At 67.4% G+C, this 112388-nt stretch carries 109 protein-coding genes and 1 pseudogene (2 of these 110 cut by a window edge); 54 read left to right on the top strand and 56 right to left on the bottom strand.

Going from position 1 to position 112388, the window contains the following annotated elements:
• Positions 1-958, top strand: the 3' portion of a protein-coding gene (sbcB, locus tag SF06_RS01645; protein ID WP_039559583.1) for an exodeoxyribonuclease I. 494 nt of this gene lie to the left of the window's left edge; the window shows 958 of its 1452 coding nt (coding positions 495-1452); its start codon lies off the left edge, out of view; it ends in the stop codon at positions 956-958.
• Positions 959-1047: 89 nt separating this feature from the next.
• Here the strand turns inward: sbcB and SF06_RS01640 are convergent, their stop codons facing one another.
• A complete protein-coding gene (locus SF06_RS01640) occupies positions 1048-1893 on the bottom strand; it encodes a hypothetical protein (RefSeq protein WP_039559582.1) in 846 nt (281 codons plus the stop codon).
• Between the two features lie 230 nt (positions 1894-2123).
• Between SF06_RS01640 and SF06_RS01635 the strand changes: the two genes are divergently transcribed.
• A complete protein-coding gene (locus tag SF06_RS01635) occupies positions 2124-2408 on the top strand; it encodes a hypothetical protein (RefSeq protein ID WP_162172904.1) in 285 nt (94 codons plus the stop codon).
• Here SF06_RS01635 and SF06_RS01630 read toward each other — a convergent pair whose 3' ends face one another.
• Positions 2409-3299 carry a LysR family transcriptional regulator ArgP gene (locus tag SF06_RS01630; protein ID WP_027588776.1) on the bottom strand — a complete coding sequence of 297 codons (891 nt, stop codon included), beginning with the start codon at positions 3297-3299 and terminating at the stop codon, positions 2409-2411.
• 101 nt (positions 3300-3400) lie between these two features.
• Here SF06_RS01630 and SF06_RS01625 point away from each other — a divergent pair, with 101 nt between their 5' ends.
• The 7 genes from SF06_RS01625 (at position 3401) to SF06_RS01595 (ending at position 12342) form a co-directional block, all read left to right on the top strand.
• On the top strand, positions 3401-4012 hold the full coding sequence (locus SF06_RS01625) for a LysE/ArgO family amino acid transporter (RefSeq protein ID WP_027588777.1): 612 nt from the start codon (positions 3401-3403) through the stop codon (positions 4010-4012).
• Between the two features lie 180 nt (positions 4013-4192).
• Positions 4193-4774: a superoxide dismutase [Fe] gene (sodB, locus tag SF06_RS01620; protein ID WP_027588778.1), complete on the top strand. Its 582-nt coding sequence runs from the start codon at positions 4193-4195 to the stop codon at positions 4772-4774.
• Positions 4775-4962: 188 nt separating this feature from the next.
• Entirely contained in the window at positions 4963-7032 is a 2070-nt protein-coding gene (locus SF06_RS01615; RefSeq protein WP_039559578.1) for a putative bifunctional diguanylate cyclase/phosphodiesterase, read from the top strand.
• Positions 7033-7131: 99 nt separating this feature from the next.
• On the top strand, positions 7132-8460 hold the full coding sequence (locus tag SF06_RS01610; protein WP_039559577.1) for an imelysin family protein: 1329 nt from the start codon (positions 7132-7134) through the stop codon (positions 8458-8460).
• Positions 8461-8601: 141 nt separating this feature from the next.
• Positions 8602-10023, top strand: a complete 1422-nt coding sequence (locus tag SF06_RS01605; protein WP_039559575.1) for a di-heme oxidoreductase family protein — start codon at positions 8602-8604, stop codon at positions 10021-10023.
• Between the two features lie 10 nt (positions 10024-10033).
• On the top strand, positions 10034-11098 hold the full coding sequence (locus tag SF06_RS01600; protein ID WP_039559573.1) for an imelysin family protein: 1065 nt from the start codon (positions 10034-10036) through the stop codon (positions 11096-11098).
• Between the two features lie 146 nt (positions 11099-11244).
• Positions 11245-12342 carry a DUF1513 domain-containing protein gene (locus SF06_RS01595; RefSeq protein WP_039559569.1) on the top strand — a complete coding sequence of 366 codons (1098 nt, stop codon included), beginning with the start codon at positions 11245-11247 and terminating at the stop codon, positions 12340-12342.
• A 21-nt stretch (positions 12343-12363) separates the two neighbouring features.
• Here the strand turns inward: SF06_RS01595 and SF06_RS01590 are convergent, their stop codons facing one another.
• On the bottom strand, positions 12364-12549 hold the full coding sequence (locus SF06_RS01590) for a hypothetical protein (protein WP_027588784.1): 186 nt from the start codon (positions 12547-12549) through the stop codon (positions 12364-12366).
• A 344-nt stretch (positions 12550-12893) separates the two neighbouring features.
• Between SF06_RS01590 and SF06_RS18935 the strand changes: the two genes are divergently transcribed.
• The 4 genes from SF06_RS18935 to SF06_RS01575 all read left to right on the top strand — a co-directional run bounded on the left by SF06_RS18935 (position 12894) and on the right by SF06_RS01575 (position 18786).
• On the top strand, positions 12894-13619 hold the full coding sequence (locus SF06_RS18935) for a hypothetical protein (RefSeq protein ID WP_437123589.1): 726 nt from the start codon (positions 12894-12896) through the stop codon (positions 13617-13619).
• Between the two features lie 132 nt (positions 13620-13751).
• Positions 13752-14522 (top strand): methyl-accepting chemotaxis protein, encoded by a 771-nt coding sequence (locus SF06_RS18930; protein ID WP_437123588.1) that lies wholly within the window; start codon positions 13752-13754, stop codon positions 14520-14522.
• A gap of 96 nt (positions 14523-14618) precedes the next feature.
• Positions 14619-15725, top strand: a complete 1107-nt coding sequence (locus tag SF06_RS01580) for an efflux RND transporter periplasmic adaptor subunit (protein WP_039559566.1) — start codon at positions 14619-14621, stop codon at positions 15723-15725.
• Positions 15726-15732: 7 nt separating this feature from the next.
• A complete protein-coding gene (locus tag SF06_RS01575) occupies positions 15733-18786 on the top strand; it encodes a multidrug efflux RND transporter permease subunit (RefSeq protein WP_039559564.1) in 3054 nt (1017 codons plus the stop codon).
• A 102-nt stretch (positions 18787-18888) separates the two neighbouring features.
• Here the strand turns inward: SF06_RS01575 and SF06_RS01570 are convergent, their stop codons facing one another.
• From SF06_RS01570 to purU, 3 genes are read right to left on the bottom strand one after another with little or no spacing between them, the layout of a single operon-like run.
• Positions 18889-19122 carry a hypothetical protein gene (locus tag SF06_RS01570; RefSeq protein ID WP_027588788.1) on the bottom strand — a complete coding sequence of 78 codons (234 nt, stop codon included), beginning with the start codon at positions 19120-19122 and terminating at the stop codon, positions 18889-18891.
• Positions 19123-19160: 38 nt separating this feature from the next.
• Positions 19161-19370 carry a hypothetical protein gene (locus SF06_RS01565; RefSeq protein ID WP_039559562.1) on the bottom strand — a complete coding sequence of 70 codons (210 nt, stop codon included), beginning with the start codon at positions 19368-19370 and terminating at the stop codon, positions 19161-19163.
• Entirely contained in the window at positions 19367-20218 is an 852-nt protein-coding gene (gene purU / locus SF06_RS01560; protein WP_027588789.1) for a formyltetrahydrofolate deformylase, read from the bottom strand. The genes SF06_RS01565 and purU overlap by 4 nt, the downstream gene beginning before the upstream one ends.
• Positions 20219-20568: 350 nt before the next feature.
• Between purU and mvaT the strand changes: the two genes are divergently transcribed.
• A complete protein-coding gene (mvaT, locus tag SF06_RS01555) occupies positions 20569-20943 on the top strand; it encodes a histone-like nucleoid-structuring protein MvaT (RefSeq protein WP_027588790.1) in 375 nt (124 codons plus the stop codon).
• A 77-nt stretch (positions 20944-21020) separates the two neighbouring features.
• On the opposite strand, the gene SF06_RS01550 is transcribed toward mvaT, so the two are convergent.
• The 4 genes from SF06_RS01550 to SF06_RS01535 all read right to left on the bottom strand — a co-directional run bounded on the left by SF06_RS01550 (position 21021) and on the right by SF06_RS01535 (position 25209).
• Positions 21021-21788, bottom strand: a complete 768-nt coding sequence (locus SF06_RS01550) for an amino acid ABC transporter ATP-binding protein (RefSeq protein WP_027588791.1) — start codon at positions 21786-21788, stop codon at positions 21021-21023.
• Between the two features lie 11 nt (positions 21789-21799).
• Positions 21800-22897, bottom strand: a complete 1098-nt coding sequence (locus SF06_RS01545) for an amino acid ABC transporter permease (protein ID WP_039559558.1) — start codon at positions 22895-22897, stop codon at positions 21800-21802.
• A 2-nt stretch (positions 22898-22899) separates the two neighbouring features.
• Complete coding sequence (locus SF06_RS01540) at positions 22900-24081, bottom strand: amino acid ABC transporter permease (protein WP_039559557.1); 1182 nt, start codon at positions 24079-24081, stop codon at positions 22900-22902.
• 99 nt (positions 24082-24180) lie between these two features.
• Positions 24181-25209 (bottom strand): amino acid ABC transporter substrate-binding protein, encoded by a 1029-nt coding sequence (locus tag SF06_RS01535; RefSeq protein WP_039559556.1) that lies wholly within the window; start codon positions 25207-25209, stop codon positions 24181-24183.
• Between the two features lie 330 nt (positions 25210-25539).
• On the opposite strand from SF06_RS01535, the gene SF06_RS01530 reads away from it, so the two are divergent.
• The 3 genes from SF06_RS01530 (at position 25540) to SF06_RS18470 (ending at position 28168) form a co-directional block, all read left to right on the top strand.
• A complete protein-coding gene (locus tag SF06_RS01530) occupies positions 25540-26199 on the top strand; it encodes an alpha/beta hydrolase (protein WP_039559553.1) in 660 nt (219 codons plus the stop codon).
• A 206-nt stretch (positions 26200-26405) separates the two neighbouring features.
• The gene (gene rhlB / locus SF06_RS01525; RefSeq protein WP_039559550.1) at positions 26406-27881 is read left to right on the top strand and encodes an ATP-dependent RNA helicase RhlB; all 1476 of its coding nucleotides are present in this window, start codon (positions 26406-26408) and stop codon (positions 27879-27881) included.
• Between the two features lie 122 nt (positions 27882-28003).
• The gene (locus SF06_RS18470) at positions 28004-28168 is read left to right on the top strand and encodes a hypothetical protein (RefSeq protein WP_169745293.1); all 165 of its coding nucleotides are present in this window, start codon (positions 28004-28006) and stop codon (positions 28166-28168) included.
• Here the strand turns inward: SF06_RS18470 and moaE are convergent.
• The 4 genes from moaE to SF06_RS01505 all read right to left on the bottom strand — a co-directional run bounded on the left by moaE (position 28162) and on the right by SF06_RS01505 (position 30971).
• Positions 28162-28614 carry a molybdopterin synthase catalytic subunit MoaE gene (gene moaE, locus SF06_RS01520; RefSeq protein ID WP_027591052.1) on the bottom strand — a complete coding sequence of 151 codons (453 nt, stop codon included), beginning with the start codon at positions 28612-28614 and terminating at the stop codon, positions 28162-28164. The genes SF06_RS18470 and moaE overlap by 7 nt on opposite strands.
• 1 nt (position 28615) lies before the next feature.
• Positions 28616-28864 (bottom strand): molybdopterin converting factor subunit 1, encoded by a 249-nt coding sequence (moaD, locus tag SF06_RS01515; RefSeq protein ID WP_027591053.1) that lies wholly within the window; start codon positions 28862-28864, stop codon positions 28616-28618.
• A complete protein-coding gene (gene moaC / locus SF06_RS01510; RefSeq protein ID WP_039559547.1) occupies positions 28861-29346 on the bottom strand; it encodes a cyclic pyranopterin monophosphate synthase MoaC in 486 nt (161 codons plus the stop codon). The genes moaD and moaC overlap by 4 nt, the downstream gene beginning before the upstream one ends.
• Before the next feature lie 248 nt (positions 29347-29594).
• A complete protein-coding gene (locus SF06_RS01505) occupies positions 29595-30971 on the bottom strand; it encodes a PhoH family protein (RefSeq protein WP_039559546.1) in 1377 nt (458 codons plus the stop codon).
• 247 nt (positions 30972-31218) lie between these two features.
• Here SF06_RS01505 and yaaA point away from each other — a divergent pair, with 247 nt between their 5' ends.
• From yaaA to yacG, 3 genes are read left to right on the top strand one after another with little or no spacing between them, the layout of a single operon-like run.
• A complete protein-coding gene (gene yaaA / locus SF06_RS01500; protein WP_039559544.1) occupies positions 31219-31998 on the top strand; it encodes a peroxide stress protein YaaA in 780 nt (259 codons plus the stop codon).
• A 13-nt stretch (positions 31999-32011) separates the two neighbouring features.
• A complete protein-coding gene (gene coaE, locus SF06_RS01495) occupies positions 32012-32635 on the top strand; it encodes a dephospho-CoA kinase (protein ID WP_027591057.1) in 624 nt (207 codons plus the stop codon).
• Positions 32620-32817 carry a DNA gyrase inhibitor YacG gene (gene yacG, locus SF06_RS01490; RefSeq protein ID WP_027591058.1) on the top strand — a complete coding sequence of 66 codons (198 nt, stop codon included), beginning with the start codon at positions 32620-32622 and terminating at the stop codon, positions 32815-32817. Before coaE ends, yacG begins: the two co-directional genes overlap by 16 nt.
• A 104-nt stretch (positions 32818-32921) precedes the next feature.
• On the opposite strand, the gene SF06_RS01485 is transcribed toward yacG, so the two are convergent.
• The 7 genes from SF06_RS01485 to SF06_RS01455 all read right to left on the bottom strand — a co-directional run bounded on the left by SF06_RS01485 (position 32922) and on the right by SF06_RS01455 (position 38960).
• Entirely contained in the window at positions 32922-33605 is a 684-nt protein-coding gene (locus tag SF06_RS01485) for an energy-coupling factor ABC transporter permease (protein WP_027591059.1), read from the bottom strand.
• Positions 33602-34039: a GNAT family N-acetyltransferase gene (locus SF06_RS01480; protein WP_027591060.1), complete on the bottom strand. Its 438-nt coding sequence runs from the start codon at positions 34037-34039 to the stop codon at positions 33602-33604. The genes SF06_RS01485 and SF06_RS01480 overlap by 4 nt, the downstream gene beginning before the upstream one ends.
• 220 nt (positions 34040-34259) lie before the next feature.
• The gene (bamJ, locus tag SF06_RS01475) at positions 34260-34877 is read right to left on the bottom strand and encodes a BamJ family beta-barrel-assembly machinery protein (RefSeq protein ID WP_027591061.1); all 618 of its coding nucleotides are present in this window, start codon (positions 34875-34877) and stop codon (positions 34260-34262) included.
• Positions 34878-34982: 105 nt separating this feature from the next.
• Positions 34983-35264, bottom strand: a complete 282-nt coding sequence (locus SF06_RS01470; protein WP_039559542.1) for a DUF6482 family protein — start codon at positions 35262-35264, stop codon at positions 34983-34985.
• Between the two features lie 95 nt (positions 35265-35359).
• Positions 35360-35860: a TIGR00645 family protein gene (locus tag SF06_RS01465; protein WP_027591063.1), complete on the bottom strand. Its 501-nt coding sequence runs from the start codon at positions 35858-35860 to the stop codon at positions 35360-35362.
• 193 nt (positions 35861-36053) lie between these two features.
• Entirely contained in the window at positions 36054-36374 is a 321-nt protein-coding gene (locus tag SF06_RS01460; protein WP_027591064.1) for a PA4575 family protein, read from the bottom strand.
• A 162-nt stretch (positions 36375-36536) separates the two neighbouring features.
• The gene (locus SF06_RS01455) at positions 36537-38960 is read right to left on the bottom strand and encodes a Lon protease family protein (RefSeq protein ID WP_039559540.1); all 2424 of its coding nucleotides are present in this window, start codon (positions 38958-38960) and stop codon (positions 36537-36539) included.
• Between the two features lie 129 nt (positions 38961-39089).
• Between SF06_RS01455 and SF06_RS01450 the strand changes: the two genes are divergently transcribed.
• The gene (locus tag SF06_RS01450; RefSeq protein ID WP_039559539.1) at positions 39090-39872 is read left to right on the top strand and encodes a TatD family hydrolase; all 783 of its coding nucleotides are present in this window, start codon (positions 39090-39092) and stop codon (positions 39870-39872) included.
• Positions 39873-39922: 50 nt separating this feature from the next.
• On the opposite strand, the gene SF06_RS01445 is transcribed toward SF06_RS01450, so the two are convergent.
• The 4 genes from SF06_RS01445 to scpC form a co-directional block, all read right to left on the bottom strand.
• The gene (locus SF06_RS01445) at positions 39923-41932 is read right to left on the bottom strand and encodes a methyl-accepting chemotaxis protein (RefSeq protein ID WP_039559537.1); all 2010 of its coding nucleotides are present in this window, start codon (positions 41930-41932) and stop codon (positions 39923-39925) included.
• A gap of 149 nt (positions 41933-42081) precedes the next feature.
• Positions 42082-42918, bottom strand: coding sequence for a regulatory signaling modulator protein AmpE (gene ampE / locus SF06_RS01440; protein ID WP_039559535.1), 837 nt, complete (start codon positions 42916-42918; stop codon positions 42082-42084).
• Positions 42915-43478: a 1,6-anhydro-N-acetylmuramyl-L-alanine amidase AmpD gene (ampD, locus tag SF06_RS01435; protein ID WP_039559534.1), complete on the bottom strand. Its 564-nt coding sequence runs from the start codon at positions 43476-43478 to the stop codon at positions 42915-42917. The genes ampE and ampD overlap by 4 nt, the downstream gene beginning before the upstream one ends.
• Before the next feature lie 144 nt (positions 43479-43622).
• Positions 43623-45107 (bottom strand): succinyl-CoA:acetate CoA-transferase ScpC, encoded by a 1485-nt coding sequence (gene scpC, locus SF06_RS01430; RefSeq protein ID WP_039559533.1) that lies wholly within the window; start codon positions 45105-45107, stop codon positions 43623-43625.
• A 464-nt stretch (positions 45108-45571) separates the two neighbouring features.
• Here scpC and SF06_RS01425 point away from each other — a divergent pair, with 464 nt between their 5' ends.
• The 8 genes from SF06_RS01425 to ispA all read left to right on the top strand — a co-directional run bounded on the left by SF06_RS01425 (position 45572) and on the right by ispA (position 53800).
• Complete coding sequence (locus tag SF06_RS01425) at positions 45572-46390, top strand: M90 family metallopeptidase (RefSeq protein ID WP_039559532.1); 819 nt, start codon at positions 45572-45574, stop codon at positions 46388-46390.
• Positions 46391-46468: 78 nt separating this feature from the next.
• Positions 46469-46996 (top strand): inorganic diphosphatase, encoded by a 528-nt coding sequence (ppa, locus tag SF06_RS01420; RefSeq protein WP_027590962.1) that lies wholly within the window; start codon positions 46469-46471, stop codon positions 46994-46996.
• Positions 46997-47479: 483 nt separating this feature from the next.
• Entirely contained in the window at positions 47480-48130 is a 651-nt protein-coding gene (locus SF06_RS01415) for a TIGR04211 family SH3 domain-containing protein (RefSeq protein WP_027590961.1), read from the top strand.
• 167 nt (positions 48131-48297) lie between these two features.
• Positions 48298-49227, top strand: a complete 930-nt coding sequence (locus SF06_RS01410; protein WP_027590960.1) for an ABC transporter substrate-binding protein — start codon at positions 48298-48300, stop codon at positions 49225-49227.
• On the top strand, positions 49221-51578 hold the full coding sequence (locus SF06_RS01405) for an EAL domain-containing protein (protein ID WP_027590959.1): 2358 nt from the start codon (positions 49221-49223) through the stop codon (positions 51576-51578). The genes SF06_RS01410 and SF06_RS01405 overlap by 7 nt, the downstream gene beginning before the upstream one ends.
• A 66-nt stretch (positions 51579-51644) precedes the next feature.
• Positions 51645-52409 carry a sulfite exporter TauE/SafE family protein gene (locus SF06_RS01400; protein WP_039559530.1) on the top strand — a complete coding sequence of 255 codons (765 nt, stop codon included), beginning with the start codon at positions 51645-51647 and terminating at the stop codon, positions 52407-52409.
• 261 nt (positions 52410-52670) lie between these two features.
• Positions 52671-52916, top strand: coding sequence for an exodeoxyribonuclease VII small subunit (locus SF06_RS01395; RefSeq protein ID WP_037009183.1), 246 nt, complete (start codon positions 52671-52673; stop codon positions 52914-52916).
• Positions 52913-53800, top strand: coding sequence for a (2E,6E)-farnesyl diphosphate synthase (ispA, locus tag SF06_RS01390; RefSeq protein WP_039559528.1), 888 nt, complete (start codon positions 52913-52915; stop codon positions 53798-53800). Before SF06_RS01395 ends, ispA begins: the two co-directional genes overlap by 4 nt.
• A 202-nt stretch (positions 53801-54002) precedes the next feature.
• Here ispA and SF06_RS01385 read toward each other — a convergent pair whose 3' ends face one another.
• The gene (locus tag SF06_RS01385; protein WP_039559526.1) at positions 54003-55061 is read right to left on the bottom strand and encodes a toxin-antitoxin system YwqK family antitoxin; all 1059 of its coding nucleotides are present in this window, start codon (positions 55059-55061) and stop codon (positions 54003-54005) included.
• A 113-nt stretch (positions 55062-55174) separates the two neighbouring features.
• Between SF06_RS01385 and SF06_RS01380 the strand changes: the two genes are divergently transcribed.
• The gene (locus tag SF06_RS01380; protein ID WP_027590954.1) at positions 55175-56518 is read left to right on the top strand and encodes an MATE family efflux transporter; all 1344 of its coding nucleotides are present in this window, start codon (positions 55175-55177) and stop codon (positions 56516-56518) included.
• 111 nt (positions 56519-56629) lie between these two features.
• On the opposite strand, the gene speA is transcribed toward SF06_RS01380, so the two are convergent.
• The 4 genes from speA to SF06_RS01360 form a co-directional block, all read right to left on the bottom strand.
• Complete coding sequence (gene speA, locus SF06_RS01375) at positions 56630-58543, bottom strand: arginine decarboxylase (protein WP_039559524.1); 1914 nt, start codon at positions 58541-58543, stop codon at positions 56630-56632.
• A gap of 95 nt (positions 58544-58638) precedes the next feature.
• Complete coding sequence (locus SF06_RS01370) at positions 58639-59010, bottom strand: translation initiation factor Sui1 (RefSeq protein WP_039559523.1); 372 nt, start codon at positions 59008-59010, stop codon at positions 58639-58641.
• 57 nt (positions 59011-59067) lie between these two features.
• The gene (locus tag SF06_RS01365) at positions 59068-59595 is read right to left on the bottom strand and encodes an NUDIX hydrolase (RefSeq protein WP_039559521.1); all 528 of its coding nucleotides are present in this window, start codon (positions 59593-59595) and stop codon (positions 59068-59070) included.
• Positions 59595-60632, bottom strand: coding sequence for a DUF2333 family protein (locus SF06_RS01360; RefSeq protein WP_039559520.1), 1038 nt, complete (start codon positions 60630-60632; stop codon positions 59595-59597). The genes SF06_RS01365 and SF06_RS01360 overlap by 1 nt, the downstream gene beginning before the upstream one ends.
• A gap of 173 nt (positions 60633-60805) precedes the next feature.
• Here SF06_RS01360 and SF06_RS01355 point away from each other — a divergent pair, with 173 nt between their 5' ends.
• Together SF06_RS01355 and SF06_RS01350 are read left to right on the top strand one after the other, a co-directional pair.
• Positions 60806-62770: a methyl-accepting chemotaxis protein gene (locus SF06_RS01355; protein ID WP_039559518.1), complete on the top strand. Its 1965-nt coding sequence runs from the start codon at positions 60806-60808 to the stop codon at positions 62768-62770.
• Positions 62771-62812: 42 nt separating this feature from the next.
• Positions 62813-64141, top strand: coding sequence for a bifunctional DedA family/phosphatase PAP2 family protein (locus tag SF06_RS01350; protein WP_039559516.1), 1329 nt, complete (start codon positions 62813-62815; stop codon positions 64139-64141).
• Positions 64142-64199: 58 nt separating this feature from the next.
• Here the strand turns inward: SF06_RS01350 and SF06_RS01345 are convergent, their stop codons facing one another.
• Genes SF06_RS01345 through SF06_RS01335 form a run of 3 tightly spaced genes read right to left on the bottom strand, consistent with a single transcriptional unit; the run spans position 64200 to position 65879 of the window.
• Complete coding sequence (locus SF06_RS01345) at positions 64200-64781, bottom strand: LON peptidase substrate-binding domain-containing protein (RefSeq protein ID WP_027590948.1); 582 nt, start codon at positions 64779-64781, stop codon at positions 64200-64202.
• 22 nt (positions 64782-64803) lie between these two features.
• Positions 64804-65520 carry an LrgB family protein gene (locus SF06_RS01340; protein WP_037009179.1) on the bottom strand — a complete coding sequence of 239 codons (717 nt, stop codon included), beginning with the start codon at positions 65518-65520 and terminating at the stop codon, positions 64804-64806.
• Positions 65517-65879 carry a CidA/LrgA family protein gene (locus SF06_RS01335; RefSeq protein WP_027590946.1) on the bottom strand — a complete coding sequence of 121 codons (363 nt, stop codon included), beginning with the start codon at positions 65877-65879 and terminating at the stop codon, positions 65517-65519. Before SF06_RS01335 ends, SF06_RS01340 begins: the two co-directional genes overlap by 4 nt.
• A gap of 102 nt (positions 65880-65981) precedes the next feature.
• Between SF06_RS01335 and SF06_RS01330 the strand changes: the two genes are divergently transcribed.
• Both SF06_RS01330 and SF06_RS01325 read left to right on the top strand, forming a co-directional pair.
• The gene (locus SF06_RS01330; protein ID WP_039559512.1) at positions 65982-67622 is read left to right on the top strand and encodes a C13 family peptidase; all 1641 of its coding nucleotides are present in this window, start codon (positions 65982-65984) and stop codon (positions 67620-67622) included.
• A 67-nt stretch (positions 67623-67689) separates the two neighbouring features.
• Positions 67690-67974 carry a DUF5629 family protein gene (locus SF06_RS01325; RefSeq protein ID WP_039559510.1) on the top strand — a complete coding sequence of 95 codons (285 nt, stop codon included), beginning with the start codon at positions 67690-67692 and terminating at the stop codon, positions 67972-67974.
• Positions 67975-68054: 80 nt separating this feature from the next.
• Here SF06_RS01325 and SF06_RS17685 read toward each other — a convergent pair whose 3' ends face one another.
• Positions 68055-68633, bottom strand: coding sequence for an outer membrane beta-barrel protein (locus SF06_RS17685; RefSeq protein WP_052199674.1), 579 nt, complete (start codon positions 68631-68633; stop codon positions 68055-68057).
• Positions 68634-68783: 150 nt separating this feature from the next.
• Between SF06_RS17685 and SF06_RS01315 the strand changes: the two genes are divergently transcribed.
• Positions 68784-69401: a class I SAM-dependent methyltransferase gene (locus SF06_RS01315; RefSeq protein WP_039559508.1), complete on the top strand. Its 618-nt coding sequence runs from the start codon at positions 68784-68786 to the stop codon at positions 69399-69401.
• 108 nt (positions 69402-69509) lie between these two features.
• On the opposite strand, the gene SF06_RS01310 is transcribed toward SF06_RS01315, so the two are convergent.
• Together SF06_RS01310 and SF06_RS01305 are read right to left on the bottom strand one after the other, a co-directional pair.
• Positions 69510-70142 carry a response regulator transcription factor gene (locus SF06_RS01310; RefSeq protein ID WP_039559505.1) on the bottom strand — a complete coding sequence of 211 codons (633 nt, stop codon included), beginning with the start codon at positions 70140-70142 and terminating at the stop codon, positions 69510-69512.
• Positions 70139-72403 carry a PAS domain-containing sensor histidine kinase gene (locus SF06_RS01305; protein WP_039559503.1) on the bottom strand — a complete coding sequence of 755 codons (2265 nt, stop codon included), beginning with the start codon at positions 72401-72403 and terminating at the stop codon, positions 70139-70141. The genes SF06_RS01310 and SF06_RS01305 overlap by 4 nt, the downstream gene beginning before the upstream one ends.
• 181 nt (positions 72404-72584) lie before the next feature.
• Here SF06_RS01305 and SF06_RS01300 point away from each other — a divergent pair, with 181 nt between their 5' ends.
• The 4 genes from SF06_RS01300 (at position 72585) to SF06_RS01285 (ending at position 78551) form a co-directional block, all read left to right on the top strand.
• Entirely contained in the window at positions 72585-74204 is a 1620-nt protein-coding gene (locus SF06_RS01300) for an acyl-CoA synthetase (protein ID WP_039559501.1), read from the top strand.
• Between the two features lie 99 nt (positions 74205-74303).
• Positions 74304-75698 (top strand): solute carrier family 23 protein, encoded by a 1395-nt coding sequence (locus SF06_RS01295; RefSeq protein WP_027591833.1) that lies wholly within the window; start codon positions 74304-74306, stop codon positions 75696-75698.
• Between the two features lie 90 nt (positions 75699-75788).
• Positions 75789-77558 carry an acyl-CoA dehydrogenase C-terminal domain-containing protein gene (locus SF06_RS01290; protein ID WP_027591832.1) on the top strand — a complete coding sequence of 590 codons (1770 nt, stop codon included), beginning with the start codon at positions 75789-75791 and terminating at the stop codon, positions 77556-77558.
• A gap of 126 nt (positions 77559-77684) precedes the next feature.
• The gene (locus SF06_RS01285; RefSeq protein WP_039559499.1) at positions 77685-78551 is read left to right on the top strand and encodes an MBL fold metallo-hydrolase; all 867 of its coding nucleotides are present in this window, start codon (positions 77685-77687) and stop codon (positions 78549-78551) included.
• A gap of 172 nt (positions 78552-78723) precedes the next feature.
• Here the strand turns inward: SF06_RS01285 and ftsH are convergent, their stop codons facing one another.
• The 3 genes from ftsH to mpl all read right to left on the bottom strand — a co-directional run bounded on the left by ftsH (position 78724) and on the right by mpl (position 82703).
• Positions 78724-80526, bottom strand: coding sequence for an ATP-dependent zinc metalloprotease FtsH (gene ftsH, locus SF06_RS01280; protein WP_039559498.1), 1803 nt, complete (start codon positions 80524-80526; stop codon positions 78724-78726).
• A gap of 67 nt (positions 80527-80593) precedes the next feature.
• The gene (gene ubiX / locus SF06_RS01275; protein ID WP_039559496.1) at positions 80594-81223 is read right to left on the bottom strand and encodes a flavin prenyltransferase UbiX; all 630 of its coding nucleotides are present in this window, start codon (positions 81221-81223) and stop codon (positions 80594-80596) included.
• A gap of 127 nt (positions 81224-81350) precedes the next feature.
• Positions 81351-82703, bottom strand: a complete 1353-nt coding sequence (gene mpl, locus SF06_RS01270; protein WP_039559494.1) for a UDP-N-acetylmuramate:L-alanyl-gamma-D-glutamyl-meso-diaminopimelate ligase — start codon at positions 82701-82703, stop codon at positions 81351-81353.
• Between the two features lie 136 nt (positions 82704-82839).
• On the opposite strand from mpl, the gene exaC reads away from it, so the two are divergent.
• The 3 genes from exaC to SF06_RS01255 all read left to right on the top strand — a co-directional run bounded on the left by exaC (position 82840) and on the right by SF06_RS01255 (position 85949).
• A complete protein-coding gene (exaC, locus tag SF06_RS01265; protein WP_039559492.1) occupies positions 82840-84360 on the top strand; it encodes an acetaldehyde dehydrogenase ExaC in 1521 nt (506 codons plus the stop codon).
• A 156-nt stretch (positions 84361-84516) separates the two neighbouring features.
• Entirely contained in the window at positions 84517-85266 is a 750-nt protein-coding gene (locus SF06_RS01260; RefSeq protein ID WP_039559489.1) for a phytanoyl-CoA dioxygenase family protein, read from the top strand.
• Between the two features lie 209 nt (positions 85267-85475).
• On the top strand, positions 85476-85949 hold the full coding sequence (locus SF06_RS01255) for an LEA/WHy family protein (protein WP_027591825.1): 474 nt from the start codon (positions 85476-85478) through the stop codon (positions 85947-85949).
• A gap of 7 nt (positions 85950-85956) precedes the next feature.
• Here the strand turns inward: SF06_RS01255 and SF06_RS01250 are convergent, their stop codons facing one another.
• Positions 85957-86571: a c-type cytochrome gene (locus tag SF06_RS01250; RefSeq protein WP_324606659.1), complete on the bottom strand. Its 615-nt coding sequence runs from the start codon at positions 86569-86571 to the stop codon at positions 85957-85959.
• Between the two features lie 259 nt (positions 86572-86830).
• Between SF06_RS01250 and SF06_RS01245 the strand changes: the two genes are divergently transcribed.
• Positions 86831-87175 (top strand): zinc ribbon domain-containing protein YjdM, encoded by a 345-nt coding sequence (locus SF06_RS01245; RefSeq protein WP_039559488.1) that lies wholly within the window; start codon positions 86831-86833, stop codon positions 87173-87175.
• A 96-nt stretch (positions 87176-87271) separates the two neighbouring features.
• Here the strand turns inward: SF06_RS01245 and hmpA are convergent, their stop codons facing one another.
• Both hmpA and SF06_RS01235 read right to left on the bottom strand, forming a co-directional pair.
• On the bottom strand, positions 87272-88483 hold the full coding sequence (hmpA, locus tag SF06_RS01240; RefSeq protein ID WP_027591161.1) for an NO-inducible flavohemoprotein: 1212 nt from the start codon (positions 88481-88483) through the stop codon (positions 87272-87274).
• Between the two features lie 78 nt (positions 88484-88561).
• Entirely contained in the window at positions 88562-89056 is a 495-nt protein-coding gene (locus tag SF06_RS01235; RefSeq protein ID WP_039559485.1) for a phosphate-starvation-inducible protein PsiE, read from the bottom strand.
• A gap of 171 nt (positions 89057-89227) precedes the next feature.
• On the opposite strand from SF06_RS01235, the gene SF06_RS01230 reads away from it, so the two are divergent.
• On the top strand, positions 89228-89482 hold the full coding sequence (locus SF06_RS01230; RefSeq protein ID WP_027591163.1) for a YebG family protein: 255 nt from the start codon (positions 89228-89230) through the stop codon (positions 89480-89482).
• 123 nt (positions 89483-89605) lie between these two features.
• On the opposite strand, the gene SF06_RS01225 is transcribed toward SF06_RS01230, so the two are convergent.
• The 4 genes from SF06_RS01225 to SF06_RS01210 form a co-directional block, all read right to left on the bottom strand.
• Positions 89606-90721 carry a dihydrolipoamide acetyltransferase family protein gene (locus tag SF06_RS01225; RefSeq protein WP_039559483.1) on the bottom strand — a complete coding sequence of 372 codons (1116 nt, stop codon included), beginning with the start codon at positions 90719-90721 and terminating at the stop codon, positions 89606-89608.
• 21 nt (positions 90722-90742) lie between these two features.
• A complete protein-coding gene (locus SF06_RS01220; protein WP_027591165.1) occupies positions 90743-91729 on the bottom strand; it encodes an alpha-ketoacid dehydrogenase subunit beta in 987 nt (328 codons plus the stop codon).
• Positions 91722-92810: a pyruvate dehydrogenase (acetyl-transferring) E1 component subunit alpha gene (gene pdhA / locus SF06_RS01215; protein ID WP_039559480.1), complete on the bottom strand. Its 1089-nt coding sequence runs from the start codon at positions 92808-92810 to the stop codon at positions 91722-91724. The genes SF06_RS01220 and pdhA overlap by 8 nt, the downstream gene beginning before the upstream one ends.
• Before the next feature lie 101 nt (positions 92811-92911).
• On the bottom strand, positions 92912-93931 hold the full coding sequence (locus tag SF06_RS01210; protein ID WP_027591167.1) for a Leu/Phe/Val dehydrogenase: 1020 nt from the start codon (positions 93929-93931) through the stop codon (positions 92912-92914).
• A 119-nt stretch (positions 93932-94050) separates the two neighbouring features.
• Here SF06_RS01210 and SF06_RS01205 point away from each other — a divergent pair, with 119 nt between their 5' ends.
• The 4 genes from SF06_RS01205 (at position 94051) to SF06_RS01190 (ending at position 97279) form a co-directional block, all read left to right on the top strand.
• Entirely contained in the window at positions 94051-94845 is a 795-nt protein-coding gene (locus SF06_RS01205) for a transglutaminase family protein (protein ID WP_039559477.1), read from the top strand.
• Between the two features lie 62 nt (positions 94846-94907).
• On the top strand, positions 94908-95369 hold the full coding sequence (locus SF06_RS01200; protein ID WP_027591169.1) for a hypothetical protein: 462 nt from the start codon (positions 94908-94910) through the stop codon (positions 95367-95369).
• A 295-nt stretch (positions 95370-95664) separates the two neighbouring features.
• On the top strand, positions 95665-95892 hold the full coding sequence (locus SF06_RS01195; protein WP_027591170.1) for a PA4570 family protein: 228 nt from the start codon (positions 95665-95667) through the stop codon (positions 95890-95892).
• A 142-nt stretch (positions 95893-96034) separates the two neighbouring features.
• The gene (locus tag SF06_RS01190) at positions 96035-97279 is read left to right on the top strand and encodes a BaiN/RdsA family NAD(P)/FAD-dependent oxidoreductase (RefSeq protein ID WP_039559475.1); all 1245 of its coding nucleotides are present in this window, start codon (positions 96035-96037) and stop codon (positions 97277-97279) included.
• Between the two features lie 100 nt (positions 97280-97379).
• On the opposite strand, the gene rhlE1 is transcribed toward SF06_RS01190, so the two are convergent.
• Positions 97380-98708: an RNA helicase RhlE1 gene (gene rhlE1 / locus SF06_RS01185; protein ID WP_039559474.1), complete on the bottom strand. Its 1329-nt coding sequence runs from the start codon at positions 98706-98708 to the stop codon at positions 97380-97382.
• A 37-nt stretch (positions 98709-98745) separates the two neighbouring features.
• On the bottom strand, positions 98746-99216 hold the full coding sequence (locus SF06_RS01180; protein ID WP_039559472.1) for a LabA-like NYN domain-containing protein: 471 nt from the start codon (positions 99214-99216) through the stop codon (positions 98746-98748).
• 211 nt (positions 99217-99427) lie between these two features.
• On the opposite strand from SF06_RS01180, the gene SF06_RS01175 reads away from it, so the two are divergent.
• Positions 99428-100078: a hypothetical protein gene (locus tag SF06_RS01175; RefSeq protein ID WP_437123587.1), complete on the top strand. Its 651-nt coding sequence runs from the start codon at positions 99428-99430 to the stop codon at positions 100076-100078.
• A 6-nt stretch (positions 100079-100084) separates the two neighbouring features.
• Here the strand turns inward: SF06_RS01175 and SF06_RS01170 are convergent, their stop codons facing one another.
• Entirely contained in the window at positions 100085-100906 is an 822-nt protein-coding gene (locus SF06_RS01170) for an SDR family oxidoreductase (RefSeq protein WP_039559470.1), read from the bottom strand.
• A 304-nt stretch (positions 100907-101210) separates the two neighbouring features.
• Complete coding sequence (gene hrpB / locus SF06_RS01165) at positions 101211-103721, bottom strand: ATP-dependent helicase HrpB (protein WP_039559468.1); 2511 nt, start codon at positions 103719-103721, stop codon at positions 101211-101213.
• Positions 103722-103970: 249 nt separating this feature from the next.
• Between hrpB and pmcY the strand changes: the two genes are divergently transcribed.
• From pmcY to SF06_RS01140, 5 genes are all read left to right on the top strand, one after another.
• Positions 103971-104390 carry a periplasmic Zn2+ metallochaperone PmcY gene (gene pmcY, locus SF06_RS01160; protein WP_027591570.1) on the top strand — a complete coding sequence of 140 codons (420 nt, stop codon included), beginning with the start codon at positions 103971-103973 and terminating at the stop codon, positions 104388-104390.
• Positions 104391-104414: 24 nt separating this feature from the next.
• Positions 104415-105308, top strand: a complete 894-nt coding sequence (locus SF06_RS01155) for a cation diffusion facilitator family transporter (RefSeq protein ID WP_027591571.1) — start codon at positions 104415-104417, stop codon at positions 105306-105308.
• Positions 105309-105649: 341 nt separating this feature from the next.
• Positions 105650-106129, top strand: a complete 480-nt coding sequence (locus tag SF06_RS01150; RefSeq protein ID WP_027591572.1) for an Lrp/AsnC family transcriptional regulator — start codon at positions 105650-105652, stop codon at positions 106127-106129.
• Positions 106130-106429: 300 nt separating this feature from the next.
• Positions 106430-106822, top strand: a complete 393-nt coding sequence (locus SF06_RS01145; protein ID WP_027591573.1) for a globin domain-containing protein — start codon at positions 106430-106432, stop codon at positions 106820-106822.
• Positions 106823-106904: 82 nt separating this feature from the next.
• Complete coding sequence (locus SF06_RS01140) at positions 106905-107117, top strand: DUF2788 domain-containing protein (RefSeq protein WP_027591574.1); 213 nt, start codon at positions 106905-106907, stop codon at positions 107115-107117.
• 164 nt (positions 107118-107281) lie between these two features.
• Here SF06_RS01140 and SF06_RS01135 read toward each other — a convergent pair whose 3' ends face one another.
• The 6 genes and pseudogenes from SF06_RS01135 to SF06_RS01115 form a co-directional block, all read right to left on the bottom strand.
• A complete protein-coding gene (locus SF06_RS01135) occupies positions 107282-107851 on the bottom strand; it encodes a pseudouridine synthase (protein ID WP_039559464.1) in 570 nt (189 codons plus the stop codon).
• Positions 107852-108055: 204 nt separating this feature from the next.
• Positions 108056-109126, bottom strand: a complete 1071-nt coding sequence (locus SF06_RS01130) for a methyl-accepting chemotaxis protein (RefSeq protein ID WP_437123590.1) — start codon at positions 109124-109126, stop codon at positions 108056-108058.
• Between the two features lie 147 nt (positions 109127-109273).
• Positions 109274-109594: pseudogene (locus SF06_RS18925) on the bottom strand (PAS domain-containing protein); the annotation flags it as partial.
• Positions 109595-109726: 132 nt separating this feature from the next.
• A complete protein-coding gene (locus tag SF06_RS01125) occupies positions 109727-110587 on the bottom strand; it encodes an isocitrate lyase/PEP mutase family protein (protein ID WP_027591577.1) in 861 nt (286 codons plus the stop codon).
• 139 nt (positions 110588-110726) lie between these two features.
• A complete protein-coding gene (gene amn / locus SF06_RS01120) occupies positions 110727-112196 on the bottom strand; it encodes an AMP nucleosidase (RefSeq protein ID WP_437123586.1) in 1470 nt (489 codons plus the stop codon).
• A gap of 71 nt (positions 112197-112267) precedes the next feature.
• On the bottom strand, positions 112268-112388 hold the 3' end of the coding sequence (locus SF06_RS01115) for a YeiH family protein (protein WP_052199673.1). The gene runs 926 nt beyond the window's last position; only the last 121 of its 1047 coding nucleotides appear in the window; the start codon falls outside the window, past its right edge; the stop codon is at positions 112268-112270.

The raw sequence follows: 112388 nt of genomic DNA, 5'->3' as shown, positions 1-112388 counted from the left end.
CAACGGCATTGACCACGGCCAGGCCCACGATGCGCTGTCCGACGTCACGGCGACCATTGGCCTGGCACGCCTGCTGCGCGAGCGGCAACCGCGCCTCTACGAGTACCTGTACCAGTTGCGCAGCAAGCATCAGGTGATGGAGCGGGTGCGCCTGCTGCAACCCCTTGTGCACATTTCCGGGCGCTTCGCCGCCGAGCGCCATTACCTGGCGGTGGCGCTGCCGCTGGCCTGGCATCCGCGCAACCGCAACGCACTGATCGTCTGCGACCTGCAGGCCGATCCCGCGCCCTTGCTGGAACTGGATGCCGAGACCCTGCGCGAGCGGCTGTACACCCGACGCGACAATCTGGCCGACGACCAACTGCCCGCCCCGCTCAAGCTGGTGCATATCAACAAGTGTCCGGTGCTGGCGCCGCTGAACGTGCTGCGCGGCGAGGACCGCGAGCGCCTCGGGCTGGATCTGGAGCTGTGCCAGCGGCGCGCCATGCTGCTTCGGGACCAGGCCACACAATGGCGTGACAAGCTGGCCGCGCTGTATGCCGAGGAAACCTTCGCCGGTAATGGACAGGATGACCCCGAGCAACAGCTGTACGGCGGTTTCCTCGGCGAACGTGATCGCCGCCTGTGCGAGCAGGTGCGCCTCAGTGAGCCGCAGGCGCTGGCCAGGGAGGCCTGGTCCTTCGACGACCCGCGCCTGCCGGAGCTGCTGTTCCGTTATCGGGCGCGCAATCTTCCAGACAGCCTGACGGCAGAGGAACGGCTGCGCTGGCAGGCGTTCTGCCGCGAGCGACTGCTCGATCCGGCACGCGGCGCGCCCAACACCCTGGCGGCCTTCGAGCAGGAACTGAACGCCCAGCTGGCTGGCGCGGACGGCGCCAAACGCGCACTGCTGCTGGACTGGCAGGCATATGCCGGGGAGCTGGCCCGGCGGCTGGGCTGCGTCACGCCTGAGCTATAGGGCGGTCAGCGCGGTTCCGGCCGCCGCCGGCGGGCCACGGCGCGGTCGCCATGGTGGACAAGGAAAGCGTTGTCCGGGGCCTACGCCCCTCAGCGGCCGTCGATCTGCCGCTGCAGGGTCTGGATCTGCGTTTGCAGGGTGGTGATGTTGCGCGTCACCTGGGCGCGGAAGGTGTCGAACTCGGTGGTGCCGGTACCGCTTGGCAGACCCGCCACTTCGCTGCGCAGCACCAGCAGGTCCTGCTCCAGGCGCTTGAGGGTCGGACCGGCATTGAGCTTCTTCAGCGCCTGAACGTCGTTGGTAAGGGTCTTGAGTACCTTGTCCAGCGCCAGCAACGCCTCGACCTGCTTGCCTTGTTCGCTGCGAATCTTGCCCAACTGCTCGGGCACGCCGTTCAGCGCGGCCAGCTCGCCCCCCTGGGCCTTGATGCGCTCATCAAGCTTGCCGGCAGCGGCCAGCTGGGCCTTGATCTCGCCCTCCAGGGCATCCAGGCGCTTGTCCTGCTTGGCTTCCTGCACGCGGATCTGCCGGCTGAGCGCTTCCAGCTTGCCCTCCATCTGGCGCAGCTGCCGCTGCAGGCTTTCCGTGCCGGCGCTGATGCTGCTTTCCGTGGCGACCACCTTGCCACTGATGTCCTGGATGCGCCCGGCCGCTTCCTCGCTGATGCGCGCGAAGCTCTCCTGAGTGGCCACCAGTTGCTGCGACATCAGGCTCAGCTGTTTGTAGCTCCACCAGGCCAGACCGGCCAGGGCAATCAGCGCCGCCAGCAGCAGTGCCCAGACCAGTCCACCGGCCAGGCCGCGCGCAGGCGTCTCGGCCACCGCTCGACTTTCCCGCCGCGGCTCGGCGAGCGCCGGGGAAACCGTGTCTCGGTCACGGGGCTCAACGCTCAGGCTGGGCAGATCGTCGATTTCATCAAAGGCATCGTTACGCATGGTGTGCTCTTGGAAACGTAGGGGCGCAAACGGCGAAAGTATAACCACGCCAACCTGCAACCGGCAGCCCGCACCACGCGATTGCCTGTGCGCACCAGCCCGGTGCGCGCAGGACCCGGCGCACGCCACGCAAACCCGCCGGGCGTGCTGCCGAACGGACTGGTATGCCGCTTGCTTCTGCCGGGAGAGCTGCAGTTCCCCGCACGCCGGCGTCAGGAGACTTTATGGAGATGAACAAGGCCCTCATCGACTGCATGCAACTGCTACGCCGCCGCGTGCGCAACGAGCAGGGCATCGATATCCACCTGCACCAGCCGGACGCGGTCGAGGCACTGCTGATGGCCAGCCGTACCTCGCGCGAACCGCAAACCTATCAACTGGGGGAACGCCTGGCCCAGTTGATCGAACAGGATCAGCCCTCCGCCAGCGCGGCGCTGAACGCCCACCGGCAACAGGAGAGCCCCCCGGACAACCTGCGCGTGCGCATCTACCGGGGTCAGCGCGTGCTGGGCTGATCAGTCTGGAAGCAACCACTCTCCAGCACGCCGCTGCAGGTGACCGGTCAGCGTGGCCAGCAGGCTGCCCCCGTTGCGCCAGTAGTGCCAGTACAGCGGTACGTCGATCGGCCGGTCCGTCAACAGCTCGCGCAGGCGGCCCGCCGCGCACGCCTCGCGTACCTGGATCTCGGGCACCAGGCCCCAGCCGATGCCGTTCTCGATCAGGCGTACGAACCCTTCGGAGGACGGACAGAGATGATGCAGGAACCCCCCCTCCTGTCCCAGCGCCGCCAGATAGCGATGCTGCAGGCGATCATCCGGACCGAACACGATAGCCGGCGCCTGGGCCAGCCGCCGCGGCGTCACCCCGTCCGGAAAATGCCGGGCAATGAACGCCGGACTGGCGAGTGCCCGGTAGCGCATCCGGCCCAGAGGAAGGCTGCGCGCGCCGGCCACCGGCCGCTCCACCGCGCACAGGCAGGCCGCCACCTCGCCGGCACGCATGCGCTTGAGACCGACGTCCTGGTCTTCCAGCAGCAGGTCGAGCAGCAGCGCCTGAGCGGCGCAGAAATCCGCCAGCGCCGGTGCCCACCAGGTGGCCAGGCTGTCCGCGCTGAGGGCGATGCGCAGACGATCCGGCAGACCACCCTCATCCAGGCTGGGCAGCAGCTCACTGAGCTCACCCTCCAGCAAGCGCACCTGCTGCACATGGTTGAGCAGGCGCCGACCCAGTTCGGTCGGCGCCGGCGGCGTGGAACGCACCAGCACCGGCTGGCCCACGCGGGTTTCCAGCAGCTTGATGCGCTGAGACACCGCCGACTGCGACAACCCCAGCATCTGGGCTGCCCGCTCGAAGCCGCCCTGCTCCACCACGGCACCCAGCGCGGCCAGCAATTTGTAGTCGAACAAATCGCTTCTCCTAATGAGACATAAATAGGATTTGTTTTTCTTATATAGACCCACCAGGGAGAATTGCCAGCGCTTTCTCTCCAACCGCGGATACCTGTCTGATGCACGTTGCCTGGCAAAGCTATTTCAACGGATTGCTGATCGCCGCCGGCCTGATCATGGCGATCGGCGCGCAGAACGCCTTCGTACTGGCGCAAAGCCTGCGGCGCGAACATCACCTGCCGGTGGCGCTACTCTGCGTAGCCTGCGACGCCGTGCTGGTCGCCGTGGGGGTATTCGGCCTGGCGGGCCTGCTCGCCAGCCATCCGCTGTGGCTCGCCGTCGCGCGCTGGGGCGGTGCGGCATTCCTGATCTACTACGGCGGCCTGGCGCTGATGCGTGCGCTGCGTCCCCAGGGCCTGGAACAGGACACCAGCCGCCGACCGCGTTCGTTGCGCGCCGTGCTGCTCGCCGCGCTGGCCGTGACCCTGCTCAACCCGCACGTTTACCTGGACACGGTGCTGCTGATCGGCTCGGTGGGCGCCCGCGAAGCCGTGCCGGGCGCCTACGTGCTTGGCGCCGCCAGCGCCTCGCTGCTGTGGTTCCTCAGCCTGGCACTGGGCGCCGCCTGGCTGGCGCCGAAACTGGCGCGCCCCCTGACCTGGCGGCTGATCGATCTGGCGGTGGCCGCCACGCTACTGGGCATCGCCGCGCGCCTGCTGCTGGGCGAGTGAGCCTCGGCCCGGCTCGCAGCCGTTGCGCCAGAGCCTTTTCCCGCACGGTTCGCGCGTGGATATGCCAGGGTGCCGATGCTATGATTCCCGGGCTCATAGAACAGGGAGTCACACTCCCGAGACCCTTGCTGGCAAACCCGCCAGCCGCCTGCCTTGCCCCCTGAAGAGAGGAGAATTTCGATGGCTTTTGAATTGCCGCCGCTGCCGTATGCCAAGGACGCCCTGGCCCCGCAGATTTCCGCCGAAACCCTGGAATACCACTACGGCAAGCACCACCAGGCCTACGTCACCAACCTGAACAACCTGATCCCCGGCACCGAGTTCGAGGGCAAGTCCCTGGAAGAGATCGTCAAGAGCTCCTCCGGCGGCATCTTCAACAACGCCGCCCAGGTGTGGAACCACACCTTCTACTGGCACTGCATGAAGCCCAACGGCGGTGGCCAACCCACCGGCGCCCTGGCTGACGCCATCAACGCCGCCTTCGGCTCCTTCGACAAGTTCAAGGAAGAGTTCACCAAGGTCGCCATCGGCACCTTCGGCTCCGGCTGGGCCTGGCTGGTGAAGAAGGCCGACGGCTCCCTGGCTCTGGCCAGCACCATCGGCGCCGGCAACCCGATGACCAGCGGCGACACCCCGCTGCTGACCTGCGACGTCTGGGAACACGCCTACTACATCGACTACCGCAACATGCGTCCGAAGTACGTCGAGTCCTTCTGGAACCTGGTGAACTGGGACTTCGTGGCCGCCAACTACGCTGCCTGACGTTCCCCCTGCGGCGGCCTCGGCCGCCGCAGTTCCCCGCTGCACCCCTCGCGATTCGCCGACTTCAGCACCGTACCGGTTTTTCTGACGCATTAAAGTCTGCGCCCCGCCTTCCGACACAGAAGGAATCGACAGCGAGCAGGCCGCCTGCCCTGTTCCTTCATGCCGTTGTTCAGGAACCACCGCCTTTGACGCAGGTACGCCACCGTCGCCTGTCCCGCAAGTTGCTCCAGGTCGCGCTGCTGTCCGCCCTGGCGGTTGGCCTGTTGCTGAGCTCCGCGCAAATCCTCTACACCCTGCACCAGGTGCGCGCGACCCTGGACAGTGATGCCAAGCGCATCCTCAGCATGTTCCGCGACCCCTCTGCGCAGGCGGCCCTGACCCTGGATCGCGCCATGGCCGAACAGGTCATCGAGGGGCTGTTCCAGCACGAGTCGGTGCGCCGTGCCTTCATCGGTCATGCGGACGAGCCGCCGCTGGCCGAGCGCAGTCGCCCGCCACTGGAGCTGCCCGGGCGCACCGTGACCGATGCACTGTTCGGCCGCGAGCACTCACTGAGCGTGGCACTCCGGGGACAACTGCCTGATGAAGCGCCCGTGGGCGAGCTGCGCCTTTGCCTGGATACCGCGCTCTATGGCCAGGCCTTCCTCAAGGACGCGTTGTTCCTTCTGCTCAGCGGCCTCCTGCGCGCCCTGGGCCTGGCGCTGCTGCTGCACCTGATCTACCAGTGGCTGCTGACCCGCCCGCTGGAGCGCCTGCTTGACCATCTGGGACGCATCAACCCGGAACGCCCCGGCGAACACCAGTTGCCGATGCTCAAGGGGCATGAGCACAACGAGCTGGGGCAATGGATCCGCACCGCCAATCGCCTGCTCGGCGCCATCGAGCACCACAGCCAGCTGCGCCAGCAGGCCGAGCACAACCTGCTGCGCGCCGCCGAGCACGATGCGCTCACCGACCTGCCCAACCGCCTGCAGTTGCAGACACGCCTGCAGCGCATCCTCGCCGAGGCCGGCCAGCGGCAGCAGCAGGTGGCCGTGCTGTGCCTGGGCCTGGACGATTTTCGCGAGATCAACGAGCAGTTCGGCTACCCCTGCGGCGACCAGCTGCTGGCCGCCGTCGGCGAACGCCTGCGCCGCTACGCCGGACAGGTGCAGTGCCTGGCCCGCCTGGGTGGCGACCAGTTCGCCCTGATCCAGAACGACCCGCAGCAGCCCTACCAGGCCGCTGAGCTGGCGCAGAGCATCCTCGACAGCCTGGACGAGCCGTTCGAGCTGGATGGCCAGCCGGTACACCTGCGCGCCACCCTCGGCATCACCCTCTATCCCGAGGACGGCGCCGACTCCGGTGACCTGCTGCAGAAGGCCGAGCTGACCATGACGCTGGCCAAGCGCCGCGCCCGCAACCGCTACCAGTTCTATATCGCCAGCGTCGACCGCGAGATGCGCCGCCGCCGCGAGCTGGACAAGGACCTGCTGCAGGCCCTGGCCTGCGATCAGCTGCACCTGGTCTACCAACCGCAGATCGACTACCGCACCCAGCACATCTGCGGCGTCGAGGTGCTGCTGCGCTGGCAACACCCGCTGCACGGCCCCATCGCCCCGGACCATTTCATTCCGCTGGCCGAGCAGAACGGCAGCATCCTGCCGATCGGCGCCTGGGTGCTCGACCAGGCGTGCCGGCAACTGCGCCTGTGGCACGACCAGGGCCTCACGCACCTGCGCATGGCGGTCAACCTGTCCGCCGTACAGCTGCATCACGGCCAGTTGCCCGGCCTGGTCGCCGAGCTGCTGCAGCGCCACCGGCTGCCGTCCGGCAGCCTGGAGCTGGAAATCACCGAGACCTGCCTGATGGAAGACGTGCACGCCGCCGCCGAGCACCTGCTCAGGCTGCGTCAGGCCGGCGCGCTGATCGCCATCGACGACTTCGGCACCGGCTATTCCTCGCTGAGCTATCTCAAGAGCCTGCCGCTGGACAAGATCAAGATCGACAAGAGCTTCGTGCGCGACCTGAAGACCGAGCCGACCCTGGAGGGAGATGCCGCCATCGTGCGCGCCATCATCCAGCTGGCCCGTAATCTCGCCCTGCAGGTCATCGCCGAAGGGGTGGAGACCAGCGAACAGGAACGCTACCTGATCAGCCAGGGCTGCGACGAAGGCCAGGGCTACCTGTACAGCAAGCCGTTGCCGGCGCGTGAGCTGGCTCCGCTGCTGCATGGCAACCTGCCCCGCGAAAGGCGCAGCAGCCCACGCGAATGAGGGCGAGTCTCAATTAGCCCTTGTGCAAGGATGCAAATCTTTCGCATTATTGCCGGGTTAACGAGGAAACTCTCCCCCACACCCGCAAAGGATTCAGCCATGCCCCGTTTGCCCCTGGCCTCGGCCAGCCTGCTCGCCCTCGCCATTTCCCTGGCCGGCTGTGGCGACGACAAGAACGCCACGCCTGCCAGCCAGTCCGCCGCGCCTGCCAGCCAGCAGAACGCCCCAGCGGCGGCCGCCTTCGATCAGGCCGAGGCGCAGGCCGTGGTCAAGCACTATGCCGACCTGGCCGCCGCCATCTTCGGCGACGCACTGAACACCGCCAAGGACCTGCAGGCCGCCGTTGACGCGTTCCTCGCCGCCCCCGGCGAAGCCACCCTGGAGGCCGCCAAGCAGGCCTGGCTGGCCGCCCGGGTGCCTTACATGCAGACCGAGGTGTTCCGCTTCGGCAACCCCAACGTCGATGAGTGGGAAGGCCAACTCAACGCCTGGCCGCTCGATGAGGGGCTGATCGACTACGTGGCCGGCGACTACCAGCATGCCCTGGGCAACCCGGGCGCCACCGCCAACATCATCGCCAACACCGAGATTCGCGTCGGCGAAGAAGTGATCGATGTCACCACCATCAACGGCGAGCTGCTGGCCAGCCTGAACGAACTGGGCGGTTCCGAGGCCAACGTCGCCACCGGTTACCACGCCATCGAGTTTCTGCTCTGGGGCCAGGACCTGAACGGCACCGGCGCCGGCGCCGGCCAGCGTCCCTACAGCGACTTCCTGGTGGGCGAAGGCGCCACCGGCGGCCACAACGAGCGTCGCCGCGACTTCCTGAAGGCCGCCACCGACCTGCTGGTCGCCGACCTCGCAGACATGGTCGCCCAATGGCAGCCGGGTGCCGACAACTACCGCGCCAGCCTGGAGGCCGAATCGGCCGAGAACGGCCTGCGCAAGATGCTGTTCGGCATGGGCAGCCTGTCCCTGGGCGAGCTGGCCGGCGAGCGCATGAAGGTCTCGCTGGAAGCCAACTCCACCGAGGACGAACACGACTGCTTCAGCGACAACACCCACAACTCGCACTTCTACAACGGCCTGGGCATCCGCAATGTTTACCTGGGCGAGTACCGCCGGGTGAACGGCGAGCTGCTCAGCGGCCCGAGCCTGGCTTCGCTGGTCGCCCAGGTCGACGCCGGCACCGACAGCACCCTGAAGGCCGATCTGGACGCCAGCCAGGCCCGGCTGCAGGCCCTGGTGGACAGTGCCGCGCAGGGCGTGCACTACGACCAGTTGATCGCCGCCGACAACAGCGAAGGCCAGCAGCTGATCCGGGACGCCATCGCCGCGCTGGTCAAGCAGACCGCCTCCATCGAGCAGGCTGCCGCCAAGCTGGGCATCGGCGACCTCAATCCGGACACCGCCGATCACGCGTTCTGATCGACGCTCCGGCACCCTCCGGGAGCGGCCAACCGCTCCCGCAGGCTCCTTCAGCCCTTGCGACTCTTGACCTCATCCCAAGATAGAAACCATTCCATTGCCTTGATACCCCGTGCGCCCTCCCGCACCGGAGCGTTTTCGATGTCCGCCCTCCCCCGCTGTAGCCTGCTGTTGATCTCTGTTCTGCTGGCCGCCTGCCAGGAACAGTCACCCACTCTCGATTTCAGCCGCGCCGAACCCGGCGAAGCCCTGTCCGGCGGCGCCGCCACGGTCAACCGCAGCGACGTCAATGCCTTTTCCCTGCCCTCGGCCAACCTGCCGCCCAGCCGCCGCCTGGATTTCAACGTCGGCAACAGCTTCTTCCGCAATCCCTGGGTCATCGCCCCGGCCAGTACCACCGCGCGCGACGGCCTGGGTCCGCTGTTCAACACCAACGCCTGCCAGAACTGCCACATCAAGGACGGCCGCGGTCATCCGCCGGCCAGCGATGCCAGCCACAGCGTGTCGATGCTGGTGCGCCTGTCGCTGCCGGCCCGCCCCGAGCACGCCGCGCTGCTGGCCCAGGCCGGCGTGGTGCCCGAGCCGGTGTACGGCGGGCAGCTGCAGGACATGGCGATTCCCGGTGTGGCCCCGGAGGGCCGTGTGCGCGTGGCCTACGACACCCGCACCGAACATTTCGCCGACGGCTTCGCGGTGGAGCTGCGCCAGCCACGCCTGCAGATCGACCAGCTCGGCTACGGGGCGCTGCATCAGGACACGCTGTTCTCGGCGCGCATCGCACCGCCGATGATCGGCCTCGGCCTGCTGGAAGCCATCGCCGAAGACGCGATCCTGGCCAACGCCGACCCGGACGACCGCAACGGCGACGGCATTTCCGGCCGGCCCAACTACGTGCGCGATCAGGCCACCGGCGAGCAGGTGCTCGGCCGCTTCGGCTGGAAGGCCGGGCAACCGAGCCTGGCCCAGCAAAACGCCGACGCCTTCCTCAACGACATGGGCCTGTCCACGCCGCTGCTGCGCGGCGACAACTGCAGCGCGGCCCAGGACGCCTGCCGGACAATGCCCAACGGCGGCGATCCGGAGATCAGCGAGAACATCTTCAACCAGGTGCTGTTCTACACGCGCAACCTGGCCGTACCGGCGCGCCGTAGCGTTGATGACGCCCGGGTGCTGGCCGGCAAGCGGCTGTTCCACGAGGTCGGCTGCGCCGCCTGCCACACGCCGAGCCACGTGACGCGCGCCGACGCCGCCGAGCCGGAGCTGGCCAACCAGACCATCCGCCCCTACACCGACCTGCTGCTGCATGACATGGGCGAGGGCCTGGCCGACCACCGGCCCGAGTTCCTGGCCAGCGGCCGTGAATGGCGCACCCCGCCGCTGTGGGGTATCGGCCTGACCGAGGCGGTCAACGGTCATACCCAGTTCCTGCACGACGGCCGCGCCCGCAACCTGCTCGAGGCCGTGCTCTGGCACGGCGGGGAAGCCGAACCTGCGAAGCAGCGGGTGCTGAGCTTCAATGCCGAACAGCGCGCGGCGCTGCTGGCCTTCCTGAATTCACTCTGAAGGAGTTTCCATGTTGCAACGCACCCCACTCGCCGTCGCCGTGCTGGGCCTGCTGCTGGCCGGCTGCGGCGCCGAGGAGCCGTACACCCGGGTCAGCGCCGCGCTGACCGACGGCGTGCTGCTGCCGGCCTATACCGCCTGGGCCGAGGCCGACCGCCAGTTGGCCGACAGCGCTCAGGCCTTCTGCGCCGGCGAGCAAAGCCTGGAGCAGGCCCGCGCGAGCTACCTGAGCGCCCATCGCAGCTGGTCGGCACTGCAGCCGCTGCAGCTCGGCCCGTTGAGCGAAAACAACCTGGCCTGGCAGGTGCAGTTCTGGCCGGACAAGAAGAACCTGGTGGCCCGCCAGGTCGAGGCCCTGCTCAACAGCCAGCCGCAGCTGACCCAGGCCGAGCTGGACAAGGGCAGCGTGGTGGTCCAGGGCCTCACTGCCTATGAGTACGTGCTGTTCGACCCGAACATCGACCTCGGCGATAGCGCCGTCCAACAGCGCTACTGCCCTCTGCTGATCGCCATCGGCAACCACCAGCAGGCGCTCAGCAGCGACGTGCTGGCGCGCTGGAAGGATGAGGACGGCATGCAGGCGCGCCTGCACAGCTTCCCCAACGACCGCTACGCCGACGCCCAGGAAGCCGTCTCCGACCTGCTGCGCACCCAGGTGTCGGCCATCGATGGCCTGAAGAAGAAGCTGGGCGCACCGCTGGGCCGCCAGAGCAAGGGCGTGCCGCAGCCCTACCAGGCCGAGGCCTGGCGCAGCGGTGCCAGCCTGGCCATCCTGGCAGCCGCCGTGGACAGCGCCGAGCGCCTCTGGCAAGGCGCCAACCAGGACGGTCTGCGCAGCCTGCTGAACAGCGAGCACAGCGAACTGGCCACGCGGATCGATGCGGCCTATGCCGACACCCGGCAGCGCCTGGGCGCACTGGACCAGCCGCTCGGTCAGTTGCTGGCCGACGAGGCCGGACGCACCGCGCTGAACGCGCTGTACGACAGCCTGAACCGCTTGCATCGCCTGCAGGAAGGCGAACTGGCCCGTGCGCTGGGCATCCAGATCGGCTTCAACGCCCACGACGGGGATTGAACGGGCTGCTTCACGCGCGAGCGCGACATGAAGGCTCGCGGACAAGTCCGCTCCCACAGGCCTGGCACTGACCTGTGGGAGCGAGTTCTTTCGCGACCTGCACCTGACAGCCCCTTCGCTCTCCCCACTTGCCTTCGAGGAGTCTTATGCAACGCCGCACTTTCCTCGCCCTGGGCGGCCTGCTGGTCGCCGCCGGCACCGTCGGCGGCTGGACGCTGGTCCAGCGCCAGGCCACCCCACTGCTGCTCTCCGCCCGCGACGATGCCGACGGCAATCATTATGCCGTGGGCTATTACCTGGATGGTCGCGAGGCCTTCAGCACGCGCATCGCCGAGCGCTGCCACGACGTGGTACCGCACCCCAGCCTGCCACTGGCCATGTTCGTCGGCCGCCGGCCGAGCCGCGAAAGCTACCTGATCGATACCCGCGACGGCACGCTGCTGCAGACCCTGGCCAGCCCGGCACACCGGCACTTCTACGGCCACGGCGTGTTCCACCAGGACGGTGACTGGTTCTACAGCACCGAGAACGACACCACGGACCCGGGCCGCGGCGTGCTGGGCGTCTATCGCCTGCAGGGCAACAACCGCCTGGAGCGCGTCACGGAACACCCCACCCACGGCGTCGGCCCGCACCAGTTGCTATGGCTGCCCGACGGCGAAACCCTGGCGGTCGCCAACGGCGGCATTCGCACTGAAGCCGATAGTCGCGAGATGCTCAACCTGGACAACATGGAACCGAGCCTGGTGATCATGGACCGCGACGGCACCCTGATCAGCAAGGAGCAGTTGCCTGAGCAGATGAACAGCGTGCGCCACATGGCGGTGGCCAGCGACGGCACCCTGGTCACCGGCCAGCAGTACGAGGGCGATCCCGAACACGCGGTGCCGCTGGTGGCCATCAAGCGCCCCGGCCAGCCGTTCCAGCCCTTCCCGCTGGGCGAGGTGCAGCGCCGGGCAATGCACCAGTACACCGCCAGCGTGGCCATCCACAGCGAGCTGCGCCGGCTGGCCATCACCGCGCCGCGTGGCAACCGCTTCTATATCTGGGATCTGGACAGCACCGAGCTGCTGCTCGACGCACCGCTGCCGGACTGCGCTGGTGTGGCCGCCTCGCGCGACGGGTTCGTGGTCAGCGCCGGTGTCGGCCGCTGCCGCCACTACGACTGCCGCGGGAGCCGGATTGTCACCGAGTACCTGGAACTGCCGGCCGGCTTCTGGGACAACCACCTGCGCCTGGCCTGATACGCGCGCCGGCGCCGGAACCTAATCCTCTTGAGCGCTCCGCGCCATGGCCCGGCGGGTCAACAGCCCGCCGAGCACGCCGGCCGTGGACACCGCCCCCAGCATGATCAGCACGCGCTGGCCGGGCTGGCCGAGCAGCCACAGGCCGCAGAGCGCGAGCGCCGCCACGACCGCGGTCTTGTCAAAGGAGCGCAGCAGCCACTGCATGACAAGTGGTCTCATTGTTGGTAGTCCTCACAGGGGCTGATTGGGCAGAACGTATAGAGCCAAAACGTAGGCGATCCATGCCGGAACGCAGGATTGCCCTTCGTGGGGACAAGCGACAGCAGGCGTTGATTTCTAAAGCCATGCAGTGATGTCTGCGTTCTTTTTTTGTGACGCCTATCACGCTTACCAAAGGCCTGCCGCAGGCCACGAAAACCCTACGGGCGCTCGCGGTCACGTTGCAAACATTGCCCTGACAGACGATCGGCGGCACCTCAAGTTTGTGTAAGCAACGCCGAAACCCTGCAGAGGTCACAGATCGGCCTGCTCTCGAAGGACGTTTTCCCATGCCATTTGCCCGTTCCGTGCGCGGCCAGGTACTCACCCTGCTGGGTGGCAGCCTGCTGCTGATGCTGCTGATTGCCCTCGCCTGCTTCCAGATGCTCAACGACAGCGCCAGGTCGTATCAGCGCCTGCTGGAGGGGCCCGCCACCATCAGCCTGCGCGTGGCCTCGGCGAACATCGGCTTCAAGACCCAGGTGCAGGAATGGAAGAACCTGCTGTTGCGCAGCAGCAGCAACGATGAAGCCGCCAACTTCTGGCGCCGCTTTGAGCAGGAGGAACAGGGCGTCCAAGGGGAGCTGGGCGACCTGCTGAACCTCCCGCAACTGAGTGGGGAGCTGCGCAGCCAACTGCAGAACCTGCAGCAGGAACACCGGCGCATTGGCGATGCCTACCGGCAAGGTCGCCAGGCCTTTTTGAACAGCGGATTCGATGCCTCGGCCGGCGATGACGTGGTGCGCGGCATCGACCGCGAGTTTAGCGACCAGTTGGAACAGCTGACCGTCACCTGGCGCGAACGGACCCAGGATCAGGTGCCCGAGCTGGAGCGCAGCACGCGCAATACCGTGGTGTTCGGCCTGCTCGTCATGCTGGCTTCGGCGGCCGTGGTCTTCGTACTGGGGCAGCTGATGCTGCGCCGCCAACTGATCGAACCCATCAACCGCCTGATCGGCCATATCGACGCCCTCAGCCAGGGTCGCCTCGGCCAGCCGGTGGACGCCCGCCGCTAGGACGAACTCGGCCGCCTGGCCCAGGCCTCCAACCGCCTGCGCGACTTCCTCACCGAGACCTTCCGCAAGCTCAAGCACAGCAGCGAAGAACTGGACAGCGCCAATCGCCAGCTCGAAGCGGTTTCGCGCAAGATGGCCAGCGACAGCCGCACCCAGTTCGAGCGCACCGACCAGGTGGCCACCGCGATGCAGGAGATGTCCGCCACAGCCCAGGAAGTCGCTCGCCACACCACCGAGGCGGCACAGGCCGCCGACAGTGCCGACGCCGCCTGCGAGCAGGGCGAACAGGCCATGCGCCTGATGGTCAGCAGCATCGCCAGCATTCGCGAGGAAATCAGCCACACCGCGGACGTGGTGCACAGCCTGGCCAACGACAGTGCGCGCATCGGTGCGGTGCTGGAAGTGATCCACGGCATCGCCGAGCAGACCAACCTGCTGGCGCTCAACGCAGCCATCGAAGCGGCACGCGCCGGCGAGCAGGGTCGCGGCTTCGCCGTGGTGGCCGACGAAGTACGCAACCTGGCCCGCCGCACCGCCGAATCGACCGCCGAGATCCAGCAGATCATCGAGGCGGTACAGGGCGGCGCACGCAACGCCGTGCAGGCCATCGAGAGCGGCCAGCGCAGCAGCGGCGAAGGCGTCGGGCAGGTGGACCGCGCCGTCGAAATCCTGCGGGGCATCAGCGAGGCGGTGGAAGCGATTCGTGACATGAACCGGCAGATCGCCACCGCCGCCGAGGAACAGACCTCGGTCGCCGAGGAAATGACCCGCAACCTCACCGACATCACCGGTATCGCCCGGGCCAACCAGCAGCATGTGGAGCGCACCCACCAGGCCGCCGGCCAACTGCTGGAGATCTCCGCCGAGCTCGGCACGGTGACCCGGCAGATCCACCTGGACTGATCGCTGCTCCAGCGCGCCGACGAAGCGTCGCCGGCGCGCTTTGACCCCTCTAGTTCCGCTGTCTAAGGTTGATGCACCTTCGCAGGAACCTCCCTCATGGTGCTCCGCCGCATGCTGCTCATGCTTGCTGCAGTGGCTGTAGTGGTCCTGGCACTGGCTGCCTACAAGGGCTACTCGATCTATCAGCAGGTCCAGATGTTCTCCGCCCCGCCTCCGCCCATCAGCGTCGAGGCGGAACCGGCGCGCAGCCTGGCCTGGCAGCAACGCCTGCCGGCCATCGGCAGCCTGAAGGCCGTGCAGGGGGTGGATCTCACCGCGGAAATCTCCGGCACCGTCAGCGAGCTTCTGTTCCAGTCCGGCCAGCGCGTCGAGCGCGACCAGCCGCTGCTGCGCCTGAGCAGCGAGGTGGAGCAGGCCAGCCTGAAATCCGCCGAGGCCGCGCTGGCGCTGGCCAACGTCGAACGCGACCGCGCCCGCAACCTGGTCGGCCGGCAGGCCATCTCCCGCAGCGAGTACGACCGCCTGGATGCCCAGGCCCTGCAGGCCAAGGCCAACGTCGAGCAGTTGCGCGCCACCCTGGACAAGCGCCGCGTGCTGGCGCCTTTCTCCGGCCGTATCGGCCTGAGCCGGGTGGAGCGCGGCGACTTCCTCGCCGCCGGCGCGCCCATCGCCACCCTGCAGGACCTCTCCAGCCTGGAGGCGGATTTCTCCCTGCCGGAGAACCGCGCGCCCCAGCTGGCGGTTGGCCAGCGGGTGCTGATCCGCGTGGCCGCCTACCCGGACGAACGCTTCGAAGGCGAGATCATCGCCATCAACCCCCGGGTGGACGACAGCACCCGCAACCTGCAGCTGCGCGCCCGCCTCGCCAACCCCGAGGAGCGGTTGCTGCCCGGCATGTTCGCCCAGCTGGAAGTGGTGCTGCCGGGCGAGCCGCAACGCATTGTGGTGCCGGAAACCGCGGTCACCTACAGCCTGTACGGCAATGCGCTCTATGTGGTGCAGGAAAAGGACGCCGGGGACGAGCAGAAGCAGCAGGTGGCGGAGCGCCGCTTCGTGACCACCGGCGAGCGCCGTGATGGGCTGGTGGTGATCGAACAGGGCCTGCACGCCGGCGAGTGGGTGGTCACCTCCGGCCAGCTCAAGCTGGACCACGGCAGCCCGGTCACCCTGGCGCCGGCGGCCGCCCACGCGCCAGCACCCTGAGGCAGCCATGGCCCTGACCGATCCCTTCATCCGCCGCCCGGTGCTGGCCAGCGTGGTCAGCCTGCTGCTCCTGCTGCTCGGCACGCAGGCGTTCCAGAGCCTGTCGATCCGCCAGTATCCGCAGATGGAAAGCGTGCTGATCACCGTGACCACCGCCTACCCGGGCGCCAACGCCGAGACCATCCAGGGCTACATCACCCAGCCGCTGCAGCAGAGCCTGGCCAGCGCCGAAGGCATCGACTACATGACCTCGGTGAGCCGCCAGAACGTGTCGGTGATTTCCATCTATGCGCGCATCGGCAGCAATGGCGACCGGCTGTTCACCGAGCTGCTGGCCAAGGCCAACGAGGTGAAGAACCGCCTGCCGCAGGAGGCCGAAGACCCGGTGCTGGCCCGCCAGGCCGCCGACTCCACGGCACTGATGTACATCAGCGTGTTCAGCGAATCGCTGTCCAACCCGCAGATCACCGACTACCTGTCGCGCGTGGTGCAACCCAAGCTGTCCACCCTGCCGGGCATTGCCGAGGCGGAAATCCTCGGCAACCAGGTGTTCGCCATGCGCCTGTGGATCGACCCGGTGCGCCTGGCGGCCCACGGCCTGACGGCCGGTGACGTGGCCGACGCGGTGCGCCGCTACAACTTCCTGTCCTCCGCCGGCGAGGTGAAGGGCGAGTACGTGGTTACCAGCCTCAATGCCGACACCGACCTGAAGACCCCGGAAGACTTCGCCGCCATCCCCCTGCGCACCGAGGGCGACAGCCGCGTGCTGCTGCGCGATGTGGCACGGGTGGAGATGGGCGCGGAAAGCTACGACAGCGTCAGCTCCTTCAACGGCATTCCCTCGGTGTACATCGGCATCAACGGCACCCCGAGCGCCAACCCGCTGGACGTGATCGACGGCGTGCGCGCCCTGCTGCCGGAACTGCAGGCCCAACTGCCGCCCGGCCTGCGCATGGAAATTGCCTACGACGCCACACGCTTCATCCAGGCGTCCATCGACGAGGTGGTGAAGACCCTGGCCGAGGCCGTGCTGATCGTCATCCTGGTGGTGTTCCTGTTCCTCGGCTCGCTGCGTTCGGTGCTGATCCCGGTGGTGACCATCCCGCTGTCGATGATCGGCGTGCTGTTCTTCATGCAGCTGATGGGTTACTCAATCAACCTGCTCACCCTGCTGGCCATGGTGCTGGCCATCGGCCTGGTGGTGGACGACGCCATCGTGGTGGTGGAGAACATCCACCGGCATATCGAGGAAGGCCACACGCCCTACCAGGCGGCCCTGCTCGGCGCGCGAGAGATTGCCCTGCCGGTGGTGTCGATGACCATCACCCTGGCGGCCGTGTATGCGCCGATCGGCCTGCTGACCGGCATCACCGGCGTGCTGTTCAAGGAATTCGCCTTCACCCTGGCTGGCGCGGTGATCATTTCCGGCATCGTCGCGCTGACCCTGTCGCCGATGATGTGTGCCCACCTGCTGCGCCCGCATAGCCCATCGTCGGGGCTGGCCCAGCGCATCGACCGCTTGTTCGAGGGCCTGAAGAACCGCTACCGGCGCACCCTGGCCTCCACCCTGGACACGCGCCCGGTGATCCTGGTGTTCGCCGCGTTGATCCTCGCGCTGATCCCGGCACTGCTGATGTTCACCCAGAGCGAACTGGCTCCCGACGAGGACCAGGGCGTGATCTTCATGATGTCCAGCGCGCCGCAGGCCACCAATCTGGACTACCTGAACAAGTACACGGAGGGCTTCCAGCCGATCTTCCAAAGCTTTCCGGAGTATTACTCCGCGTTCCAGATCAACGGCTTCGACGGCGTGCAGAGCGGCATCGGCGGTTTCCTGCTCAAGCCTTGGGACGAACGGCAGCGTACCCAGATGGAGCTACTCCCCCAAGTGCAGGCGCGCCTCAACGAGATACCCGGCCTGCAGGTCTTCGGCTTCAACCTGCCCTCGCTGCCCGGCACGGGCGAGGGCTTGCCGTTCCAGTTCGTCATCAACACCGCCAACGATTACGAACTGCTGCTGGACGTGGCCGAACGGGTGAAGAAGCGCGCCGAGGAATCGGGCAAGTTCGCCTTCCTGGACGTCAACCTGGCCTTCGACAAACCGGAGCTGGTGGTGGAGATCGACCGCCAGAAGGCGGCGCAGATGGGCGTGTCCATGCAGAGCTTGGGGCAGACCCTGGCGATCCTGCTGGGTGAGGGCGAGATCAACCGCTTCACCGTGGAGGGCCGCAGCTACAAGGTGATCGCCCAGGTCGAGCGGGAGTTCCGTGCCGATCCGGGCTGGCTGAACAGCTACTACGTGCGCAACGAAGAAGGCCAGATGCTGCCGCTGTCCACCGTGATCCACACCTACCTCCGCGCCCGCCCCACGCAGCTGTTCCAGTTCCAGCAGCTCAACGCGGCCACCATCCAGGGCGTGCCGATCGTCAGCATGGGCGAGGCCATCGAGACCCTGCGGCAGATCACCCGGGAAGAAGCGCCGCGCGGCTACACCTTCGACTACGCTGGGCCGGCGCGCCAGTTCGTGCAGGAAGGCAGCGCCCTGTACGTGACCTTCGCCCTGGCGGTGGCCATCATCTTCCTGGTGCTGGCCGCCCAGTTCGAGAGTTTCCGCGATCCGCTGGTGATCCTGGTGACGGTGCCGCTGTCGATCTGTGGTGCGCTGATCCCGCTGTTCCTCGGCCTGGCGAGCATGAACATCTACACCCAGGTGGGACTGGTGACGCTGATCGGCCTGATCAGCAAGCATGGCATCCTGATCGTCGAGTTCGCCAACCAGTTGCGCGAGCGGCATGGCTGGGGCGCCCGCGAGGCGGTGGAGGAAGCGGCGGCCATCCGCCTGCGTCCGGTGCTGATGACCACCGCGGCGATGGTCTGCGGCATGATCCCGCTGCTGCTGGCCAGGGGCGCCGGTGCGGTAAGTCGCTTCAACATCGGCCTGGTGATTGCCAGCGGCATGACCGTCGGCACCCTGTTTACCCTGTTCGTGCTGCCCAGCGTCTATACCCTGCTGGCAGGGCGGCATGCGCAGGTCGCCGAGCCGCAAGGCGAACCCGCGTAGGGCGCAACGTCGTTTTGGCCGCCCCACAAATGAAAAGCCCCGCAGGCAGAACGCCGCGGGGCTGTCGAGTGCTACCGGCTCGTCTTTCCGTCGCCGTCGGTCTCATCCCTCCGACCGGCGTCCCTGCGACAATGCGAACAGCAACAGCAGCAGTTCATCTCCCGGTTCAACCTGGGCCATCTTCGCGCGCACATTGGGCGGCATCGGGCATTGCTTCATTCCCTTGCTGACTCCATGCACAACCCCCGGTCCCGGTTCGTGCCAGGCGGCGGCCGCCGCCGAGGCCACGCCCAATGCACACACGAGAAACAGACCCCGTGCGTTGCCAGGCTTCATGGCAGCATCCTCTGGGTGCCAGTACAGCCCTGAAAACGTTAGCCCAGCGCTGCCGCTGCGGTGCTGTCCTGTGACCGATGGTCCTGTTCGCCCACGGCCGAGCGCTGCCACTCGGCCCAGAGCGCGGCGGCATCGCTGAACTCGGCGCCCAAGTCATCGCCCATTTGCTCCGGATCGAAACGCCGCAGGCAGCCCTCGCCGAGGGTCGGCGGTGCGCTCGCCGCGGCCCGCTCGAACGGGTCGCTCAATCGAACACCACGGTCTTGTTGTCGTGGACCAGCACACGGTCCTCCAGGTGGAAGCGCAGACCGCGCGCCAGCACCAGTTTCTCCACGTCCTTGCCCAGGCGCACCATCGTCTCGATGCTGTCGCGGTGCGTCACGCGCTCCACGCCCTGCTCGATGATGGGGCCGGCATCCAGCTCCTCGGTGACGTAGTGGCAGGTGGCGCCGATCAGCTTCACACCGCGCAGCGAGGCCTGGTGATAAGGCTTGGCGCCGACAAACGAGGGCAGGAAGCTGTGATGGATGTTGATCACCTGGTGGCGATAGCGCTGGCACAGGTCCGGCGGCAGGATCTGCATGTAGCGGGCCAGCACCACGGTATCGGCGCTGTACTCGTCGATCAGCTGCGACACCTGCTCGAAGGCCGGCTGTTTGTTGGCCGGATCGACCGGCACATGATGGAAGGGAATACCGTGCCACTCCACCATGCTGCGCAGGTCGTCGTGGTTGGAGATGACGCAGGGAATCTCGCAATCCAGCTCGTCGCTGCGCCAGCGATGCAGCAGGTCGGCCAGGCAATGGGATTCACGGCTGGCCATCAGCACCACGCGACGCTTCTGCGCGGAGTCGGCAATGCGCCACTCCATGGAAAACTCGCGGGCAATGGGCGCGAAGGCCTGGCGGAAGCCGTCCAGATCGAAGGGCAGCGAGTCGGCCCGGATCTCGTGACGCATGAAGAACCAGCCGCTCTGGTGATCCGAGTGGTGGCTGGCCTCGGTAATCCAGCCGTTATAGGTCGCCAGGAAATTACTGACCTTGGCAACAATACCGACGCGATCAGGGCAGGCGATTACCAGCCGGAACGTGCGCATGTGGGGAACTCCAGAATTGCAAAGGGGCCAATTCTAGCCATCCGCACGAAGGGCTGCATAGCCGCGTGTACTACCCGTTGGCACGCACGGTCCGGGGCGCCTCGCGCCAGCGTTTGCCACCTAATTACCAGCAGGTCGCCATTATGCAATACGCGTCACGGCATACAACCGGCTGGCTCCTGCAAATATCCCGAGTTGTTCTAACACGGTGTATTCATGCAGACACCGCCCTCATAATGTGAAGCCACCCCCGGAAAACAATCTTTGTAAAAGGTCTTTCAGTTTACTTGCTGAATTTGTCTGACTATCATTTGCCGACGAATCCTGCCTCATTTCCAAAAGGAAAGAACATGTCTCTTATTTCTGAATTCCGCGCCACTGAAGAAGCCATCAAGGAACTGCAGGAACGCCTGAAGGCCATGCAGCAGGATGGAAAGCTGCAGAAGGAAATCGAATTCGAGAAGAACCTGCGCGATCTGATGGCTCAGTATGGCAAGTCGCTGCCCGATATCATCGCCATCCTCGACCCGGCCTCCGCCTCGCGTACTCGCGCGGCAGCCAAGGCCGCACCGGCCGCTAAACGCGCCCGCAAGGTCAAGCAGTATCGCAACCCGCACACCAATGAAGTCATCGAAACCAAGGGCGGCAACCACAAGATCCTGAAAGAGTGGAAAGCCAAGTGGGGTTCCGACGAAGTGGAAGGCTGGGCCACCCTGCTCGGCTGATTCCCCGCGGCACATGAAAACGCCAGCATATGCTGGCGTTTTTCATTTCTAGCGACGGAGCAATCAATCGCTCCGCTCTAATAAAGGATCTGCCCGAGGAACAGGCGAGTCCGCTCGTTCTGGGGATGATGGAAGAAGGTCTCCGGATCGGCCTGCTCGACGATCTCTCCGCGGTCCATGAATATCACCCGATTGGCTACCGTGCGGGCAAAGCCCATTTCGTGAGTCACGCACAGCATGGTCATGCCGCTTTCCGCCAGCGCGATCATGGTATCCAACACCTCCTTGACCATTTCCGGATCAAGGGCGGAAGTCGGCTCGTCGAATAGCATGATCTTGGGTTTCATGCACAACGCCCGGGCGATCGCCACTCGTTGCTGCTGGCCGCCGGACAATTGGCCGGGATACTTGTTGGCCTGTTCGGGAATACGCACCTTCTCCAGGTAATACATGGCGACTTCCTCGGCCTCGCGGCGCGGCAGCTTGCGCACCCACATTGGCGCCAGGGTGCAGTTCTGCAATACCGTGAGATGCGGGAACAGATTGAAGTGCTGAAACACCATGCCCACTTCGCTGCGGATCGCTTCTATCTGCTTCAGATCGCGGGTGAGTTCCACCCCTTCGACGAGTATTTTCCCGGCCTGGTGTTCCTCCAGCCGGTTGATGCAGCGAATGGTGGTGGACTTTCCCGAGCCGGAAGGTCCGCAAATAACGATGCGCTCGCCACGTCGCACCTGAAGATTGATGTCCTTGAGCACATGGAACTGACCGTACCACTTGTTCACATCGATCATCTCGATCATCAGCTTCTCGCCGGACGCGGTCTGCGGGGTCGCTGGGTTCATGGTCCACTCCTTTAATGCCGATGGCCGGTTTCCAGTCTTCGCTCTAGGCGCTGCGAATAACGGGAAATCCCGAAACAGAAGATCCAGTACACCACCGCCGCGAATACATAGCCCTCGGTGGACATGCCCAACCAGGCCGGGTCCGCAGTGGCGCGCTTGATGCTGTTGAGGAAGTCGAACAGGCCGATGATGATCACCAGGCTGGTGTCCTTGAACAGCGCGATGAAGGTGTTGACGATGCCGGGGATGACCAGCTTGAGCGCCTGCGGCAACACTACCAGGCCCATCATGCGCCAGTACCCGAGCCCCATCGCCTGGGCGGCCTCGTACTGCCCCTTGGGGATGGCCTGCAGTCCGCCGCGTACCACCTCGGCGATATAGGCAGCCTCGAAGAGGATCACCATGAGCATGGCGCGCAGCAGCTTGTCCAGGTTCATGCCCTCGGGCAGGAACAGCGGCAGCATCACCGAGGACATGAACAGCACAGTGATCAGTGGTACTCCGCGCCAGAACTCGATGAAGGTCACGCACAGCACCTTGATCGCCGGCAGATCGGAGCGTCGCCCCAGCGCCAGCAGAATACCCAGCGGCAGCGCGCCGGCGATGCCAACCGCGGCGATCACCAGTGTCAGCATCAGGCCGCCCCACTGGCTGGTCGGCACAGCAATCAGGCCCAGGAAACCGCCATGCAGCAACCACCAGGCCAGCAGCGGATAGACCAGCAGGAACGCCAGCCCGTAACGCAGCTTGTGACGAAACGCCGCCACGAACAGCGGTGCCGCGCCCACCACCGCCAGCAGTACGGCGAGGTCCACCCGCCAGCGCTGGTCCTGTGGGTAGAAACCGTACATGAACTGGCCGAAGCGCTCGCCGACGAACACCCAGCAGGCGCCCTCGCGAGAGCAGTCGGCACGGGTCTCGCCCCGCCAGTCGGCCTCGATGAAGGCCCAGTCGATCAAGGGCGGCACGATCTGCCAGACCAGGTACAGGCCCAGCAGGGTCAGCAGCGTGTTGAACCAGCCGGAGAACAGGTTGGCGCGCAGCCAGCCGAGCGGCCCTACGCTCAGCGCCGGCGCGGGCTGATCGGGCTTGAAGACATGTGTATCCATAGCTATCGCTCCACCAGTGCGATGCGCGCGTTGTACGCGTTCATCAGCAGCGAAATGCTCAGGCTGATCGCCAGGTACACGCTCATGGTGATGGCCATGGTCTCGATGGCCTGTCCGGTCTGGTTGAGCACGGTGCCGGCGAATAGCGACACCATGTCCGGATAGCCGATGGCTGCCGCCAGCGAGGAGTTCTTGGTCAGGTTCAGGTACTGACTGGTCAGCGGCGGCACAATCACCCGCAACGCCTGCGGAATGACCACCAGGCGCAGCACCTGGCCGTGACGCAGGCCCAGCGAGGCAGCGGCCTCGGTCTGGCCGCCGCTGACCGCCTGGATGCCCGAGCGCACCGTTTCGCCGATGAAGGCGGCGGTGTAGATGGCCAGCGCCATGACGATCGATACCAGCTCGGGGATGACCACCCAGCCGCCGCGAATATTGAAGCGCTGCAGCTCCGGGACCGACCAGTTGACCGGGGAGCCGAACAGCAGCACGCAGGCGCCGGGAATGGCTACCACCAGCGCCAGACTGCTCCAGAACACCGGAAAACGCTCACCGGTGGCCAGGCGCCTGGCCCTGGCCCAGCGACTGAGCAGCACCACCAGCACCAGGGCCGCCAGCAGCGCCAGCATGAAGGGGCCGTACGCCTCGCTGGCGCTGGGCGCCGGCATCTGCACCCCACGATTATTCAGGAAAATGAGGTTGCCCAGACTCAGGCTGTCGCGCGGCCCCGGCAGCGGGCCGATCACCGCGAAGTACCAGAAGAAGATCTGCAACAAGGGCGGAATGTTGCGGAAGACCTCGATGTAGGCGGTGGCCAGCTGGCGGATCAGCCAGTTCGACGACAGCCGGGCGATGCCGAGAACAAAGCCGAGCACCGTGGCCAGGATGATGCCGATCACGCTGACCAGCAGGGTATTGAGCAGGCCGACCCAGAACACGCGACCGTAGCTGTCGCTTTCGCTGTAGTCGATCAGGTGCTGGGTGATGCCGAATCCGGCGGCGTTATCGAGAAAGCCGAAGCCGGAAGTAATGCCGCGGTGCTGCAGGTTGGCCTGCGTGTTGTGGAACAGGAACCAGCCGAAGGCGACGACGGCGGCCACGGCGACGACCTGGAAGATCCAGGCGCGGGCCTGCGGATCGCTCAACAGCGAACCGCGCCGCCCGGGAGAGGTTGCTACTGGCATGGGAATTCTCTCGGAAGCCACCCACCGCAACCCGATTCGGGCCGCGGTTCGGGCACGATGGGAACCGCCGCCCGCCAGCGGGCGGCGGAATGCCAGCGATCAGCGCACCGGTGGTGCGTACTGAACGCCGCCCTGATTCCACAAGGCGTTGAGGCCGCGCTCGATCTTCAGTTCGCTGCCGCTGCCGATGTTGCGCTCGAACACCTCACCGTAGTTACCGACTTGCTTGACGATCTGCACCACCCAGTCGCGGGGCAGCTTGAGGTCTTTGCCATATTCCCCTTCGGCGCCCAGCAGGCGGGCAACGTCAGGGTTCTTGGCGGCCTTGGCCATCTGCTCGACATTCTTCGAGTCGACCCCCAGTTCCTCGGCGTTGAGCATGGCGAACAGCGTCCAGCGCACGATGTCGAACCATTCCTCGTCGCCCTGGCGCACCAGCGGGCCGAGCGGCTCCTTGGAGATGACCTCGGGCAGCACCACGTAATCGTCGGGCTTGGCCAGCTTGATGCGCTGCGCATACAGCTGCGACTGGTCGGAGGTGAGCACGTCGCAGCGGCCGGACTCCAGCGACTTGGCACTTTCGTCCGAGGTGTCGTAGGTGATCGGCGTGTAGGTGTGGTTGTTGGCGCGGAAGTAGTCGGAGAGGTTCAGTTCGGTGGTGGTGCCGGCCTGGATGCACACCGTGGCGCCATCCAGCTCCTTCGCGCTGGATACGCCGAGCGACTTGTTCACCAGGAAGCCCTGGCCATCGTAGTAGGTGACGCCGGTGAAGTTCAGCCCCATGGCGGAGTCGCGCGAGCTGGTCCAGGTGGTGTTGCGCGACAGCACGTCGACCTCGCCGGACTGCAGGGCGGTGAAGCGCTCCTTGGCGGTCAGCGGACTGTACTTGACCTTGTCGGCATCGCCGAACACCGCCGCCGCGACGGCCCGGCATACGTCGACGTCAATGCCCAGGTATTTGCCCTGGGCGTCTACATAGGAGAACCCCGGCAAGCCGTCGCTGACCCCGCACTGCACGAAGCCCTTCTTCTTGACCGCATCCAGGGTAGCGCCGGCCTGGGCCGCGCCAGCCGCCCCCAGCAGCGAGACGGCGCTCAGAACGGCCATCATGGATTTGAGCCTTTTCATTCGAACCTCCGGTTGCTTTTGTTGTGTTGGATTCTCGGCACACACCATTCCCTGTGTTGTTCGAACGACCGAATGGCGGCGGTGGGCAGTGATCCGTGCAAACCTTGAACATGCAGTCTAGTTGGCAAACTCAGCCCGACCATTCCGCCCCTACGCGATGCGATCGGGTCCGCACTTCCGGCACTGCTGCCAACCCTGCCGAGCAAGGGGCGTACCAGAACAGCGGATACCCCCGAACGCACGGCCGGCGTATCCTTTCCGTCCCGACACCACGCCAGACCCCCGCTGGCACGCCCCCGAACGGGGCATCCGCACCGACCTGGAGCCACCATGACCGAGCCGCTGATCCTCAATCCTCGCCAGCCAGCCGATGCCTGCGTGATCTGGCTGCACGGCCTGGGCGCTGACCGTTTCGATTTCGAACCGGTGGCCGAACAGCTGCAGGAATCCCTGCCGAGCACGTGCTTCGTGCTACCCCAGGCGCCCAGCCAGCCGGTGACCATTAACGGCGGCTGGTCGATGCCCAGCTGGTACGACATCCTGAGCATGGGCGCCGATGGCCGCACCATCGACAAGGCTCAGCTGGAGGCGTCCGCACAGCGGGTGATCGGGTTGATCGAGGCCCAGCGCGACAGCGGCATCGATCCGTCGCGCATCTTCCTGGCCGGCTTTTCCCAGGGGGGCGCCGTGGTGCTGCACACCGCGTTCCTGCGTTGGCAGGGTCCGCTGGGCGGCGTGCTGGCGCTCTCGACCTACGCGCCCACCTTCGAACCCTCGCTGCAGCTGGATGCCGGACGCGACACCTTGCCGGTGCTCTGCGTGCATGGCAGCCGTGACGAGGTGGTGCCCCGCGTTTTGGGGCGCGCCGCCCATGACTTCCTCGCCGCGCGAGGCGTTCCCGTGCGCTGGCACGAGTACCCGATGGGCCATGAGGTCTGCCTGGCCGAAATCGAAGCCATCGGCCAATGGCTGCAGGAACGCTTGTCCTGAAACGCGGCCGGGGGACGCATGCCGGGCAGCGGCGTCGAGTACCGAACACCCGCGCACCGGCCTTGCCCCTGGCGGCCGGGATGACACCGGGTCTGCGGGGTGCGTTCGAGAACGCGGTCCCGCCAGCCCCGGCATGGCCCTTCGCCCAAGGAGCGTCTTGCTTTACACTGCCGGCGTTCATTCCTTAACCACCGATCGAGATCACCGTGCTCAAGGCACTCAAGAACATTTTCAAGAAGGGTGAAGAGCCCACCACTCCGCCCACTGCGACCCCCACCGTTCCCGAGCGCCAGCGCGCCACCGACGGCCAGGCGCCGCGTGACAAGACTCCCCGTCCGCCCCGCGACGACACCCGCACCAGCCGCCCGCCGCGCGCCGCCAGGAGCGAACAGCCCAAGCCGCAAGCGCCGGAAGCCGACAAGCCCCGCCGCGAGCGTCCGCCACGCAAGCCCAAGGCGCCCGTCGCGTCCTGGAACCTGGAGGACTTCAAGGTCGAGCCGGTCGAAGGCAAGACCCGCTTCCATGACTTCCCGCTGGCCCCGGAACTGATGCATGCCATCCATGATCTGGGATTCACCTACTGCACGCCGATCCAGGCGCAGGTGCTGGGTCACACCCTCAAGGGCAAGGATGCTATCGGCCGCGCCCAGACCGGCACCGGCAAGACTGCCGCGTTCCTGGTGTCCACCATCACCCAGCTGCTGCAGACCCCGCCGCCGAAAGAGCGCTACATGGGCGAACCGCGCGCGCTGATCATTGCGCCGACCCGCGAGCTGGTGGTGCAGATCGCCAAGGACGCCGAGGACCTGACCAAGTACACCGGCCTGAACGTGATGAGCTTCGTCGGCGGCATGGACTTCGACAAACAGCTCAAGGGCCTGGAGAAGCGCTTCTGCGACATCCTGGTAGCCACCCCCGGCCGCCTGCTGGACTTCCACCAGCGCGGCGAGGTGCACCTGGACATGGTCGAGGTCATGGTGCTCGACGAAGCCGACCGCATGCTGGACATGGGCTTCATTCCCCAGGTACGGCAGATCATTCGCCAGACGCCGTTCAAGGGCGAGCGCCAGACCCTGCTGTTCTCCGCCACCTTCACCGACGACGTGATGAACCTGGCCAGCCAGTGGACTGTAGATCCGGCCATCGTCGAGATCGAGCCGGAAAACGTGGCCAGCGAGACCGTCGAACAGCACGTCTACGCCGTGGCCAGCAAGGACAAGTACAAGCTGCTCTACAACCTGGTCACCCAGAACGACTGGAGCCGGGTGATGGTGTTCGCCAACCGCAAGGACGAGGTGCGCCGCATCGAGGAACGCCTGACCCGCGACGGCGTGAGCGCCGCGCAAATGTCCGGCGACGTGCCGCAGCATAAGCGCATCAAGGTCCTGGAGGGCTTCCGCGAGGGCAAGATCCGCGTGCTGGTGGCCACCGACGTGGCCGGCCGTGGCATCCACATCGACGGCATCAGCCACGTGATCAACTTCACCCTGCCGGAAGTGCCGGACGACTATGTGCACCGTATCGGCCGCACCGGCCGCGCCGGTGCCAGCGGCACCTCGATCAGCTTCGCCGGCGAGGACGACGCCTTCGCCCTGCCGCCCATCGAGGCGCTGATCGGCCGCAAGATCCAGTGCGAAATGCCACCGGACGAGCTGCTCAAGCCGGTGCCGCGCAAGCACTGAGCTCCGCCGACAGGGCTGCCGACCTCCGGCCCGCCCTGTCCTGCTGCCGCGTTGATGCAGGTCAGACCGTCGGTCGGCGGGTGAGATATCATTGCGCTGCTATCGATTGCCGGAGAATTCTCGTGGAAAGCCTTCATTGGATGTTGTTGTTGATCGTCACCGGCTTCCTGCTGCTGGGTTTCGGCTTCAATTTTCGTGACCATCTGGTCGGCGTCTGCCTGATGGCCATGGGCATCGTGGTCACCCTGTCCACCGTGCTGCTCAAGCTCTACACCGTCCTCTACTGATCCCAGCGCGCGGCGGCCTGCTGGTCGCTGTCGCGGCCCTCGACCCAGCGGGCGCCTTCGGCGGTGTCCTCGCGCTTCCAGAACGGCGCGCGGGTCTTCAGGTAATCCATGATGAAGTCGCAGGCGGCGAACGCCGCCTGCCGATGCGCGCTGGCGGTGCCGACGAAGACGATCGGCTCGCCCGGGGTCAGCGCGCCGACCCGGTGCAGCACCTCGACCTGCAGCAGCGGCCAGCGCGCCTCGGCCTCGGTGACGATCTTTGCCAGCGCCTTCTCGGTCATCCCCGGGTAATGCTCCAGGTACATGCCGGCCACGTCCTGGCCGTCGTTGTAGTCCCGCACATAGCCGACGAAGCCGACTACCGCGCCGATGCCTAGCTGGGCGGCATGCAGCGCGTTGAGCTCGGCACCCGGATCGAAAGATGCAGTCTGCACGCGAACGCTCATCTCAACCTCCGGTGACCGTGGGGAAGAAGGCCACCTCGTCGCCGTCCTCCAGGGGTTCGTCGAGCCCGCACAGCTCCTGGTTGCGCGCGCACATCAGGTTGCGCTCGGCCAGCACCGCCCAGGCGCCGCCGCGCGCGAGCAGGTGGTCGCGCAGCGCGGCGAGGGTGGCGAAGCCATCCTGCCAGTCCAGTTGCTCGCCATCGGTGCCCAGCGCCTCGCGATAACGGGCGAAATACTGCAGGCGAATCACGGGGTGTCCTCCGTCGCGCGCCGGTAATGGCCGCTCTTGCCGCCGGCCTTCTCCAGCAGGCGCACCTGTTCGATGGTCATGTCCTTGTCGGCGGCCTTGCACATGTCGTAGATCGTCAGCGCGGCGATGCTGGCGGCGGTCAGCGCCTCCATCTCCACGCCGGTCTGCCCGGCCAGCTTGCAGCGCGCCTCGATGCGCACGCAGTCCTCGCCCTCGGCCATCAGCTCCACCTTCACGCCGGTGAGCAGCAGCGGGTGGCACAGCGGGATCAGTTCGTGGGTCTTCTTGGCCGCCTGGATGCCGGCGATGCGCGCCACGGCGAACACATCACCCTTGGGGTGGCCGCCCTGCTGGATCAGCGCCAGGGTCGCGGGACACATGCGCACCCGCGCCTCGGCCACTGCCTCGCGGAAGGTCACCGCCTTGTCGGTGACATCCACCATGCGGGCGTGGCCCTGATTATCGAGATGGGTCAGGCTCATCGCATTCTCCTCGGAACGAGGGGCCATTCTACCCGCCACCCCGGTGGTGGGCTTGCGTCTGGTCAAGCTTCGCTAAGCCACCAGGCGCGCCTTGCGGTGCGTTGGTGGATCGGTAAAGCGCGATCCACCCTACGAATACATGCATGTTCGGCCAGTCCGTAGGGTGGACAACGTTTTCCTTGTCCACCATCGCGCCGGCACGGCGCGCCTCGGCGGAGCGTCGGTGGATCGGTAAAGCGCGATCCACCCTACATGTTCGCCTCCGCATACTCGGCCAGCACCGAGCGCGGCACGCCCTGCAGGGTGATGTGCACGCCATGGGCGAAGTCCTTGAAGCGCTCGGTCAGGTAGGTGAGCCCGGAGCTGGTGGCCGACAGGTATGGCGTGTCGATCTGCGCCAGGTTGCCAAGGCATACCACCTTGGTGCCGCTGCCGGCGCGGGTGATGATGGTCTTCATCTGGTGCGGCGTGAGGTTCTGGCACTCGTCGATCAGCAACAGGCTCTGCTGGAAGCTGCGCCCACGGATGTAGTTGAGCGACTTGAACTGCAGCGGCACGCGCTGCAGCAGGTAGTCGACACTGCCCGGCGTGCTTTCGTCCTCCATGTGCAGGGCCTCCAGGTTGTCGGTGATGGCGCCCAGCCAGGGCTCCATCTTCTCCGCCTCGGTGCCGGGCAGAAAGCCGATGTCCTCGTCCAGCCCCTGCACGCTGCGCGTGACGATGATGCGCCGGTAGCGCTTGCTGACCATGGTCTGTTCGATGGCCGCGGCCAGCGCCAGGATGGTCTTGCCGGAACCGGCGGCCCCGGACAGGTTGACCAGGTGAATGTCCGGATCGAGCAGCGCATAGAGCGCCAGCGCCTGGTAGATGTCGCGCGGCTGCAGGCCCCAGGCTTCCAGGCCGAGCAGCTTGTCCTGGTACAGATCGAGGATCAGCAGCTCGTCGCCGTCGATGTGCTTGATCCAGCCGACGAAGCCCTGCTCGTCGAGGATGAATTCGTTGAGATTCACCGCCGGCAGGTTGCCGGTCAGCCGCACCCGGTGCCAGGTGCGGCCCAGCTCCTGGCGGGTTTCCACCTTGCCGACCCGCTCCCAGAATGAGCCGGAAAGGGTGTGATAGCCGCGCGACAGCAGGCTGATATCATCCACCAGCTGGTCGGTCTGGTAATCCTCTGCGGCGATGCCGCAGGCGCGCGCCTTGAGGCGCATGTTGATGTCCTTGCTGACCAGCACCACATCCCGCTCCGGCTGGCGCTGGCTCAGGTCGAGGAGCTGGTTGATGATGCGGTTGTCGTTGATGGTTTCCGGCAGTGGGCTCTGCTGCGCCGATGGGCGATTCATCAGGATCGACAGGCTGCCCCGTGGCCCGCTCTTGCCACGCTGGATCGGCACTCCGTTCTCTACCTGCTCGGGCGTGGCCTCGCCCAGCGTCCGGTCGATCAGGCGAATCGCCTGTCGGCATTCGGCCGCCGTGCTGTGCTTGCCCGTTTTCAGGCGATCCAGCTCCTCCAGCACCGTCATGGGGATGGCGACCTGATGCTCCTGGAAATTCAGCAGCGCATTGGGGTCGTGGATCAGCACGTTGGTGTCGAGGACATAGAGGATCGGTTTCGCGTGGTCATCCATTGGCAATCACCTTTGCTGACGGGGACAGGCGGCAGTCGCCGTCCTGCTTGCCCAGGGAAAGGATAGTCCCGCGTCCTGCTCGTTCCCGCCGGACCTGCCCGCTGGTCAAGCAAGAGACGGGCCGCTGTCGATAGTCACCGGCGCGGATGACAGTTCCGTGTCCGGCCTGCCCGCCAATGGTGCCGATAGGTGGAGTCGTGACCCGATGCTCCCTACAATCGCCCGCAACGTTTCCGGAGACCTGCCCATGCTGCTGGTGATATCCCCCGCCAAGACCCTCGATTACGACACGCCGCCGGCAACCGAGCGCTACACGCTGCCCGAGCACCTGGACCACAGTCAGGTGCTGATCGAGCAGCTGCGCGAGTACTCTCCGCAGCAGATCGCCGAGCTGATGCACCTGTCCGACAAGCTGGCCGCGCTCAACGTCGCACGCTTCGGCAGCTGGCAGCCGGACTTCACCCCGGCGAACGCCAAGCAGGCGCTGCTGGCCTTCAAGGGCGATGTGTACACCGGCCTGAACGCCGAGGACTTCAGCGAGGAGGATTTCGCCTTCGCCCAGGACCACCTGCGCATGCTCTCCGGCCTGTACGGCGTGCTGCGACCGCTGGACCTGATGCAGCCCTATCGGCTGGAGATGGGTACCCGGCTGGCCAACGCCCGCGGCAAGGACCTATATGCCTTCTGGGGCGAGCGCATCAGCGGCTGGCTGAACGAAGCGCTGGCCGCCCAGGGCGACGAGGTGCTGCTCAACCTGGCCTCCAACGAATACTTCGGCGCCGTGCAGCGCAAGGCGCTCAAGGCACGGGTGATCGACACCGAGTTCAAGGACCTGAAGAACGGCCAGTACAAGATCATCAGCTTCTACGCCAAGAAGGCGCGCGGCCTGATGGCGCGCTATGTGATCAGGGAGCGCATCGTTGATCCCGAGCGCCTCAAGGCTTTCGATTACCAGGGTTATCGCTTCAGCGCGGAGCAATCCGGCGCCGACAAGCTGGTGTTCCTGCGCGACCATCCCGAAGACTGATGCGGAGCCTTCCATGAAGCCCTGGATTCTCGGCCTGACCGGCGGCATCGGCAGCGGCAAGAGCGCCGCCGCCGCCCATTTCATCCAGCTGGGCATCGACCTGGTGAACGCCGACCAGGCCGCGCGCTGGGTGGTGGAGCCCGGCCGCCCGGCGCTGGCGCAGATCGCCGAACATTTCGGAGCGGACATCCTGCAGGCCGACGGCAGCCTGGACCGCGCCGCGCTGCGCGCGCGCATCTTCCAGGACGCCGGGGAGCGCCGCTGGCTGGAACGCCTGCTGCATCCGCTGATTCGCCAGGAAATCATCGAGGTGCTGGCCCGCGCCACCTCGCCCTATGCGATCCTCGAATCACCGCTGCTGATCGAGTCCGGCCAATCCCAACTCTGCCAGCGCGTGCTGGTGATCGACGTGCCCGAGGCCGTGCAGATCAGCCGCACCGTCTCGCGCGACGGCAACGACGAGGCGCAGGTACGCGCCATCATGGCTGCCCAGGCCAGCCGCGAGGAACGCCTGGCCAAGGCCGACGACGTGATCGTCAATGACCGCGACCTGGCCTGGCTGCAACAGGAAGTCGAACGCCTGCACCGCTTTTACCTGACCCTGCGTGGAGGCCAGCCCCAATGCACAAACCTTTGATCGTCAAATGCCCGACCTGCGGCGCCCCGGTGGAATGGACCCCGGCGACGCCGACTCGGCCGTTCTGCTCGGAGCGCTGCAAGCTGATCGACCTCGGCGCCTGGGCGGCGGAAGAACACGCCATCCCCGGCGACCCGCTGAACGACGAACTGTTCTCCGAGGACCTGGACAAGCATTCGTAGGGTGGACAACGTCTTTCTTGTCCACCAGGGCAACCGCGCCGTGGCCGACGCGGCCGAAAGCGCCGACCGCTCTACGCTGCTGTGCCATGAACCTGTAGGGGCTGCTACCTGTCCTCGTCCTTCCACGGCGCCGACAAATAGCGGCTGCGGTTGAAGGTTTCCAGCCAGTCCGGGCAGAACACCACCAGCCCGGCGATTACCATGCCGTTGATGAAGGCCTCGGGAAACGCCAGCAGCCACAGGTAGCCGGCGAAATCCTCCAGCCAGGGCGGCATCTCGTAGCGACCGTCGAGCAGCAGCAGCCCCAGGCCGGCGAATACGCAGGCAATCGCCGTGAGCGCCGCCGGAAAAAAGCCCGAGCAGAAGATGTAGACGAACAGGTTGTTCGGCTGAAAGCGCTCCACCAGGTTGGCGCAGGCCTCGGTGATGGCGACGGGGATGAGCACCAGCAGGATGCCGTTGATGCCCAGCGAGGCCAAATCCGGTCGGCCCACCGCGATCAGCCCCAGCTGCGCCAGAAGCCCGGCGAGGATCGCCAGCGGCCAGTCCAGCAGCAGGGTGACGGCGGTCATGCCGATGAAGTGCATCGACAGCCCGGAGGCGAAATCGCGGCGCACCAGCCAGAGCAGGAACAGCACCACCACCGTGCCAAACAGCAAGTGCTGGCGGCGCAGGTCGCTGAACAGTTCGATCCAGGGCGCGCGAGCGGCGGCCCAGAGCAACACGGGCAGGTAGAGCGCCCAGCCCAGCAGCAGAGTGCCCGAGGCCAGCAGCTCGGCGGCGATCATGCGCCGACCGCCCGCGTGGAAAACACTTCGATGTCCTGCCGCTCGCCCCAACCGCCACGCCCGCGCCAGAAGGCCAGCGCGTCGGGCGCGTCGCGCAGCACGAAGACATGGGACTTGTGGATGCCGAGCACGGCCAGGCGGCGCAGCGCCTCGTCCAGCAGCCGGGTGGCCAGGCCGCGCCCGCGCCAGGCTTCGTCGACCAGCAGGTGCTGAAGGTAGCCGCGCCGGCCGTCGTGCCCGGCCATCAGGCAGGCGATCGGCTGGCCATCGGCCTCGATCAGCAGACTCAACCCGGGATTGCGCGCCAGGTAGGCGCAGAACGGCGCGTAGGCATCCTCGTCGCGCACCTGAATGCCGGGTGTGCGCAGCCAGAGCGCCAGCAGCGCGGCATGGTCCGTGGTAACGATTTCGCGCATGTGGCCGAAGGTCGGCATGGCCACGCCCCCTGAATGTCGATTGGGAAGCGGAGTTTATCAGGCCATCGGGGATTTGCCGGCGGTGGCGAGGCGCTGAACTCGACTCCGCTGACAGCAGCGCAGGGCGGTCGGCGCCTTACCGGGCACCGTAGGCCACCGCGGGGAAGCTGTGGCGGCCAACGCAAGCGTTGACCACCCTACGAAACGGCGGGGCCAGCCCCACCGAGATCGTTTTGGCTTACAGGATGTCCAGCAGCTCAACGTCGAACACCAACACGCTGTGCGGCGGGATGCTGCCGACGGCCTGGCCGCCGTAGGCCAGTTCGCTGGGCACGTGCAGGCGCCACTTGCTGCCGGTGTTCATCAGTTGCAGGGCTTCGATCCAGCCGGCAATCACGCCGCCGACCGGGAATTCGGCCGGCTGGCCACGCTCGTAGGAGCTGTCGAACACGGTGCCGTCAATCAGGGTGCCGTGGTAGTGGGTACGCACCTGGTCGTTGCGGGACGGCTTGGCGCCTTCGCCGGCAACCAGCACTTCGTATTGCAGGCCGGATTCCAGCACGGTCACGCCTTCACGCTTGGCATTCTCGGCCAGATAGCTCTTGCCAGCTTCGGCGGCGGCGGCGGCCTTGGCATCGGCGGCGGCCTGCATGCGCTCGCGGATCACCTGGAAGCTGGCGTTCAGGTCCTCGGGGCTGACCTGGCTGGCGTTGCCGGCAAAGGCATCGCGCAGGCCGGCGACGATGGCGTCCAGGCTAGCGCCGGGGGGCGGGTTGTCGTGCAGTTGTTCACCGATCTGGCGGCCGATGCCGTAGCTGACACGGGCTTCGTCGGTGGAAAGGTCGAGTTGGGACATGGTCGGGCTCCCGCCAGGCAAAAAAAGGGCGGCCAGACTACCACAGCAGGAAGCGAGTGACGGACAGCCGGTCACCGCTGAAGCGCCTCCTACAGGATGCATGCCTCAACCGGCCGGGTGGCTGCGCAGCGGCGTTTCGCGCAGACCGCACATTTCCTCGCTGGCATCGGCCTGCTCGAGCTCCAGCGTCATGGGCACGCCCTTGAGCAGGTAGCGGGCCTGCTCAAGGGACAGCACCTTGAGCAGTTGCCCTTCCGCGTCCAGCAAGGGCAGCAGACGGGAACCGACCCGGGCCTCGATCAGGTAGGCACCGCCTTCGAGACAGACAAGGTTGGCGCCTTCGATCTGTCCGGCACGGGCGCGGGCAGTTAGTTCATGCAGGTTCATCGGGCATACCTCGCTGCGGGCTCAACCCTCAGTCTTGCCCAGCCTCCCCTGCCGGCAAGGCGTTCCGCGCGCTTTCGGACGGATGCCCTCCGCGCTCACAGCTCCTGCGCGCCGCCCTTGCCTTTCTCCATCATGCCCATGGCGAAGGCAGAGACCACGAACGTCATGTGCATGATCACGTACCACATGAGCTTGTCGTTCTCGATCTGCTGCGCGTTCATGAACATGCGCAGCAGATGGATCGAGGAAATCGCCACGATGCTGGCGGCCACCTTCATCTTCAGGGAGCCGGAATCCATCTTGCCCAGCCAGTCCAGTTTCTCGGTGCCGGCCTTGATGTTCAGCTGGGAAACGAAATTCTCGAAGCCGGAGATCATCACCATCACCAGCAGGCCACCGACCAGTGCCATATCGATCAGCGACAGCAGCACCAGGATCAGGTCGGCCTCGGTGCGTTCGAACACATGGGGCAGCAGGTGGTACAGCTCCTGGAAGAATTTCAGCGACAGCGCCAGCAGTGCCAGGGACAGGCCCAGGTAGATGGGCGCCAGCAGCCAGCGCGAGGCATACAGGAGATTTTCCAGAAAGGATTCCAGGGATTTCACGATGGGGATCTCGCATACGCAACCAGGAGGGCGCGCAGTATACCGGTCAGCTGGAACGCGGAAAATGCGCGGGTTATCCACGCAAGCTGTTGATAAGTCGGTGGAAAGACCTGTTCACAGGACCCGCCGGGACCCGCCGCGCGGCATCTGCGGACAGATTGCGCAGAAAAGCTCCAACGCAGGGTCAGGGCCAGGCACGGCGTTGCGGCTGGCCGTTCAGCTGACGCAGACGAGCCTGCATGTGCAGCCGCCAAATGGGTTGGTCGGCCACTTCCCGATAACCCTGCTCGCGCAGGTTGTCGACGATTGCCGCCAGCACCCGGGCGGCCTCGCCGGCGCCCAGGAACGGACCCTGCACCTTGATCTCCGTGGGCTGCGCCCCGCTCAGCCCGGCCGCGCACAGCAGCGTCCAGCGTCCGTTGCCACCGGCCAGCGCATGGATGCGGGCCTCGATGCGCATGCTCATGCCCAGGTATTCCCGGACCAGGCAGATGTGATGCGACATGACTCTTCTCCCAGGGGGGCTGTTCCCAGCCCGGAGCAGTCCGGGCACAGCTGGGAGTTATCCTCAAAATATGTGGATAAGTCTGTGGGCGAGCGCTGAAAACCCTCTGTCAGCCGCCGTCACGCCTGACTGGCACACACATCGCTCAGCGACTGACCAGTTTCAGCTGGAGGCCGGCACCTTGGCGGCCTCATGGACCGCCTTGCGTTCCTCTTCGTCCAGCTCCACTTCGGCGATCTCGCGCAGCCGTTCCACCACACGGGCGTTTACGCTGCCAGCGGGAAACTCGCCCTGCGCATCGGGCGCGCCGGCCGGCTCGCCGACCAGCAGGCTCAGCGCCTCGTCCACATGGCGCACCGCATAGACGTTGAAGCGGCCTTCGCGCACCGCCTGCAGCACTCGCTCATCCAGCATCAGGTTGCTGATGTTGGCATAGGGAATGATAGCTCCCTGTTCGCCGCTCAGCCCGCGCGCTTCGCAGAGGCGGAAGAAGCCTTCGATCTTCTCGTTGACGCCGCCCACCGCCTGCACCTCGCCAAACTGGTTGATCGAACCGGTGATGGCGAAGCCCTGCTTGAGCGGCGTGCGCGACAGCGCGGAGATCAGTGCGCAGACCTCGCCCAGCGAGGCACTGTCGCCGTCCACGTAGCCATAGCTCTGCTCCAGGGCGATGCTGGCGGAGATCTCCAGCGGGAATTCCTGGGCGTAGCGGCTGCCGAGGTAGCCGGTGAGGATCATCACCCCCTTGGAGTGGATAGGCTGGCCAAGGTTGACTTCACGCTCGATGTCGACGATGCCCGAGCCGCCCGGATAGACGGTGGCGGAAATACGCGCCGGCAGGCCGAACGCCGAATCGCCGACCTCCAGCACGGTCAGACCGTTGCAGCGGCCGATGGCCGCGCCCTCGGTATCGATCAGGATGATGCCGGCCAGCATGTCGTCCAGCAGGCGCGCCGACACACGCCCGGTGCGGCGCTCCTTGGCCTGCAGCGCGCGCTCCAGGTGCGCCGCATCGGTCAGCGCATCGCCGGCCAGCTGGCGCAGGAAATCGGCCTCGCTGAGCAGCTGGAACAGATCGCCGATGCGCGCGGTGAGACGGCCCTGATGCTCGGCCAGGCGCGCGCTGTAGGTGGCCAGGCGGGCCACGGCGGCGGCGGTGAGCGGCGCCAGGCCTTCTTCCGAGGTGCGCGTCTTGATCAACTGGGCGAACTGTTCGAGGCTGTCCTCGGCCAGCGGGATTTCTTCGTCGAAGTCCACCAGCACGCGGAACAGCTCCTGGAAGTCCGGGTCCAGGTCCTGCAGCGCGTAATACACCTGGCGCGAACCGATGATCACCACTTTGACGTGCAGCGGGATCACCTCCGGGGTCAGGGTCACGGTGGCCAGCCGGCCCAGTTCTGCCAGCGGCGATTCCATCTTCAGCTTGCGCGACTGCAGGGCGCGCTTGAGGCCGTCCCAGACGAAGGGCTCGCCGAGCAGCTTCTCGGCCTCGACGATCAGGTAGCCGCCGTTGGCCCGATGCAGCGCGCCGGGGCGCAACTGCCGGTAGCTGGTATAGAGGGCACCCTGGTCCGTGCTGTACTCGATGCGCCCGAACAGGTTGTCGTAGGTCGGGTGCGGCTCGAACACCACCGGCGCGCCGCCGTCCAGCGGCTGGGCGACCACCAGCCCGGGGGCATACAGCTCCTGCAGGTCGTTGCGCTTCTGCACGTCGGTGCGGCTCTCGTCCACCAGGGTTTCCAGCACGGTGCGCAGCAGGTTGACCTGCATGGCCTGCAGGTAGGCACCGACCCCGGCGTTTTCCGCGTACTTCTCCGACAGCGGCGCCAGCAGCGGCTGCAAGGCCAGGGTGATGGTTTCCTCGTTGAGCTGGCGCAGTCGGTTGCTGCTTTCGCGCTTCCATTGCGGCAGGCTGGAAAGCTCCTCGTTGAGCCGCTCTTCCAGGTGACTGATGTCGCTGTGGAAGCGCTCGCGCTCGGCCTCCGGCAGTTGGGCGAACTCCGCCTCGTCCAGCGCCTTGCCATCCTTCATCGGCGTGAAGGCGACGTTGGCGCTATCCCGGTACAGAGCGATGCCCCGCTCCAGCGCCAACTTCTCGATGATGTCCAGGGCCTGGTCATAGCGCTGGTTGAAGGCACGGTCGATGGCGCTCTTCTTCTGCTGATAGCTGGGCTGTTCGAACACCGCCGGGAAAGTGGCCAGCAGGTTATCGATCAGCGCTTCCAGGTCGGCGATGAACGCCGCCGCCGTGCCGGCGGGCAGCTCGAGCACGCGCGGCTCGCGCGGCTCATCGAAATTGTTCACATAGACCCAGTCCGCCGGCGCCTGCAGGCGTTTGGCCTCGGCCTTCAGATAGCGCTGCACGAAGGAGAAACGCCCGGTGCCCGGCTCCCCCATGACGAACAGGTTGTAGCCCGGCCGCGGCATGGCCACGCCGAACTGCAGCGCCTCCACCGCCCGCTCCTGCCCCAGCACGCCGCGAAACGGCTCCAGTTCATCGGTACTGGCGAAGCGGAATTGCTTGGGATCACAGGGTCGGGTCAGGGCTTCGGGGGACAGGCGCAGCAGGGCGGCGAAATCAGACATCGGGAATCCTTGCAGGAGCGGCAGCGGCCGCGACGGTTGCGGCATTCTGGCGCCCTGCCCGAGTCACGGCAAGGCGCGACGCGGAGCGCTGCCTCCCGGCGCGCGCCCGTGCGCGCTATCCTGTGCGCCATGCGCTATATCGACACCCACAACCACCTGGATTTTCCCGAGTTCGACGCCGACCGCGCCGCCGTACTGGCGCGCAGCCGGGCACTGGGCGTCCAGCGCCAGGTGCTGATCGGCGTCAGCGAGGATCACTGGGACAGGTTGTGGTCGCTGGCCTGCGCCGAGGACGGACTGCACGCCAGCTTAGGCCTGCACCCCTGCTTCCTCGACCGGCATCGCCCCGAGCATCTGACGCAACTGCGCGAGCGCCTGGCGCGGCATGCCGGCCACGAGAAACTCTGCGCGGTGGGCGAGATCGGCCTGGACTACTACCTTGAACAGCCGGACAAGCCGGCCCAGCAGGCACTGTTCGAAGCCCAGCTGCAACTGGCACGCGAATTCGAGCTGCCGGCTTTGCTGCATGTGCGCCGCGCCCACGCCGACGTGATCGCCATGCTCAAGCGCCTGCGGGTGCCGCGCGGCGGCATCGTGCATGCCTTCAGTGGCAGTTCCGAGGAAGCACGGGAATACCGCCGCCTGGGCTTCTTCCTGGGGCTGGGCGGCGCCGGCACCTGGCCGCAGGCCAAGCGTATGCACCGAATGCTGGCGCAACTTTCGCTGGAGGATGTAGTGCTGGAAACCGATGCCCCGGACATGGCCCCGGCCAGTCATCCGGGCCAGCGCAACAGCCCGGAATTCCTGCCGGCCCTCTGCACGGAGCTGGCGAAGCTCATGGGCGTCGAACCCGAGGCACTGGCCGAGGCCGGCTATCGCAACAGCTGCCGGCTGTTTGGCTGGTCCGCGTAGGGCGGCGTTGCCCACCCTACGCGGCGACCCCGCGCATACGGTTCGCCCGTTCACACCTTGAACGTACCGATCAGCTGCCGCAGCCGGGCCACCGAACCCGACAGTTCGCGGCTGGCCTGTTCGGCCTGCGACGCGCCTTCGGAGGTGCGCTCGCCGGCCTGGCTGATCTGCACGATGTTCTGGTCGATGTCGTGCGCCACGGCAGTCTGTTGCTCGACGGCGGCGGCAATCTGCTGGTTCTGGTCGACGATGGCGCTGACCGCGGCAAGGATGTTCTCCAGGGCCTGCTGCACTGCATCGGAGTGGCCTGCGGTGGCATCCGCCTGACTATGGCTGGCGTGCATGCCGTCGACGGCCGCGTTCACGCCTTCGCGCAGGCGGACGATCATCTGTTCGATTTCCGCCGTGGACTGCTGGGTGCGTTGCGCCAGGCTGCGCACCTCGTCGGCGACCACCGCGAAGCCACGCCCCTGCTCACCGGCGCGGGCCGCCTCGATGGCGGCGTTGAGCGCCAGCAGGTTGGTCTGTTCGGCCACACCCTTGATCACGTCCAGCACCTGACCGATGGCCTGGCTGTCGGCGGCCAGCCGGTTGATGCTCGCCACCGCGCGATCGAGGCCTGCAGCCAGCTGCTGAATCTCCTGCACCTGCTTGCCCACCAGTTCGCGCCCGGCATGACTCTCCCGGTTGACGCCCTGGGCGTTGCTCACCGCCGTGGCGGCGCTGCGCGCCACCTCCTGGGCGGTGGCGGACATTTCGTTCATCGCCGTGGCGACCTGGTCGATACGCTCGCGCTGCTCGCGCACCGCCTGGCTGCTCTGGCTGGAGATCTGCTCGACGCGCTGCGCCTGTCCCTCCACCTCGGCGGCGGTCTGCGCGACGCGCTCGATCAGCGAACGCACCTGGGCCACGCTGGTGCTGAAGTCCTGCCCCAGCTCGGCCAGCTCGTCGCGGCTGGCGGCCTGAAAGCTGACCGTCATGTCACCGGCCGCCACCTGCTGCATGACCCCGCGCAGGGCCTGCAGGGTCTGGCGGATCGACAGGTAGAAAGCACCGTACAGGTAGGCGATCAACAGCAGGGCGCCGAGCATGGCGGCCAGCAGGCCGAACATGCGAATACGCTGCGCATCCAGGCGCTCGGCCAGGCTCTGGTCCAGCCGCTGCAGGCTGGCATCCTCCAGCGCGTGGGTATGCGCCAACAGGCGGCCCATCCCGTCGAAGAACTCGGGCCAGGGTGTGCTGAGGCTGTCGGACATCACCACCTCATCCTCCAGCCGGACGGCCAGCTCCCCGAGGCTTTTCAGGCTGGCGTCCGCGTGGGACGCCAGCACGCCTTGACGCACGGGCTCCAGCTGCAGGGCGTAGGCACCCTGGAGCTTTTCCAGGGCGACCAGCAATTCGTCCAGGCGCATGCTGTCATTGGAATGCAGTACGCCTTGACCCAGCGCCGCCGCGCCAATGGCGCGCAACTGCCCCAGCAGCCCGGTGACTTCAGCGGTGTCGCGACTGAGCAGCTCGATGCGCTGGCGCACATCCGTCTCGGCGTCCTGCCCCAGACCGCTGTCGTTGACGATTCGGTTGATGAACACCTGGGCGGCCGTGTACAGGCGCTCGGCGTTTTCCGCCTTGTTGTGCTGGGACGGCTCGTCCGCCACGGCTTGCAACTGGCTCGCCAGGGCGCTGCGCTCCTGGTCCAGCACTGCCCGCACCGCGAGCGGGAACATGTTGGTAGGTAGCGCCTGCAGCTGTTGGCGCAGCCGCTGCTGCAGCTCGCTGATGCGGCTGTCGAGCAGCGCCTTGTCATGCTGCGGCTCGGTGGCGCGGATCGCCAGAAGGCCCTTGAAATCCTCGAGGCCGCGGCGGGCTTCGAGCGCGGCATCCAGCAGCACCAGGCTGTTGCGGGCCCGCTCGGTCTGCCCGTACTGCACGTAGGCATCGCGCAGCAGGTAGAAACTGGTGACGAGAATAGGCAGGAAGAACACGACACTGATCAGCCCGAACTTCATGCCGAAGCCAAGCCGGTCCATCAGCCGCATGGCTGGATACAGCAGCGCCTTCATGAGAGATCCCTCTTATTCTTATTAGCAGGGCTTGCCACGCAGACCTTGCACGCGACCCGTCGTCGCGATGGCAAACTGCCTCATCTATAAACGATATCGACTCCAGGGTGGGTAACTAAAGGTAAACGGCGGCGAGCCCGTCGCAGAACTCAGACCAGCAGGATCCACAGGGCAAATACCGCGTACCAGAGCACCGCGGTGCGCACCAGCAGCTGCCAGAGCGCATCCAGGCTTTCTGCGCCGGCCTCGCCCCGGGGGGCGCCCTGGCATTCGCCGGCGGCACGCAGCGCCGCGCCCACCAGCCGCTCGGCGGGCAGATGCCAGTTCAGCAACTCCGGCAGCAGCACCCGGTTGACCGCCACGAAGTTGCCCACCAGCCCCATGCTGGCCGCCAGGGCGCGAGCCGGCAGCCAGTCCAGCGCATGACGAAGCTGGCCGGCCAACTCGCGCAGGGCCTGTGCCGAGGCCTGCGCCTCGATCAGGGCAAGCAGCCGATACGCCAGCGCGGCCAGCGGGCCGAGCAGCGCGTACCAAAAGATGACGGCGAAGAAGGTCTCGTGGGCCTGCCAGCCCAGCCGTTCCTGTACCGCCGGCAGCAGTTCGTCGGGGCCCTCGGCACGCACCTGCAGGTCGCGCTCGGCAGCCAGCGAGGCGGTTTCCAGCTCCTCGCGCCGCCAGGCATCCCGGAACGCGCCCAGCGCGGCCTGCACATCGCTGCGGCCCAGGCTGTACAGCAGCACCAGCAGGTGGACCGGCAAGGCCAGCCAGCCGTAGACAACCGGCTGCAGCAGCCAGAGCAACACGGCCAGCACCAGCAGCGGCGGCAGCAGCAGTGCCAGCAACAGCAGCCAGGGGTGCTGCGCCAGACCCGGCCGGCGTTCCACCCGACTCAACAGGCGCAGCCAGGGTCCGTCCTGCTGCACGCGACGGCGCCAGCCAGAAAACTTTTCGATCCAGAGCACCAGCAACAGAACGATGAAATTCATACCCAGGTTCCTCGTACTTCCAGGGCGGCGCGCAGGCGCGCCCAGTCGAAGGCGGGGCCGGGATCGGTCTTGCGTCCCGGCGCGATGTCGCAGTGCCCGCAGATGCGCTCGACGGTAATGGCCGGCCAGGCCTGTCGCAAGCGCTCGGTCAGCTCGATGAGCGCCTGGTACTGCTGATCCGTGTACGGCTGTTCATCGGTACCTTCCAGCTCGATGCCCAGGGAGAAATCGTTGCAGTTGTCGCGCCCCTGGAACTGCGACACACCGGCGTGCCAGGCACGGTCCAGGCAGGACACGAACTGGGTGACGGCGCCATCACGCTCGATCAGAAAGTGCGCGGACACCTGCAGTTGGCAGATCTCCGCGAAGTAGGGATGCTCCTCGGCCACCAGCTGATTGCCGAAGAATGCCTGCACCTTGCCGGTACCGAACTGCCCGGGCGGCAGGCTGATGTTATGGATCACCAACAGGGAAACTTCCCCGTGCGGACGCTGGTTGTAGTTGGGCGAGGGGCAGTGGCGAATCCCGCTGACCCATCCGGTAGACGTATCCACGCGCATAACGACTCCTGCTGCAGCGCCCCACTGTAGGCGCTCGGCTCGCTCAGGCCAAGCCCGGCGGCCGGCGGGTGCCGGTTCGCCAGTCACCCTAACGAAAAAGGCCCCGATGATCACTCATCGGGGCCTTCGCCGTGCGGTGCGCGCTTACAGCATCGAGCCGGTTTCTTCCAGCTGGATGTGCCACTCCAGCGCTTCGCGCAGGATGTGCGGGGTCTGACCGCCCTTGGCGCAGGCGCGCTCGAAGTAGTCGTTCAGCTTGTCGCGGTAGCTGGGGTGCACGCAGTTGTCGATGATCACGCGGGCGCGCTCGCGCGGCGCCAGGCCACGCAGGTCGGCCAGGCCCTGTTCGGTCACCACGATGTCCACGTCATGTTCGGTGTGGTCGACGTGGGAAACCATCGGTACCACGGAGGAGATCTTGCCGTCCTTCGCGGTGGACTTGGTGACGAAGATGGCCAGTGCGTGGCGGGCGAAGTCGCCCGAACCGCCTATGCCGTTCATCATCTTGGTGCCGCCCACATGGGTGGAGTTGACGTTGCCGTAGATGTCGAACTCCAGCGGGGTGTTGATGCCGATGATGCCGATGCGACGGACGATTTCCGGATGGTTGGAGATTTCCTGCGGACGCAGCACCAGCTTGTCCTTGTACTTCTCCATGTTGCCGAACACGCGGTCGTTGCAGCGCTCGGACAGGGTGATGGAGCAGCCCGAGGCGAACTTCATCTTGCCGGCATCGATCAGCTCGATGGTGCAGTCCTGCAGCACTTCGGAGTACATCACCAGGTCCTCGAAGGGGGAGTCCTTCAGGCCGGTCAGCACGGCGTTGGCAATGTTGCCGATACCGGCCTGCAGCGGACCGAGGTTGCGCGGCAGGTTGCCGGCTTCGACTTCGTTCTCGAGGAACTTGATCAGGTGGCTGGCAATAGCGGCGGTTTCTTCGTCCGGCGGGGTGACGGTCGAGTAGGAGTCCGGCTGGTTGGTGACCACGATGGCGGCGATCTTCGCTGGGTCGACCGGGATGGCGGTGGTGCCGATGCGGTCGTCGACCTTCAGCAGCGGAATCGGCTGACGGTTCGGGCGATAGGTCGGGATGTAGACGTCGTGCAGACCTTCCAGGTTCGGGTTGTGTGCCAGGTTCAGCTCGACGATGACCTTGTCGGCGAACAGCGCGAAGCTGGCGGAGTTGCCCAGCGAGGTGGTCGGCACGATGTGCCCCTGCTCGGTGATGGCAACGGCTTCGATGATGGCGACTTCCGGCTTCTTCAGCTGCTTGTTGCGCATCATCTCCACGGTGTGGGACAGGTGCTGGTCGAAGAACATCACCTCGCCGGCGTTGATCGCCTTGCGCAGGGTGGCATCGGCCTGGAACGGCGAGCGACGGGCCAGCAGGCCGGCTTCGGTCATGACCTTGTCCAGATCGTTACCCAGGCTGGCGCCGGTGAAGAGGTTGATCTTCATCGGGGTCTTCTTGGCGCGCTCGGCCAGCGCCATGGGCACCGCCTTGGCTTCGCCGGCACGGGTGAATCCGCTCATACCGACTGTCATGCCGTCCTGAATCAAGGCAGCAGCCTGCTCGGCGCTCATGACTTTGCTGTGAAGAGAAGACAGGCGGATGCGATCGGTATGCATGTGCGGACTCTCTGGCTACCGGGGTGGAATTGAGGCGGCATTCTAACGACTGAGCAAAAAATGCACCTACGACGTAAGTCGAATACAAGGCGCAGCGGCTTTGCTATCCCTCGTCAGTCGCCGAGCGACCGCGTAGAACGCGCGTTCCAGAGCGATTCGGATGCCGACGAGGGGCGGCATGACCGTTCGGCGGATTCTTTCAAACAGCTGTTCGAAGGTATCGATTGACCCGCCGGTCACAGCTGTTACCCTTGCGCCGCTCTCGCCGGCAGGTTCGGTCAGGTACCCGTCCGGGGGAGTACGCCAAGGCTCACGAGGCTGCGCGCGTCCCCGATCCGCCGGTGCCTATACCGGACTCCCGAGCAGGCTCTGCAACGGCTATCGGCCGGCAGAGCCGGGCTCCCCTTGCCGTCACCGCGCCGCTTGCTTAAGGTGGCCCTCCCATTACGCCGCCCTCCGCTCCCATGTGGTCATTTCGCGCCTGGCGCCGTCGCCGCCTGCTAGCCCGCCACCCTCTCGATCACCAACTGTGGCAACAGGTGCTCGACAGCCTGCCGATCCTCGACGGCCTGAACGATGCCGAGCGCCGGTTGCTTGGCGAACGCTGCATCCTCTTCCTGCACGCCAAGCACCTGACCGCCCTGCCGGGCGTGCAGATGGACGCCTTCGCGCGCCTGCGCCTGGCAGCCCAGGCGCAACTGCCGCTGCTGAACCTCCCCGACCTGGACTGGTACCAGGGCTTCCATGAGCTGGTGCTGTACCCGGACGACTTTGTCAGCCCGCAGAAGCACCGGGACGCCAGCGGCGTCGAACATATATATGAAGAGGCGCGCAGTGGCGAAGCCTGGCACCGCGGCCCGGTGATCCTCGCCTGGCCCGGCGTGCAGGAAAGCGGCGGCTGGGACGCCTACAACCTGGTCATCCACGAGCTGGCCCACAAGCTGGACATGCTCAACGGCGACGCCAACGGCTTGCCACCCCTGCACGGCGACATGCGCCTGGCCGACTGGGCCAGCACCCTGCAGTCCGCCTATGACGCCATGAACGCCACCCTGGATGCCAATCCGCACGCGCACACCCCGATCGATCCCTACGCGGCGGAAAACCCGGCCGAGTTCTTCGCCGTCACCAGCGAATACTTCTTCACCGCGCCGGACCTCCTGCACGAGGCCTTCCCGGAGGTCTACCGGCAGCTGAGTCTGTTCTACCGCCAGGACCCGCTGACCCGGCTGCGTACGCTGCAGAGACGACATCCCGACTATCAGGAACCCGCCTCTCGATAGCGCGCGTCGGTGATTGCCCCTATAATCCCGCCACTTTTTTCGCCCCCGGCCACCTCGGCCGAACACGGAGCCGCCTTCATGAGCTACAGCAACCTGCCCGCCGGCAAAGACCTGCCGAACGACATCTATGTCGCCATCGAGATTCCGGCCAACCACGCGCCGATCAAGTACGAAATCGATCACGACACCGACTGCCTGTTCGTCGACCGTTTCATGGCCACCCCGATGTTCTACCCGGCCAACTACGGTTTCATCCCGCACACCCTGGCCGACGACGGCGACCCGCTGGACGTGCTGGTGGTGACCCCGTATCCGGTCGCTCCGGGCTCCGTGATCCGCTGCCGTCCGGTCGGCGTGCTGAACATGACCGACGAAGCCGGCGGCGACGCCAAGCTGATCGCCGTCCCGCACGACAAGCTGACCCAGCTGTACAAGGACGTGAAGGAATACACCGACCTGCCCCCGCTGCTGATCGAGCAGATCAAGCACTTCTTCGAGAACTACAAGGATCTGGAGAAGGGCAAGTGGGTCAAGGTTGAAGGCTGGGAAGGCGCCGATGCCGCCCGCGCCGCCATCATCAAGGCTGCCGAGGCTTACCAGAAGTAAGTCGGAGCACCAACGGAAAGCCGGCCCACGAGGCCGGCTTTTTTATGCCTGTGAAATCGAAATACAGTCGGCATTTCTTTGCCAATAAAAAACCCGCCGAAGCGGGTTCTTTTATTGGCCATCCGACATCCTGTCGGGTGACGTCCTGTCCTGGCCATCTTCCTTGATCCGAGCACATCCTGTGCTGCAGCGAGGCCTATTCTGCGCGACAGGGCGGCAGCCCCATAGAGTGATACGCAGCGCGCGCTTGTAAGCCTTTTGCCATAGCGAGCCGGAAAAAGGTGATGCCGTGCGCACCATGCTCGACCAAAGCCCAATCCCTGCTCGGGAACTTTTCCGGTTTCCTGCGTTCCCAGCCACTCGTCGCTCCCGGGACACCATGGTCTACTCGCAGCGCCATTGAAGCCGGGTAGACTAACCGCCCTTTTCGCCGGTCCGTTCGTCGGGCTTTCCGTTTCCTCAACATGTGAAGTTCGTATGTACATGTCCCGTCATCCTTCCGCCCGCTCCCTCTCCTTTTCGCGCCGCGCCCTGGGTGGCGTGTTCGGCCTGCTGGCGCTGGGCGTCGTGTCCCAGGTGCAGGCCGCTCCGGCCGACCGCTGGGTCAACGACAGCCTGAATACCTTCGTGCGCAGCGGTCCCACCGATGGCTATCGCATTGTTGGCGCCCTGAAGTCCGGCCAGAAGGTCACCTTGCTCACCACGCAGGGCACCTACAGCCAGATTCGTACCGAGTCCGGCGAGACCGTGTGGATTCCCAGCCGCGATCTGCAGGACAGCCCCAGCCAGTTCGAGCGCCTGCCTGCGCTGGAGCAGGAAGTGACCGACCTGCGCGAGCGCCTGGGCGGCATCGAGAACACCTGGAAGACCCGCGTGCAGGGCATGCAGGAAACCCTGGACTCCCGCAAGGCATTGATCGACGAGCTGGAAGCGCAGCGCAAGGCACTCAGCGCGGAGCTGGCCCAGGCCCAGGCGGACCTGCGCACCGCCCGTGAGCGCCTGGGCGATGAAAAGAACCAGCTGCTGATGGACTACATGGTCTACGGCGGCGGTATCGCCGGTGCCGGTCTGCTGCTCGGCCTGGTGCTACCGGCCCTGACCCGCGGCCGTAAACGCAACGATCGCTGGTTCTGAAAGCTTGCGGCGCAACGCCGCAGTCTGGCAGGGCTCACCTGCGGAGTGGCGCCCATTAGAATGGGTTCTGCCACTTCGCCAGCAGGTCGTTGAGGTGGGAAACGCTTTCGCCATGATGGCACTTGGCTATAGGCTATGACCTGAAGTCAGCGGAACGGAATTTCGCTATGCGTCGCCTCTGTCTCCTCGTCCTCCTCTGCAGCGCTCTGTTCGGGTGCAGCGACAACACCGATGACCTGCGCATCGGCAGTAATCGCTGGCTGGGTTACGGCCCCCTGTACGTCGCCGACGACCTGCGCTGGCTGGAACCCTCGGGTTTCCGGCTGCTGGAATATCCGAGTTCCAGCGGGGTGCTGCGCGCCTTTCGCAACGGCCTGCTCGACGCGGCCATGCTCACCGTGGACGAAACCCTGCGCTTAATGGCCAACGGCCACGACCTGGAAATCCTGCTGATCACGGATATTTCCGCGGGCGCCGATGTGCTCTACGGCATGCCGCCGCTGCGCGAACCGGCCGACCTGCGCGACAAGCGCGTCGGCGTGGAGGACTCGGCCCTGGGCGCCTTCTTTCTGGCCCGGATGCTCGACCGCGCCGGGCTGCGTCACGATCAGTTGCACGTGGTCAGCCTACCCGTGCAGGAACATCGCAGCGCGATGCAGGAAGGGACGCTCGACGCGGTCATCACCTTTGCCTCGGAAGGGCCCGCCTTACAGGCGCTCGGCGCCCGACGCCTGATGGACAGCCGTGACCTGCCCAATGAGATCATCGACGTGCTGGTGGTCGACCGCACGCGCGTCAGCCCGCAAGCGCGTCGCCGTCTGCAGGCCCTCTGGCACGAAAGCCTGGCGCGCTGGCGCCAATCCCCCGATTACATTGATGGTGTACTGATGCGCCGCCTGGGCCTGGACGAAGAAGCCCTGCGCCTGACCCGCGAGGGCCTGCTGATGGGCGATCTGGCCCTTAACCGGCAGTTCTACGAAAGCGGCCAGCTGCTCAAGAGTCTGCACTGGACCCATGACTACCAACTGGAACGCGCCCTCTTGGCCGGCCCACTGGACTACCAACGCCTGCTCGACTGCGGGGTGTCCGCATGCTGACCCGCTTGTCGCTGCGCAAGTCCCTGCCCCTGTTGCTGGGGCTGTTCGCCGGTCTCTACATCCTGCTGATGATCGGCCTGCACCTGCCGCGTACCGCGCGCCTGGCCGAGGAAGACCTCAAGCGCTACACCGAGCAGATCCTCATCCTGGTGCAGAGCAGCGCCAGCGATCACCTGCGCCAGCGCCGCACCGACGAGTTGCAGAGCGTGCTGGCGGACCTCGGCAGCCTGCCCGGGGTGCGCTGGGCCATGGTCATCGACGACCGCCAACGGGTGATCGCCGCCAGTCGCCTGGGCCTGGATCCCGGCGAACAGCTGGGCGATGCAGGCACGCTGCAGACCCTGCTCGGCGGCGACCGCTCGCGATGGCAGCCGCTGCAGGAGCGTCGTTATCTGGCCAGCTATCCACTGGTTCACACCTATGCGCAGGGGCAGTTGCTGCGCAACAACCTGCTGGTCAGCCTCGACTACGAACAGCATCTCGACCAGCGCCGCTCCAACGCCTGGATGTCCCTGACCCAGACCCTAGGTCTGTTGCTGCTACTCGGCCTGCTGCTCAACCTTTTATACGGCCGCCTGGTGACCCGCCGGCTGGGCGTCATCAGCACGGCCGTGCAGCGCTACGCCAGTGGCGACAGCAATGCCCAGGCCAGCGTTGGCGGGCGCGACGAGATCAGCCGCCTGGCCGAGAACTTCAATCAGATGATCCAGCAGCTCGGCGAAAACCAGACTGCCTTGCGCGACAGTGAGCAACTGCTGCGCAATCTGGTCAGCGCGGCGCCGATTGCCATGCTGATCATCGATGCCGACGGGCGTGTGGAAGAGGCCAACCCGGCCGCAGGCCGCCTGTTCGGCCGCTCGCTGCGTAGCCTGGCCGAGCTGCCCAGCCAGGCGTTGCTGGGCGAGCCGAACTGGCGCCAGCTGCAGGAGCGGCCCCGCCAGCAGCAGGAGATCACCGTCCGCTGCGGCGACCGGCCGTTGTCGCTGGAAGGCTCCTGCACACCTTTCGAGCGCAACGGCCAGGCGTTCCACCTGTTGCTGCTGCACGATATCGGTGATCGCAAGCGCGCCGAGCAGCGCCTGCGCCATCTGGCCAACTTCGACCAGCTGACCGAAGTGGCCAACCGCAATCACCTGCTTATCCGTCTCGACGAGCTGCTCGCCCGGGGCGGCCCGCTCAGCCTGCTGTTCCTCAATATCGACCACTTCAAACGCATCAACGACAGCCTCGGCCACGACATCGGCGACCAGCTGCTGCGCGCGGTGGCGGACCGCCTGCGACTGTACGCCAGCCCCCGCGACCTGCTGGCGCGCCTGGGCGGCGACGAGTTCCTGTTCCTGCTCGACGGCCGCGACAGCGCCGCCGCCGTGGGGCTGGGCGAGCGCCTGCTGGAGGCCCTGCGCCAGCCGTTCCAGGCCCGTCAGTACTCGCTGTACATCACCGCCAGCCTCGGCATCACCCAGCACACCGGGCGCGGCGGCACAGGCAGCGAACTGCTCAAGCAGGCCGACCTGGCGCTGCTACGCGCCAAGACCGAGGGCCGCAACCGGCTGGCCTGTTTCGACAGCCAACTGGCGGCCGAGGCGGAGGAGCGCCAGCGCATGGAAGACGAACTGCGCCTGGCCATCGCCCGCGAGGAGTTCGAGCTGCACTACCAGCCCCAAGTGGACAACGACAACCGCCCCCGCTCGGTGGAGGCGCTGCTGCGCTGGCGCTCGCCGAGTCGCGGCCTGGTGTCGCCGCTGCAGTTCATCCCGGTACTCGAAGACACCGGCATGATCCGCGACGTGTCGCGCTGGGTGTTCCGCCAGGCCTGCCGGCAGGCCGTACAGTGGTCCGCCCAGGGTCTGAAGCTGCGCGTGGCGGTCAACCTCTCGCCGCTGGACTTCCGTCAGCCGAACCTGGCGGAAATCCTCACCGGCATCCTTGCCGAGGAAGGCGCGCCGGCCGAACTGATCGAGCTGGAACTGACCGAAAGCGCGCTGCTGGAGTCCGACGGCAGCGTGCAGGAAACCTTGCGCCGCCTGAAGGAGATCGGGCTGCCGCTGTACCTCGACGACTTCGGCACGGGTTATTCCTCGCTCACCTACCTGCAGAAGTTCCGCTTCGACGGCCTGAAGATCGACCGCCAGTTCGTCGCCGAACTCCCCGAAAACCCGCGCTCTGTGGCGCTGGTACGCGGCATCCTGACCATGGCCGCGCAACTGGGTCTGGAAGTGGTCGCCGAAGGCGTGGAAAACGAACGGCAGGCGGCCTTCCTGCGCCTCAACGGCTGCCATCGTCTGCAGGGTTTCCTGTTCGCCCGGCCGCGGCCGGCTGCCGATTGCGCATGGCAGGCACAACGGGCTTAATAGCTGCGCTCCATAACGGTGCACGCTTCTTAAGCCCCATTGCCATAAAAACAAGATGAGCCCGCCATGAGTCTTCTGGATGCCCTGCTGATCCTCGTCGCCGGTTTCGCCGCCGGCGGCATGAACGCCCTCGCCGGGGGCGGCACCTTCTTCTCCTTCCCCGCCCTGCTGGCCGTCGGCCTGCCGCCGGTCACCGCCAACGCCACCAATGCCGTGGCCCTGTGGCCCGCCAGCCTGGCCGGGGCCTGGGCGGCACGCCCGTCCCTGCGCGGACTCGGCAGCTACCTGCTGCCGCTGCTGCTGGTCGGCCTGCTCGGCGGCGCGGCCGGCGGCATCCTGCTGCTGCTCAGCGGCGATGATCTGTTCAGCGATCTGATTCCCTGGCTCCTGCTGATCGCCACCCTGCTGTTCGCCGCCAGCCCCTGGCTGAGCCGCTGGCTGGCCAAGCGCCGCCGCGAAGCCGACCAGGTGCGCCACAGCGCACCGGCGCTGCTGGGCCACGGCCTGGTCTCGATCTACGGCGGCTACTTCGGCGCCGGCATGGGCATCCTGCAGCTGGCGGCGTTCTCCATCGAGGGTCACGCGCTCAACCGCGCCAATGCGCTGAAGAACCTGTTCTCGGCGATGATCTACACCGTCGCCAGCCTGACCTTCATCATCGCCGGCCGGGTGAGCTGGAGCGAACTGGTGATCCTGCTGGCCGGCGCCACCCTTGGCGGCTACGCCGGCGGCGCACTGGGCGAACGCCTGCCACCGAAGTTCCTGCGCGCCCTGGTGCTGGTGGTCGGCGGCGGCATGACGCTCTACTACTTCTGGAAGGTCTACGCCTGATCGATCCGTGGATCCGCGCTCACCCCAACGGCGAGGCGTCCGTAGGGTGGACAACGTCTTCCTTGTCCACCATTGCCCCGCGCTAAACCTGACGGCGGCCAGAACAACGCTGACCGACCTACGACCAGGCTAACCGCAGGTGGACAACGCCTTGCTTGGCTGCCGATGGGCTAGACCCACCCGAGCGGCCTGACGCCCATTTGCCGCTAGGCCCCGGCTCTGCTAGTGTCGCGCCCGATTTATCGTTCCGAGACCTGCGTCATGGCCACCCGCAAGAAAGCCCCCCTGGATTTCGAACAATCCCTCGCCGAGTTGCAGCAGCTGGTCGAGCGGCTGGAAGGCGGCGAGCTGTCGCTGGAGGAGTCGCTGAGCGCCTTCGAGCAGGGCATTCGCCTGACCCGCGACTGCCAGGGCGCGCTGGGCCAGGCCGAGCAGAAGGTACAGATGCTGCTCGAGCGCGACGGCGAAACCCGCACCGAGCCGTTCGAGGCGGATGACCAGGCATGATCGAGAGTTACCAGAAAGACTGCCAGCGCCGGGTCGATAGCGCGCTGGAAACCCTGTTCATGCCGCCGCGTGCGGAGCTGGAACGCCTGTTCCGCGCGATGCGCTACAGCGTGATGAACGGCGGAAAGCGTGTGCGTCCATTGCTGGTCTATGCCGGCTGCCAGGCGCTGCAGGGCGATCTCGAGCAGGCCGATGGCGCCGCCTGCGCCGTGGAGCTGATCCACGCCTATTCGCTGGTGCATGACGACCTGCCGGCGATGGACGACGACGACCTGCGCCGCGGCCAGCCCACCACCCACAAGGCCTTCGACGAGGCCTGCGCGATCCTCGCCGGCGATGCCCTGCAGGCGCTGGCCTTCGAAGCGCTGAGCCAGCCGTCTGGCAACCCTGCCGATCCGACCTTGCGCCTGGAAATGTTCGCCCAGCTGGCCCGTGCGGCGGGCGCAGCCGGCATGGTCGGCGGTCAGGCCATCGATCTGGAATCCGTGGGGCGCCGTCTGGACCAGCAGGCCCTGGAGACCATGCACCGGCACAAGACCGGCGCGCTGATCGAAGCCAGCGTGCGCCTGGGCGCCCTGGCCAGCGGCAAGGCCGAGGCCCTGCGACTGGAGGCACTGCAGACCTACGCCCGGGCCATCGGCCTGGCCTTCCAGGTGCAGGACGACATTCTCGACGTGGAAAGCGACACCACCACGCTGGGCAAGACCCAGGGCAAGGATCAGGCCCACGACAAGCCGACTTACCCCGCCCTGCTCGGCCTGCCCGCGGCCAAGGCCTACGCGCTCGAGCTACGCGACCAGGCCCATGCCGCGCTGGCCGGATTTGGCGAGGCGGCCGAACCGTTGCGTCAGCTGGCCAATTTCATCGTCGAACGGCGCTCGTAACGGCGCCCTCCGCCTCGGTGGGTAATCGCTGCGCGAGTTACCCACCCTACCGACTTCTCGCCGAACGTTCGTGGCGCCTGACGGTGGCCAACGCATTGCGTTGATCACCCTACGGTTTGTGCACGTCACGGCGCAGGGCGATCGGCGTCTTTCCGGCCGCCGGGGATACGGCCGCCGGAAGGCACCGCACGCGACTGAATGGCTAGAACACCTCGCGCTCCTGGCGCAGGGGCAGCGGCGTCAGGCCGTTGGGGCCGATGCGCTCGGCCTTGCGCACCTCGCCGGTCTGCGGGTCGTATTCCAGGCGCAGCACCGGCATGCCGTTGCCGTCCACCCGCACCTCCTGCAGCAGCCGGCCTTCCTCGTCGAAGCGCTCGTGGCTGCCCACGCTGATCCCGCCGACCTGCGACCCCCGGTAGCGCAACCGGCCGCTGTTCCAGTACTGCTCGATCCTCATCAGCGCCGGACCGTTTTCCTCTTCCTGCAGGATGCGGCGCTCCTTCAGACGACCGTTCAGGTACCACTGGCTGTCGCTGAGCAGTTGGCCGTCCTGCCAGTAGCTCTCGCGCAGCAGCTGGCCGGTCTGCGCCCACTCGCGCTCGAAGCCCTCGCGCCGGTCCTCCGGCTGGCCGACCCGGAACGACGACTCGCTGCGCGCCTGGCCGTTGCTGAAGTAGCGCACCCGCACGTCATGATCGCCATTGCGCCGTTGGAGGCTGGCCAGGCGACCGTTTCGATCGTACTCCTCGCGGCGCAGCAGCTCGCCATGCAGCCAGATCTCCCGCGCGGTGACCCGCCCGCTTTCGTCGTGCAGAGGCAGCTCGCTAGGTTCGCCGGAGAAGCCGCACCAGGCCCGGTCACGCCCTTCCAGCAAGGGTCGGTCCGCGCAGCGCAGACTGCTCAGGCGGCCGTCGGCCAGCAGCGCCACGCTGGCCAGCTCACGCCCCTGTCCGTCCACATAGGCCAGCCGGCTGAGGCTGGCGTCTTCGCGGAAGTTCTTCTCCAGGCCTTCGCGGCGACCCTCGACGAACTGGGCCTGATAACGCACCACACCATTGGCATAGAACTCGCGCAACAGACCGTGCGGACGGCCCTGCGCATCGACCTGTTGGTCGCGCAGCACCCGGCCGGCGGCATCGAACTGGCGTTGCACGGAGGCCACCGGCTCGGCATTGAGCGCACGCGCCGCCAGGAAGCCATCGAGAATGACCAGCAGCGCCAGCGATGCTCCAAACCGTAGCCAGTGCGGGCGTTTATTCACTCACCCTTCTCCTTATTCCGGGGTGCGCGACCGCGCGCCACACCCTGCGACGCTACACAGACTAGCAGCGGGCCATCGCGCCTGCCGTGGGCTCTGCGGGTATGATGGCCGGCATGTTTCGACTCCTTCTTGATGACTGGCGCCATGCGCCGACCCAGCGCCGCGTCTGGGCACTGACGGCTCCCCTGCTGCTCTCCAACCTCAGCGTGCCACTGGTGGCGCTGGTGGATACTGCCGTGATCGGCCACCTCAGCCACACCCATCAGTTGGGCGCGGTGGCGGTGGGCGCCAGCCTCTACACCCTGCTGATCTGGTGTTGCGGCTTCCTGCGCATGGGCACTACCGGCTTTGCCGCCCAGGCCAGCGGGCGGGGCGATGGCGCGGCGCTGCGCCAGTTGCTGGTGCAGGTCGGGCTGCTCAGCGTGGCGCTGGCCGTGCTGCTCGGCCTGGCGGCACTGCCGCTGAGCGACGCCGCCCTGGCAGTGATGGCGCCCTCGACGGCGCTCGACGACCTGGCCCGCGAGTACCTGCACATCCGTCTACTCGGCCTGCCGGCGATGCTGGCCAGCCAGGCGCTGATCGGCTGGTTTCTCGGCGCGCAGAACGCTCGCGCGGCGCTGGCAATCCTGCTGGGCATCAACCTGCTCAATCTGCTGCTCGACTTGTGGTTCGTGCTCGGCCTGGACTGGGGTGTGGCCGGCGCCGCGCGCGCTTCGGTGGTTGCTGAGTGGAGCGGTGCGCTGCTCGGCCTGTTGCTGTGCCGCGGCGAGCTGGCCCGGCATACCGGCGCGTTTTGCCTGGCGCCATTGCGCCAATGGTCTCAATGGCGGCCACTGCTCGCGGTGAACCGCGACATCCTGATCCGCTCGCTGCTGCTACAGGGGGTGTTTTTCCTGGTCACCGTGCAGGGCGCGCGGCTGGGCGATGCCACGGTGGCCGCCAATGCCTTGCTGCTCAATGGCCTGCTGCTCACTGCCCACGCGCTGGACGGACTGGCCCATGCGCTGGAGGCGCTGTGCGGCCACGCCATCGGCGCCCGGGATCGCGTCGCCCTGCGCCGCAGCCTGGTGATCGCCGGCGGCTGGTCGCTACTGGGCAGCCTGGCGTTCGCCCTCCTATTCCTGCTGGCCGGCGAGCATTTCCTGCGCCTGCAGAGCGACATGCCGGAGGTGCTCGCCACCGCTCGTGAGTACCTACCGTGGCTGGCGCTGCTGCCGCTGATCACGGTGTGGAGCTACCTGCTGGACGGCCTGCTGATCGGCGCCACCCGGGCGCGGGAAATGCGCGACGCCATGCTGCTCGCCGCCGTGCTGGCCGTACCCGCCGGCTGGCTACTGCAGGGTTTGGGTAACCATGGTCTGTGGCTGGCCTTCTGCCTGTTCATGCTGCTGCGCAGCCTGGGCATGGCGGTGCTGGCCCGGCGGCTATGGCCGCGACTGGGACAAGCGGATTCGTAGGGGGGACAACGCCTTCCTTGTCCGCCGTCGCCACGGTGCCGGGGCCCGCCGGCGGCCGGAACAGCGCCGACCGACGGGGGCGACTCCATCTGCGCCGACCCGTTTGCGCCGCTATGGCGTGGTCAGGTACGACGAGCGCGTCAGGCCCAGGCGCAGGGCGTCCAGGTAGCGGTTGCGTTCGGCGGCGCCGAGGCCGGAGCCGGAGACCTTGTCGCGGTAGAAGCTCATCAGCTCGTCCGCCGACAGGTGCACGTAGCGCAGCAGGTCCTCGATGGTGTCGTGAGTCTCGATGCCGGCGTGATAGACGCTGCCGTCGGCGCGCTGGTAGACATTCACCGAGTCGGTATCGCCGAACAGGTTGTGCATGTCGCCGAGGATTTCCTGGTAGGCGCCAACCAGGAAGATGCCCAGCAGGTACTCCTCGCCCGGCCGCATCTCGTGCACCGGCAGGCTGGTCTCGATGCTCTGCTCGTCGACGTAGTGGCGGATCTTGCCGTCCGAGTCGCAGGTCAGGTCCTGCAGCACGGCGCGACGCAGCGGTTCCTCGTCGTTGCGGTGCAGCGGCATGATCGGCAGGATCTGGTCGATGGCCCAGGTGTCCGGCAGGCTCTGGAACACCGAGAAGTTGCAGATGTACTTGTCCGCCAGCTTGTCGTTGAGCTCGTCGAGCACCGCCCGGTGGGATCGCTGGCGAACCTTGAGCTGCTCGTGCAGGCGCCGGCAGATGGCGTAGTAGCACTGCTCGGCCAGCGCCTTCTGCTGCAGGTTGAGCTTGCCCGCCGAATACTGGGCGGCGACCTCGCTGATGAAGTGGGTGGCCCGCCAGTAGGTTTCCGCGACAGTCTCCGGGTCACCCGGCCCGAGCAGGTCGATCAGCTCGCGCAGCGACTCCGGATAGTCCTCCTGCGGGTCGATCTCCGGCTCGCTGTCGTTGTGGCGTTCCACGTCGGTCACCTGCACCACCAGCACCGCGTGGTGCGCGGTCAGCGCGCGGCCGCTTTCCGAGAAGATGTGCGGGTGCGGCAGACCCTGTTCATCGCAGAACTCCCGGAGCATGCCGACCACCGCGCCGGCGTAGTCCTCGATGTCGTAGTTGATCGAGCTGGCGTTGCGCGAATGGGTGCCGTCGTAGTCGACCCCCAGGCCGCCGCCGACGTCCACATGGTCCACCGGCAGGCCCAGCTGGCGCAGTTCGCCGTAGTAGCGGATAGCCTCGCGAAAGCCCCGTCGGTAGTCGGCGATGTTGGAAATCTGCGAGCCCATGTGGAAGTGCAGCAGGCGCACGCCCTGCTCGAGACCGGCGGCGCGGAAGCGCTCGATCACCGACAGCAGTTGCGCGGCGGACAGGCCGAACTTGGACTTCTCGCCACCGGTGTCCGCCCACTTCGAGGAGGCCAGCGAGGACAGCCGCACGCGCAGACCGATCTGCGGTTGCACCTTGAGCTCGGCGGCCTCCTCGATGAGCAGCGTCACCTCGGACTCCTTCTCGACGACGATGAACACGTTGTGGCCGAGCTTCTGGCCGATCAGCGCCAGGCGAATGAATTCGCGGTCCTTGTAGCCGTTGCAGACGATGGTGCCGCCCTTCGGCGCCAGCGCCAGCACTGCCAGCAACTCGGGCTTGGAGCCGGCCTCCAGGCCGATGGCCACGTGGTCGGTGGCGATGATGCTCTCCACTACCGCTTCCTGCTGGTTGACCTTGATCGGGTACAGGGCGGTGTAGCGGTTCTGGTAGTCGAGCCGGGCGATGCTGGCATCGAACGCGCCGGTGAGCTGGCGCACGCGGTCCTGCAGGATGTCGGGGAAGCGCAGCAGCAGCGGCAGCTGCAGACCGCCCTCGCGCAGTTGCTGCACCTGCTCGTAGAGATCGATGCCGTGCGCCTCCAGGCGCCTGGGCCGGACCTCGACGCGGCCGGCGTCATTCAGGGCGAAGTAGCCGGCGCCCCAGTGGCGGATGCCGTAGACACTCCGGCTGTCGGCCGCGGTCCAGTGACTGCCGTCGTCCTTGCGTGTACGTCGTGCCATGGGCTGCCTCTCGATGTAGTGAATTCGACCCGAGCCTGCCAGTTTGGCGGCGGGTTGGGAAGGTTGCGAACGGCGCCGGCTCCACCGCGTTTCGGCTACCCGCCGGACTTCTTGGCCTTGAAGCCGCGCTTGAGCAATTCGCCCAGCAGCAGCTCCACATGGTCGCCCTGGATCTCGATCACCCCGTCCTTCAGCGCGCCGCCGCAGCCGCAGCGCTTCTTCAATGCGCTGGCCAGGTCCTTGAGCTCGTCACCGGCCAGCGGCACGCCGCTGACGGTGGTCACGGTCTTGCCGCCGCGTCCCTTGGTTTCCCGGCGCACGCGGGCGACGCCGTCGCCCTCGGGCACCACCACCTGTTTGCAGACGCAGGCATCCAGCGGCTGGTTGCAGTCCGGGCAGTGACGACCGCCATCGGTGGAATAGACCAGCCCGCCCAGGGCGGACAGCGAAGTGAGTTTCTTGGCCACGACGATTCCTCGGTAGAGCGCGGGGCGCGCAGTTTAGCGAGAAAGCCCCGGCCCGACCTAGCGCAGGAACAGCCGCAGCGCTTCCAGCGAATCCGGACAATAGGCCTCGTGCTGACTGTGCGCCAGCACCGCGGACACCGGCATGAAGCACGCTTCCTGCACCTCCTCCGGCTGCAGCAGCAGCGGCTCGTCGGAGATCGCCGAGAACACCGCCCCCCACAGACGGTTGCCCGGTTCGTCGAAGAAGAAGCGCCCGTGCTCGCGCAGCGGCACGCCGATGATGCCCAGTTCCTCGTGCAACTCCCGTGCGGCCGCCTCGGCATAGCCCTCGCCGGGGCCGACCATGCCGCCGGCGGCCACGTCCCAGAAGCCGGGGTACAGCGCCTTGCTCAGGGTGCGCCGGTGCACGCACAGCTCGCCGGCGCTGTTGAACAGCAGGATGTAGGTACAGCGACCGATGCAACCGCGCGCGCGCAGTTCGGCGCGCGGTAGCGAACCCAGGAGGCGGTCCTCCTCGTCCACCCAGGCCACCAGTTCCAGATCGGACGCCTGGCGGTGGGCATGCTCCTCCGGTGTGATGCTCATCAGCCCTGGCTCAGCAGGTTGCGCAGGTCGATGATCGCCGCGTTGGCGCGCGAGATGTAGTTGGCGATCACCAGGGAGTGGTTGGCCAGCACGCCATAACCGCTGCCGTTGAGGACCATGGGGCTCCACAGCGGTTCCTGGGCGGCCTCCAGCTCGCGGATGATCTGCCGCACGCTGACCAGCGCGTTCTTCTTGGACAGCACGTCGGCGAAGTCCACCTCGATGGCGCGCAGCATGTGCGACAACGCCCAGGCCTGGCCGCGCGCCTCGTAGAACACGTTGTCGATCTGCAGCCAGGGCGTCTCCACACGCTCCTCACGGACCTGCTGGGCACCTTCCTCGGGGTTCAGGCGTACCCGGCCGATGCTCGCCGACAGGCGCTGGGACAGCGAACCCAGGCGGGTGGCCACATCACCCAGCCAGGTGTTGAGGTTGTCGGCGCGGGTGAAGAAACGCGCATTCTGCTGGTTGGGATCGGACAGCCGGGCCAGGTAGCTGTCCAGGTGGCGGATCGCCTGGCGGTATTCGTTCTCGGTGGCCGGCAGCGCCCAGCTCTTGTTGTCGAAGTGGAACAGCGGCTCGGCCTTGGACAGGTCCGGGTCCTCGGTGGACTGCGACTGCGAGCGGGCGAAGTCCTTGCGCAGGGCGCGTGACAGGTCGCGTACCTGCACCAGCACGCCGTATTCCCAGCTGGGCATGTTGTCCAGCCACAGGCCGGGCGGGGCGATGTCGTTGCTCAGGTAGCCGCCGGGCTTGTCGAGCAGGGTGCCGGCCACACGGCGCAGGGTTTCCACCGTGGTGTAGCCAAGGACCAGCTGGCGCTGCGCGCCCTCGGCGGACGCCTGGGCATGCTGCTGCACCGGGAAGGGCGCAGGCTCACGGCTCCAGTACCAGCCGACCACCCAACTGATCAGCAAAAGCACGCCCAGCAGGATGGCCAGGCTGCGCCCCAGCCAGCCACCGGACAGGCTGCGACGGGCACGGGGCGGCGTTTGCGGGGAAGTTGAACCGCTGTTGCGGTTTTTCCAGTCCAGCATGGCGATGTCCTTCTGCTGTTCGAGGCACGGTTGCGAACCACTATATCGGGAACCGCCCCGCCCTGCCGGCCGAACTTTTTGCGAGCTGCGTCGCCCTTCGGCGCCGTTCACACGTTTGTCATCAAAATGCCATACGTTGCCGCCAGTTCCGCCCCTCTGCGCGCGAGGCTCCGATGCGTCTGAAGCTGCTCACCCCGTCCATCACCCTGCTGATGCTGGCCGTCTGCCTGGTGCTCGGCGCCACCCTCTGGTGGTCGCAGCGCGCCCTGGAGCGCCCGCAGCAGCTGATGGGCCAGTACCTGGCGCTGTCCCAGCACCTGCAGCAACTGACCGGCGAGATCGGCGGTTACCTGGATGGCGGCGACGCGCTGCGCCATCGTGCGGTACAGGACGCCCTGGCGCATTTCGACCGCCAGCTGGAAGGCCTGCCCACCGCCCTGGGCAACGACCTGCGCCCCAGCCTGCAGGCCCTGCGGCGTTTCTCCGATGGCGACCTGCTGGCGGCCGGCAAGCTGGCTGGCGATCCGCAAGGCCTGCTCAGCCAGGCCGAGCGCGAGATGAGCGCTGCGCTGCAACAGCTGGCGCAGTACGCCGAACAGGGCGACGAGCGTCTGGCCCGCGGTTATCCACCGCGCCTGCTGGAGGCGGCGCTGCACCTGCAGCGCCTGGGCCTGACCCGCACTCAGTTACTGGCCAGCGGGCGGGAAGGCCTGCTGAACGAGGTGCCGCCAGCGCTCACCGACCTGCAACGGGCGATCGACGCCGTGCAGACGCTGCCCCTGCTGGGGGTGAGCGATGACAGCGCGTCCGCCAACGACGCCTTCGCCGCTCTGCTCGGCCTGGAGGACGGCACGGACAGCGCGGCTCGCCAAGACCGCGGCATCGCCCTCAAGCGCGAGCTGGCCAGCCTGGTGCAGCGCTACCCGGCCGAGCTCGAGCGCACCCGCGGGCTGATCCTGCAACGCCAGCAACTGCGCGACACCAGCGAGGCGCGCATCGCCGCGCTGCGCACCGCCCTCGCCGAACTGGAGCCGCTGGTGCGGGGCGAACAGCGGCGCATCCAGGCCGAGGTGGGCACGCTGCAGGTGATCGCCATCGCCCTGATTCTGTTCGCCGCGCTGCTCACCTACGCCCTGCAACGCCACCTCACGCGGATGCTGGCCGCCCTGGAGCGCGCCCTGGAGCACTGGGCGCAAGGCGACTTCACCCGTCCGGTCAGCCTGCGCTCCTGGCTGGGCGAGGTGCAACGCATCGGCCGCTCGCTGAATCGCCTGCGCGACTACCTGGCCGGGCTGGTCGGCACGCTGCGCCAGCACGCCGCCCAAGTGGACGCCAGCAGTCGCAGTCTGGCCGAACTCAGCCAGGCGCTGCACGGCAGCGCCGAACGCCAGGCCGAAGGTGACAGCCAGGTGCACGAAGCCCTGGGCAGCCTGGAACAGAGCATCCAGCAGGTGGCTGGCGACGCCGACCAGGCCGCCGAGGCCAGCCGCCAGGCCGGTGAGGCCACCCAGCAAAGCCAGCGAGTGATCGACCGCAGCCTGCAGGAGCTGCACAGCTTGGTACAGGCGGTGCGCGGCAATGCCGAGGGCATCGCCCGCCTGGCCGAGGAGAGCGCGGCGATCGAACAGGTGCTGGACGTGATCGGCGCTCTCGCCGAGCAGACCAACCTGCTGGCGCTGAACGCCGCCATCGAGGCAGCCCGCGCCGGCGACAGCGGCCGCGGCTTCGCCGTGGTCGCCGACGAGGTGCGCGCTCTCGCGCGGCGCAGCGCCGAGGCCACCGAGCAGATTCGCGGACGCATCGGCCAGCTGCAGCAGGCCGCCGAACAGGCGCGCCAGGCCATGCACAGCCAGGTGGCACAGGCCGAGCACAGCGCGGCCCAGGCGGAAAGCGCCGACGGCGCCCTGCAGACGGTGGTCGACGGCATCCGCGCCAGCGTGCAGATGGCCCAGCGCATCGCGGCGGCCACCGCCGAGCAATCGGCCGGGATCGGCCGCATCCACCGCCACAGCGCCGAGCTGCACCGGCTCGGTCATGCCAACCTGGAACGCATCGCCAGCGCCCATGCACAGAGCGAGGCGCTGCTGGCGCTTTCGCAGCAGCTGCAGGGCGCCGCCCAGGCATTCCGAGTGGACTGACGGCTGCTATCATTCGCGCCCTGCAAACCCGAAGGGCCCGCGATGGACGCCTGGATCGACAGCCTCAACCTCTGGCTCAGCCTGAACCCGCACTGGCTGGGGGCGGCGATTTTCCTGGCGGCCTGCCTGGAATGCCTGGCGGTGGTCGGCCTGCTGATTCCCGGCACGGTGCTGCTGTTCGCCGTCGCCGTGCTGGCCGGCGGCGGCGCCCTGGAACTGTGGCAGGTGCTGCTGCTCGGCTACGCCGGCGGGCTGCTCGGCGACCTGCTGTCCTACGCCCTGGGCCGGCGCTTCCACCAGAACATCCGGCGTCTGCCCGGACTGCGCCAGCACCCCGAATGGCTGGTGACCGCCGAACTGTATTTCCAGCGCTACGGCGCCACCAGCCTGCTGCTCGGGCGCTACATCGGCCCGCTGCGACCCATGCTGCCGATGATCGCCGGCATGCTGGACATGCCGTTCCTGCGTTTCTGGCTGATCAGCATGCTGGCTGCCGCCGGCTGGGCGGTGGCGTACCTGCTGCCCGGCTGGGCGACCGGCGCGGCCCTGCGCCTGCGGCTGCCGGAGGGCTTCTGGCTGTCCGGTGGGGTAATCGCCGCCGCCCTCGGCCTGCTGCTGGCGCTGGCGGTGCAGCTCAGCCTGCGCCGCCAGCGCCTGGCCACGCCGCTGACCGCCTGGGCCTGCATGCTGTGCCTGACGGCGCTGCTGGTCGGCTGGCCCTGGCTGGCGGCCTTCGACCAGGGGCTGCTGGCGCTGGTGCAGAGCGTGCGCAGTGTCGGGCTGGACCACGCCATGGTGCTCGTCACCCGGCTCGGCGACTTCAGCACCCAGCTGTACTGCGGCGTGCTGCTGTGCGTGCTGCTGGCGCTGCTGCGCCTGTGGCGGGCGCTGGCCCTGGCCATCGGCACCCTGCTGGGCACTGCGTTGGGTAATGGCCTGCTCAAGGCGCTGTTTGCCCGCGTGCGGCCGGATGTGCTGCTCGAACCGCTGAGCAGCTACAGCTTCCCCAGTGGCCACAGTTCGGCGGCCTTTGCCTTTTTCCTTTGCCTGGGCGTGCTGGCCGGCCGCGGCCAGCCACCCCGCCTGCGCCTGACCTGGCTGCTGCTGGCCTGCATCCCGGCCACGCTGATTGCCCTGTCGCGGGTCTATCTCGGGGTGCACTGGCCAAGCGACGTCATCGCCGGCGCACTGCTGGCGGCCACCCTGTGCGGCGCCAGCCTGGCCGCGCTGCAGTGGCGCGCGCCGATGCCCGCGCTGCCGGCACGCGCCTGGTGGCTGATCCTGCCGGCCTGCCTGGCGCTGCTCGGCGGCATCGCCACCTGGGAGCTGCCGGCGGCGTTCGATCTGTATCGATACCAGCCCGCCCCGTAAGGCACGCCATCAGGTTCGGCGCTGAGGCCAATGGTGGACAAGGAAGACGTTGTCCACCCTACCCCTCCTGCAGCGCCTCCAGCCAGGCGTCCAGCAACTCGAGGCGTTGCCGAGGGTCCAGACATTCGAGCAGGCGCAGCTTGCGGGCGTTGTCGAACGGCAGCAGGTAGGCCAACCGGTCGGCCAGTGCCCCGTAGCTGTGCACCGCCGCCGTCATGTCCAGCGCGGCCACCAGCGGATGCTCCACCAGCACCTGCAGCAGCTGACGCAAATCTGCGTGCTCCTCGCCCAGCGGCGCATCGGCGCCCTCCGCCAGCCAGCAGACCTCGCCGAGGGTCAGTTGATCGGCCTGCACACGGGCGCTGTCCACCCGCAGACGCCGCCCGCCTTCCACCCGGATGCCCAGCAGGCCGTTGCTCTGCTGCCGCCAATCGCGGATCAGCGCCTCGCAGCCGATTTCGGAATAGGCCCGCGGCGCCGGCCCGACCTCCGCCCCCTCGAGCAGCGTCACCACGCCGAACCCCTCGCCGCGCTTCAGGCAGGCACTGAGCATGTCCAGGTAGCGCGGCTCGAACAGCTGCAAATCCAGGTTGCAGCCGGGGAACAGCACGGTATCCAGCGGAAACAGCGGCAGAGTCATCGGCGCACCCTCCTGTCTCGCCTCAGACAATCAATGCCACCAGGAGTGGCAGCAGCACGGCGGTGGCCACGCCCATCAGACTCATGGCCAGGGCCGAGAAGGCGCCGCACTCCTCGCTTTCCTGCAGGGCCCGCGAGGTGCCCACGGCATGCGCGGTCATGCCCATGGCCATGCCGCGCGCCGCCGGATGGCTCACCCGGCACAGGTCGAGCAGCGCCGGGCCGAACATCGCGCCGAGCACGCCGGTGATCATCACGAACACCGCCGCCAGCGCCGCCACGCCACCGATCTCGTCGGCCACCAGCATGGCGATCGGCGAGGTCACCGACTTGGGCGCCAGCGTCATCAGCACCAGCCGCTCGGCACCCAGCAGCCAGGCCAGCAGCACGCCGGAGACGGTGGCGAACACCCCGGCGACCAGCAGGGTCACCAGGATCGGCACCAGCAGCTGGCGGATGCGCCGCAGGTTGAGGTACAGCGGCACCGCCAGCGCCACGGTGGACGGGCCGAGCAGCAGGATCAGCGGCGACACGCTGGCGCTGTACTCGCCGTAGTCGAGACCGCTGAGCAGCAGCAGCGCGACCAGCACGACCATCGAAAACAGCACCGGCTGCAGAAAGATCCAGCGGGTGCGCTCGTAGGCAATCACCGCCAGCTGGTAGACCGCCAAAGTGATGCCCAGGCCGAACAGCGGATGGTGGATCAGCGCCTGCCAGGCGGCGGAGAAGTCCAGGTTCATGCGTCACCCTCCCTGCGCCGCTGGCGGTCGATGAGTTTCTGCATCAACCAGCCGGCGAAGGCCATGGACACGGCGAGCGATACCACCAGGGTCACGGCGATGGCCCAGAAGTCCGCGGCCAGCGCCTCGGCATAGACGATCACGCCCACTGCCGGCGGAATCAGGAAAAGCGGCAGGAAACGCAGCAACTGGGAGGAACCCTGGTTGAGCGATTCGCTCACCTCGCCGCGCATGACCAGGAAGCCCAGCAGCAGCAGGAGGCCGATGATCGGCCCGGGCAGGATTGGCAACAGCAACACATTCAATACCGTACCCAGCAGCTGGAACAGGATCAGCCAGGTCAGTCCGCGCAATACCAACATTGAGCCACCTCATTATCTGGACCGCGCATTATAGGCGTGGCCGCCCCGTATACGGCATACTCCCCGCTTCCCCATGAATGATGGCAAAGTGGAATCGACATGCGCCTGTCCCTGCCCTTGCTGTTTGTCCTGCTGTTGACTGCCTGCGACGCCCGCACCCCGACGCCGGCCGCCGATGCCCTGCTGCCCGATGGCGGCCGCTACCACGGCGAGCTGCTGGAAGGCCGCCTGCACGGCGAGGGACGCCTCGAATACGCCAATGGTGCCTTCTACGAAGGCGAGTTCCGCGAGGGCCTGTACCACGGCCAGGGCACCTGGCGGGGCGCCTCCGGCGACACGTACAGTGGCAGCTTCGTCAACGGCCTGTTCCATGGCGTGGGCGTGTTCACCTACGCAGATGGCAGTCGCTACCACGGCGAGCTCGTGGCCGGACGCCTGCACGGCCAGGGCCAGCTGGAAACCCCAGAGGGGCAGTATCGCGGCGAGTTTCGCGACGACCACTACCACGGCCTGGGCCAGCTGGAATGGAGCGACGGCAGCCGCTACCAGGGTCTGTTCAAGGACGGCGAGATCCACGGCCAGGGCGTGCGTCACGACGCCGATGGCGGCCGCTACAGCGGCCAGTTCGAGCATGGCCTGCTGCAGGGCAAAGGCCAGTACCAGGGCGCCGACGGCACCCTGTACATCGGTGAGTTCCGCGACAACCGCTTCCACGGCGCAGGCATGCTGACCCTGGCCTCCGGCGAGCGCTGGAACGGCCAGTTCCGCGACGGCCAGCCCCATGGCCGCACCGAATACAAGAGCCCCGAGGGCAACCAGTACCAGGGCGACGTGGTCGACGGCCGCTTCGACGGCCAGGGCGTGCTCACCCTCGCCGGCGGCCAGCGGCTGAGCGGCACCTGGGCACGTGGCCAGCGCCTGTTCGAGGAAGACGGTCAGCCGCTGCCGGACCCGCTGGAGCGCGCGTTGCTGGAACAGGGCCGCCTGCTGCAAGAGGCCCTCGACGCGCTGCCCGGCTCCACCCCGGCGATGGAACTGTACAGCCTGACCCTGGCTGGCGATGGCCAGCAGAGCGTATTCCTGCGTGAAGCCGAAAGCGTTTCGCAGCTGCTGCGCGAACGCTTCGGCGCGCATGGCCAACTGGTCCTGGTCAATCACCGCGACCACCTGACCGATCGCGTGCTGGCCACCCGCGAGAACCTGCGTCGCGCCCTGCAGCGGCTGGCCGAGCGCAGCGGTCCCGAGGACCTGGTGTTCATCCACCTGACCAGCCACGGCTCGCCGGAGCATGCCCTGCAGCTGGAGCTGCCGCGCCTGGAGCTGTTCGATCTGACCGCCGGCGAGCTCAACGAGCTGCTGCTACCGCTGGCCGACCGCTACAAGGTATTGGTGATCTCCGCCTGCTACGCCGGCGGTTTCATCGAACCGCTGCTCGACGAGCGCACCCTGCTGATGACCGCCGCCCGCGCCGACCGTGCCTCGTTCGGCTGCACCGAGGAAAACGAATACACCTACTTCGGCCAGGCCCTGTATGCCGAGGCCCTGCAGGAGACCGATGACCTGGAGGCGGCCTTCACCCTGGCCTACGAAGCGGTGTCGGCCCGCGAGCAGGCGGAAGGTCACGAGCCGTCCGAGCCGCAGCTCGGCCCGGCCTCGGCGGTGCTGGATCACTGGCGGGCCTATGTGCGCCAATTGCGCGGCGAGCCGGAAGAAGAGGCGCTGGAAGTGGACACCCTGTAGCACCATTTGCCCGGCCGCAGCGCCGGGCGCATCATGGCGGCCTTCTAACACCGCCACGAGAGCACCCATGAGCCGCACCCTGATCGACGCCCTGGAACAGGCCGACATGCTGGAAGTCGAGGGCCTGCACGCCTTCGAGTTCGACCTGTACGAAGTCGAGGCCGACAATGATATCGAACTGGAAGTCCGCGCCCTGGAAGGCAAGCAGCAACTGTGCTGGGCCTTCAGCCACGCCGAACTGCTGGCCGCGCGCTACGACGAAGAGCAAGACCTGTGGGTGGTGACCCAGGACGGCAAGGAGTACTGGGTGCGCTGCTACGACGCCTACGGCGCGGAAGGCGACGACGCTTGATCCGCAGGCGTCAGCGGCCAAGGTAGAGCGGCCGGCGTTTTCCCGGCCACCGTCGTGCGGGTGGCCCAGATAGCCCGGTCTCAGAAGCGCAGCGACAGTGCCAGCGAGGTCGCGGTGGCCGTCACCTCGGAGCGCCGCGCGCCAGCCACTTGCATCATGCCGCTCTCCTCGACGAAGTCCGCATAGTCATCGGCCGAGCGGACGTTGAGGGTGTAGTCGAGCGCCACCTGCGGCCAGTTGTAGCCGAAGCCCACCCCCAGCTGCGCGCCGCGGAAGCGCTCCTTGTCATCGACATCATCGCCCGCCAGGCCGATGCGCTCGTCGAACACCCCCAGCGCCACGTAGTACTTGAAGCCCTCGCCCTTCAGGTTGGCGCCGATCAACAGCTGGGTGTCGTAGCCGGTCACTTCCAGCTCGTCATCCACATCCCAGGCTGCGCCGTAGATGCTGCCGCGCACCGCCACGTTGTCGCTGAAGGCGGCGGTGCCGACGATGGAGCCACCCGTGAAATCCATGGTGGTGACGTGGGTGGCATCCACATCGATCCAGTACAGCGAGCCGCCGATGGAGAACATCTTGTCGCCTGCGGCGGCCTGCGCCACGCCGCTGCACAGGGCGATAACGCCCGCCAGACCCAGAACCGCTACCTGCCTGCCCATGACTGCTCCCTGATGATCCCTGTGGTTGGATGCCGCTGCCGGCTTTTTACCGGCCAAATGCCATGATGGCAACCGCGCGCGCAGGACTTGTGACACACCCGGCGGCCGGTCCATGCTCAGGCCACCGCCAACCCGCCCCAGGGGATTGCCATGAACCTCTACGAACGCTACCTGCTGCCGCACCTGATCGATTACGCCTGCGGCATGGGCGAGGTGATGAAACTGCGTAGCCAGCTGGTGCCGCAGGCGCAGGGCGAGGTGCTGGAGATCGGCATCGGCACCGGGCTGAACCTGGGCTTCTACGATCCGGCGCGGGTCAACCGCATCGTCGGCGTCGATCCGGCGGCGCAGATGCAGGCGATGGCGCAGCGGCGGGCGGCGGGGATCGGCATTCCGGTGGAAATGCTGGCCCTGGAGCTGGGGCAGATCCAGGCGCAGGACGATCGCTTCGACAGCATCGTCTGCACTTTCACGCTGTGCAGCATCCCCGATGTGGCGGCGGCGCTGGAGGAGATGCGCCGGGTGCTCAAGCCCGGCGGGCGGCTGCTGTTCGCCGAACACGGCCTGGCGCCGGATGCCCGGGTGGCGCGCTGGCAGGGGCGCTTGACGCCGTGCTGGAAGCCGCTGGCCGGCGGTTGTCATCTGGACCGGGATATTCCGCGCCTGCTCAAGCGCGCCGGCTTCGCCATCCGCGAGCTGGACAGCGGCTACCTGAAGGGCCCGAGGCCGATGACCTATGTGTATCGGGGTTGGGCCGAGGCCGGTTAGCGGCTGCGATGGTGGACAAGAAAGACGTTGTCCACCCTACAGGTGTCGTGAACGTAGGGTGGTTCGCACTGCATCGAGCCACCACGCGTGCCGCAGGCGCGCCGGGGTTCAGCCACGACTGCCGCGCACATCCAGCGCATCCACCAGCCCGGCGGCGATGGCCATGCCGACCAGCGCCGGTAAATGCTCGGCCTGCATGCGCTTCATCACCCGCGAGCGGTACAGGTCGACGGTCTTGATGCTGACCCCCAGCTGCTCGGCGATCTCGCGGTTGGTGTAGCCCTGCACCAGCGGCAGCAGCACGTCGCGCTCACGCGGCGTCAGGCTGGCCAGGCGCTCGCGCACCGCGTCGAGCCCGTTGCCTGGCGTGGCGCGGCTGAGGGCCTGCTGCACGCTGTCGAGCAGCAGCTGCTCGTTGTAGGGCTTCTCGATGAAATCCACTGCGCCGGCCCGGAAGGCGCGCACCACGATGGGCACGTCGGCGTGGCCGCTGACGAAGATCACCGGCAGGTCCAGGCCGCGCTGGCGCATGGCCTCCTGCACATGCAGCCCGCCCATGCCCGGCATGCGCACATCGAGCAGCACGCAAGCGTGGGGCGAGGGCGTGCAAGCGTCGAGGAAGGCCTGGCCGCTGGTGAACGGCAGCGCCTGAATGCCCACCGACTCCAGCAGCCAGACGGTGGAATCCAGCATGCCCGGGTCATCATCCACCACATACACCCGTTGTTCCTGTGGCTTCATGGCCTGTTCCCTGTCTCGTTATGGTTATCGCGCAGCGGCAGGCGGCATTCCAGACACAGGCCGCCCTGCGCGCCAGGTCGTGCCTCCAGCGCGCCGCCGAAGCCTTCGACGATGCTGCGGCTCATCGACAGGCCCAGCCCGAGGCCGTCCGGCTTGCTGGTGAAGAACGGCGTGAACATCTGCGCCAGCCGCTCGGCGTCCGCGCCGGGGCCCTGGTCCTCGACCCGCACGCACAGCTCGCCGGGCTGCAGGGCGGTGCTCAGCACGATGTGCGAGGCGGCCCCGGCATGTCGCTCGCGGTTGGCGTCGATGGCGTTGCGCAGCAGATTGAGCAGCACCTGTTCGAGCAGCACCGGATCGGCATAGGCCGGCGGCAGATTGTCATCCATTCGCTCGTCCACCGTCACCTGCGCCTGCGCCGCCTCCCAGGCGCACAGGCGCACGGCCTCGCGCGCCACCTGCGCCACGTCCAGGGCCTGCATGCGGCGCTGGCCCTTGCGCAGGAAGGCGCGCAGGCGGCGGATGACTGCGGAGGCGTGGTTGGCCTGCTCGGTGATGCGCGCCAGCCCCTGGGCGATGCGCTCGGCGGCCTGCGGGTTGCTGTCCAGCGATTGCAGGTAGCGCTGGCTGGCGCCCGCGTAGTTGACCACTGCCGCCAGCGGCTGATTGATCTCGTGGGCGATGCCCGAGGCCAGCTCGCCCAGGGTGACCAGCCGCGCGGTGTGCGCCAGTTCGTCCTGGTGGCGACGCTGCTGGGCCTCGCGCAGTTCGCGCTCGGTCATGTCGCGGGCCACCAGCGAGTAGTAGCGCTCGCCGCTGGTCGGTCGGTGCGCCAGCAGCACCAGCGATACCGGCAGCGAGGGGCCGTCGCCCTGCGGCTGCAGGCGCGCCTCGCCACTCCACACGCCGCGCTGTTCGGCGCCTTCGCGACCTTCGCCGCGCAGGCGCCGCAAGTCCTCGGCGCCGAGCAGCGCCTCCAGCGCGGGCAGCTGTTCGCCCACCACGCCCAGGGCGCGGCGCGCCGCCGGATTGAGGTAGGTCAGCCGCCCCTCGGCGTCGACGAACATCACCAGGTCGGTGTTCACCTCCACCACCTCGGCCAGCCGTCGACGGTTTTCCTCGGCCTGCACCCGGGCGGTGATGTCGCGGGACACGGCGACCACCTCGACCACCTGGCCGGTGTAGGTCTCGCGGATCGCCCGGCAGGCGGTCTCGAACCACAGGAAATGACCATCGCGATGGCGCACGCGGTAGGTCATGGTGTGGTAGCCGTCCTGCTCCAGGGCGCTGCGTGCGCGTTCCACCAGCTGGCTCAGGTCCTGGGGGTGGAACAGCGCGCGCGCCGGCGTGCCGCGCAGTTGCTCCGGCCAGTAGCCGAGCAGCGTCCAGCTGGCCGGCGAGGCGTCGAGGAAGCGGCCGTCCAGGGTGTGGCGGGAGATCAGGTCGGTGGTGTTCTCGGTGATCAGCCGGTACAGGCGCCGCGCCCGCGCCGCCTCGCGGCCGGCGCGCACCTCGGCGCTGGCGTCGCGACAGCGCGCCAGCACACGGCCGGCCGCAGGCTCGGGCACATAGCTCCACAGCAGGATGCGCTCGCCGGCGCTCGCCTCGACGCCCTCGATGGCCCGGCGCTGGGCCAGGCAGGCGCGCACCAGCTGCACATGGTTGACCGGCAGCACGCGCTCGGCGGACTGCCCGGCGAGCAGCCGCTGCCAGGCGCTGTTATGGCCCAGCGGCTCGGCGGCGCCGTCCAGCAGCAGCGCCGGCTGCGGGTCGGCGTCCAGCCAGGGAGGGCTCGATGGCTGACCGACGGCGTTGGCCAGCAGACTGCGCAGCAGGGCCAGCGCCAGCTCCAGCGCCGGATCACTGCCCTCCCCCACGTGCAGCAACAGCAGGCCGGGCTGCCCCGGCAGCAGGCTCAGGGACACCGCCAGGCCCTGCTCGACGCCGGCGCGACGCAGGCGGCCGGCCAGCCAGCAGGGCACCTGGCGCAGCTCGGCCAGCGACAGCCGCGTCTGCCGCTGCAGGAGGGTGTGCAGCGGCTGGTCGCTGAGGGTCAGCGGATCGTCCGCCGCCGGCGGCAGGCGCCCGCCGCAGACCGGGATATAGCTGCCACTGGCCGGCTGCCAGGCCAGGTACCAGGCCGCCCGCACCGGCGGGCAACCGCGCAGCAGCTCGCACAGCGCCGCCGCGCATTCGGCCAGCGGGCGCTGTTCGCCCACCCGGCGCAGCAGCAACTGTGACTGCAATTCGAGCGCCTTCATCTATTCGAGATCCGATCTAGTAGAACCACTATAAAACCTTGGTTTATATACCAATCCACCTACGCGCTCTCTATAAGTAAAGCCAGCTTGCAGAAAGGTACGGGCCCGCGCTGTCACACACAGCAGAGCCCCGACCCGGCAACTCATAACCAGAGCCAACAATCAGCCGCAGGTAACGTGCATGTCCATCTTCGAACAGGGCCTGGCCCGCTCCCCCGTCAACCACATCGCCCTGTCGCCGCTGAGCTTCATCGAGCGCACGGCCGCCATCTATCCGCATTACCCGGCGGTTGTCCACGGCTCCATTCGGCGCAACTGGGCCGAGACCTATGCGCGCTGCCGCCGCCTGGCCTCGGCGCTGGCCGGTCGCGGCATCAAGAAGGGCGACACGGTGGCGGCGATGCTGCCGAACATCCCGGCCATGCTCGAAGCGCATTTCGGCGTGCCGATGATCGGCGCGGTGCTCAACACCCTGAACGTGCGCCTGGACGCCGAAGCCATCGCCTTCATGCTGCAGCACGGCGAGGCCAAGGCGCTGATCACCGACCGCGAGTTCCATGAGGTGATCCGCGCCGCCGTGGGCATGCTCGGCCGGCCGATCCTGGTGATCGACGTGGACGACCCCGAATACGGCGAGGGCGAGGCAGTCAGCGAGCTGGACTACGAGGCCTTCCTCACCGAGGGCGATCCGGAGTTTGCCTGGCAGTGGCCGGACGACGAGTGGCAGGCGATCAGCCTCAACTACACCTCCGGCACCACCGGCAACCCCAAGGGCGTGGTCTACCACCATCGCGGCGCCTACCTGAACGCGCTGGGCAACCAGATGACCTGGTCGATGGGCATGCAGCCGGTCTACCTGTGGACCCTGCCGATGTTCCACTGCAACGGCTGGTGCTACCCCTGGACCGTCACCGCGCTGGCCGGCGTGCACGTGTTCCTGCGCCGGGTCGACCCGCAGAAGATCCTCAACCTGATCCGCGACGAGCAGGTCACCCACCTGTGCGGCGCGCCCATCGTTCTCAACGCGCTGGTCAACATGCCGCCGGAGGCCAAGGCGGCCATCGACCACCCGGTGCACGCCATGGTCGCCGGCGCTGCGCCGCCGGCCAAGGTGATCGGCGCCGTGGAGGAAATGGGCATCAAGGTCACCCACGTGTATGGCCTCACCGAGGTGTACGGCCCGGTCACCGTGTGCGCCTGGCACGGCGAGTGGGACGAACTGAGCCTGGACGAGCGCGCGCGCATCAAGGCCCGCCAGGGCGTGCGTTACCCGACCCTGGAAGGCGTGATGGTCGGCGACCCGAAGACCCTCGAACCGGTGCCGCGCGACGGCGAGACCATCGGCGAGATCTTCATGCGCGGCAACACGGTGATGAAGGGCTACCTGAAGAACCCCACCGCCACGAAGGAAGCCTTCCACGGCGGCTGGTTCCACACCGGCGACCTGGCCGTGTGCCACCCGGACGGCTATGTGGAGATCAAGGACCGCCTGAAGGACATCATCATTTCCGGCGGCGAGAACATCTCCACCATCGAGGTCGAGGGCGTGCTGTACCGCCACCCGGACGTGCTGGAAGCCGCCGTGGTGGCCCGTCCCGACGAGAAGTGGGGCGAGACGCCCTGCGCCTTCATCACCCTCAAGGCCGGCCACGCGGCCAGCCAGCAGGACATCATCCAGTTCTGCCGCGAACACCTGGCGGCCTTCAAGGTGCCGAAGACCGTGGTCTTCACCGCGCTGCCCAAGACCAGTACCGGGAAGATCCAGAAATACGTGCTGCGTGACATGGCCAAGGCCCTGTAACGCGTCACTCCGGGCGGCCGCGCCGGTCGCCCCGTTTCAGCCCGTTTCACAACAACAACAAGACGGCCGCGCCTCGCGCCTGGCCGACGGAGACTTCGCATGCAACTGATTCATCGCAAGGACGGCGCCGAGCAGCCGTTCTGGGCCTTCGGCCCGTTCAAAATCCGCCTGCCGTTCGTTCACTACCGCTGGGAAACCGCGGAGATGCTCCAGGCGCTGATCATGTTCGTGGTCAGCCTGGGCATGATTCCGCTGCTGCAGAAATTCCTCGGCCTGCCCTACGACGTGGCGCTGGCCTACGTGGTGGTGTGCGGCATCGGCTTCATGCTGCCGGCGCTGCTCGGCGTGCCGCTGGTGCCGGGCTGGATCACCCCCGGCATTCCGGTGGTGCTGCTGTTCCTCGGCAACTTCGAGCCGGGCCCGCAGGCCATCCAGGCGCTGTTCGCCCTGCAGTTCCTGGTGTTCGTGATATTCCTGTTCCTCGGCATCACCCGGCTGGGCAGTGTGCTGGTGCGGCTGATCCCCAACTCCATGAAGGGCGGCATCATCATCGGCGCCGGCATCGCCGCGCTGATCGGCGAGATCGACGCTGGCGGCCGCCTGGCCAACACGCCGATCTCTCTGGTGCTGGGCAGCCTGATCTGCCTGTACCTGATGTTCTCGGTGTCCTTCAAGGGCCTCACCGAGCGCGTGCCGTTCGCCCGCAAGATCGTCAACTACGGCATGGTGCCGGGCATGCTGGTGGCCATCTTCATCGGCATCGCCGTCGGCGAATACAACATGCCGGACGTGAAGTGGGGCATCACCGCGCCGGCCTTCGGCGAGATGTGGAACTACCTGCCGTTCAGCGTCGGCTTCCCGGACGCCCAGGTGTTCCTGCTGGCCGTGCCGACCGCGATCATCGCCTACGTGATCGCCTTCGGCGACATCATCGTCGGCCAGTCGCTGATGCAGCGCGCCGATGAGCTGCGCACCGACGAGAAGATCGACAACAACGTCGACCGCATCCACCTGGTGACCGCCATCCGCAACGCCCTGCACGCCTTCTTCGCGCCCTACCCGGGCCTGGCCGGCCCGCTGTGGACCGCGGTGGCCGCCACCATGGCCGAGCGCTACAAGTACGGCCGCAAGGCGATGGACTCCATCTACAGCGGCGCCGGCACCTTCTGGATCACCGGCTTCATCGCGCTGTTCATCCTGCCGCTGGTGAGCTTCTTCCAGCCGGTGCTGCCGATCGCCCTGTCGCTGACGCTGATCCTCACCGGCTACATCTGCCTGATGGTCGGCTTCGAGCAGCTCAACAACAACACCGAGCGCGGCATCGCCGGCACCATGGGCGTGGTGCTCGCCGTCTACGGCGCGGGCTGGGGCCTGGCCGCCGGCGCGGTGCTGTACATCCTGGTGGAGCGCACCCACCTGCTGAAGTTCGCCAGCAGCAAGGATTCTGTCAGCGGTTCCCCTGATCAGGGCGCCCCCGCCCCCAAGGCCGACTGACCCTTGGGCCGGCGCCTCCCCGCGCCGGCCCCGTTTTATCCCCTGACGCCGCAGGCTCCGTGCCTGCGGCGCGCCATCGAGGATCCCGTGATGACCGACTACACCGCCCCGCTGCGCGACATGCGCTTTGTCCTGCACGAACTGCTGGAGGCGCCCGCCCTGTGGGCGCGTCTGCCCGCCCTGGCGGAAACTGTCGACCCGGACACCGCCGACGCCATTCTCGAGGAGGCCGCCAAGGTCTGCGGCCAACTGATCGCGCCGCTCAACCGCAGCGGCGACGAGGAAGGCGCGCAGTGGCGCGACGGCCAGGTGTCCACGCCGAGCGGCTTCCGCGAGGCCTACGCCACCTACATCGAAGGCGGCTGGGTCGGCCTGGGCGGCAACCCCGCCTGGGGCGGCATGGGCATGCCCAAGAGCCTCGCCGTGCAGGTGGAGGAAATGCTCTACGGCGCCAACTCCAGCTTCGCGCTCTATTCCACGCTGACCTCCGGCGCCTGCCTGGCCATCGACGCCCACGCCAGCGAAGCACTGAAAGCCCGCTACCTGCCGCCGCTCTACGAGGGCCGCTGGGCCGGCTCCATGTGCCTGACCGAAGCCCACGCCGGCAGCGACCTGGGGCTGATCCGCACCCGCGCCGAACCGCAGGCCGATGGCAGCTACGCGGTCAGCGGCAGCAAGATCTTCATCACCGGCGGCGAACAGGACCTCACCGAGAACATCATCCACCTGGTGCTGGCGCGCCTGCCGGACGCCCCGGCCGGCCCGAAGGGCATCTCGCTGTTCCTGGTGCCCAAGGTGCTGGTCAACGCCGACGGTTCGCTGGGCGCGCGCAACGCGGTGCACTGCGGCTCCATCGAACACAAGATGGGTATCAAGGCTTCGGCCACCTGCGTGATGAACTTCGACGGCGCCACCGGCTGGCTGGTCGGAGAACCGCACAAGGGCCTGGCGGCGATGTTCACCATGATGAACTACGAGCGCCTGTCCATCGGCATCCAGGGCATCGGCTGCGCCGAGGCCTCCTACCAGAACGCCGCGCGCTACGCCCTCGAACGCCTGCAGGGTCGCGATGCCGCCCAGGCGAGCGGCGCCGTGGCCGATCCGATCATCGTGCACCCGGACGTGCGCCGCATGCTGCTGAGCATGAAGGCGATGACCGAGGGCGGCCGCGCCTTTGCCGGGCATGTCGGCGAGCAACTGGACCTTGCCAAGTTCAGCGACGACGCCGAGGAACGCGCCCGCGCCGCCGCCCAGGTGGCGCTGCTCACCCCGGTGGCCAAGGCGTTTTTCACCGACAGCGGGCTGGACAGCTGCATCCACGGCCAGCAGGTGTTCGGCGGCCACGGCTACATCCGCGAATGGGGCCAGGAGCAGCTGGTGCGCGACGTGCGTATCGCGCAGATCTACGAGGGCACCAACGGCATCCAGGCGCTGGACCTGCTGGGCCGTAAGGTGGTGGCCGATGGCGGCGCCGCGCTGCGCCAGTTCACCGCGCAGATCCGCGCCTTCGCCGAGCAGCCCGGGGCGCCCTACGCCGCCGAGCTGCGCGACGCCGTGCAGCGCCTGGAAGCAGTCAGCGACTGGCTGCTGGCACAGGCCGGGCAGGACCCGCACGCGGTCGGCGCCGCCGCCGTGGAATACCTGCACCTGCTCGGCTACACCGCCTACGCCTGGTTGTGGGCGCGCATGGCGCAGCTGGCCGCCGAGCGCCGCGCCAGCGACGAGGCCTTCTACAGCGGGAAGCTGGCCACCGCCGCGTTCTTCTTCCGCCACCTGCTGCCGCGCACCCTCGGCCTGGAAGCGAGCATCCGCGCCGGCAGCGCCGCGCTGTTCGGGGAGGGCTTCGCGACCAAAGGCTGATGGTTGGATCGGCGAGAAACCACCACCATTCAGTCACTTGCGCGACGCATCCCCTCGCTTTCGGTGTCGCGCTTTTTTATTCCGCTGCCCCGCGTGCGGGCGGCAGCAGGCCAGGAGAATAACAACATGCGAACCCTGACCACTCTGCTGGGCAACAGTCAGAAACTCGATGGCGGCGCCATGTTCGGCAACGCCCCCAAGGCGCTCTGGGAGCGCTGGATGCAACCCGACGCGCAGAACCGCATCGACCTGGGCTGCCGCGCGCTGCTGGTGCAGGAGCCCGGACGCAACATTCTGGTCGAGTCCGGCATCGGCGCCTTCTTCGCCCCGGAGCTCAAGCAGCGCTTCGGCGTGCAGGAAGACCGTCACGTACTGCTCGACAACCTGGCGGCGGTCGGCCTCAGCCATGAGGACATCGACCTGGTGGTGCTCACCCACCTGCACTTCGACCACGCCGGCGGTCTGCTCGCCGCCTGGGAGGAGGGCCAGCCGCCGCGCCTGCTGTTCCCCAACGCGCGCTTCCTGGTCGGCAAGCGCCAGTGGAAGCGCGCCCAGCACCCACACTCGCGCGACCGCGCCTCGTATATCCCCTCCCTGCTGACGCTGCTGGAAGACAGCGGTCGTCTGGAACTGATCGACGAAGCCCCCGACTGCGCGCAGCTCGGTGAAGGCTGGCGCCTGCACTGGAGCGATGGCCACACTCCCGGGCAGATGCTGCCGGAGATCGCCATGCCCAACGGCCCGGTGCTCTACCCCGGCGACCTGATCCCCGGCGCGCCCTGGGTGCACCTGCCGATCACCATGGGCTACGACCGCTTCCCGGAAGGCCTGATCGAGGAGAAGGAAATGCTCCTTGAGCGCATGCTGCTCAATAACGGCCGTCTGGTGTTCACCCACGACCCCAAGATCGCCATCGGCCGCGTGGTGCGCGACGGCAAGGGCAAGTACGGCCTGGCCGACGCCACGGGGGAAGTGGTGGGCGTGAGCGCCTGATTTCCTGGCGCGGCCGAAGCCGCGTCCGGCGGGCAAGAACGGCGTTCTCCAGGCCCGTAGGGCGGACAGCGCTTTCCTGTCCGCCGACAGGTGCCCGACCGCAGCCGCGCCCGGCGGACAAGAACGACGTTGTCCGCCCTACGAGTCCCTGCAGGGCGGCAACGCCGGCGCCCTACCCCACCAACGCCTGCAGCTCCTCGCCGCTCAGGGTTTCCTGCTCCAGCAGGCGCCGCGCGCTGCGTTCCAGCTGTTCGCGGCGCGCCTTGAGCAGCTCGACGCTGCGCTCGAAGGCCGCCTGCACCAGCGCCTGCACTTCCTCGTCGATGGCCGTGGCGGTGCTTTCCGCGTACTCGCGGCGCGGGCGCAGGCCGTACAGCTCGTTGCCGAGATAGGGGTTCGGCTCGCTTTCCAGCGCCAGGTGGCCGAGGCGTTCGGACATGCCGTAGCGGGTGACCATGGCGCGGGCGATGTCGGTGGCCTTGACCAGGTCGTCCGCCGCGCCGGTGGACAGCTGCGCGAATACCAGCCACTCGGCGGCGCGCCCGCCAAGCAGCACGGACATCTTGTGCTCCAGCTCCTCGCGGGTCATCAGGAAGCGGTCCTCGATCGGCCGCTGGATGGTGTAGCCCAGCGCGCCCATGCCGCGCGGAATGATCGACACCTTGTGCACCGGGTCCATCCCCGGCAGCGCCATGGCCACCAGCGCGTGGCCCATCTCGTGGAAGGCCACCACCTCGCGTTCTTTCGGGTTGAGCAGGCGGTTGCGCTTTTCCAGTCCGGCGACGATGCGTTCGATGGCCGCGTTGAAGTCCTGCATTTCCACCGCGACGGCCTTGCGCCGGGTAGCCAGCAGGGTGGCCTCGTTGACCAGGTTGGCCAGGTCGGCGCCGGTGAAGCCGGGGGTCAGTTCGGCAATCAGCTGCGGATCGACGTCCGGTGCCAGTCGCGACTTCTTCAGGTGCACGCCGAGGATCTGCACGCGGCCGACCTTGTCGGGGCGATCGACCAGCACCTGGCGGTCGAAACGCCCGGCGCGCAACAGCGCCGGGTCGAGGATCTCCGGGCGGTTGGTGGCGGCCAGCAGCACCAGACCGCTGGAGGTGTCGAAGCCGTCCAGCTCGACCAGCAGCTGGTTGAGGGTCTGTTCCTTCTCGTCGTGACCGCCGCCCAGCGGCCCGGCGCCACGGGCGCGGCCGAGGGCGTCCAGCTCGTCGATGAAGATGATCGCCGGGGCCTTGGCGCGCGCCTGCTCGAACAGGTCGCGGACCCGCGCGGCGCCGACGCCGACGAACAGCTCGACGAACTCCGAACCGGAAATGGAAAAGAACGGCACCCCGGCCTCGCCGGCCACCGCGCGGGCCAGCAGGGTCTTGCCGGTGCCGGGCGGGCCGACCAGCAGCACGCCCTTGGGCAGCCGGCCGCCGAGCCGGCCGTAGGTCTCGGGATCGCGCAGGAAGTCGATGATTTCCTGCAGCTCGTCCTTGGCCTCGTCCACCCCGGCGACGTCGGCGAAGCTGACCTTGATGTCGGTCTCCACGTAGACCTTGGCCTTGCTCTTGCCGATCTGCATCATGCCGCCGCCCATGCCGCTGCCGATGCGCCTGAGCAGGAACAGCCAGATGCCGAAGAACAGCGCCGCCGGAATCACCCAGCCGGCCAGGTCGCGCAGGAAGGTGCTTTCCACCTTGCCGGCGAAATGCACCGGGTACTGCGCCAGGTGCTCGGCCAGCTGCGGTTCGACGCGGTTGGTGACGAACTGGCGCTGGCCGCCGGCCAGCGGCGACTTGAGGGTGCCCTCGATGCGGCTGTCGGTGACGGCGATGGCTTCGATGCGCCCGGCCTTCAGGTGTTCCTCGAACTCACTGTAGGGAATGGTCGCCACCTGCTGCTGCATCGCCAGCAGGTACTGGATGCCCATGAACGCCAAAATGGCCAGCAGCCAGTAGCCCATGTGGAACTGCGCTTGTTCTTTCACACTCGACTCCCTGTATGGCTCGTGTCCGGATTATCGGCGCTGCCTCGGCGGGCGACGCCGATCCAGGTCAATCGTCGCTGACCAGATGGTGCTCGCCCCAGCGCGGCAGCAGGTCCTGGGGCACGCCCAGGCAGTTGAGGATGCGCGCCACCACGAAGTCCACCAGGTCCTCGACGGTCTGCGGCTGGTTATAGAAGCCCGGCGAGGCCGGCAGGATGGTCACGCCCATGTTCGACAGCCTGAGCATGTTCTCCAGGTGGATGCTGGAGTACGGCGCCTCGCGCGGCACCAGGATCAGCTGGCGGCGCTCCTTGAGGGCCACGTCGGCGGCGCGCTCGATCAGGTTGTTGCAGGCGCCCGTGGCGATCGCCGACAGGGTGCCGGTGCTGCACGGCACCACCACCATCGCCGCCGGCGCGCCGGAGCCGGAGGCCACCGGGGCCATCCAGTCTTCCTTGCCGTACACGCGGATCTGCCCCGGCGCGGCACCGGTGTATTCGGTGAGAAACGCCTGCATGGCCTGCGGCTTGGCCGGCAGCACCACGTCAGTCTCGGTGGCCAGCACCAGCTGCGCGGCCTTGGAGATCAGGAAATGCACCTCGCGCTCCTCCTGCACCAGGCAGTCGAGCAGGCGCAGGCCGTACTGGGCGCCGGAAGCGCCGGTCATCGCCAGGGTGATGCGTTGCGGGCCGGTCATGTTGCCTTCCTCGTGGGTTGGTTGCGGGGCCACCATTTTTTGTAGGAGCGGCTTCAGCCGCGAGCTTCTGGCCAGCGCCTGCCGGAAAAGCATCGCGGCTGAAGCCGCTCCTACAGGTCGTGCTGCCCTACTCCGCCAGCGCCTTGGCCAGCTTGCCGTGCAGGCCGCCGAAGCCGCCGTTGCTCATGATCACCACCTGGGTGCCGGGCGCCACCTGGGATTTGACCCGGGCGATGATCGCTTCCAGCGAATCGCAGACCACCGCCGGCACCGGGCAGGCGGCTGCCGTGGCGCCCAGGTCCCAGCCGAGGTTCGCCGGCGCGTACCAGATCACCTGGTCGGCCTGGGCCACGGATTCCGGCAGGCCGTCGCGGTGCGCGCCGAGCTTCATGGAATTGGAGCGCGGCTCGATCACCGCCACGATCGGCGCTTCGCCGACCTGCTTGCGCAGGCCGTCGAGGGTGGTGGCGATAGCAGTCGGGTGATGGGCGAAGTCGTCGTAGATCGTTACGCCGTTTACCTCGGCGATCTTCTCCATGCGCCGCTTGACGCTCTGGAACCGGCTCAGCGCCTCGGTGCCCACTGCACCCACCACGCCCACATGCCGCGCCGCCGCCAGGGCGGCCAGGGCGTTGTCGACGTTGTGGCGGCCGGTCAGCGTCCAGTTCACCTCGCCCTGCGACTCGCCCTGGAACAGCACCTCGAAGTGCGAGCCGTCCTCGGCCAGCAGGCGCGCCCGCCAGTCGCCGCCCTCGCCGGTGGTCTGCACCGGCGTCCAGCAGCCCATGCCCAGCACGCGCTCGATGGCCTGCTCGGTGGTGGGATGGATGATCAGCCCCTCGCCGGGAATGGTGCGCACCAGATGGTGGAACTGTCGTTCGATGGCCGCCAGGTCCGGGAAGATGTCCGCGTGGTCGAATTCCAGGTTGTTGAGGATCGCGGTGCGCGGCCGGTAGTGAACGAACTTGGAGCGCTTGTCGAAGAAGGCGCTGTCGTATTCGTCGGCCTCGACCACGAAGAACGGCGTGCCGCCCAGGCGCGCCGACACGGCGAAGTTCTGCGGCACGCCACCGATCAAAAAGCCCGGCGCCATGCCGGCGTGTTCGAGGATCCACGCCAGCATGCTGCTGGTGGTGGTCTTGCCATGGGTGCCGGCCACCGCCATCACCCAGCGACCCTGCAGCACGTGGTCGGCCAGCCACTGCGGGCCGCTGGTGTAGGGCAGGCCCTGGTTCAGCACGTACTCCACCGCCGGGTTGCCGCGCGACAGCGCGTTGCCGATCACCACCAGATCCGGCGCCGGCTGCAGATGCTCGGGCAGGTAGCCCTGCATCAGCTGGATGCCCTGGGCCTCGAGCTGGGTGCTCATCGGCGGGTAGACGTTGGCGTCCGAGCCGGTGACATGGTGGCCGAGTTCCTTGGCCAGCACCGCCAGCGAACCCATGAAGGTGCCGCAGATGCCGAGAATGTGGATGTGCATGGAAGTCCTCAACGAAGCAGGCGCGAAGAAATGCCGGCGAGGGTAGCACGCCGCCCCGACCAAGGTCTCAGGGCACCGCCAGGGCGCTGGACTAGGCTTGCTGGATCGCTCACAGCAACGAGCCAGGAGGCCCGCCATGCGTTACGCACACCCCGGCAGCGAAGGCGCCATCGTCACCTTCAAGTCCCGTTACGGCAACTACATCGGCGGCGAGTTCGTGCCCCCGGTGAACGGCCACTACTTCACCAACACCTCGCCGGTCACCGGCGGGCCGATCGCCGAATTTCCCCGCTCCGACGCCGCCGACATCGACAAGGCGCTGGACGCCGCCCATGCCGCCTCCGACGCCTGGGGCCGCACCAGTCCGCAGCAACGCGCGCTGGTGCTGCTGAAGATCGCCGACCGCATCGAGCAGAACCTGGAACTGCTGGCCGTCACCGAGACCTGGGATAACGGCAAGGCGGTGCGCGAGACGCTGAACGCCGACATCCCGCTGGCCGCCGATCACTTCCGCTACTTCGCCGGCTGCATCCGCGCCCAGGAAGGCACCGCGGCGGAAATCGACGCCAGCACCGTGGCCTACCACATCCGCGAACCGCTGGGCGTGGTCGGACAGATCATCCCGTGGAACTTCCCGATCCTGATGGCCGCCTGGAAGCTCGCCCCGGCGCTGGCCGCCGGCAACTGCGTGGTGCTCAAGCCGGCCGAGCAGACGCCGTTGGGCATCACCGTGCTGATGGAGCTGATCGGCGACCTGCTGCCGCCCGGCGTGCTCAACGTGGTGCAGGGCTTCGGGCGCGAGGCCGGCGAGGCGCTGGCGAGCAGCAAGCGCATCGCCAAGATCGCCTTCACCGGCTCCACGCCGGTGGGATCGCACATCATGAAGCGCGCCGCCGAGAACATCATTCCGAGCACCGTGGAGCTGGGCGGCAAGAGCCCGAACATCTACTTCGAAGACATCATGCAGGCCGAACCGGCCTTCATCGAGAAGGCCGCCGAAGGCCTGGTGCTGGGCTTCTTCAACCAGGGCGAGGTGTGCACCTGTCCGTCGCGGGCGCTGGTGCAGGAATCCATCTACGCGCCCTTCATGGAGGCGGTGATGAAGAAGGTCGCGCAGATCAAGCGCGGCGACCCGCTGGACACCGAGACCATGGTCGGCGCGCAGGCCAGCCAGCAGCAGTTCGACAAGATCATGTCGTACCTGCAGATCGCCCGCGAGGAAGGCGCCCAGGTGCTCACCGGCGGCGACGCCGAACGGCTGCAGGGCGACCTGGCCGGCGGCTATTACATCCAGCCGACGCTGCTCAAGGGCGACAACCGCATGCGGGTGTTCCAGGAGGAGATCTTCGGCCCGGTGATCGGCGTGACCACCTTCAAGGACGAGGCGGAGGCGCTGGCGATTGCCAACGACACCGAGTACGGCCTCGGCGCCGGGGTGTGGACCCGCGACATCAACCGCGCCTGGCGCATGGGGCGCGGCATCAAGGCCGGCCGGGTGTGGACCAACTGCTACCACCTCTACCCGGCGCACGCGGCGTTCGGCGGCTACAAGAAATCCGGCGTCGGCCGCGAGACCCACAAGATGATCCTCGACCACTACCAGCAGACCAAGAACCTGCTGGTGAGCTACAACATCCATCCGCTGGGGTTCTTCTAGGGCGGATTCGGGGCGGCCGGCGCTTTGCCGGCCGCCATCCTGCGGTTGCCAGGCAGGCCGCGATGCTCGCAGCCATGGCGGCTGAAGCCGCGAGCTTCTGGGTTCGGCTTGCAGGGCAACATAGAATCTCCCACAGGGTTCCGGTGAACCGTGCCTATGAACAGGGACATCACCCACCAACTGAACGCCCTGCACCACCAGGGCTTCGCCCTGCTGCCCGGCGTGCTGGATGCCGGGCAGGTCGCCGCCGCGCGCGCCGCCATCGACGACCTGCAACCCATCCACTGGGACTACCAGGGCCTGGTCGACGACCACTACAAGTGCGTGTTCAACCGCGCCCCCTTCTGGCTGGCGTACCTGGACCTGCCCGGCGTCATCGAGCTGGCCGAGGCGGCGCTGGGCGAGGACTGCCACATCATCGGGCAGACCGCCTGGCGCAGCCATCCAGGCTTCGTTGGCGCCGAGCTGCATGTGGATCATCTGGTCATGGAACTGCCGGAAGCGCTGCTGGCCGACCCGGCCTTCACGCTGCCGATGCAGATCTGCACGGCGATGATCTACCTGGACGACATCGACCTGTGCCCGACCCTGGTGATTCCCGGCAGCCACAAGGCCGGACGCAAGCCGCATCCCGGTGAAGAAAGCTGGCATGGCCGCACCGCCGAGCCGGTGCTGTGCCAGGCCGGCGATGTGCTGATGCTGCGCAGCGAGCTGTGGCACTCCGGCAGCCGCAACCGCACGGCGGATCGCAGTCGCTACCTGCTGCAGGTGCATTACGGCCGGCGCATGGTGGCGCAGAAGTTCTCGCCGTACCTGCAGTTCCGTTTCAACCCGCAGGTGCTGGCCGCCGCCACACCGCGCCAGCGCCGGCTGCTGGGCGAGCATGCCCCGGCGGAGTATGACTAGGGCATACACCTCGGTGGCCAACGCGATGCATTTACCACCCTACGGTTATGCCCAGCGCCGCGTTATCTCTGTTGCGACCGTAGGGCGGTCAGCGTTTTCCTGGCCGCCGCTGGGGCCGCACAGGGCTGGCGAACGAAGTGGATGCCGGCGGGAGACTTCCGCCCGCGCCCATGGTCCAATCGGCACTTTCCTTCAAGCGGAGCCGTTCCATGGCCGTTGTCACCCGACTGCTCGCCAGCCTTGCGCTGCTGGGCCTGCTCACCGCCTGTGCCTCGCTGGCGCCGCGCGATCCCCTGCACATTGACCTGGCCGGCCTGGAGCCGTTGCCCAGCCAGGGCCTGGAGGCACGCTTCAACCTGAAACTGCGGGTGCAGAACCCCAACGAGCGGGCGGTGGATTACCAGGGCGTGGCGCTGGAACTGGAGGTCAATGGCCAGCCGCTGGCCAGCGGGGTGAGCGCCCAGCGCGGCCAGGTGCCGCGCTTCGGCGAAGCGATCATCGAGGTGCCGGTAACCATCTCGGCCTTCTCGGCCCTGCGCCAGACCTGGGGCCTGGCGGGCTACCAGCCGGGACAGGGATTGCCCTATGTGATTCGCGGCAAGCTGGCCAGCGGGCTGGTGGGCACCACGCGATTCACTACCCAGGGGCAATTGCGCTGGCCGGAGCCGGCAGGGGTGCGCTGACCGGGGGTTACAACACCAGCTTTTCCAGATAGGCGGCCAGGGCCTCGATATCCGCCGGGGTCAGCTGCTTGGCGATCGGCATCATCACCGAGCTGGCGCGCCGCGGGTCGCCGTCGTGGAAGCTGGTCAGCGCGCGGCGCACGTACTCACCAGGTTGGCCGGCCAGCCGCGGGGCGTCTTCCTTGCCCTCGGCCCGCATGCCGTGGCAGGCGATGCAGGTGCCCTGGAACACGCGCTCGCCCTGCATGCGCAACTGGGCATCCACGCTGCTGGCCGAGGGCTTGACCTGCTGCTGGCTGAAGTACACGGCGATGTCCACCTGCTCGTCGACCGTCAGCTGCTTGGCCAGCTTGCTCATCACGAAATCGTTGCGCTGGCCGTTGGCGAAGGTGTCGAACGCCTTGAACAGGTAGATGGGGTTCTGGCCGGCCAGGTTGGGAATGTAGTCACGCTTGCTGTTGCCGTCCTCGCCGTGGCAGTAGCCACAGAACCGCACCCGCTCGAACCCCGAGTCATATGCCTGCTGGCGCAGGATCGGATCGTTCATCAGTTGCTGGAAGCGGGCCAGGGCCGCCTCGTTGGCGGATACGAGCGGAGCGACGCAGAGAAGCAGGGCAAGCAAGGGTGATCGCATGAGGGCAGGACCTCGGCTGGTGAATGGCAACCTGACGGCGGCGAGACTATAGGAACAAACCCGACCGACGACCCGACACAAATCAATGAAACGCCTCGGGAGACGGACAGGCCGATCAGTCAGCGCGCTGTGTATCACATTGTCAGTGCTATTGGATTGGCATCACCGCGGGACCGCTTGCCGCACGGCAGGGAGAAACCCTATACAATCCGCGGCTTTATCACGACCCGACCCCGAGGAGACGCCCATGAGCGGCCTGCCCCCCTGCCCGCAATGCGGTTCCGAATACACCTACGAAGACGGCGCGCAGCTGGTCTGCCCCGAGTGCGCCCATGAGTGGAGCGCCAGCGCCGACGCTGCCCCAGGCGGCGACGGCGAGCGCGTCATCAAGGATTCGGTGGGCAACGTCCTGCAGGACGGCGACACCGTCACCGTCATCAAGGACCTGAAGGTCAAGGGCTCGTCCTCGGTGGTCAAGGTCGGCACCAAGGTGAAGAACATCCGCCTGTGCGACGGCGACCACGACATCGACTGCAAGATCGACGGCATCGGCGCCATGAAGCTGAAGTCGGAGTTCGTGAAGAAGGTGTAAGCACGCCTGAACCTGTGGGAGCGAATTTATTCGTGAGCTTTTATGCCAAAAGCATTGCGGACAAGTCCGCTCCCACGGTTGGCGGCCGAAACCGCCCTACTCCGCAAACAGATCCGGCCCGAACACCTCGTAATGGATGCGCCCCTCGGGAATGCCGAGGTTCTCCAGCGCGTCGTGCTGCAGGCGCATGAAGGGGATCGGCCCGCAGATGTAGTAGTCGGCATCCGGCAGCAGAATCTCGTCGCGGATCGCTTTCACGTCGACCAGGCCCGGGTGGTCGTAGTCCCTCCCCTCCACGTCCTCGTCCAGCGGCTCGTTGTAAAAGACAAGCACCTTGAAATTCGCGTGCTCGCGCTCCGCCTGGCGCAACCGGTCGCGCATGGCATGCACCCGGCTGTTGCGCGCCCCGTGCACGAACACGACCTGGCGCGCCGGATTCTGCAGCGCGGTCTTGAGCATGCTGACCATCGGCGTCAGCCCCACCCCGCCGCTGATCAGCACGATGGGCGTGTGCGCCTCGACATCGATGTGGAAGTTGCCGTAGGGCGGTGACACCTTCAGCTCGTCACCCACCTGCACATGATCGTGCAGCAGGCAGGACACCTGTCCCGGCGGCTGGCCGGGTTCGGCTTCGCGCTTCACCGAGATGCGGTAGGTGCGGCCGTTGGGCATGTCCGACAGGCTGTACTGGCGAATCTGCTGCAAGCCCAGCGTCGGCACCTGCACGGCCAGGCTGATGTACTGGCCGGGCTGGAAGTTCGCCAGCGGCCCGCCGTCGGCCGGCGCCAGCACGAACGAGGTGATCACCTCGCTCTCCGGGTTCTTCTCCTGCACCACGAAGGTGCGCCAGTCGTTCCAGCCGCCGGTGTGGTTGGCGCTTTCCTCGCGCAGGCGACGCTCCATGCCGGTCAGCAGATCGGCCAACTGGCCATAGGCCTGCGCCCAGGCATCGAGGATGTCCTGGCTGGCGGCCTCCTGCAGCACGTCCTTGATGGCGCCTAGCAGGTGCTCGCCGACGATGGGGTACTGGTCGGGCCGCACGCCGAGGCTGGCGTGCTTGTGGGCGATGTTCTCCAGCACCGCGGCAAGGGTTTCCGGCTGCTCGATGTTCGCCGCGTAGGCGTACACCGCGCGCGCCAGGGCTTCCTGCTGCTGGCCGCGCTGCTGGTGGGTCATGTTGAACAGGTTGCGCAGGTCGGGATGCGCCTCGAACAGGCGCTGGTAGAAGCGCCGGATGATGGTCGAGCCCTGCTCGGCCAGCACCGGCGCGGTGGCCTTGATGAGGTCCTTGGTGTCCTGGCTGAGCATGTCGCACTCCTGTAGGCGTTTGCCTTAAGCAAAGTGCGGCATGGCGCGGTTGTCAGCCCGATCCGACCGAGGGACCCGCTATTCCTCGCCGAGGCCGTCGCGCGCCTGCGGCGGCTGGCGCAGGGTGCGCCGCGGCGGGTAGGACGGCACCGAGGGGAAGCGCGCCGAGGCGTAGCGCACCACCAGGATCGCCACGGCCAGCAGCAGGATGGCGCCGGATACGTAGATCACGCCGAGGTCCGGCCGGTGGTGGTGGGAAATGTCGGAAATCATCAGGCGGGTCAGCGCGGTGATCGCCACATAGATCAGAAAGCGCACCGGCATGTGGTTGGTCTTGAAGTAGATGCCAACCATGGCACCCAGCTCCAGGTAGATGAACAGCAGCAGGATGTCGTCGATGCTCGCCGAGCCCTTGGCCACCATGTCGAGGAAGGCCACCACCGCCGCCCAGGCGGTGATCGCACCGATGGCGAACAGCGCCAGGTAATGGAAGGCCTCGGCCAGCAGGTTGCCGAGCGACTCGGCCAGTTCATGCAGGTTGTTGCGCAGGGTATCGGCCCAGTTCTGTTTCACGGCGTGGCTCCTTGATGGCAGGGCGGCTAGACGAAAGTCGAATGCAGGCAGCATGCCATGTCTTTATGCGCAGCAACCAGCGTCCTGGGGGTTTGCAGCGTGATGGCAAATCCCTATACTGGATAAACAAACAGTATCCAACCAACCCTTGGAAGAAGGCAGGAGTGATGAATGGCCGTCGAAGTGGTGTACCGCAGCTCGCGCGATCCGGAGCGTCTGTTCATGGATAAGGCCGAAGCCGATCGTTACGACAAGATGCTCGAGCTGGCCGAGGCGCTGGCCGCGGCGCTGGAGAAGGCCGTGCCCTCGCTCGGCGAGGAGCAGCGCGAGGAAGTGGGCATCTTCATGGCCCGCAACCGCGAGGTGTTCGCCAAGGCCTTCAAGGGCCCGGTCGATCTCTCCGAGCTGAACTACGAGAAGCTCTGAACGGTTTTGCAGAAGGGCCATGGCACCGCCCCGCGACACCCCCTCTCTGTCGCGGCCATGTTTTCCTTCTGCACTTTTATTGGAGCCACCCACCCGGCGGTGGCCAACGCTGCGCGTTCCACCCTACGGCGCGCCCGGCTTCTCCAGCGCCTCCACCAGCGCCTTGAGAAAGCGCGCCGCCTCGCCGCCGGTGATCACCCGGTGGTCGAAGGTCAGCGACAGCGGCAGGATCGGGTGCACCTCCACTTCGTTGCCGCCGGCCACCGGTTCGCGGCGAATGCCACCCGCACCGAGGATCGCCACCTGCGGTGGCACCACCACCGGACTGGCGTAGCGCCCGAACAGAGTGCCGTAGTTGGACAGCGTGAAGGTCGCGCCCATCATCTCCTGCGGCGGAATCGAACGTGCCTGCACGTCGGCGCGCAGCCGCGCCATGCCGGCCCTGAGGTCTTCCGCCGAGCGATTGCCGACATCGCGCAGCACCGGCACGAACAACCCGTCCGGCGTGTCCACGGCGATGCCCAGGTCGAGGGTTTCATGCTGCTTGAGCAGCATTCGGTGCCCGTCGAACCAGCTGTTCAGCCCCGGTTCGACGCGCGCCGCCTCGGCTATGGCCAGGGCCAGGCGCACCAGCGGGTCGCGTGGTTCGGCCCAGCGTTGCAGGTCGGCGTCGCCGAAAATCGTCACCGGCACCACCTCGGCGTGCGCGCGAGCCATGTTCAGCGCCATGCTGCGCCGCACGCCGCGCAGCTTCTCGCCTTCGAAGGCGCCAGCAGAGCCCTGGGCCGCCGTTTCCACGTCGGCTCGGGTGATCAGCCCGTCAGGGCCGCTGCCCTGGAGATCCTCCAGGCGCACCTTCAGGCGGTTGGCCAGTTGGCGCACCGCCGGCGTCGCCCGTGGCGCCAGGTGCTCACGGGTGGACGGAGCGGCACCTATGAAAAAGCGATCCTCCTGCGCGCCCGCCGTGCCGCCTTCCAGGCGGCCAACCACCGTGCCGCTGTCGTCCTCGCCTTCGTAGGCCAGCAGCGGTTCACCGACATGCAGGATGTCTCCCGGCGCGCCGAAGGTCTTGACCACCACGCCATCGTAGGGCGCGGGAATGTCGACGATGGCCTTGGCGGTTTCCACCGAGACCAGCAACTGGTCGGCCTTCACGGTCTCGCCGGCCTGCACGTGCCATTCGACGATCTCCGCCTCCTGCAACCCCTCGCCCAGGTCGGGCAACTTGAAGTGCTTCATCGTTTTTCTCCCAGATGTCCGTCAGGCGTAGTCCAGTACCGTCTCGCAGGCGGCGAGGATGTCCTCGACGCCCGGCAGGTACAGCTGTTCCAGCCGGTACAGCGGTGGCGGGATGTCCGGCGCGGTGACCCGCTGGATGGGTGCGCGCAGGTCGAGCCAGGCGCGCTCGTACAGGCTGGCGGCGATTTCCCCGCCCAGCCCGCCGCTCCTTGGCGCCTCGTGCACGATCACGCAGCGCCCGGTCTTGCGCAGCGAGGCTTCCAGGGTGTCGAGGTCCAGCGGCTTGAGGCAGGCGACGTCGATCACCTCGGCCTCGACGCCCTGCTCGGCCAGGCGTGCCGCCGCCTGCAGGGTTTCGTGCACGCTGGCGCCCCAGCTCACCAGCGTCAGGTCCTGGCCTTCGCGCAGGGTGAAGCAGCTGTCCAGCGGCAGGCGTTGGCCATCGTCCTGCAGCGGCTGCGGGTTCATGCGGTACAGGCGGGTGGGCTCCAGAAAGAGCACCGGATCGGGATCGTCGATGGCCGCCAGCAGCAGCCCGTAGGCGCGCGCCGGCGAGGAAGGCACCACCACGCGCAGGCCGGGGATGTGCGCGAACAGCGCCTCGGTGCTTTCGCTGTGGTGTTCCGGCGCGCGGATGCCGGCGCCCATCGGCGTGCGCATCACCAGCGGACAGGACAGCCGCCCGCGCGTGCGGTTGCGCAGGCGGCTGGCATGGGATACCAAGTGCTCCATGGCGGCGTAGATGAAGCCCATGAACTGGATTTCCACCACCGGCTTGAGGCCCTGGGCGGCCATGCCGACGGCCAGCCCGCCGAGCATGGTTTCCGCCAGCGGCGTATCGATCACCCGCTTGCGCCCGAAGCGCTCGCGCAGCCCCAACGTGGCGCGGAACACGCCGCCGTTCACGCCCACGTCCTCGCCGAGCACCACCACGTTCTCGTCATCGGCCATGGCGCGGGCCAGCGCCAGGTTCACCGCTTCCACCAGGCTGTAGGTCTTGTCACTCATGGGCCTGCCCTCCGCGCCGAGCGACGCGCTCGCGCATCTGCTCGCGCTGCTCGGCCAGGGGGGTCGGCCAGCGCTGGTAAAGGTGCTCGAACACCTGGTCCGGGTCGGGTTCGCCGATGCGCTCGAAGCGTTCCACGGCCAGCTGCAGCTGCGCCTGGCAGTGCTCGATCAGGTCCTGCTCGCGCTGTTCGTTCCAGTTGCCGCGGCTGGCCAGGAATGCCTGCAGACGCTTGATCGGCTCGCGCGCCCAGGCGGCGGAGACTTCCTCGTTCGGCCGGTAGCGGCTGGCGTCGTCGGCGGTGGTGTGGTCGCTGAGGCGGTAGCTCAGGCATTCGATCAGCGTCGGCCCCTTGCCCTGGCGGGCGCGCTCCAATGCCGCCTGGATGCGCGTGTAGACCGCCAGCACGTCGTTGCCGTCCACCTGCTCGCCGGGGATGCCCGCGCCGACAGCCTTCTGCGCCAGGGTCGGTGCGCCGCATTGCAGGCTGCGCGGCACCGAGATGGCCCACTGGTTGTTGTTGATGATGAAGACCACCGGCAGCTGCCAGGCACCCGCCACGTTGAGGGCTTCGAGGAAGTCACCCTTGCTGGTGGCGCCGTCGCCACAGGTGGTGGCCACGGCGCGGTGCTGGTCGCGGATGCGCATCGCCGCCGCCACGCCACAGGCATGCAGCGCCTGGGTGGCGATGGGCACGCAGATGGGGAAATCCTCGCGGGCCAGCGGGTCGGCGAAGGCGCTGCCGCGCTCGTCGCCACCCCAGTAGAGCAGCACCTCCTCCATGCGCGCGCCGCGCATCAGCTGCACCCCGGTGTCACGGTAATAGGGCACCAGCACGTCATCCGGGCGCAGCGCGGCGCCCAGTGCCACGCCGATGGCTTCCTGGCCGAGGCCCTGGGCGAAGGTGCCGATCCGCCCGGTGCGCTGCAGCGCCACGGCCTTCTGGTCGAACAGGCGAGTCAGCACCATCTGCCGATACAGGCGTTCCAGCAATTCGGCATCGTCGGCGCAGGGTGGCAGCGCGGCGCAGGGCCGGCCGTCGGGGTCGAGAAAACGCGTGAAGGGGATTGCAGGGTCGTGCATGCCAGTCTCCTCGGCGCCTTATGGGCGCGGTGGTCGAACCCGATGGGCTTGTGGCCCGGGTCCGTGAGCGAAACCTGTGCGTTGGCGATTACCAGCTGCCGTCAGCCAAACAGTAGCCTTTCCGCCTGCTGGTCGGCTACCCGTGCCGGCGAGCGCTTTTCTGCCTGGGCATGGGCGTAGATATCGGTGAGACGCCGGGGAATCTCCTGCATCTGCGCGGTGATGCGCTCCGGCGGCGCGCCTTCGTGCTGCAGGGAAACATAGATCAGTCCGCCGGAGTTGATCACGTAATCCGGCGCGTAGAGGATGCCGCGCGCTTCCAGTTCATCGGCGATACCCGGGTGGCTCAGTTGATTGTTGGCCGCGCCCGCCACCGCCGCGCAGCGCAGCTGGGCCACCGTCAGGCTGTTGAAAATGCCGCCCAGCCCGCAGGGCGAGAGGATGTCGCAGGGTGTGGCCAGCAGTGCCTCGCTGGGTACCGGATGGGCGCCGAACTGTTCGACCGCCAACTGCACCAGACCCGGGTTGTGGTCGCTGACCAGCAATTCGGCGCCGGCCGCGGCGAGTTGTTCGGCCAGGGCAAACCCCACGTGGCCGAGCCCCTGTACGGCGATGCGCAGGTCTTCCAGATCGTCGCTGCCCAGCCGTGCCAGTGCGGTGGCACGGATGCCGGCGAACACACCGAGGGCGGTGTGCACCGACGGGTCGCCGCCCTGGCTGGTGCTGGTCACATGGGTGGTCTGCCGGGCGACACAGTCCATGTCGGCGGCAGAGGTGCCGCTGTCCACCGCAGTGATGTAGCGACCGCCCAGTGAATCCACCATTCGCCCGAAGGCCTCGAACAGCGCGGCGCGATCATTCAGGTGCGGTGGGCGCATGATCACCGCCTTGCCGCCGCCCTGTGCCAGGCCCGCCAGCGCGGCCTTGTAGCTCATGCCCTCGGCCAGGCGCATGGCGTCGCGGATCGCGCTCTCCTCGTCCGCGTAGGCAAGGAAGCGGCAGCCGCCGAGCGCCGGCCCCAGCCGGGTATTGTGGATGGCGATGACCGCCCGCATGCCGGTGGCGGGGTCATGCGCAAGGTGCAAGGCCTCCAGCCGGACGGCCTCCATCTGGGCAAACATGGCATCCCTCCGCCGGGCCTGAGTGATCTGGTGCAAGCAGTATAGGTGGCGGCTGCGGGTCGACTGGACGGGCCGGCAAGGCCCGTCTACAAGAATGGGGTCACTTGGAGGCGCGATGAATGGATGCCCGCGAAGCCTGCCTGTCCTGTCTGCGTCGGGGTACGGATGCCCTGTTCGAGGCGGCCCTGTGGATCGCTGCCGAGCACGATCCCACCTTCCAGCCCGAAAGCCTGCTGGCCACCGTCGAGCGCCTGCGCCATCGACTGTCGACCAGCCTGCCTACCCTGCCGGCCCGCGAGCAGGCGCAGCCGCTGTTACGCCTGCTGAACGCGCTGGACTTCCATGAAGACACCAGCGGCCCGGACAGCGTCCTGGCCCACCGGGTGCTGCAGCGCCGGCGGGGCCAGCCATTGATGCTGGGCCTGCTGGCCCTGGAGCTGGCCCGCCGGCTGGACATTCCGCTGCGCGGCATCAACTTTCCCGGTCGCTTCCTGCTGCGAGTGCCGGGTGCCGACCATTTGCTCGACCCGGCTGGCGGCCGGCGGCTGTACCTGAACGATTGCCGCGAGCTGCTCGAACGTCGCTACCAGGGCAGGCTGCAGCTCAACTCCAGCCATCTGCAGCCCTGCTCGCCCGCCGAGCTGCTGCAACGCATCTCGCGCAGCCTGCGCCATCAGCACCAGAAAGCCGGCCAACTGCTCGCCGCGCTGAAGGATGCCGACCGGGTGCTGCAACTGGGCGTGCCCACGGTGGCCGACCACCTGGCCCGTGCCGATCTCTACCAGCGCCTGGAATGCCCGCCCGGCGAGCGCTACGACCTGCAGCACGCCCTGCTGCTCTGCGAGGACCCCGGCGAGCGCCTGCGCCTGACCGAGCGCCTGCGCGAAGCGGGCACGCCCGACGTGGTGCACTGACAGTCGACGTGGCCGCCCAGGCCACTAGAATGGCGGTCTCCCCCTGGCTTGGAAGCGTGCCCATGCTGTTTGGCGTCCTGTTGGTCATGACCTGGTTGATCCTGCTGATTCGCTACCCGCACAAGGCGTTGCCGGTGTCGCTGGTCGCGCTGCTCGGCATCGGCCTGCTGGCCAGCTGGGTGCTCTGGCAGGAGGCCCGCGACGAAGACCGCCTGGCCCGTCTGGAACTGAGCCTCGACTACGCACCCGGTCAGTGCCCGGCCCATCGCCCGCTGCGCGTCTCCCTGCGCAACACCAGCACGCTGCCGCTGCGCGAGCTGACCTGGCGCATCGCCGCCTACCCGGCCGAAGACGATCTCAACCTGGCCCGCTCGGAAACCGTGGCGCGCTACCACGGTGCCGCGCCGCTGGCCCCCGGCGCGCAGTGGCACGACTGCCTGCCACTACCGGCCCTGCGCCCCGGCTATGTGCCCGAATCCCTGGTGTTTCGTGCCGAGCGGCGACGCGGCCACTTTGCCGATTGAGGCCCGTCAATCGCCGCCATAGAGATTGCCAAGTTCCTCCGCAGCTCATGCGCGGGCACAGTAGCCACCAACGAACACCGCTTCCCTCAAGGAGGAACGTATGCACCTGATCGCCCGACTGCTGACGCCCACGCAACCGAACCAGAACAGCCGCCACGCCTGCCAGGAGCACCCGAATTTCTGGATGTACCCCTGCCAGTGAGCACCAGCCGCAAGCGGCCTGTTCGATCAGGCCTCTTGCGCTTTTATTAATACGAATTATTCTCATCCATCCTTTTCACAGGAGAGATGAGCCATGACCTACCTGATCGACGCCTGGCTGGACCACCCGAAACCCTACCTGCGTGTGCTGGATCGAGCCACCGGCTCGGTTTGCGTGCGCCTCGAAGGGCAAGAGCTGCAGGAACTGCGCGAACAGGGCGAACTGGACCCCGCCGTGCTCACCACCGACCGGCCCGGCGAACTCAAGGAACTGGTGCGCACCCTGTTTCTGTTCAGCTACGCCAGGGCGCTGCGCGCCTGAACCAGACACCGCGCCGCCCCTGCGCTGCACGCCGTGCCAGCCGCCTGGGTGTAGGGTGGTCAACGCTGCGCGTTGGCCACCGCGGCGCTGACCCGCCGACAGCGGTAGAATCGCCGCCTTTCCCCAACCCAGTCGCCGTTCCATGCCCCAGCCCTCTTCCCCCATCGTCGTCATTGGCGGCGGCCCCGCCGGTCTGATGGCCGCCGAAGTCCTGGCCCAGGCCGGGCTGTCCGTGGATCTGTACGACGCGATGCCCTCGGTGGGCCGCAAGTTCCTGCTCGCCGGGGTCGGCGGTATGAACATCACCCACTCGGAAGCCCGCGAGGCCTTCCTGTCGCGTTACCGCGAAGCGCGTCCGGCGCTGCAGCCGCACATCGAAGCCTTCGACGCCGAGGCGCTGCGCGCCTGGATTCACGGCCTGGGCATCGACACCTTCGTCGGCAGCTCGGGCCGGGTGTTCCCCACCGACATGAAGGCCGCGCCGCTGCTGCGCGCCTGGCTCAAACGTCTGAAGGACAGTGGAGTACGCATCCACACCCGCAGCCGCTGGCTGGGCTGGAACGACACGGGTCAATTGCGCATCGCCAGCGAACACGGCGAACAGGCCGTCGACGCCGCGGCGCTGATCCTGGCGCTGGGCGGTGGCAGCTGGGCGCGGCTGGGCTCGAACGGCGCCTGGGTGCCGCTGCTGCAACAGCGCGGCGTCGCCATCGCGCCGCTGCGCGCCAGCAATTGCGGCTTCGAGGTAGACGGCTGGAGCACGCTGCTGCGCGACAAGCATGCCGGCGCGCCGCTGAAGAACGTCACCCTGGCGCTACCCGGCCAGCCGGCCCGGCGCGGCGAGTTCATCCTCACCGCCACCGGCATCGAGGGCAGCCTGGTGTATGCACTGTCCGCCGAAATTCGCGGCGTGATCGAGCGCGAGGGTGCGGCGATGGTGCAGCTGGATTTGCTGCCCGACCGCACGCTGGAACAGATCGCCATCGCGCTGGCCAAGCCGCGCGGCGCGCAGTCGATGGCCAAGCACCTGCATCGCCAGTTGAAGCTCGACGGCGTGAAGGCCGCGCTCTTGCGCGAGCTGACCGAGGCCGCCACCTTCCAGGCGCCGCAGCAACTGGCACAAGCGATCAAGGCCCTGCCGATCCGCCTGCTGCGCACCCGGCCGCTGGACGAGGCGATCAGCAGCGCCGGCGGCGTGCCGTTCGCCGAGCTGGATGAGCGGCTGATGTTCAGGAAACTGCCCGGCGTGTTCTGCGCCGGGGAGATGCTCGATTGGGAAGCGCCGACCGGCGGCTACCTGCTCACCGCCTGCTTTGCCACTGGGCGCGCGGCGGCAAACGGGGTGATCAAATGGTTGACGGATTCGGCTGCCACCAGCCCGCCGTAGCCTGTAGGGCGGACAGCGCTTTCCTGTCCGCCGGCTGGCACCCGACCGCAGCCGCACCTGGCGGACAAGAACGACGTTGTCCGCCCTACCCGAACAAACCCTACGGCTTCTTGCGCGCCGGCTTGCCGCCAAAGCTCGGCACCTTGCGGATCGGTTTGGCGTCGGGCTTTTCGCTGGCATCGAACCAGTTGCCCAGATGAATCTTGCCCTTGCCGGCCGCCGTGGCCTTGGGTTGCTTGGGCTTCTTGGGTTTCTTCAGCACCAGCCCGCCGAGGGCGGTCTGCGGCACGCGGTGGTCGGGGATGAAATCCGGCTCGTCGCGGCGCGGCAGCACCTGGCCGATCAGGTTCTCGATAGCGGCCAGCTGATCGACCTCGTCGGCGCACACCAGCGAGATCGCCTCGCCCGTGGCGCCGGCGCGACCGGTGCGGCCGATGCGGTGTACGTAATCCTCGGCGACGATCGGCAGGTCCAGATTGACCACCAACGGCAGGTCGTGGATGTCCAGGCCGCGCGCCGCCACGTCGGTAGCGACCAGAATCTGCACCTCGCCGGCCTTGAAGCGCTCCAGGGCGCGCAGGCGCGACGGCTGCGGCTTGTCGCCATGGATCGAGTCGGCGGCAAAGCCCGCCGCCTGCACTTCTTCCACCAGTTGATCGACGCCCTTGCGGGTCTTGGCGAACACCAGCACCTGGCCCCAGCGCTGCTCGGCCAGCAGGTGCAGGAACAGCTCGCTCTTGCGCTTCTTGTCCACCGGGATCAGCCACTGCTTGACGCTCTTGGCGGCGGTGTTGCGCGGCGCCACCTCGATGTTCAGCGGGTCGCGCAGCAGCTCGCCGGCCAGCTGGCGAATCGCGTCGGAGAATGTCGCGGAGAACAGCAGGGTCTGGCGTTTCTTCGGCAGCGCGGCGAACAGTTCGTCCAGCTCGCGGGCGAAGCCCAGATCGAGCATGCGGTCGGCCTCGTCGAGCACCAGCACCTGTAGTTGTTCGAAGCGCACGGCGTTCTGCCGGTACAGGTCGAGCAGCCGACCCGGGGTGGCGACCAGCAGGTCAATGCCCTTGCGCAGCGCCATCATCTGCGGGTTGATGCTCACCCCGCCGTACACCGCGTAGCTGCGCAGCGGCAGGTTCTCGCCGTAGCGCTGGACGCTCTGCTGCACCTGTTCGGCCAGCTCGCGGGTCGGCGTCAGCACCAGCGCGCGCACCGAGTTGCTGGCCACCTTCGGGCCTTGCAGGGTCAGCTTCTGCAGCAGCGGCAGGGTAAAACCGGCGGTCTTGCCGGTGCCGGTCTGCGCGGCGGCGAGCAGGTCGCGGCCCTTGAGCACGGCGGGAATCGCTTCCTTCTGCACCGGCGTCGGCGTGCGGTAGTCGAGGGCGTCCAGGGTCCGCAGCAGCGGATCGATCAGGCCGAGGGATGCGAAGGTCATGAAGGGCTCGCGGCGCGGTGGAAAAGGCGCGCGGATTCTACAGCAACAGCTCGCCTTCCACTGGCACGAAACGGCCGGCGGCGCGGATCAGCGACTGCGCGGTGAGCGCCGGCACGCCGTACACGCAGCTGTCCACGCCGAGTGCGCGCAGGCGGTCGAGCAGCAGGTCGAAATCGCCATCGCCGGAGGCCAGCACCACTTCGTCGACACGGCTGGCTGCGTCCAGCACGTCGATGGTGATGCCCACGTCCCAGTCGCCCTTAGCCGAGCCGTCGCTGCGCTGGATGAACGGCTTGAGTTTCACGGTGAAGCCCAGGTTGCGCAGGATCTGCTGGAACTGCTGTTGCTTGGCGTCGCCACGGTCGATGGCATAGGCGTAGGCCTCGGTTACCTCACCGCGCGCCTGCAGCTGGCGCAGGAACACGCCGTAGTCGAAATGCCGGCCATGGGCCTGGCGCACGGTGTAATACAGGTTCTGCACATCGACGAATACGGCAAGTCTTTTCAAGGGGTTCTCCGGTTGCTGGCGCCATTATGCGCCGTGGGGCCTTTCGTAGGGCGGACAACGCTTCACCTGTCCGCCGCCGGGGTGTCGAGCCGGTGCCTGGGTTGGCGGACAAGAAATACGTTGTCCGCCCTACGCCCGCGAAGGCTTTGTGCCTGCCCCGGCCTGGGCTACAGTGGCGCCCCCGTTGTTTGGGTTCCCGTCGATGAATGCAATGACCCTTCTGCGCGACGCCTGGTATTTCTTCCACCGCCATGCCGCGCATCTCGCCCTGCTGTGCCTGCCGCTGATCCTGCTGGAACGCCTGGCCGGCAACCTGCTGGCGCCGTATCTGGGCGACTGGCAGGGCTCAGCCGACCTGCTCGCCGGGCTGCTGTTCTACCCCCTCTATGGCGCCGCGCTGATCCTCTACCTGGACACCCGCACCCGGGGCCTGCGGCCCGGCAGCGCTGCGCTGCTGGCCATGGCGCTGCGCCTGTGGCCCTCGCTGGCGCTGCTCACTGCGCTGAGCACCCTGCTGATCATGCTGGGCGCCTCGCTGTTCATCCTGCCCGGCCTGTGGCTGATGGCGCGCCTGGCCTTCGCCGACTTCCTGGTGGTGCTGCAGGGCTTCACTCCGCTGGCGGCCCTCGGTGACAGCATGGCGCTGACCCGGGGCCAGTTCTGGCGCATCTTCACGGTGATGATGGCGGTCATGCTGCCGCTGTGGGGGCTGGAGGCCTTTTTGTCCAGCCTGCTGTCCGAAGACCTGGCGCCGCGCGTGCTGCTGGAAAGCCTGATCGGCTTCGCCCAGTTGTTCGTTGGCGTGGCGCTCTACCGCTGCTTCATGCTCACTGTCAGCGGGCCGATAACCGACACGCCCTGAAGCGTTTCAGCCGCGCGCCGTGCGCGACAGCACCAGACGCTGGAACAGCCGCGGAAAGCAGCGCGACAGCAGCTGGCCGCGCCAGCCGACGTTGGACAACACCAGCTGCGTGCGCCGGCGTAACGCGCCCTGGAAGATCGCTTCGGCCACATCCTGCGCCGAGGCCACCCGCCCCACCGCCAGCGGCGCCGGCGCGTTCACCGATCCGTCGCCTACCAGTGCGTTGCGGTGCATGTCGGTGGCGGTGAAGCCGGGGCACACCAGCAGCACATTGACGCCCGCCTCGCGCACCTCCTGGCGCAGGGTGTCGAACAGCCCGTGCAGCGCATGCTTGCTGGCGTTGTAGGCGCAGCGCAGGTGCAGCGGCACGAAGCCGGACAGCGAGCTGAGCACGATGATCTGTCCCCGGCGCTCCAGCAGGCTGGGCAGCGCCGCCTGGGTGCAGTACAGCGCCCCAAAGTAATTGACCGCCATGATGCGCTCGAACACCGCGCGCGGCGTGTCGGCGAAGCGACTGCGGTGGGTGATGCCCGCGTTGTTGACCAGCAGGTCGATGCCGCCACAGCGCTCGGTCACCAGCGTCATGATCCGCTCCACCGCCTGCGGGTCCGACACGTCGCAGACCAGCCCCATCGCATCGCTGTTCAGGTGCTCGCGCAGGTGCAGCACCAGGCTGTCCAGCTCCTCGCGGTGCAGATCGAGAATCACCGGCCGCGCCCCGGCCTGGGCAAAACGCAGCACCAGCGCGCGGCCGATACCCGAACAGCCGCCGGTGACCAGCACCACCTTGCGCTCGAACACCTTGCTGGCGAAGACCTTGCGATACATGGCACGCCACCTCTGCTGTTGGCTTGCCAGCAGCATAGACAAGGGAGGCAACAAGCCGGTCCTGCGGGCCCGCCGCACGGTTTTGCTGGCGTGAACCAGGCTCACGCTTCGTGCACGCCGCAGGCGCGCCGTTCCGGCGCGATGGTGGCCAAGGACCAACGTTGACCACCCTACGTCGACCGGCCCCAACGCGGGGTGCCGTGAACGTAGGGTGGCTCACGCTTCACCGAGCCACCGTGCGCGCCGCAGGCGCACGGTGTCCCGCGCGGTGGTGGCCAAGGACCACCCGATGTCCGTGTCGGTTCTAGCGCCGCGGCTTGGCCCGGGCGGTGGGCTCGGCGACCAGCGGGTCGTCCGGCCAGTAGTGCTTGGGATAGCGGCCCTTGAGGTCCTTCTTCACCTCGGCGTAGGTGTTGGCCCAGAAGCTGGCCAGGTCCTGGGTCACCTGTACTGGACGGTGTGCCGGCGACAGCAGGTGCAGCTTGAGGCCCAGCCGGCCACCGGCGATACGCGGCGTTGCGGCCAGGCCGAACAGTTCCTGAAGGCGCACCGCCAGCACCGGTGGCGACTCGCTGTAGTCGATGCGGATCTGCGAGCCGGACGGCACCGTCAGGCTCTTCGGCGCCAGCTCGTCGAGGCGCTGCGGCAGCGGCCAGGGCAGCCGGTTGTGGAGGATCGACGACAGGTCCAGGTTGGCGAAATGACTGAGGCGGCTGACCTTGCCCAGGTAAGGCCCGAGCCACGCCTCCAGGCTGGCCAGCAGCGCCGCGTCGGATACGTCCGGCCAGTCGCCGGCCTTGCCCTGTTCCAGGTCCAGCCCGCGCAGCAGCAACACGCGCGCCTGCCACTGGCGCAGCTCCGGGGTCCAGGGCAGCAGCTCCAGGCCCTTGCGGCGTACCAGCTCGACCAGCGCGCGGGTGCGCGCAGCCTCGTCCAGCGCCGCCAGCGGCTCGCGACTAAGCACCAGCTCGCCGACCCGGCGCTGGCGTTCGGCGCGCAGCACGCCTTCGCGCTCGTCCCAGTCCAGCACCTCCTGGACGCTGACCTGCTCGGCCAGCACCGAGTCGAACAGCGCCGGATCGAGATCGGCGGCCAGGTAGGTGCGTTCCTCGCGCTGTCCCTGGCGACTGCCCAGGTCGGCGATCACCAGCCACTCGTGCTTCATCAGCGCGTCCGGCTCGCCGAACTGCGCGGCGCGGCCGTTGGCCAGCCGGTAGTCGCCGCCTTCGGCGCGGCGCTGGCGGGCGACGCGGTCCGGGTAGGCGAAGGCCAGCAGCGCGCCGAGCCAGCGCGGATGTTCGGGATCGCTCACCGCCGCGCTGGCCGATCCGATCAGCTGCTGGCGGTACTGCCGCGCCAGCTGGCGGATGCGCTGCAGCGCGCCGCGACCGCCGCCGCGCGCCTCGCCGGAGAGCAGCGCCAGCCGACTGTGCAGGTCGGCGCCGGCGCCGCGCAGGATGTCGCGCTCACCCAACAATGCCGCCAGCTCGCAGGCCAGCGCGGTCAGCCCCAGCGCCTGCCCCTTGAGCAGCAGGTGGGCGATGCGCGGATGCGCCGGCAATTCGGCCATCGCCTGGCCATGAGCGGTCAGCACACCGCGCGTATCCAGCGCGCCGAGGCGGCGCAGCAGCTCGCCGGCCTGGGCGTAGGCGGCGGGCGGCGGCGCATCCAGCCAGCTCAGCTCGTCCGGCGTCACGCCCCAACGGGCCAGTTGCAGGGCCAGGCCGGACAGGTCGGCCTGGACGATCTCCGCGCTGTGGTAGGCGTTGAGCTGGTCGTGCTGGGTCTCGCTCCACAGCCGGTAGCACACGCCCGGCTCCAGGCGCCCGGCGCGGCCGGCGCGCTGGGTGGCGCTGGCCCGGGAGATGCGCTGGGTGGCCAGACGGGTCATGCCGCTGCCGGGGTCGAAGCGCGGCACCCGCGCCAGGCCGGCATCGATCACCACGCGCACGCCGTCGATGGTCAGGCTGGTCTCGGCGATGTTGGTGGCCAGCACCACCTTGCGCGTGCCGGCCGGCGCTGGCTCGATGGCCGCGCGCTGGGCGTTCAGCTCCAGCTCGCCGTGCAGCGGGCAGAGCAGGATGTCGTCGCGTCGACCCAGCTGTTCGGCCAACTGCTCGTGCACGCGGCGGATCTCCGCCTGGCCGGGCAGAAACAACAGCAGGCTGCCCGGCTCCTCATCGAGGGCCTGCAAGACCGTGTTAACCACGCGCGGCTCGATGAACTCGCCGGGCTGGCTCGGCCGGCCCCAGCGCACGTCCACCGGGAACATGCGTCCTTCGCTGCGCACCACCGGGGCGTCATCGAGCAGCGCGCTCAGACGCTCGCCTTCCAGGGTTGCGGACATCACCAGCAGCTTGAGCGGCGTGTCGCGCAGCAGCGCGCGGCCGTTCAGGCACAGCGCCAGGGCCAGGTCGGCGTCCAGGCTGCGCTCGTGGAATTCGTCGAAGATCACCAGGCCGACGCCCTCCAGCGCCGGGTCGGCCTGCAGGCGCCGGGTGAGGATGCCCTCGGTGACCACCTCGATGCGCGTGTTCGGGCCGACCTTGCTGTCCAGGCGGATGCGGTAGCCGACGGTGTCGCCGACCGCCTCGCCGAGCTCGCTGGCCAGCCGCTCGGCGGCGGCACGCGCGGCCAGTCGGCGCGGTTCCAGCATGAGGATGCTCTGCCCGGCCAGCCAGGGTTCGTCGAGCAGCGCCAGCGGCACGCGGGTGGTCTTGCCGGCGCCGGGCGGCGCTTCCAGCACCGCCTCGTCGCGGCTGGACAATGCGGCGCGCAGCGCGGGCAATACGGCGTCGATGGGCAGGGACTGCATGGGTGTTTTCCAGGGCAACGCGAAGGAGCGCCAGTATAAGGGGGGTTATCGGTGACGGCGCAGCGCCCGGACTGTGGGAGCGAATTCATTCCCGAGCGTCTGGTTTCGGCCGCCGAAAAGCTCGCGGACAAGTCCGCTCCCACAATGAGAGAGGCCGCCATGCACCCCGGCGGTCTTCGGCATCCTGTCACAACCCTGAGCGGGTCTTCGCGGTCTACTGCCGCATACCCACCCGCAAGGAGAACCATCATGCGCACCCCGCCCCGCCTGCTCTGCGTCGCCCTCGGTGGCGCGCTGCTCACTCAATTGTCCGCCTGCGGCACGCTGTTCTACCCGGAACGGCGCGGCCAGATCGACGGCAAGCTCGACCCGGTGGTGTTCGCTCTGGATGCCGTCGGCCTGCTGCTGTACATCGTTCCCGGACTGATCGCCCTGGGCATCGACTTCGCCACCGGGGCCATCTACCTGCCCGGCGGCGAGAAATACTCGGTGGCGCCGGAAGCGTTGCGCGACGCGGTGGACAACCAGGGGCAGGTGAACCGTCAGCGGCTTCGTGCCATTATCCGCGAGGCCAGCGGCCGCGACCTGCCCCTCGACCACCCCGGTGTGATCGAGCACCACGGCAGTGTGGAGCAGCTGGCCGCCTACGGCCTGCGGCCGTCCGCCTGATATCCCGAAGGAGCCCCGCGCAATATGAAGGTCCCCGAACAGCACGCCCGTCTGCTGCGCCTGGCCACCGGCGCCGCACTGGCCACGGCCCTCACCCTGGCCCTGGTCAAGGCGGTGGCCTGGTGGCTGAGCGGTTCGGTGAGCCTGCTGGCGGGGCTCACCGATTCCCTGCTGGACGGCGCCGCCTCGCTGCTCAACCTGATTGCCGTGCATTACTCGCTGCGCCCGGCCGACGACGACCACCGCTACGGCCATGGCAAGGCGGAGGCCCTGGCCGGACTCGGCCAGGCGCTGTTCATCGGCGTCAGCGCAGTCCTGGTGGCGATCCATGGCGTGCAACGCCTGCTCGACCCGCAACCGCTGGGCGACACCGATGCCGGTATCGCGGTGATGGTCTTGTCGATCGTGCTCACCGCCGTGCTGCTGCTGTTCCAGCGCCATGTGGTGCGCACCACCGGCTCCACGGCGATCCATGCCGACTCCCTGCACTACCGCTCCGACCTGCTGCTCAACGCCAGCATCCTGGTCGCGCTGTTGCTGGCCGGTGCCGGCCTGCTCTGGCTGGACGCGGCCTTCGGCATCGGCATTGCCGGCATCATCCTGTGGAGCGCGCTGGGCATCGTGCGCGAGGCCGCCGCTGTGCTGATGGACGAGGAACTGGCGCCGCAGCACACCGAGCGCATGCATGCGCTGGCCTGCGGGGTGCCGGATGTGCTGGGCGCCCACGACCTGCGCACCCGCCGCTCCGGCACCCTGTGGTTCGTGCAGATGCACGTGGAGCTGCCCGCCGAGCTGACGCTGGAAGAGGCCCATGCGCGCTGCGAGGCGGTGAGCGCGGCTATTCGCGCCGAGTTTCCGCAGAGCGATGTGCTGGTGCATGCCGATCCGTGCCACACCCCGGAAGGCATCGCCCTGTAGAAGCGTCCCCGCCAATTTTTTCGGGACATAAAAAAGGGGAAGCCGGTCGGCTTCCCCAGTCAATTCTTCATCGCTCCGCTCCCGGCGAGGGTATCGCCGTTGCCTGTCGCCAGCCTGGTTGGGCGGGCGGACCCGGGTGCCGTGCGACGTGGTGAGTCGCCGGCGACGGTGCCCCTGGTTGGAGGCGACCGCTGGAGGTTCCGGGCCTTCGAAGTTGGAGCCAGTGTACGCCAGCAGGCGCGATCAGAGATTGCGAAGATTGCGCGACAAGCCGCCGCTTGCGCAATCAAAGAACGCAGGAGCACTATTCTCGGCAATCTTTCCACAAAGAGAGCGCCGCGATGAGCACGCTGGACCGTTACGACCTGAACATCCTCGCCGAACTGCAGCGCAACGCGCGCATCTCCAACCAGGAGCTGGCCGAGCGCATCGGCCTGTCGCCTTCGCCCTGCTCGCGGCGGGTCAAGCAACTGGAGGACGAGGGCTACATCGTGCGCCAGGTGGCGCTGCTGGATCGCAAGAAGCTCGGCCTGACGCTGACCGCCTACGTGCTGATCGGCATGGACCGCCACACCCCGGAGCGCTTCGAGCATTTCCAGGAAAAGATCCGCCAGCACCCGGAAGTGGTGGAATGCTGCGTGATCACCGGCATGGAGGCGGACATCCTGCTCAAGGTGGTAGTCGAGGACATGGACCACTACCAGGCCTTCCTGCTCGGCAACCTGACGCGCATCGAGGGGGTCAGCAGCGTGCGCTCGAGCTTCGTGCTCAACCAGGTGATCGCCAGCACCGAGCTGCCGCTCAACCATCTGCGCGGCTGAGTCGAACCGGCAAACGTGACGCGGCGCACGCCGCCGCGTGCTCCTCGCCAGGCTGCCAAGGGGGCGCCTGCGTATAATCTCGCCCGCTTGATATCCGCCTTGCGTGGCCGCGCGCGGCAAGTCCGGCCCAGACCGGATCCCCAAACGCCCATCGATCCTTCCGTGGTGTGCCACAGGAATTCAGGCACCGAAGCCTGCGACTCCGATCGCGTCCGATGAATGCCCCCGCGCTGCGGGCAGGCTGCGTCGTTCGCGCGTCGGCGCGGCTGCCTCCTACCCGCATGGAACAAGGACAGATCGATGAGTCCCGCCGACAGCCTGATGCACAGCTATGGCCGCTGCTGTGCCAGCCCCACCTTTTTCGATGATTTCTACCGCAGCTTCCTGGCCAGCTCCGCCGAAGTGCGCGCCAAGTTCGTCAACACCGACATGACTGGCCAGAAGCAGCTGCTGCGCCAGGGCATCCTCAATCTGGTGATGTACAGCCGCGGGCTGCCGGATACCAAGCTGCGCGCCCTCGGCGCCTCGCATGCGCGCAGCGGCCTGGATATCCGTCCCGAACTTTACGAGCTGTGGCTGACGGCGCTGCTGCAGACCATCCGCGAGCATGACCGCGAGTGCACCGCGCAGACCCTGCAGACCTGGCGCGAGGCGCTGGGCAAGGGCATCGCGGTGATCCAGTCGCACTACTGAGCGGCACCGACGGGGCAACCGCAGCTGCCCACCACGCAGCACGGGCGTATACTCCCGCGCTTTGCCCCGTCACGAGGTCGCCATGGAAACCGAACAGTTCGAAGCCCTGATGATGTATGTGCTTGTAGGCGGACTGATCCTGTTCATGTTCTTCATCATCTGGGACCTGGCCAAGAAGTCGAAGGCCGGCCGCCTGGGCACCGCCATCCTGTTTCTCGGCCTGGGCCTGTGCCTGGTGGCCTTCCTGGCCAAGCCGCTGATCACCTACGTGCTGGAGCTGTTTCTGGAGTCCTGAGGCACTCGCGCCATTGTCAGACACGTTTCGATCGCAACTGACGCCATCGTAGGGCGGTCGGCGTTTTTCCGGCCGCCACCGCGATGCACACCGATGCCGTGTCCAGTGGCCAACGCTGTGCGTTGCCCACCCTACGGTGCGGATCAGCGCAAGCGCCGAAGCGCTCAATCCAGCCGCGCCGGCAATTCACGCCATTCGCCGGGTTGCAGGCCGTCCAGGCTCCAGGGGCCGATGCGCACCCGCACCAGGCGCAGGGTCGGCAGGCCCACGGCGGCGGTCATGCGCCGCACCTGGCGGTTGCGACCCTCGCGAATCACCAGCTCCAGCCAGGCGGTCGGCACGCTCTTGCGAAAACGCACCGGCGGATGGCGCTCCCAGAGCGTTGGCTCAGCGAGCAGGCGCGCCTCGGCCGGCAGGGTCGGCCCATCGTTCAGCGCCACGCCTTCGCGCAGCCGCTGCAACTGCTCCTCGCTCGGTTCGCCTTCCACCTGAACCCAGTAAGTCTTGGCCAGCTTGTGCTTCGGGTCGGCGATGCGCGCCTGCAGGCGACCGTCGTTGGTCAGCAGCAGCAGTCCCTCGCTGTCACGATCCAGCCGCCCGGCCGGGTAGACGCCCGGCACCGGCACGAAGTCCTTCAAGGTGGCACGGCCCTGATCGTCGTTGAACTGGGTGAGCACGTCGAAGGGCTTGTTGAGCAGGATCAGTCGCGGCTCGGCCGGCGGCGTCTTGGCCACCCGGCGCGGCGTGGGACGGCGGGAAACGGGAGGACGGGGACGCGACATGCCGGGAAACCTGCGAGCACAACGGGGCGCGCAGTGTAACCCGAGTCTGTTCGAGCGAACGTGTTCGCGAGCTTCCGGCGTCGGCCTGCAACCTGGCCGGGCCGACCAAAGAGCTCGCGGACAAGTCCGCACCACAGAAAGCTCGGATAGCGCCACTCAGCGCTGGAAGCGCTCCACCAGGGCGTGCATGGCGCTTGAGGTTTCGCTGAGCTCGCGGCCAACCTCGGCCGATTGTTCGGCCAGCCCGGCGTTGTGCTCGGCGACCTGGGCGATGGCGGTAATCTGCCGGGCCACCTCGTCGGCCACCTGGGCCTGCTGCTCGGTGGCGGCGGCCATCTGCAGCCCCATGTCGCGGATCTCGCCCACGGCCTGACGGATGCCCAGCAGCGCCTGCTGGCTGGCAATCACCTGGGCCAGACCGGCGGTGGCCTCCTCGCGGCCAACGCGGGCAATGCGCACAGCGCCGTCACTGCCCTCGTGCAGCGTCTGCAGGACGGCTTGGATCGCCTCGGTCGCCTCACGGGTGCGCTGCGACAGCTCGCGCACCTCACCCGCGACCACAGCGAAGCCTCGCCCCTGCTCGCCGGCCCGCGCCGCTTCGATGGCGGCGTTGAGCGCCAGCAGGTTGGTCTGCTCGGAGATCGCCCGGATCATGCCGGCGGCCTGGTCGATGCTGCGGGTTTCCCGCGCCAGCCCCTCCACCGTGTCGCTGATGGCCGCGACACGGCGGGCCAGTCCATCGATCTGCGCCCGTGCCTTCTCCGCCTCGCCGGCACCCTGCCCGGCCAGACTGTCGACCCGGCAGGCCTCGTCGGCAGAGCGCTGCACCATGCCCGACACCTCGCCGATCGAAGCGGCCATCTGCTGCATGGCGACCGCCGCCTGGTGCGCCTCATGCCGCTGGCCCTGCAGCGACGCTTCGGTATCCCGGGTCAGCAGACCACTGCGTGTGGCCAGCGCGGCGGCCTGGTCGGCGTAGTCATCCAGACGGCTGAGCAAGGTGCGCAGGCGCGCCTGCTCGCTGATCAGCGCCATGTGCATGCGTGCCGGCCGGCCGCGCAGGTCACTGAAGCTGCGCGCCACCAGCTCGCTGTCGAAGGCGCCCTGCATGTTGCGTTGCAACCGATCCAGCAGCCGTTGCTGCGCGAAATACAGAATGGGCAGGGTGACCAGCGCCAGCCCGAGGCCGAACGTCGGCGACCAGAGCGCCGCCAGCAGCGCGGGCACGCCGGCCAGGAACGGCGTCGCCCACTGCGCTGCCAACCCCTGGGAACGGCGCTTGAAACCCTGCTCGGTCACTTCTGCGTACAGGGCACTGGCGCGGCGCACCTGATCGGGCTCCGGGCGGATACGCACCGACTCGTAGCCGACCAGCACACCCTCCTGGTGGATCGGCGTCACATAGGCGCAGACCCAATAGAAATCGCCGTTCTTGCAGCGATTCTTGACGATGCCCATCCAGGGCCGACCGTCCTTGAGGTGCCGCCACATGTGGCCGAAGACTGCCTTGGGCATGTCCGGGTGGCGCACCAGATTATGGTGGCTGCCCAGCAGCTCCTCGCGGGAGTAGCCACTGACAGCCGCAAATTCATCGTTGCAGTAGGTGATGACGCCACGGGGATCGGTGGCCGAGATCAAGCGCTGTTCGGCGGGGAAGAGGCGTTCGCGGTCCGTGGTAAGCGCAGTGCGCGCCATGGCCAACTCCATTTGGGCATTTGACCGCGGCATGATGTCCCAATAACACCACAGAGACAACGGGAGTTTTGACGCCAATAAAATTACATCGCATCGTGCCGCGATACGCGCCCTTCTCCCCCCATCCCTACGCTATGACCTCACCTTCAGGTAGTTCTCGGCCCAGGCCGCATACTGCTCGGCCTCCGAGTAGCGTGCGACCAGTTCCTTGGTTTCCAGCACGCCGGTGTCGATGCGGCGCTGCTCGCGCAGGCAGTCGTAAGTGGCCTTCAGCGCGGCGTAGTAGGCTGCGTGCCCGCTGACCACGATGCGCACGCCGAGGCGGGCCAGGCGGGCCTGGTCGCGCAGCTTGGGGTTGCCGTAGGTGATCAGCATCTTGGGGATGTCGATGTGCGGCACGATCTGCTCCAGGTGCTCGAAATCCTCGATGCCGACCAGGCAGATGCCGTCGACGCCGGCCGCCTGGTAGGCGCGGGCGCGGGTGATGGTTTCCTCCAGGCCGCTGCCGGCGTTGGTGCGCGCCAGGATGCTCAGCGCCGGGTCGATGCGCGCCTCCAGCGCCGCCTTGAGCTTGCCGACCGCCTCGTCGATGCCGATCAGGTCCACCGCCTTTCCGCCGAAACGCGCCGGCAGCACGGTGTCCTCGATGGTCAGCGCGGCGATGCCGTTGCGTTCCAGCTCGGTGACGGTGCGCATCACGTTGAGAGCGTTGCCGTAGCCGTGGTCGGCGTCGGCCAGTACCGGCAGGGTGGCGACGCGGCCGATGCGCGCCGCCTGCTCGACGAACTCGCTGAGGGTGATCAGCGCGATGTCCGGCGCGGCCAGCACTTCCAGCGAGGCCACCGAACCGCCGAGGATGCCGACCTCGAAACCGAGGTCGCCGGCCATGCGGGCGGACATCGGGTCGAACACCGAGGCGCAGTGGTAGCAGGCATCGGAGGCCAGGAGTGCGCGAAATGCCTCGCGCAGGCTATGGGGAGAAACGCGTTGCATGATCATCCTTCACAGGCAATGGCGCAGCACGGCTGCGCGTGGCACGACTCATCCCTGAGAAAGTCTTTGCAAACAAAGAGTTGAAGCTCCTTGAGCGCCATGGTGGGCGCTCGGCTCGCCCTTGTACAGAGGGCGACCACTAACGGAACGGCGGCTCGTCGAAACTGCGCAACTTGCGCGAATGCAGCGAATCGAGCTGACCGCGCAGCAAGTCCAGCGCGGCGATGCCGATGCGCAGGTGCTGGTTCACCGCGCGCTCGTAGAAGGCGTTGGCGGCACCGGGCAGCTTGATCTCGCTGTGCAGCGGCTTGTCGGAGACGCACAGCAGCGTGCCGTAGGGCACGCGCAAGCGATAACCCTGGGCGGCGATGGTGCCGCTTTCCATGTCCACCGCAACAGCGCGCGCCAGGTTGATCAGCGGGCGCTCCTGGGCCCAGCGCAATTCCCAGTTGCGGTCGTCGTAGGTCAGCACGGTGCCGGTGCGCAGGCGCTTCTTCAGCGCCTCGCCCTGCTCGCCGGTGACGGTGGCGGCGGCCTCCTGCAGCGCCTGCTGCACCTCGGCCAGCGCCGGCAGCGGGATGTTCGGCGGCAGCACGCGGTCGAGGATGCCGTCGCGGCGCATGTAGGCGTGGGCCAGCACGTAGTCGCCGATGGTCTGCGACTGCCGCAGCCCGCCGCAGTGGCCGATCATCAGCCAGCAGTGCGGACGCAGCACGGCCAGGTGGTCGGTGATGTTCTTGGCGTTGGACGGGCCGACGCCGATGTTCACCAGCGTCACACCGTGGCCGTCGTCGGCCACCAGGTGGTAGGCCGGCATCTGGTAGCGGTGCCAGAGCACGCTGTCGATCATCGCCTGCATCTCGCCTTCTTCCATGCCCTTGGCGATCACCACGTTGCCGGGCAGCACCATGCGCACGTAGCGCGGGTTGTCGCGCAGCTGATCGAGGCCGTAGCGGATGAACTGGTCCACGTAGCGGTGGTAGTTGGTGAGCAGGATCCACGGCTGCACGTGCTGCCAGCCGCTGCCGGTGTAGTGCTGCAGGCGCTTGAGGGAGAAATCCACCCGCGCCGCGTCGAACAGCGCCAGCGGCATCTGCTCGGCGTGCTGCCAGTCATACAGGCCGTCGGCCACCTCGTCGCTGGCCGCCGACAGGTCGGTGCTGGGGAACACCCGCGCCAGCTCCGCCGCCGTCACCCCGCTGCCGGCCAGCTCGTCGCCCTGCGCCACCACGTAGGGATAGGGAATGCTGCGGTCGCTGATCCCCACTTCCACCTGCAGGGTGAAATCGCTCATCAGCGGCCGCAACTGGTCAAGCAGATAGCCGCGAAACGCCTGGGGCTGGGTGATGGTGACGCTGTACACCCCCGGCACCTGCACCTTGGCGTAGGCCCGGGTACTGGACGAGGTCTCGCCGCTCTTCAGGTAGGTGATGCGCAGCTCGGGGTAGCGGAACAGCGCGCGCTGCGCCTCGTCCGGCACCACACGCTCCTTGAGGTAGCGCTTGAGCGCCTGGCTGAGCGCCGAGGCGGCCTGCTGGTAGAGCTCGGCCAGACGGTCCACGGCCTGTTCGGGGGTGGTGACGAGGGTGAAGGTGTCGGAAAGGGTCACGGCGGGCATCCTGATTACCGGTGGGCACGATCATGCGGCAAGTTTACGTCGAGGCGATGACAGTGCGGCACTCAAAGCGCGAACGCCAGGTTCACCAGCGCCCCACCGAGCACCAGCCAGAGCGCCAGGCCGCCGGCCAGCAGCATCGGCCGCAGCCCGGCCTGGCGGATGGCACCCAGCACCGTGCCCAGG

It is taken from the genome of Pseudomonas flexibilis (assembly GCF_000802425.1).
GTDB classification, from domain to species: Bacteria; Pseudomonadota; Gammaproteobacteria; order Pseudomonadales; family Pseudomonadaceae; genus Serpens; species Serpens flexibilis.
The sequence above is the reverse complement of the archived record's forward strand: the minus strand, read 5'-3'. Positions and strand labels throughout refer to the sequence as shown.

Excerpts from the sequence above, each read along its gene's own strand:
- SF06_RS01530 (WP_039559553.1), top strand. The coding sequence starts at position 25,540 with ATGACCGAGCCGCTGATCCTCAATCCTCGCCAGCCAGCCGATGCCTGC.
- SF06_RS01380 (WP_027590954.1), top strand. The coding sequence starts at position 55,175 with ATGTTTCGACTCCTTCTTGATGACTGGCGCCATGCGCCGACCCAGCGC.
- SF06_RS18930 (WP_437123588.1), top strand. The coding sequence starts at position 13,752 with ATGGCCAGCGACAGCCGCACCCAGTTCGAGCGCACCGACCAGGTGGCC.
- SF06_RS01425 (WP_039559532.1), top strand. The coding sequence starts at position 45,572 with ATGTGGTCATTTCGCGCCTGGCGCCGTCGCCGCCTGCTAGCCCGCCAC.
- SF06_RS01350 (WP_039559516.1), top strand. The coding sequence starts at position 62,813 with ATGGACGCCTGGATCGACAGCCTCAACCTCTGGCTCAGCCTGAACCCG.
- SF06_RS01410 (WP_027590960.1), top strand. The coding sequence starts at position 48,298 with ATGCGTCGCCTCTGTCTCCTCGTCCTCCTCTGCAGCGCTCTGTTCGGG.
- SF06_RS01305 (WP_039559503.1), bottom strand. The coding sequence starts at position 72,403 with ATGAAGGCGCTCGAATTGCAGTCACAGTTGCTGCTGCGCCGGGTGGGC.
- moaE (WP_027591052.1), bottom strand. The coding sequence starts at position 28,614 with ATGAGCGTTCGCGTGCAGACTGCATCTTTCGATCCGGGTGCCGAGCTC.
- SF06_RS01445 (WP_039559537.1), bottom strand. The coding sequence starts at position 41,932 with ATGAAGGCGCTGCTGTATCCAGCCATGCGGCTGATGGACCGGCTTGGC.
- SF06_RS01195 (WP_027591170.1), top strand. The coding sequence starts at position 95,665 with ATGACCTACCTGATCGACGCCTGGCTGGACCACCCGAAACCCTACCTG.
- SF06_RS01255 (WP_027591825.1), top strand. The coding sequence starts at position 85,476 with ATGGCCGTTGTCACCCGACTGCTCGCCAGCCTTGCGCTGCTGGGCCTG.
- SF06_RS01345 (WP_027590948.1), bottom strand. The coding sequence starts at position 64,781 with ATGACTCTGCCGCTGTTTCCGCTGGATACCGTGCTGTTCCCCGGCTGC.
- SF06_RS01480 (WP_027591060.1), bottom strand. The coding sequence starts at position 34,039 with ATGCCGACCTTCGGCCACATGCGCGAAATCGTTACCACGGACCATGCC.
- SF06_RS01225 (WP_039559483.1), bottom strand. The coding sequence starts at position 90,721 with ATGAAGCACTTCAAGTTGCCCGACCTGGGCGAGGGGTTGCAGGAGGCG.
- SF06_RS01505 (WP_039559546.1), bottom strand. The coding sequence starts at position 30,971 with ATGGATGACCACGCGAAACCGATCCTCTATGTCCTCGACACCAACGTG.
- bamJ (WP_027591061.1), bottom strand. The coding sequence starts at position 34,877 with ATGTCCCAACTCGACCTTTCCACCGACGAAGCCCGTGTCAGCTACGGC.
- mpl (WP_039559494.1), bottom strand. The coding sequence starts at position 82,703 with ATGCACATCCACATTCTCGGCATCTGCGGCACCTTCATGGGTTCGCTG.
- speA (WP_039559524.1), bottom strand. The coding sequence starts at position 58,543 with ATGGCACGACGTACACGCAAGGACGACGGCAGTCACTGGACCGCGGCC.
- SF06_RS01595 (WP_039559569.1), top strand. The coding sequence starts at position 11,245 with ATGCAACGCCGCACTTTCCTCGCCCTGGGCGGCCTGCTGGTCGCCGCC.
- pdhA (WP_039559480.1), bottom strand. The coding sequence starts at position 92,810 with ATGCACGACCCTGCAATCCCCTTCACGCGTTTTCTCGACCCCGACGGC.
- SF06_RS01470 (WP_039559542.1), bottom strand. The coding sequence starts at position 35,264 with ATGAACCTGCATGAACTAACTGCCCGCGCCCGTGCCGGACAGATCGAA.
- coaE (WP_027591057.1), top strand. The coding sequence starts at position 32,012 with ATGAAGCCCTGGATTCTCGGCCTGACCGGCGGCATCGGCAGCGGCAAG.
- SF06_RS01540 (WP_039559557.1), bottom strand. The coding sequence starts at position 24,081 with ATGCCAGTAGCAACCTCTCCCGGGCGGCGCGGTTCGCTGTTGAGCGAT.
- pmcY (WP_027591570.1), top strand. The coding sequence starts at position 103,971 with ATGCGCACCCCGCCCCGCCTGCTCTGCGTCGCCCTCGGTGGCGCGCTG.
- SF06_RS01450 (WP_039559539.1), top strand. The coding sequence starts at position 39,090 with ATGCGCTATATCGACACCCACAACCACCTGGATTTTCCCGAGTTCGAC.
- ampD (WP_039559534.1), bottom strand. The coding sequence starts at position 43,478 with ATGCGCGTGGATACGTCTACCGGATGGGTCAGCGGGATTCGCCACTGC.
- yaaA (WP_039559544.1), top strand. The coding sequence starts at position 31,219 with ATGCTGCTGGTGATATCCCCCGCCAAGACCCTCGATTACGACACGCCG.
- SF06_RS01545 (WP_039559558.1), bottom strand. The coding sequence starts at position 22,897 with ATGGATACACATGTCTTCAAGCCCGATCAGCCCGCGCCGGCGCTGAGC.
- SF06_RS01395 (WP_037009183.1), top strand. The coding sequence starts at position 52,671 with ATGGCCACCCGCAAGAAAGCCCCCCTGGATTTCGAACAATCCCTCGCC.
- SF06_RS01600 (WP_039559573.1), top strand. The coding sequence starts at position 10,034 with ATGTTGCAACGCACCCCACTCGCCGTCGCCGTGCTGGGCCTGCTGCTG.
- SF06_RS01485 (WP_027591059.1), bottom strand. The coding sequence starts at position 33,605 with ATGATCGCCGCCGAGCTGCTGGCCTCGGGCACTCTGCTGCTGGGCTGG.
- SF06_RS01295 (WP_027591833.1), top strand. The coding sequence starts at position 74,304 with ATGCAACTGATTCATCGCAAGGACGGCGCCGAGCAGCCGTTCTGGGCC.
- SF06_RS01550 (WP_027588791.1), bottom strand. The coding sequence starts at position 21,788 with ATGAACCCAGCGACCCCGCAGACCGCGTCCGGCGAGAAGCTGATGATC.
- SF06_RS01460 (WP_027591064.1), bottom strand. The coding sequence starts at position 36,374 with ATGTCGCATCACATCTGCCTGGTCCGGGAATACCTGGGCATGAGCATG.
- SF06_RS01315 (WP_039559508.1), top strand. The coding sequence starts at position 68,784 with ATGAACCTCTACGAACGCTACCTGCTGCCGCACCTGATCGATTACGCC.
- SF06_RS01605 (WP_039559575.1), top strand. The coding sequence starts at position 8,602 with ATGTCCGCCCTCCCCCGCTGTAGCCTGCTGTTGATCTCTGTTCTGCTG.
- SF06_RS01580 (WP_039559566.1), top strand. The coding sequence starts at position 14,619 with ATGGTGCTCCGCCGCATGCTGCTCATGCTTGCTGCAGTGGCTGTAGTG.
- SF06_RS01570 (WP_027588788.1), bottom strand. The coding sequence starts at position 19,122 with ATGAAGCCTGGCAACGCACGGGGTCTGTTTCTCGTGTGTGCATTGGGC.
- SF06_RS01230 (WP_027591163.1), top strand. The coding sequence starts at position 89,228 with ATGGCCGTCGAAGTGGTGTACCGCAGCTCGCGCGATCCGGAGCGTCTG.
- SF06_RS01205 (WP_039559477.1), top strand. The coding sequence starts at position 94,051 with ATGGATGCCCGCGAAGCCTGCCTGTCCTGTCTGCGTCGGGGTACGGAT.
- sodB (WP_027588778.1), top strand. The coding sequence starts at position 4,193 with ATGGCTTTTGAATTGCCGCCGCTGCCGTATGCCAAGGACGCCCTGGCC.
- SF06_RS01220 (WP_027591165.1), bottom strand. The coding sequence starts at position 91,729 with ATGAGTGACAAGACCTACAGCCTGGTGGAAGCGGTGAACCTGGCGCTG.
- SF06_RS01125 (WP_027591577.1), bottom strand. The coding sequence starts at position 110,587 with ATGCAACGCGTTTCTCCCCATAGCCTGCGCGAGGCATTTCGCGCACTC.
- hmpA (WP_027591161.1), bottom strand. The coding sequence starts at position 88,483 with ATGCTCAGCCAGGACACCAAGGACCTCATCAAGGCCACCGCGCCGGTG.
- SF06_RS01355 (WP_039559518.1), top strand. The coding sequence starts at position 60,806 with ATGCGTCTGAAGCTGCTCACCCCGTCCATCACCCTGCTGATGCTGGCC.
- SF06_RS01415 (WP_027590961.1), top strand. The coding sequence starts at position 47,480 with ATGTCCCGTCATCCTTCCGCCCGCTCCCTCTCCTTTTCGCGCCGCGCC.
- ppa (WP_027590962.1), top strand. The coding sequence starts at position 46,469 with ATGAGCTACAGCAACCTGCCCGCCGGCAAAGACCTGCCGAACGACATC.
- SF06_RS01535 (WP_039559556.1), bottom strand. The coding sequence starts at position 25,209 with ATGAAAAGGCTCAAATCCATGATGGCCGTTCTGAGCGCCGTCTCGCTG.
- SF06_RS01290 (WP_027591832.1), top strand. The coding sequence starts at position 75,789 with ATGACCGACTACACCGCCCCGCTGCGCGACATGCGCTTTGTCCTGCAC.
- hrpB (WP_039559468.1), bottom strand. The coding sequence starts at position 103,721 with ATGCAGTCCCTGCCCATCGACGCCGTATTGCCCGCGCTGCGCGCCGCA.
- SF06_RS01190 (WP_039559475.1), top strand. The coding sequence starts at position 96,035 with ATGCCCCAGCCCTCTTCCCCCATCGTCGTCATTGGCGGCGGCCCCGCC.
- yacG (WP_027591058.1), top strand. The coding sequence starts at position 32,620 with ATGCACAAACCTTTGATCGTCAAATGCCCGACCTGCGGCGCCCCGGTG.
- SF06_RS01340 (WP_037009179.1), bottom strand. The coding sequence starts at position 65,520 with ATGAACCTGGACTTCTCCGCCGCCTGGCAGGCGCTGATCCACCATCCG.
- SF06_RS01400 (WP_039559530.1), top strand. The coding sequence starts at position 51,645 with ATGAGTCTTCTGGATGCCCTGCTGATCCTCGTCGCCGGTTTCGCCGCC.
- scpC (WP_039559533.1), bottom strand. The coding sequence starts at position 45,107 with ATGCATACCGATCGCATCCGCCTGTCTTCTCTTCACAGCAAAGTCATG.
- SF06_RS17685 (WP_052199674.1), bottom strand. The coding sequence starts at position 68,633 with ATGGGCAGGCAGGTAGCGGTTCTGGGTCTGGCGGGCGTTATCGCCCTG.
- SF06_RS01455 (WP_039559540.1), bottom strand. The coding sequence starts at position 38,960 with ATGTCTGATTTCGCCGCCCTGCTGCGCCTGTCCCCCGAAGCCCTGACC.
- SF06_RS01175 (WP_437123587.1), top strand. The coding sequence starts at position 99,428 with ATGACCCTTCTGCGCGACGCCTGGTATTTCTTCCACCGCCATGCCGCG.
- ampE (WP_039559535.1), bottom strand. The coding sequence starts at position 42,918 with ATGAATTTCATCGTTCTGTTGCTGGTGCTCTGGATCGAAAAGTTTTCT.
- SF06_RS01590 (WP_027588784.1), bottom strand. The coding sequence starts at position 12,549 with ATGCAGTGGCTGCTGCGCTCCTTTGACAAGACCGCGGTCGTGGCGGCG.
- SF06_RS01260 (WP_039559489.1), top strand. The coding sequence starts at position 84,517 with ATGAACAGGGACATCACCCACCAACTGAACGCCCTGCACCACCAGGGC.
- SF06_RS01150 (WP_027591572.1), top strand. The coding sequence starts at position 105,650 with ATGAGCACGCTGGACCGTTACGACCTGAACATCCTCGCCGAACTGCAG.
- SF06_RS01310 (WP_039559505.1), bottom strand. The coding sequence starts at position 70,142 with ATGAAGCCACAGGAACAACGGGTGTATGTGGTGGATGATGACCCGGGC.
- rhlE1 (WP_039559474.1), bottom strand. The coding sequence starts at position 98,708 with ATGACCTTCGCATCCCTCGGCCTGATCGATCCGCTGCTGCGGACCCTG.
- SF06_RS01140 (WP_027591574.1), top strand. The coding sequence starts at position 106,905 with ATGGAAACCGAACAGTTCGAAGCCCTGATGATGTATGTGCTTGTAGGC.
- SF06_RS01200 (WP_027591169.1), top strand. The coding sequence starts at position 94,908 with ATGCTGTTTGGCGTCCTGTTGGTCATGACCTGGTTGATCCTGCTGATT.
- SF06_RS01330 (WP_039559512.1), top strand. The coding sequence starts at position 65,982 with ATGCGCCTGTCCCTGCCCTTGCTGTTTGTCCTGCTGTTGACTGCCTGC.
- SF06_RS01325 (WP_039559510.1), top strand. The coding sequence starts at position 67,690 with ATGAGCCGCACCCTGATCGACGCCCTGGAACAGGCCGACATGCTGGAA.
- moaC (WP_039559547.1), bottom strand. The coding sequence starts at position 29,346 with ATGAGCCTGACCCATCTCGATAATCAGGGCCACGCCCGCATGGTGGAT.
- SF06_RS01155 (WP_027591571.1), top strand. The coding sequence starts at position 104,415 with ATGAAGGTCCCCGAACAGCACGCCCGTCTGCTGCGCCTGGCCACCGGC.
- SF06_RS01360 (WP_039559520.1), bottom strand. The coding sequence starts at position 60,632 with ATGCTGGACTGGAAAAACCGCAACAGCGGTTCAACTTCCCCGCAAACG.
- SF06_RS01365 (WP_039559521.1), bottom strand. The coding sequence starts at position 59,595 with ATGAGCATCACACCGGAGGAGCATGCCCACCGCCAGGCGTCCGATCTG.
- exaC (WP_039559492.1), top strand. The coding sequence starts at position 82,840 with ATGCGTTACGCACACCCCGGCAGCGAAGGCGCCATCGTCACCTTCAAG.
- purU (WP_027588789.1), bottom strand. The coding sequence starts at position 20,218 with ATGCGCACGTTCCGGCTGGTAATCGCCTGCCCTGATCGCGTCGGTATT.
- SF06_RS01610 (WP_039559577.1), top strand. The coding sequence starts at position 7,132 with ATGCCCCGTTTGCCCCTGGCCTCGGCCAGCCTGCTCGCCCTCGCCATT.
- SF06_RS01625 (WP_027588777.1), top strand. The coding sequence starts at position 3,401 with ATGCACGTTGCCTGGCAAAGCTATTTCAACGGATTGCTGATCGCCGCC.
- SF06_RS01245 (WP_039559488.1), top strand. The coding sequence starts at position 86,831 with ATGAGCGGCCTGCCCCCCTGCCCGCAATGCGGTTCCGAATACACCTAC.
- SF06_RS01405 (WP_027590959.1), top strand. The coding sequence starts at position 49,221 with ATGCTGACCCGCTTGTCGCTGCGCAAGTCCCTGCCCCTGTTGCTGGGG.
- SF06_RS01210 (WP_027591167.1), bottom strand. The coding sequence starts at position 93,931 with ATGTTTGCCCAGATGGAGGCCGTCCGGCTGGAGGCCTTGCACCTTGCG.
- SF06_RS01285 (WP_039559499.1), top strand. The coding sequence starts at position 77,685 with ATGCGAACCCTGACCACTCTGCTGGGCAACAGTCAGAAACTCGATGGC.
- SF06_RS01635 (WP_162172904.1), top strand. The coding sequence starts at position 2,124 with ATGAACAAGGCCCTCATCGACTGCATGCAACTGCTACGCCGCCGCGTG.
- SF06_RS18935 (WP_437123589.1), top strand. The coding sequence starts at position 12,894 with ATGCCATTTGCCCGTTCCGTGCGCGGCCAGGTACTCACCCTGCTGGGT.
- SF06_RS01145 (WP_027591573.1), top strand. The coding sequence starts at position 106,430 with ATGAGTCCCGCCGACAGCCTGATGCACAGCTATGGCCGCTGCTGTGCC.
- ispA (WP_039559528.1), top strand. The coding sequence starts at position 52,913 with ATGATCGAGAGTTACCAGAAAGACTGCCAGCGCCGGGTCGATAGCGCG.
- SF06_RS01300 (WP_039559501.1), top strand. The coding sequence starts at position 72,585 with ATGTCCATCTTCGAACAGGGCCTGGCCCGCTCCCCCGTCAACCACATC.
- SF06_RS01640 (WP_039559582.1), bottom strand. The coding sequence starts at position 1,893 with ATGCGTAACGATGCCTTTGATGAAATCGACGATCTGCCCAGCCTGAGC.
- SF06_RS01575 (WP_039559564.1), top strand. The coding sequence starts at position 15,733 with ATGGCCCTGACCGATCCCTTCATCCGCCGCCCGGTGCTGGCCAGCGTG.
- mvaT (WP_027588790.1), top strand. The coding sequence starts at position 20,569 with ATGTCTCTTATTTCTGAATTCCGCGCCACTGAAGAAGCCATCAAGGAA.
- ubiX (WP_039559496.1), bottom strand. The coding sequence starts at position 81,223 with ATGACCGGCCCGCAACGCATCACCCTGGCGATGACCGGCGCTTCCGGC.
- SF06_RS01170 (WP_039559470.1), bottom strand. The coding sequence starts at position 100,906 with ATGTATCGCAAGGTCTTCGCCAGCAAGGTGTTCGAGCGCAAGGTGGTG.